General features: G+C 47.9%; 110 protein-coding genes (1 of these 110 running past the window's edge). 31 read left to right on the top strand and 79 right to left on the bottom strand.

What is annotated here, in order from left to right:
* Positions 1 to 1,242: the 5' portion of a xanthine dehydrogenase family protein molybdopterin-binding subunit gene (locus OXH39_07840; GenBank protein ID MCY3550358.1), read on the bottom strand. The gene continues 876 nt to the left of window position 1, outside the view; 1,242 of the gene's 2,118 nt are visible here — the first part of the coding sequence; the start codon lies at positions 1,240 to 1,242; the stop codon falls past the left edge of the window.
* Positions 1,243 to 1,288: 46 nt separating this feature from the next.
* Positions 1,289 to 1,924 (bottom strand): 2Fe-2S iron-sulfur cluster-binding protein, encoded by a 636-nt coding sequence (locus tag OXH39_07835; GenBank protein MCY3550357.1) that lies wholly within the window; start codon positions 1,922 to 1,924, stop codon positions 1,289 to 1,291.
* 453 nt (positions 1,925 to 2,377) lie between these two features.
* Between OXH39_07835 and trxA the strand changes: the two genes are divergently transcribed.
* Both trxA and OXH39_07825 read left to right on the top strand, forming a co-directional pair.
* Positions 2,378 to 2,710, top strand: coding sequence for a thioredoxin (gene trxA / locus OXH39_07830; GenBank protein ID MCY3550356.1), 333 nt, complete (start codon positions 2,378 to 2,380; stop codon positions 2,708 to 2,710).
* A gap of 108 nt (positions 2,711 to 2,818) precedes the next feature.
* Positions 2,819 to 4,105, top strand: coding sequence for a hypothetical protein (locus tag OXH39_07825; protein ID MCY3550355.1), 1,287 nt, complete (start codon positions 2,819 to 2,821; stop codon positions 4,103 to 4,105).
* A gap of 67 nt (positions 4,106 to 4,172) precedes the next feature.
* Here OXH39_07825 and OXH39_07820 read toward each other — a convergent pair whose 3' ends face one another.
* From OXH39_07820 to OXH39_07805, 4 genes are read right to left on the bottom strand one after another with little or no spacing between them, the layout of a single operon-like run.
* Entirely contained in the window at positions 4,173 to 5,204 is a 1,032-nt protein-coding gene (locus tag OXH39_07820; protein MCY3550354.1) for a hypothetical protein, read from the bottom strand.
* A gap of 28 nt (positions 5,205 to 5,232) precedes the next feature.
* Positions 5,233 to 6,432, bottom strand: a complete 1,200-nt coding sequence (locus OXH39_07815) for a phosphodiester glycosidase family protein (GenBank protein MCY3550353.1) — start codon at positions 6,430 to 6,432, stop codon at positions 5,233 to 5,235.
* Positions 6,425 to 6,781, bottom strand: a complete 357-nt coding sequence (gene folB / locus OXH39_07810; protein MCY3550352.1) for a dihydroneopterin aldolase — start codon at positions 6,779 to 6,781, stop codon at positions 6,425 to 6,427. The genes OXH39_07815 and folB overlap by 8 nt, the downstream gene beginning before the upstream one ends.
* 42 nt (positions 6,782 to 6,823) lie before the next feature.
* Positions 6,824 to 7,447, bottom strand: a complete 624-nt coding sequence (locus OXH39_07805) for a hypothetical protein (GenBank protein MCY3550351.1) — start codon at positions 7,445 to 7,447, stop codon at positions 6,824 to 6,826.
* Positions 7,448 to 7,658: 211 nt separating this feature from the next.
* Between OXH39_07805 and moaD the strand changes: the two genes are divergently transcribed.
* Positions 7,659 to 7,913 (top strand): molybdopterin converting factor subunit 1, encoded by a 255-nt coding sequence (moaD, locus tag OXH39_07800; protein ID MCY3550350.1) that lies wholly within the window; start codon positions 7,659 to 7,661, stop codon positions 7,911 to 7,913.
* Positions 7,906 to 8,367 carry a molybdenum cofactor biosynthesis protein MoaE gene (locus OXH39_07795; protein MCY3550349.1) on the top strand — a complete coding sequence of 154 codons (462 nt, stop codon included), beginning with the start codon at positions 7,906 to 7,908 and terminating at the stop codon, positions 8,365 to 8,367. The genes moaD and OXH39_07795 overlap by 8 nt, the downstream gene beginning before the upstream one ends.
* Here the strand turns inward: OXH39_07795 and OXH39_07790 are convergent.
* From OXH39_07790 to OXH39_07705, 18 genes are all read right to left on the bottom strand, one after another.
* The gene (locus OXH39_07790) at positions 8,333 to 9,442 is read right to left on the bottom strand and encodes a M20 family metallopeptidase (protein ID MCY3550348.1); all 1,110 of its coding nucleotides are present in this window, start codon (positions 9,440 to 9,442) and stop codon (positions 8,333 to 8,335) included. The genes OXH39_07795 and OXH39_07790 overlap by 35 nt on opposite strands.
* A gap of 93 nt (positions 9,443 to 9,535) precedes the next feature.
* Complete coding sequence (locus OXH39_07785) at positions 9,536 to 10,276, bottom strand: RsmE family RNA methyltransferase (GenBank protein MCY3550347.1); 741 nt, start codon at positions 10,274 to 10,276, stop codon at positions 9,536 to 9,538.
* A 15-nt stretch (positions 10,277 to 10,291) separates the two neighbouring features.
* Complete coding sequence (gene rpe / locus OXH39_07780) at positions 10,292 to 10,951, bottom strand: ribulose-phosphate 3-epimerase (protein MCY3550346.1); 660 nt, start codon at positions 10,949 to 10,951, stop codon at positions 10,292 to 10,294.
* A gap of 23 nt (positions 10,952 to 10,974) precedes the next feature.
* Positions 10,975 to 11,952 (bottom strand): PASTA domain-containing protein, encoded by a 978-nt coding sequence (locus OXH39_07775; protein ID MCY3550345.1) that lies wholly within the window; start codon positions 11,950 to 11,952, stop codon positions 10,975 to 10,977.
* Positions 11,953 to 11,954: 2 nt separating this feature from the next.
* On the bottom strand, positions 11,955 to 12,896 hold the full coding sequence (gene fmt, locus OXH39_07770; GenBank protein ID MCY3550344.1) for a methionyl-tRNA formyltransferase: 942 nt from the start codon (positions 12,894 to 12,896) through the stop codon (positions 11,955 to 11,957).
* 97 nt (positions 12,897 to 12,993) lie between these two features.
* A complete protein-coding gene (locus tag OXH39_07765; GenBank protein ID MCY3550343.1) occupies positions 12,994 to 13,563 on the bottom strand; it encodes a hypothetical protein in 570 nt (189 codons plus the stop codon).
* Positions 13,564 to 13,612: 49 nt separating this feature from the next.
* A complete protein-coding gene (lspA, locus tag OXH39_07760; protein MCY3550342.1) occupies positions 13,613 to 14,110 on the bottom strand; it encodes a signal peptidase II in 498 nt (165 codons plus the stop codon).
* The gene (locus OXH39_07755) at positions 14,097 to 16,742 is read right to left on the bottom strand and encodes a class I tRNA ligase family protein (protein MCY3550341.1); all 2,646 of its coding nucleotides are present in this window, start codon (positions 16,740 to 16,742) and stop codon (positions 14,097 to 14,099) included. The genes lspA and OXH39_07755 overlap by 14 nt, the downstream gene beginning before the upstream one ends.
* A gap of 130 nt (positions 16,743 to 16,872) precedes the next feature.
* Positions 16,873 to 17,136: a YggT family protein gene (locus tag OXH39_07750; GenBank protein MCY3550340.1), complete on the bottom strand. Its 264-nt coding sequence runs from the start codon at positions 17,134 to 17,136 to the stop codon at positions 16,873 to 16,875.
* A 24-nt stretch (positions 17,137 to 17,160) separates the two neighbouring features.
* Positions 17,161 to 17,973: a pyrroline-5-carboxylate reductase gene (gene proC, locus OXH39_07745; protein ID MCY3550339.1), complete on the bottom strand. Its 813-nt coding sequence runs from the start codon at positions 17,971 to 17,973 to the stop codon at positions 17,161 to 17,163.
* 20 nt (positions 17,974 to 17,993) lie between these two features.
* Positions 17,994 to 18,719: a YggS family pyridoxal phosphate-dependent enzyme gene (locus tag OXH39_07740; GenBank protein MCY3550338.1), complete on the bottom strand. Its 726-nt coding sequence runs from the start codon at positions 18,717 to 18,719 to the stop codon at positions 17,994 to 17,996.
* 73 nt (positions 18,720 to 18,792) lie between these two features.
* Positions 18,793 to 19,071 (bottom strand): hypothetical protein, encoded by a 279-nt coding sequence (locus OXH39_07735; protein MCY3550337.1) that lies wholly within the window; start codon positions 19,069 to 19,071, stop codon positions 18,793 to 18,795.
* A gap of 342 nt (positions 19,072 to 19,413) precedes the next feature.
* Entirely contained in the window at positions 19,414 to 20,169 is a 756-nt protein-coding gene (gene pgeF, locus OXH39_07730; GenBank protein MCY3550336.1) for a peptidoglycan editing factor PgeF, read from the bottom strand.
* Entirely contained in the window at positions 20,169 to 20,492 is a 324-nt protein-coding gene (locus OXH39_07725) for a cupin domain-containing protein (GenBank protein MCY3550335.1), read from the bottom strand. Before OXH39_07725 ends, pgeF begins: the two co-directional genes overlap by 1 nt.
* Before the next feature lie 112 nt (positions 20,493 to 20,604).
* Complete coding sequence (locus tag OXH39_07720) at positions 20,605 to 21,378, bottom strand: hypothetical protein (GenBank protein ID MCY3550334.1); 774 nt, start codon at positions 21,376 to 21,378, stop codon at positions 20,605 to 20,607.
* Positions 21,378 to 22,199: a twin-arginine translocase subunit TatC gene (tatC, locus tag OXH39_07715; GenBank protein ID MCY3550333.1), complete on the bottom strand. Its 822-nt coding sequence runs from the start codon at positions 22,197 to 22,199 to the stop codon at positions 21,378 to 21,380. The genes OXH39_07720 and tatC overlap by 1 nt, the downstream gene beginning before the upstream one ends.
* A 20-nt stretch (positions 22,200 to 22,219) precedes the next feature.
* Positions 22,220 to 22,441 carry a twin-arginine translocase TatA/TatE family subunit gene (gene tatA / locus OXH39_07710; GenBank protein MCY3550332.1) on the bottom strand — a complete coding sequence of 74 codons (222 nt, stop codon included), beginning with the start codon at positions 22,439 to 22,441 and terminating at the stop codon, positions 22,220 to 22,222.
* 356 nt (positions 22,442 to 22,797) lie between these two features.
* Positions 22,798 to 23,223, bottom strand: coding sequence for a hypothetical protein (locus tag OXH39_07705; protein ID MCY3550331.1), 426 nt, complete (start codon positions 23,221 to 23,223; stop codon positions 22,798 to 22,800).
* Positions 23,224 to 23,601: 378 nt separating this feature from the next.
* Between OXH39_07705 and OXH39_07700 the strand changes: the two genes are divergently transcribed.
* Positions 23,602 to 23,778, top strand: a complete 177-nt coding sequence (locus OXH39_07700) for a hypothetical protein (GenBank protein MCY3550330.1) — start codon at positions 23,602 to 23,604, stop codon at positions 23,776 to 23,778.
* Positions 23,779 to 23,987: 209 nt separating this feature from the next.
* Here the strand turns inward: OXH39_07700 and OXH39_07695 are convergent, their stop codons facing one another.
* Together OXH39_07695 and OXH39_07690 are read right to left on the bottom strand one after the other, a co-directional pair.
* Positions 23,988 to 25,178 (bottom strand): Gfo/Idh/MocA family oxidoreductase, encoded by a 1,191-nt coding sequence (locus tag OXH39_07695; GenBank protein MCY3550329.1) that lies wholly within the window; start codon positions 25,176 to 25,178, stop codon positions 23,988 to 23,990.
* Between the two features lie 252 nt (positions 25,179 to 25,430).
* A complete protein-coding gene (locus OXH39_07690) occupies positions 25,431 to 26,642 on the bottom strand; it encodes an RNA-guided endonuclease TnpB family protein (GenBank protein ID MCY3550328.1) in 1,212 nt (403 codons plus the stop codon).
* A gap of 333 nt (positions 26,643 to 26,975) precedes the next feature.
* Here OXH39_07690 and OXH39_07685 point away from each other — a divergent pair, with 333 nt between their 5' ends.
* The 5 genes from OXH39_07685 to OXH39_07665 all read left to right on the top strand — a co-directional run bounded on the left by OXH39_07685 (position 26,976) and on the right by OXH39_07665 (position 32,495).
* Positions 26,976 to 27,725 (top strand): hypothetical protein, encoded by a 750-nt coding sequence (locus tag OXH39_07685; protein MCY3550327.1) that lies wholly within the window; start codon positions 26,976 to 26,978, stop codon positions 27,723 to 27,725.
* 186 nt (positions 27,726 to 27,911) lie between these two features.
* Positions 27,912 to 29,858 carry a hypothetical protein gene (locus OXH39_07680; protein MCY3550326.1) on the top strand — a complete coding sequence of 649 codons (1,947 nt, stop codon included), beginning with the start codon at positions 27,912 to 27,914 and terminating at the stop codon, positions 29,856 to 29,858.
* A gap of 116 nt (positions 29,859 to 29,974) precedes the next feature.
* Positions 29,975 to 31,921, top strand: coding sequence for a hypothetical protein (locus tag OXH39_07675; GenBank protein ID MCY3550325.1), 1,947 nt, complete (start codon positions 29,975 to 29,977; stop codon positions 31,919 to 31,921).
* Positions 31,922 to 32,130: 209 nt separating this feature from the next.
* A complete protein-coding gene (locus tag OXH39_07670) occupies positions 32,131 to 32,322 on the top strand; it encodes a type II toxin-antitoxin system HicB family antitoxin (protein MCY3550324.1) in 192 nt (63 codons plus the stop codon).
* Positions 32,319 to 32,495: a type II toxin-antitoxin system HicA family toxin gene (locus OXH39_07665; protein MCY3550323.1), complete on the top strand. Its 177-nt coding sequence runs from the start codon at positions 32,319 to 32,321 to the stop codon at positions 32,493 to 32,495. Before OXH39_07670 ends, OXH39_07665 begins: the two co-directional genes overlap by 4 nt.
* A 74-nt stretch (positions 32,496 to 32,569) precedes the next feature.
* Here the strand turns inward: OXH39_07665 and OXH39_07660 are convergent, their stop codons facing one another.
* From OXH39_07660 to OXH39_07625, 8 genes are all read right to left on the bottom strand, one after another.
* On the bottom strand, positions 32,570 to 33,379 hold the full coding sequence (locus OXH39_07660) for a sugar phosphate isomerase/epimerase (protein MCY3550322.1): 810 nt from the start codon (positions 33,377 to 33,379) through the stop codon (positions 32,570 to 32,572).
* Positions 33,369 to 34,604 (bottom strand): hypothetical protein, encoded by a 1,236-nt coding sequence (locus OXH39_07655; protein ID MCY3550321.1) that lies wholly within the window; start codon positions 34,602 to 34,604, stop codon positions 33,369 to 33,371. Before OXH39_07655 ends, OXH39_07660 begins: the two co-directional genes overlap by 11 nt.
* A 23-nt stretch (positions 34,605 to 34,627) precedes the next feature.
* Positions 34,628 to 36,007, bottom strand: coding sequence for a sulfatase (locus tag OXH39_07650; protein MCY3550320.1), 1,380 nt, complete (start codon positions 36,005 to 36,007; stop codon positions 34,628 to 34,630).
* Between the two features lie 37 nt (positions 36,008 to 36,044).
* The gene (locus OXH39_07645; GenBank protein ID MCY3550319.1) at positions 36,045 to 36,434 is read right to left on the bottom strand and encodes a hypothetical protein; all 390 of its coding nucleotides are present in this window, start codon (positions 36,432 to 36,434) and stop codon (positions 36,045 to 36,047) included.
* A 19-nt stretch (positions 36,435 to 36,453) separates the two neighbouring features.
* On the bottom strand, positions 36,454 to 37,323 hold the full coding sequence (locus OXH39_07640; GenBank protein MCY3550318.1) for a hypothetical protein: 870 nt from the start codon (positions 37,321 to 37,323) through the stop codon (positions 36,454 to 36,456).
* A gap of 27 nt (positions 37,324 to 37,350) precedes the next feature.
* Positions 37,351 to 38,271: a hypothetical protein gene (locus tag OXH39_07635; GenBank protein ID MCY3550317.1), complete on the bottom strand. Its 921-nt coding sequence runs from the start codon at positions 38,269 to 38,271 to the stop codon at positions 37,351 to 37,353.
* Positions 38,272 to 38,365: 94 nt separating this feature from the next.
* Entirely contained in the window at positions 38,366 to 38,974 is a 609-nt protein-coding gene (locus OXH39_07630; protein ID MCY3550316.1) for a CDP-alcohol phosphatidyltransferase family protein, read from the bottom strand.
* Between the two features lie 93 nt (positions 38,975 to 39,067).
* Positions 39,068 to 39,736, bottom strand: coding sequence for an LON peptidase substrate-binding domain-containing protein (locus OXH39_07625; GenBank protein MCY3550315.1), 669 nt, complete (start codon positions 39,734 to 39,736; stop codon positions 39,068 to 39,070).
* A gap of 467 nt (positions 39,737 to 40,203) precedes the next feature.
* Here OXH39_07625 and OXH39_07620 point away from each other — a divergent pair, with 467 nt between their 5' ends.
* A complete protein-coding gene (locus OXH39_07620) occupies positions 40,204 to 40,728 on the top strand; it encodes a hypothetical protein (protein ID MCY3550314.1) in 525 nt (174 codons plus the stop codon).
* Positions 40,709 to 41,902, top strand: coding sequence for a mandelate racemase/muconate lactonizing enzyme family protein (locus OXH39_07615; GenBank protein MCY3550313.1), 1,194 nt, complete (start codon positions 40,709 to 40,711; stop codon positions 41,900 to 41,902). Before OXH39_07620 ends, OXH39_07615 begins: the two co-directional genes overlap by 20 nt.
* Before the next feature lie 12 nt (positions 41,903 to 41,914).
* On the opposite strand, the gene OXH39_07610 is transcribed toward OXH39_07615, so the two are convergent.
* From OXH39_07610 to OXH39_07565, 10 genes are all read right to left on the bottom strand, one after another.
* Positions 41,915 to 43,282 carry a redoxin domain-containing protein gene (locus OXH39_07610; protein ID MCY3550312.1) on the bottom strand — a complete coding sequence of 456 codons (1,368 nt, stop codon included), beginning with the start codon at positions 43,280 to 43,282 and terminating at the stop codon, positions 41,915 to 41,917.
* A gap of 177 nt (positions 43,283 to 43,459) precedes the next feature.
* Positions 43,460 to 46,018, bottom strand: coding sequence for a T9SS type A sorting domain-containing protein (locus tag OXH39_07605; GenBank protein ID MCY3550311.1), 2,559 nt, complete (start codon positions 46,016 to 46,018; stop codon positions 43,460 to 43,462).
* 237 nt (positions 46,019 to 46,255) lie between these two features.
* Positions 46,256 to 48,763, bottom strand: coding sequence for a T9SS type A sorting domain-containing protein (locus OXH39_07600; GenBank protein MCY3550310.1), 2,508 nt, complete (start codon positions 48,761 to 48,763; stop codon positions 46,256 to 46,258).
* A 158-nt stretch (positions 48,764 to 48,921) separates the two neighbouring features.
* Positions 48,922 to 50,589 carry a T9SS type A sorting domain-containing protein gene (locus OXH39_07595; protein MCY3550309.1) on the bottom strand — a complete coding sequence of 556 codons (1,668 nt, stop codon included), beginning with the start codon at positions 50,587 to 50,589 and terminating at the stop codon, positions 48,922 to 48,924.
* A gap of 591 nt (positions 50,590 to 51,180) precedes the next feature.
* Positions 51,181 to 52,239, bottom strand: a complete 1,059-nt coding sequence (locus OXH39_07590) for a PorV/PorQ family protein (protein ID MCY3550308.1) — start codon at positions 52,237 to 52,239, stop codon at positions 51,181 to 51,183.
* 120 nt (positions 52,240 to 52,359) lie between these two features.
* Positions 52,360 to 54,324, bottom strand: coding sequence for a hypothetical protein (locus OXH39_07585; GenBank protein ID MCY3550307.1), 1,965 nt, complete (start codon positions 54,322 to 54,324; stop codon positions 52,360 to 52,362).
* Between the two features lie 158 nt (positions 54,325 to 54,482).
* On the bottom strand, positions 54,483 to 55,997 hold the full coding sequence (locus tag OXH39_07580; GenBank protein MCY3550306.1) for a hypothetical protein: 1,515 nt from the start codon (positions 55,995 to 55,997) through the stop codon (positions 54,483 to 54,485).
* 260 nt (positions 55,998 to 56,257) lie between these two features.
* A complete protein-coding gene (locus OXH39_07575) occupies positions 56,258 to 57,865 on the bottom strand; it encodes an efflux RND transporter periplasmic adaptor subunit (GenBank protein ID MCY3550305.1) in 1,608 nt (535 codons plus the stop codon).
* Between the two features lie 123 nt (positions 57,866 to 57,988).
* The gene (locus tag OXH39_07570; GenBank protein MCY3550304.1) at positions 57,989 to 59,389 is read right to left on the bottom strand and encodes a TolC family protein; all 1,401 of its coding nucleotides are present in this window, start codon (positions 59,387 to 59,389) and stop codon (positions 57,989 to 57,991) included.
* Between the two features lie 82 nt (positions 59,390 to 59,471).
* Positions 59,472 to 61,334, bottom strand: coding sequence for a YCF48-related protein (locus OXH39_07565; GenBank protein MCY3550303.1), 1,863 nt, complete (start codon positions 61,332 to 61,334; stop codon positions 59,472 to 59,474).
* Positions 61,335 to 62,021: 687 nt separating this feature from the next.
* Between OXH39_07565 and OXH39_07560 the strand changes: the two genes are divergently transcribed.
* Both OXH39_07560 and OXH39_07555 read left to right on the top strand, forming a co-directional pair.
* Positions 62,022 to 62,825, top strand: coding sequence for a LamG domain-containing protein (locus tag OXH39_07560; protein MCY3550302.1), 804 nt, complete (start codon positions 62,022 to 62,024; stop codon positions 62,823 to 62,825).
* Between the two features lie 75 nt (positions 62,826 to 62,900).
* Positions 62,901 to 63,671 carry a LamG domain-containing protein gene (locus OXH39_07555; protein ID MCY3550301.1) on the top strand — a complete coding sequence of 257 codons (771 nt, stop codon included), beginning with the start codon at positions 62,901 to 62,903 and terminating at the stop codon, positions 63,669 to 63,671.
* Positions 63,672 to 63,874: 203 nt separating this feature from the next.
* Here OXH39_07555 and OXH39_07550 read toward each other — a convergent pair whose 3' ends face one another.
* Positions 63,875 to 66,085, bottom strand: coding sequence for an Ig-like domain-containing protein (locus OXH39_07550; protein MCY3550300.1), 2,211 nt, complete (start codon positions 66,083 to 66,085; stop codon positions 63,875 to 63,877).
* 787 nt (positions 66,086 to 66,872) lie between these two features.
* On the opposite strand from OXH39_07550, the gene OXH39_07545 reads away from it, so the two are divergent.
* Positions 66,873 to 67,931: a Gfo/Idh/MocA family oxidoreductase gene (locus tag OXH39_07545; GenBank protein MCY3550299.1), complete on the top strand. Its 1,059-nt coding sequence runs from the start codon at positions 66,873 to 66,875 to the stop codon at positions 67,929 to 67,931.
* Position 67,932: 1 nt separating this feature from the next.
* Positions 67,933 to 68,691, top strand: a complete 759-nt coding sequence (locus OXH39_07540; protein MCY3550298.1) for a hypothetical protein — start codon at positions 67,933 to 67,935, stop codon at positions 68,689 to 68,691.
* Between the two features lie 59 nt (positions 68,692 to 68,750).
* Here the strand turns inward: OXH39_07540 and OXH39_07535 are convergent, their stop codons facing one another.
* The 6 genes from OXH39_07535 to OXH39_07510 form a co-directional block, all read right to left on the bottom strand.
* A complete protein-coding gene (locus tag OXH39_07535) occupies positions 68,751 to 69,737 on the bottom strand; it encodes a GDSL-type esterase/lipase family protein (protein ID MCY3550297.1) in 987 nt (328 codons plus the stop codon).
* A gap of 25 nt (positions 69,738 to 69,762) precedes the next feature.
* Complete coding sequence (locus OXH39_07530) at positions 69,763 to 70,668, bottom strand: sugar phosphate isomerase/epimerase (protein ID MCY3550296.1); 906 nt, start codon at positions 70,666 to 70,668, stop codon at positions 69,763 to 69,765.
* Positions 70,669 to 70,695: 27 nt separating this feature from the next.
* Positions 70,696 to 71,346: a peroxiredoxin family protein gene (locus OXH39_07525; protein MCY3550295.1), complete on the bottom strand. Its 651-nt coding sequence runs from the start codon at positions 71,344 to 71,346 to the stop codon at positions 70,696 to 70,698.
* A gap of 145 nt (positions 71,347 to 71,491) precedes the next feature.
* Positions 71,492 to 72,349: a phytanoyl-CoA dioxygenase family protein gene (locus OXH39_07520; GenBank protein MCY3550294.1), complete on the bottom strand. Its 858-nt coding sequence runs from the start codon at positions 72,347 to 72,349 to the stop codon at positions 71,492 to 71,494.
* Between the two features lie 108 nt (positions 72,350 to 72,457).
* Complete coding sequence (locus tag OXH39_07515; protein MCY3550293.1) at positions 72,458 to 73,048, bottom strand: Uma2 family endonuclease; 591 nt, start codon at positions 73,046 to 73,048, stop codon at positions 72,458 to 72,460.
* Between the two features lie 78 nt (positions 73,049 to 73,126).
* The gene (locus OXH39_07510) at positions 73,127 to 73,870 is read right to left on the bottom strand and encodes a LamG domain-containing protein (protein MCY3550292.1); all 744 of its coding nucleotides are present in this window, start codon (positions 73,868 to 73,870) and stop codon (positions 73,127 to 73,129) included.
* 142 nt (positions 73,871 to 74,012) lie between these two features.
* Between OXH39_07510 and OXH39_07505 the strand changes: the two genes are divergently transcribed.
* From OXH39_07505 to OXH39_07485, 5 genes are all read left to right on the top strand, one after another.
* Positions 74,013 to 74,753, top strand: coding sequence for a GIY-YIG nuclease family protein (locus tag OXH39_07505; GenBank protein ID MCY3550291.1), 741 nt, complete (start codon positions 74,013 to 74,015; stop codon positions 74,751 to 74,753).
* A gap of 4 nt (positions 74,754 to 74,757) precedes the next feature.
* A complete protein-coding gene (locus OXH39_07500; GenBank protein ID MCY3550290.1) occupies positions 74,758 to 75,087 on the top strand; it encodes a hypothetical protein in 330 nt (109 codons plus the stop codon).
* Between the two features lie 249 nt (positions 75,088 to 75,336).
* Positions 75,337 to 75,498 (top strand): hypothetical protein, encoded by a 162-nt coding sequence (locus tag OXH39_07495; protein MCY3550289.1) that lies wholly within the window; start codon positions 75,337 to 75,339, stop codon positions 75,496 to 75,498.
* A 108-nt stretch (positions 75,499 to 75,606) separates the two neighbouring features.
* Positions 75,607 to 75,744 (top strand): hypothetical protein, encoded by a 138-nt coding sequence (locus OXH39_07490; protein MCY3550288.1) that lies wholly within the window; start codon positions 75,607 to 75,609, stop codon positions 75,742 to 75,744.
* 3 nt (positions 75,745 to 75,747) lie between these two features.
* On the top strand, positions 75,748 to 75,924 hold the full coding sequence (locus OXH39_07485; GenBank protein ID MCY3550287.1) for a cation transporter: 177 nt from the start codon (positions 75,748 to 75,750) through the stop codon (positions 75,922 to 75,924).
* A gap of 107 nt (positions 75,925 to 76,031) precedes the next feature.
* Here the strand turns inward: OXH39_07485 and OXH39_07480 are convergent, their stop codons facing one another.
* The 13 genes from OXH39_07480 to OXH39_07420 form a co-directional block, all read right to left on the bottom strand.
* Positions 76,032 to 76,889: a phytanoyl-CoA dioxygenase family protein gene (locus OXH39_07480; GenBank protein MCY3550286.1), complete on the bottom strand. Its 858-nt coding sequence runs from the start codon at positions 76,887 to 76,889 to the stop codon at positions 76,032 to 76,034.
* A 60-nt stretch (positions 76,890 to 76,949) separates the two neighbouring features.
* Positions 76,950 to 78,050 carry a glycosyltransferase family 4 protein gene (locus tag OXH39_07475; protein MCY3550285.1) on the bottom strand — a complete coding sequence of 367 codons (1,101 nt, stop codon included), beginning with the start codon at positions 78,048 to 78,050 and terminating at the stop codon, positions 76,950 to 76,952.
* A 58-nt stretch (positions 78,051 to 78,108) separates the two neighbouring features.
* Positions 78,109 to 79,104, bottom strand: a complete 996-nt coding sequence (locus OXH39_07470; protein ID MCY3550284.1) for a ribose-phosphate pyrophosphokinase — start codon at positions 79,102 to 79,104, stop codon at positions 78,109 to 78,111.
* 49 nt (positions 79,105 to 79,153) lie between these two features.
* Positions 79,154 to 79,474, bottom strand: a complete 321-nt coding sequence (locus tag OXH39_07465; protein ID MCY3550283.1) for a hypothetical protein — start codon at positions 79,472 to 79,474, stop codon at positions 79,154 to 79,156.
* Positions 79,475 to 79,521: 47 nt separating this feature from the next.
* Positions 79,522 to 81,144 carry a 2,3-bisphosphoglycerate-independent phosphoglycerate mutase gene (gpmI, locus tag OXH39_07460; GenBank protein MCY3550282.1) on the bottom strand — a complete coding sequence of 541 codons (1,623 nt, stop codon included), beginning with the start codon at positions 81,142 to 81,144 and terminating at the stop codon, positions 79,522 to 79,524.
* A 136-nt stretch (positions 81,145 to 81,280) separates the two neighbouring features.
* Positions 81,281 to 81,871, bottom strand: a complete 591-nt coding sequence (locus OXH39_07455) for a Uma2 family endonuclease (protein MCY3550281.1) — start codon at positions 81,869 to 81,871, stop codon at positions 81,281 to 81,283.
* 44 nt (positions 81,872 to 81,915) lie between these two features.
* On the bottom strand, positions 81,916 to 82,665 hold the full coding sequence (locus tag OXH39_07450) for a LamG domain-containing protein (protein MCY3550280.1): 750 nt from the start codon (positions 82,663 to 82,665) through the stop codon (positions 81,916 to 81,918).
* 244 nt (positions 82,666 to 82,909) lie between these two features.
* The gene (locus tag OXH39_07445; GenBank protein ID MCY3550279.1) at positions 82,910 to 83,563 is read right to left on the bottom strand and encodes a class I SAM-dependent methyltransferase; all 654 of its coding nucleotides are present in this window, start codon (positions 83,561 to 83,563) and stop codon (positions 82,910 to 82,912) included.
* A complete protein-coding gene (locus OXH39_07440; protein ID MCY3550278.1) occupies positions 83,487 to 84,383 on the bottom strand; it encodes a hypothetical protein in 897 nt (298 codons plus the stop codon). Before OXH39_07440 ends, OXH39_07445 begins: the two co-directional genes overlap by 77 nt.
* Before the next feature lie 4 nt (positions 84,384 to 84,387).
* Positions 84,388 to 84,864, bottom strand: a complete 477-nt coding sequence (locus tag OXH39_07435; GenBank protein MCY3550277.1) for a hypothetical protein — start codon at positions 84,862 to 84,864, stop codon at positions 84,388 to 84,390.
* 48 nt (positions 84,865 to 84,912) lie between these two features.
* Complete coding sequence (locus OXH39_07430) at positions 84,913 to 85,512, bottom strand: hypothetical protein (GenBank protein MCY3550276.1); 600 nt, start codon at positions 85,510 to 85,512, stop codon at positions 84,913 to 84,915.
* A gap of 128 nt (positions 85,513 to 85,640) precedes the next feature.
* On the bottom strand, positions 85,641 to 86,612 hold the full coding sequence (locus OXH39_07425; protein ID MCY3550275.1) for a hypothetical protein: 972 nt from the start codon (positions 86,610 to 86,612) through the stop codon (positions 85,641 to 85,643).
* Between the two features lie 240 nt (positions 86,613 to 86,852).
* Positions 86,853 to 87,809, bottom strand: coding sequence for a cyclase family protein (locus tag OXH39_07420; GenBank protein ID MCY3550274.1), 957 nt, complete (start codon positions 87,807 to 87,809; stop codon positions 86,853 to 86,855).
* A 173-nt stretch (positions 87,810 to 87,982) separates the two neighbouring features.
* Between OXH39_07420 and OXH39_07415 the strand changes: the two genes are divergently transcribed.
* Positions 87,983 to 88,873, top strand: a complete 891-nt coding sequence (locus OXH39_07415) for an EamA family transporter (protein ID MCY3550273.1) — start codon at positions 87,983 to 87,985, stop codon at positions 88,871 to 88,873.
* Positions 88,874 to 88,982: 109 nt separating this feature from the next.
* Here OXH39_07415 and OXH39_07410 read toward each other — a convergent pair whose 3' ends face one another.
* From OXH39_07410 to OXH39_07380, 7 genes are all read right to left on the bottom strand, one after another.
* A complete protein-coding gene (locus tag OXH39_07410; GenBank protein MCY3550272.1) occupies positions 88,983 to 89,957 on the bottom strand; it encodes a zinc-binding alcohol dehydrogenase in 975 nt (324 codons plus the stop codon).
* Positions 89,958 to 90,005: 48 nt separating this feature from the next.
* The gene (locus OXH39_07405; GenBank protein MCY3550271.1) at positions 90,006 to 92,501 is read right to left on the bottom strand and encodes a CehA/McbA family metallohydrolase; all 2,496 of its coding nucleotides are present in this window, start codon (positions 92,499 to 92,501) and stop codon (positions 90,006 to 90,008) included.
* A gap of 126 nt (positions 92,502 to 92,627) precedes the next feature.
* Complete coding sequence (locus tag OXH39_07400; GenBank protein MCY3550270.1) at positions 92,628 to 93,623, bottom strand: Gfo/Idh/MocA family oxidoreductase; 996 nt, start codon at positions 93,621 to 93,623, stop codon at positions 92,628 to 92,630.
* Between the two features lie 255 nt (positions 93,624 to 93,878).
* On the bottom strand, positions 93,879 to 94,652 hold the full coding sequence (locus OXH39_07395) for a phytanoyl-CoA dioxygenase family protein (protein ID MCY3550269.1): 774 nt from the start codon (positions 94,650 to 94,652) through the stop codon (positions 93,879 to 93,881).
* A complete protein-coding gene (locus tag OXH39_07390; protein ID MCY3550268.1) occupies positions 94,652 to 95,497 on the bottom strand; it encodes an ABC transporter ATP-binding protein in 846 nt (281 codons plus the stop codon). Before OXH39_07390 ends, OXH39_07395 begins: the two co-directional genes overlap by 1 nt.
* Before the next feature lie 64 nt (positions 95,498 to 95,561).
* Positions 95,562 to 96,563: a Gfo/Idh/MocA family oxidoreductase gene (locus OXH39_07385; GenBank protein ID MCY3550267.1), complete on the bottom strand. Its 1,002-nt coding sequence runs from the start codon at positions 96,561 to 96,563 to the stop codon at positions 95,562 to 95,564.
* Positions 96,564 to 96,597: 34 nt separating this feature from the next.
* Positions 96,598 to 97,806, bottom strand: a complete 1,209-nt coding sequence (locus OXH39_07380; protein ID MCY3550266.1) for a carboxypeptidase-like regulatory domain-containing protein — start codon at positions 97,804 to 97,806, stop codon at positions 96,598 to 96,600.
* 313 nt (positions 97,807 to 98,119) lie between these two features.
* On the opposite strand from OXH39_07380, the gene OXH39_07375 reads away from it, so the two are divergent.
* Positions 98,120 to 100,486, top strand: a complete 2,367-nt coding sequence (locus OXH39_07375) for a TonB-dependent receptor (protein MCY3550265.1) — start codon at positions 98,120 to 98,122, stop codon at positions 100,484 to 100,486.
* A gap of 160 nt (positions 100,487 to 100,646) precedes the next feature.
* On the opposite strand, the gene coaD is transcribed toward OXH39_07375, so the two are convergent.
* Positions 100,647 to 101,159: a pantetheine-phosphate adenylyltransferase gene (coaD, locus tag OXH39_07370; protein MCY3550264.1), complete on the bottom strand. Its 513-nt coding sequence runs from the start codon at positions 101,157 to 101,159 to the stop codon at positions 100,647 to 100,649.
* Positions 101,160 to 101,181: 22 nt separating this feature from the next.
* Complete coding sequence (locus OXH39_07365; GenBank protein MCY3550263.1) at positions 101,182 to 103,389, bottom strand: M12 family metallo-peptidase; 2,208 nt, start codon at positions 103,387 to 103,389, stop codon at positions 101,182 to 101,184.
* 192 nt (positions 103,390 to 103,581) lie between these two features.
* Here OXH39_07365 and OXH39_07360 point away from each other — a divergent pair, with 192 nt between their 5' ends.
* From OXH39_07360 to larB, 6 genes are all read left to right on the top strand, one after another.
* The gene (locus OXH39_07360) at positions 103,582 to 104,214 is read left to right on the top strand and encodes a ThuA domain-containing protein (protein MCY3550262.1); all 633 of its coding nucleotides are present in this window, start codon (positions 103,582 to 103,584) and stop codon (positions 104,212 to 104,214) included.
* A gap of 155 nt (positions 104,215 to 104,369) precedes the next feature.
* Positions 104,370 to 105,050 (top strand): regulatory protein RecX, encoded by a 681-nt coding sequence (locus OXH39_07355; GenBank protein ID MCY3550261.1) that lies wholly within the window; start codon positions 104,370 to 104,372, stop codon positions 105,048 to 105,050.
* Positions 105,051 to 105,166: 116 nt separating this feature from the next.
* The gene (gene alaS, locus OXH39_07350) at positions 105,167 to 107,824 is read left to right on the top strand and encodes an alanine--tRNA ligase (GenBank protein MCY3550260.1); all 2,658 of its coding nucleotides are present in this window, start codon (positions 105,167 to 105,169) and stop codon (positions 107,822 to 107,824) included.
* A gap of 88 nt (positions 107,825 to 107,912) precedes the next feature.
* Positions 107,913 to 108,479, top strand: coding sequence for a hypothetical protein (locus OXH39_07345; protein ID MCY3550259.1), 567 nt, complete (start codon positions 107,913 to 107,915; stop codon positions 108,477 to 108,479).
* Between the two features lie 207 nt (positions 108,480 to 108,686).
* Complete coding sequence (locus tag OXH39_07340; GenBank protein MCY3550258.1) at positions 108,687 to 109,094, top strand: YtxH domain-containing protein; 408 nt, start codon at positions 108,687 to 108,689, stop codon at positions 109,092 to 109,094.
* Positions 109,095 to 109,193: 99 nt separating this feature from the next.
* On the top strand, positions 109,194 to 109,946 hold the full coding sequence (gene larB, locus OXH39_07335) for a nickel pincer cofactor biosynthesis protein LarB (protein MCY3550257.1): 753 nt from the start codon (positions 109,194 to 109,196) through the stop codon (positions 109,944 to 109,946).
* A gap of 12 nt (positions 109,947 to 109,958) precedes the next feature.
* Here larB and OXH39_07330 read toward each other — a convergent pair whose 3' ends face one another.
* Positions 109,959 to 110,564: a hypothetical protein gene (locus tag OXH39_07330; GenBank protein MCY3550256.1), complete on the bottom strand. Its 606-nt coding sequence runs from the start codon at positions 110,562 to 110,564 to the stop codon at positions 109,959 to 109,961.
* 157 nt (positions 110,565 to 110,721) lie between these two features.
* Here OXH39_07330 and OXH39_07325 point away from each other — a divergent pair, with 157 nt between their 5' ends.
* Both OXH39_07325 and OXH39_07320 read left to right on the top strand, forming a co-directional pair.
* Positions 110,722 to 111,399 carry an FtsX-like permease family protein gene (locus OXH39_07325; GenBank protein MCY3550255.1) on the top strand — a complete coding sequence of 226 codons (678 nt, stop codon included), beginning with the start codon at positions 110,722 to 110,724 and terminating at the stop codon, positions 111,397 to 111,399.
* Positions 111,400 to 111,414: 15 nt separating this feature from the next.
* On the top strand, positions 111,415 to 112,170 hold the full coding sequence (locus OXH39_07320; GenBank protein ID MCY3550254.1) for an ABC transporter ATP-binding protein: 756 nt from the start codon (positions 111,415 to 111,417) through the stop codon (positions 112,168 to 112,170).
* Here the strand turns inward: OXH39_07320 and iolG are convergent.
* The 5 genes from iolG to OXH39_07295 all read right to left on the bottom strand — a co-directional run bounded on the left by iolG (position 112,167) and on the right by OXH39_07295 (position 115,306).
* Complete coding sequence (gene iolG / locus OXH39_07315; protein ID MCY3550253.1) at positions 112,167 to 113,186, bottom strand: inositol 2-dehydrogenase; 1,020 nt, start codon at positions 113,184 to 113,186, stop codon at positions 112,167 to 112,169. The two genes, OXH39_07320 and iolG, sit on opposite strands and share 4 nt — an antisense overlap.
* 23 nt (positions 113,187 to 113,209) lie before the next feature.
* Complete coding sequence (locus OXH39_07310; GenBank protein MCY3550252.1) at positions 113,210 to 114,103, bottom strand: TIM barrel protein; 894 nt, start codon at positions 114,101 to 114,103, stop codon at positions 113,210 to 113,212.
* Between the two features lie 92 nt (positions 114,104 to 114,195).
* Complete coding sequence (locus OXH39_07305; GenBank protein MCY3550251.1) at positions 114,196 to 114,603, bottom strand: hypothetical protein; 408 nt, start codon at positions 114,601 to 114,603, stop codon at positions 114,196 to 114,198.
* Entirely contained in the window at positions 114,600 to 114,938 is a 339-nt protein-coding gene (locus tag OXH39_07300) for a type II toxin-antitoxin system RelE/ParE family toxin (protein MCY3550250.1), read from the bottom strand. Before OXH39_07300 ends, OXH39_07305 begins: the two co-directional genes overlap by 4 nt.
* A gap of 11 nt (positions 114,939 to 114,949) precedes the next feature.
* Positions 114,950 to 115,306 carry a tetratricopeptide repeat protein gene (locus tag OXH39_07295; GenBank protein MCY3550249.1) on the bottom strand — a complete coding sequence of 119 codons (357 nt, stop codon included), beginning with the start codon at positions 115,304 to 115,306 and terminating at the stop codon, positions 114,950 to 114,952.
* Positions 115,307 to 115,343 lie beyond the last annotated feature (37 nt).

Genomic DNA, 115,343 nt, shown 5'->3' with positions numbered 1-115,343 from the left:
ACCACCACCGCCCCATTGTCCGCTGCCGACACCCATACCGCGTTTCTTCACGCCTGTGCCGGAGCCTGGGACGCTGTTACGACGATGCCATCCGATCTCTTGTGCCCCAAGCGTATATTGCGCTTGACGTACTTCGTTTGGGTCGTTGATACGTCGGAACTCCAGTGGATTCATTCCGAGTTTTTCGGCAAGTTCATCCATCAGCGAATCCATGGCGAAAGCACCTTGCGGGTGTCCAGGCGCACGCATCGCGCGCTGATTACCAGCATTGGTAGCCACGTTAAACCGTTCTGTCCGACTGTTCGGAACATAGTAGACGTAAGGTCCCGTGAAACCTGCACCGCTGGAGATACCACCTGTGCCGTAGCCCTTCATATCATAAGCGATGAGCCGTCCATCGCGTGTTGCACCCGCGCGTACCGTCTGCGTCATTGAAGGTCTATTGCCAGCAACGAGGTGCTCCGCTTTCCGGGTCAGCATCAACTTAACTGGCTTACCGGTAATACGGGACAATTCAGCGGCGGTATGACCTTCTAAACCGGGTCCAAATTTGCTCCCAAATCCACCACCCATGTGTTCCGTGATGACCCTGACTTGGTTTGCAGGTAGTTCAAAACGCTGAGCGAAATCATTGCGGACCCCAAAAACACCTTGCGTAGATGCCCAAACGGTAAGATTTTGATTATCTTCCCATTTCGCGACATGCCCGTGCGTTTCCAAACAGACGTGTGTCTGAACGGGCGTGTGATAGGTCGCCTCAACCTCAACAGCGGCTTCGGCAAACCCTTCCGCAATATTGCCGTCCTCTCTAACACCAGGTTCGCTCTGATTATTCGCCCAATCTCGGATCTCCGGCGCACCTTCTGCCATTGCGTCCTCTTCTGTGACGACGTGTGGTAATTCCTCCAGATCAACATGGATGAGACGGATCGCATCTTTAGCGATGTCATCTGTTTCAGCAGCGACAGCGGCAATTTCCTGTCCTTGGTAACGGACTTTCTTGCCAACTTCAATCAACGGAAGAACCGCTTTGACACCGGGCAACGCTTCTGCCTCGCTCATGTCAACACCCATAACGGTTGCATGCGCGACTTCGGAACGCAAGATACGTCCATAAAGCAGCCCCGGTTCATTAATATCAAAAGTATACTTTGCTTTTCCAGTGACTTTGTCCTTACCGGACAAACGGGTTATCCGTTTTCCGATGAGACGAGATTCACTTGCTTCTCCCCATGATGCCATGTGTTGTCCTCCTTTTGCGTCTCATAAGCCAAGTCTTGCTTTCAAATCACATCTTCTGTGACGCGGTTTTCACAGCATCGAAGATAAACGGATAGGTGCCGCAGCGGCAAGTGTTTCCAGATAAACCGACCTTAATTTCTTCAAGCGTCGGGTTCGCATTTTCACCCAATAATGCTGCGGATGCAACCACGAAACCGGGTGTGCAGAATCCACACATCAGCGCGTCGTGTTTGATAAATGCTTCCTGAACTGGATGCAAATTCTCGCCATCTGCTAACCCCTCGACAGTCGTTATCTGCTTGCCTTGCGCATCCATCGCGAGCATCATACAGGCATAGACGGGCTTCCCATCTACCATGACCGTGCAGCCACCACATTCACCACGATCGCAAATTAGTTTGGCACCGGTCAAGTCAATATTGTTTCCGCCTGTATCAATCCCGTCCCGCAAAACAGTTAAGAGGGTTGTGCGCGCCTCAACTTCGACCTGATACGTCTCCTCATTGATAGTGAGTTGGATCGTCGCGCTCGCGACAGCGTCGCCTGTTTGAGCATCGGCGGCTTTTTCGCTGCCAATTAGGACGCTGGGCGCAACGGTCGCTGCGACAGTACCGGTACCTACGCCTTTCAAGAAATTCCGGCGCGAGATGTTCGTCCCTTGCTTTTTCTCTTTCTCAGGCATACGGTGCCTCCTTAAAATTGTGAATTCGGATTAAAGTTATACGCATTGCGTTGCTTAAAAATTCATTATCTCTCAATTTCCTTCAATATAGCACATTTCATATTTTTTCTCAACAAAAAAACGAGCGAAGCACAATTACAAAATTTACGCAAAATTCGATACTTGCCGGATTGGAAGACTGGAAGGTTAGAAGGAGAACGGCGAGGCTTTTGTTCACTGACGAACTGTCAACATATTTTCGGATTTTATTATAAGTTCCTCCTCAAAGATGAAAAATTGATTGGCAATTTTTTTCAGAATAGCGTATTATATTAATGCCCCAACGCACTTATAAGAGGAATTGCGCAAGCATAATATTACAAGGTAGCATTTCGCTTACCAAATTTTACAGGACCTACGAAACCGCCCATGCCAGCGGTGTGTAAGTCCTATTCTAAAGAAAAAGGAGCTATCATGGCTGCGAATACGTTTGAAATTAGTGACGACACATTTGAAGGAATGGTACTTACATCCGACACGCCCGTTGTTGTTGACTTTTGGGCAGAGTGGTGTGGTCCGTGCAAAATGATTGCCCCCATCCTGGAGGAACTTGCTGAGGAGAACTCGGAGACCTTCAAAGTCGGGAAAGTTAATGTTGACGACAACCGTCAGACCGCGATGCAGTACGGCGTTCGGAGTATCCCAACACTGCTTGTGTTTAAGGACGGTAAAGTGGCACCCAATGGACAGATTGTCGGCGCGATGCCTAAAGATGCACTTAAGAAAAAAATCTTAGACGCTCTGTAATCAACCACGCTTCGTAATCACATTTCTGGAGAATGGAAGATTGGAAGATTGAAGAAATTAGGTTTTCGCTTCCATTCTTCCTATCTTTTTGCCCTTCCAAGATTCACTATGTTTTGGCAATTCGTCTACAATGCGTTCGCTGTTCCTGCCATGTTCGTCGGTTTCCACGGAGCCGGGTGCTGCAATCCCAAGATTCAGGAGGGCATCAAAGGACGAAAGGGTGTGCTTGCGGAGCTTGAGAATCAACTCCAGAAAGCCCGACATTTAGAGAAAACGACATGGTTTCACTTTACCTCTGTTGGTGAATTTGAACAGGCGAAACCGCTTATTGAAGCGATTTATGAAGAGACCCGAATTGTTCTAACCTTCTTCTCACCCTCCGTTGCACCGAATGCCCGATCCTATCCTTATGCCGATGCTGCTGTCTACCTTCCCCTTGATACACCACGAAATGCGGAACGCATCATCCGACTTATTGACCCCGCGCTAATCGTTTTTTCCAAATTCGACATTTGGCCCAACCTCGTTTGGAAAGCCTCTAAACACGAAATTCCGATTATCGTAGTCGCTGGAACGCTGCACGCCGAATCGAAACGGCTATCTTATTTCGCGAAACCCTTCTTTCGGAGCGTGCATCAGTATATTCAGGTGCATTGCGCTATTTCGGAGGGCGATGCCGCTCGCTTCGGGGAGCTCTGCTCACCGGCACACGAGATCGTTGTCACCGGCGATACGCGTTATGAGCAGGTCTATAGACGTGCACACGCGGTCGAACCCGATACTGTATTCTTCCACGGACACCAAAGTCTGAAACGTCCCATCCTCATCGCTGGTAGCACGTACGCAGAAGATGAAAAGGTGTTGTTACCGGCTTATCGGCTGCTGCGCGAAAATATCCCTGAAAACTTCCCACATCTGATCTTGGTCCCGCACGAACCAACGCCTGAACGGATAAAGGAGATTCGGGGACATCTGGACCGAGAAAAATTGGCGCATCTCTGTTTCTCTGAACTTCAACCTGAAGTGGATTTATCGGCGGTGGATGTCCTTATCGTTGACAAGGTAGGGCTTCTTGCGAAGTTATACGGATTGGCAGATATAGCGTTTGTGGGTGGAAGTTTCCGCGGAAGTGTTCACAATGTAATGGAACCCGCTGCAATGGCGAAACCTGTTCTGTTCGGTCCGACCATACAGAACGCTTATGAAGCATCTCTACTCGTAGAGCGGGGTGGCGCGAAATTAGTTCATACTGCGCAGGAATTAGCAGATGCTATCACGGCGTGGCTGAAAGATACAAACGCAAGCGTCACAGCAGGACGTATCGGGCAGGAGTTGATTGAGGAAAATTTAGGGGCAGTGGAGCGAACTTTGACACATCTGCGGAAGTACGTGTGAGTTGCTTGTGGACGCAACCCTGTGGATACCCATAAAAATTCTTGTAGGGGCAACCCTTGTGGCTGCCCTATTCGGAATTGGAAGTCGTCTGGTACCGGATTGTCAACATCGGGCGCAGACTTTCATCGGTCGCCTCTTTTGAAGAAAAAACGACTGGTGCGGTGCCATCGCGCAAGGCGAAGAGATACCCATAGTTGTAATCGGGATTCGCGACCCAAAAACGTACCGCATCCGTGAGCAGCTCACTTTTGAACAGATAATGTTTTCCTGCTTCCTGAATCTCGCACGTTCCATCAATCCGATGTGCGACATCCTCGGAACCGTTGTAATCGCTTTCATTATCGCCATCTATCCCCGCCAACATCGCTTGCGCGGGGGGCTTATTCCAGGGAAGGTTGCGATGCAAGGCACTATTGTAGGTGAGTTCGTTATCCTCAGCGCGTGTCGATGTCCCTCTACCCTCTTTCCACGGGAGCAAAACACGACGGAAGATAACGGTCTGTGCAGCGTCTGTATCAGACTGTTGTGCATATAGACTTATCGTTGCTTCCAAGACTTGTGTTGGATCTCGGATACCCATGTCCTCAAACGCATCAAACATGTCAAAAGCGACGAAAAAGACGCTTCCTGCCGGATCACATAAGAGGTTTGGTTCCGCCCCGGCATTGTTGTTTCGGGTCTTTCGATCCTTATTGACGACGAGCGTCGTGTCCTGTGCCTTCCCAGAGAATGTAACGGAGTTCCCTGTCCCAAAGGCTATTTCGTTCACCGGTGGAAGTGTTATTTTTATTTTAGTTGGTGAATTTTGAAACGTAAGTTGATAGGTTTCCCCTACATCTAATGGTGTTTTAAGAATCAGTAAGGTGCGGTTCATTCGTTGATCAAGTAGTCCGTATTCAAGTTGGACATCTGGTACAATTTGGTAACTCTTGGGGTTTTCTGCCTCCTCTGGTAACAATTCTTCATCAAAGTGTAGCTGAATCGCTGTTTGCGAAAGTGGGATTGCCCTGAGCAGTTCCGCAGCACCTGTGGAATTAATGACTAAGATAGAACAAAAGAGCAGTGATAGTAATATTAGAAATCTATTCGCTATTTTCAAGGTCCGTCTCCGAGGTTGTCTGTTGTACCTACGGTACATCTGCTGTAATAAAGACAGCGTTCAAAACATCCCGCTCCTGCTGCCCAGAAGGCTTATTGACGACCTTACCCTCAACAACAAAGGTACTGGAGGAGCCACCATCGAGATTAATCGCTTCCGTTGCGCCGAGTTCAATGAGAATACTGGCGAGTTCGTAAAGCGTCAAACCGGTGCTATACTTCGGTTGCCGTCCATCAGCGACCACTAAAAAGAGTTTATCCGCATTATAGCCAAGTGCGGTGCGTGGCTCATGGCTGAGATTCAGCACTGATGCGCGTTTGCCGGGTGTATGTCGTTTTTCGGCGTGGTGCATCTCCGCAATTGTTTCATTTATTTTCCCGTCCTTGAGGAGTCGGAGCCGTCCGCCAATAGCATGTTGGACTTGATTCCACTCAGGCGGTGAAAGGGTAAGCGTAAGGGTCCCGCTCGCACCAGTATTGAATTGAGAAACACTTGGATTCTTTAAGCGTGTGTTAATCCAGAGAACTGCCCCGTCCCGTGGAATCGTGCTATTTCCATCGCGTGAGACTTTCTCTACACGGTAGGAATGTGTATAATCTGGCGTTAAAGGGAGTGGAAGTCCGCTGAGTATTACTTCGCTACCTCGGCGGCGGTTGGTGCGCGTTGATTCACCGAGTCGTGGAGTATAAAGCGTCACTTGACATCCATCAAGTCTACGCTGATTGATGCATCCGAGTGGAAGTGTGTGCGCGCCTATTTGCAAGTTGGCTTTCATCTCAACGGGAGTGCTCAGGAACTCGCCAGATTCGGTTACACCGAAGCACGCCTCGGTATCGGTTGGTTGTGTGATCAATTCGCCATCTTGGATATGCAAATTCTCTAACACACCACCGTAACCCCGCATATCACCGAGAACCCCGAAGCCACCATTGACTGCGACGAGAACACGCCGGTCTCCGCGTTGTGTGCGCCGGTTTGCCATCGAACGAACGGTCTCTTTACCGAGTACTTGCGCGTTTGCGAGCATTACTTCAAAATGCAGCGGCACTTCATGACGGGACATCTCTGCAACGTAAAGCACACACGTTTCGACATCCCAGTCGTAACGATAGAGATGGAGACCTTGTGCCAAATCGGGAAACAGTGTTTTCTTCTCGCCACCGGCTTGTGCGATAGTGGCTGGCATTAACAATAGCAGTAAACAGATGGCGACACAAAATCTATGCATTACGAAAAATCTCAACGGCAAAATAGTCAATCGGTTGTTCAATAGGGGGATTCAGTTTCTTGACAGTGAGACGCACCTCATCCACAGCAAATTGTTCCAAAATCACTGCGGCTATTTTTTCAGCGAGTGCTTCAATAAGTTGGAAGGATTGCTGCGTACCAATCTCAACGATACGCGCGACGACTTCAGCGTAATCGATTGTGTCAGAAAGTGCGTCCGTACTGCCGGGGTTTGTGAGAGCACATCCTAAGACAGCATCAACTTCATAAGGGCCACCGACTTGGCGTTCCGCTTCGGGAACGCCGTGGTAGCCGTGAAATCGAATGCCTTTGAGGATGAGTTTGTCCATCTTTTTTGCGCGAAGTTTGCAAGTGAAAACTTACTCTTAACTTTATTCCTCGGCAATCTCTCCGAAGGTATAGGCAGGTTCAACAATGTCTTTAACCTGTTTCCCAAATTTTCCATCCGTATAATCAATCGAGCGAATCTTCCAACCTTTACCGTCATTGTTCAGTGCGGAAATCAAATCGCCTCTCTGATTACCCCAATTATATGCACCTCGCAGAACGGCTGCTTTGCCTTTGCTATCAATAGCGATGTAGGTGATGTCAACCACCATATTACCGCCGCGCAGTCGGAAGATTCCGTCCCATGCCTTTGTTACTTCTTTCCATCCTACATTCCTCTCAAAGGCACCTGCCCAGAAAGTCCAAGCGGTAAGAACGTCCCTCTCCTCACTTCTGAGCCAAACCTCTGCAAGCGTGTCAGTATCTTTGTCGCCATGGGCAGCAGTGTACACCGCATAAAGATCGCGGATCGCTTGCTCCTCAGCGGCAAAGTCAACATCCCTTCCAGCAGCGATCTCTGGTTGTGCTGTTTCGGAAGGTGTTGTCGCTGTCGGTTGGGTTTGCTTATCGGGTGCTTCCGTATCATCATCAGTATCGCCGCCGCAAGCCATCAATCCAGCGGAAACCAGCAAAACGAGGATGAAATAACAAATCGCTTTCGGTCTCATAGTTTACCTCCTGCGTTAAGTCCGAAATAGGTGAATTACATTCACACGGTCCTCCTATTCTATCAGAACCTTCAACAAAAATCAATACAATTCTGAATTTTGTCGAGCAGTTTATAGTAAAGAGGTTGCTACATAACTGATTTTGTGCTATACTTTATTCATATAGTCCATGTGCTGCTAACCGCCAAAACTCTGTTGGAAAGGAATTTTTATGAACGTCACAGTTAAATACTTCGCCGTATGCCACGAAATGTTAGATAGATCCGAAGAAGAGATGGAACTACCGGACGGTGCCACCGTAAACACGATATTAAAACGCCTTGAGGAAGAATGGCCCGAAATCGCCGAGTTTTATGAAGTGATGCAAATGTCTGTCAATTGGGAATATGCTACGGAAAACACGGAACTCACGGAGGGAGACGAGGTCGCCCTAATTCCGCCTGTAACGGGAGGCTGTGATGTTTAAGATAATTACCGAAACCATTACAGGCGAGGAAGTGCGTGAAGCGGTGGAGGGACCGGATGCGGGTGCGGTAGTGCTATTCCTCGGCACGGTTCGGAACAACACCGATGGTAGACCAGTAAAGTGCCTTGAATACGAGGCATACCCACCGATGGCAGAGAAAAAAATGGCAGAGATCGCACAAGAAATTTCAGACAAATGGGATCTCGACCGTGTTGCGATGGTTCACCGCGTCGGGAAATTAGAAATCGGTGAGGTGAGCGTAGCAGTAGCAGTCGCATCCCCCCACCGTAAAGATGGGTTTGAAGCGTGTAAATACGCGATGGACCGCCTCAAACAGATCGTACCTATCTGGAAGCGTGAAGTGTGGGCAGACGGCGAAACAGAATGGGTCAAACCGGATGCCGTCTTTTTTGATGCGCCTAAGCCGCACAAAACCGCTTCACAAACTGACTAAAGATTGAGATCCCCTGTGGAAACTGGTCCAACGCCATCCACTCATCTACCGTATGCGCTTGTAGAATACTGCCGGGTCCGATGATAACGGTTTCCATGTGCTGCGCGAAGACGGCAGCATCGGTGCCATAGGCGACGGTTTGGGGTTCAGTCTCACCGGTTATTTCAAGTGCTACTTGGATAATCTCCGCATCGGGTGGCGTGCGTACCGGAGGCGCGTCAATATACAAATCGAATATTAACCCATGCTTTTCAGCCGAGTCACGCGCGCGGTCTATCCATTCTTGCGCATTGTCCCCCGGCATTGGACGATAATTGATACAACACACGCTTAACGGGGAAGTAATATTCCCTGCACACTCACCATCACTGATAGTGATATTCCAGTCTGTAAAGGGCGGTGTGAATTCGTCGTTGAAATACTGGGTATCGCTCATCAATTCGTGATAGATATCCCGCATTTCTGCAAGAAACGGAATTAACTTTAGATTCGCGTTGTCGCCTTCACCTGTACTGCTGTGCGCTGCACGCCCGTGGGCTGTGGCAGTAAAGCGGACAGTCCCTTTGTGGGCATATACTGCATGGAGTTCTGTCGGTTCACCGATGACCCCATACTTCGGAAAGCCGTGCTTTTTGAACATCTGTGACTTTTCGGCAACCGCTGTTGCCCCGAGGTAGCCCACCTCTTCATCAGCCGTGATGACGACATAGAGCGGTGCCTTTAGATCCGATGCTGCATAGTGTGATGCAACCTCAATCATACAAGCGACGCTGCCCTTCATATCGCAACTGCCTCTGCCGTACATTTTTCCATCGGCAATCCGTGCCTCAAACGGATCCATCGACCAACCGATAGCAGGTACGGTATCGATATGTCCAAGCAGTGCAAGCCCGCGTTCACCGTTCTCCGGTCCTTTGCGTCCAATCAGATTTACCTTCAGAACACCCGCTGGGTCCTTGTATTCAACCCGCTCTACCTCACAACCAACGGATCCCAACGTTCCCGTCAGAAAATCCATAACTTCAACGTTGCTGAGGGGACTTACTGTATTATACCCGATGAGGGTTTTGGTCAATTCTTTTGCATCCATAGTTCGGAATTGTATAAAAAACGTCGAACTTTGTCAATGAATTTTTTAGCGTAGCGCGTTGTGATTTCAGAATTACGCCTACAATTGGTATTCATAGGTGGTAACAGCAACAGCTGCAATCGCAGCGGTTTCTGTCCGTAAGGTGTTTGTGCCGAGCGTCACAGGGACGCAGCCACTATCAACCAAAGCGGCAATTTCCTGATCGGAAAAGCCACCCTCCGGTCCAACAAAGAGCGCGATGGCGGTAGGGTCGGGAACCCTTCGCAAAACTGTCTTGATATGCTGTGTCTGTGATCCACCACTATGATTCGGACTGATGAACAACAGCCGAAGTGAAAACTTTTCGAGTTGTGCAAGAGATGCCTCAAACGTCTGCAGGCTGCATAACTCAGGCAACCACGCGCGTTTACACTGCTTTGTGGCAGAGACAACAACACGATGCCACCTTTCATATCGGTTCTGACTCGGTTTTTGTAGAGCATGCTCTGAGTGCATCGGCACAATCTGTGTGATTCCGAGTTCTGTCGTTTTTTGGAGAACCAGTTCCATCTTATCGTTTTTAGGAAGACTTTGAAACAGGGCGAGCGAAAGTGGCGGCTTTGCGTGAAATTCGTGGGTGAGGATTCGGGCTTCGCTTAAAGATCGATTTGTGTCCGTCTCAAGCATTTCTGCGGTATAGACATTACCTTGCCCGTCAATAATTCGGATAGTCTCACCTGGCGTTGTGCGGAGAACATTACGGAGATGGTGATGTTCCGAACCAGTAATCGTAGCAATATGAGTTTGGATCTGAGAGGGAGGAACATAGAAAGTGTGCATCTTGTGAGCAACGCCTTAGATTGCACCTATGCGAAGTTGTTCAATAACTGTTTCCGGCTGCTGACTGCGGAAGATGGCTGTTCCTGCGACGAGAATCGTTGCACCTCGATCAATAGCAAGAGGGGCAATTTCTGTCGTTACACCACCGTCAACAGAGATGTCCAATTGTAGGTCCGACTCTTGGATGATTTGCCGTAATTCCGTTATCTTTTCGAGGGTGCTCGGCTGAAAGGCTTGACCCCCAAATCCGGGTTCAACACTCATCGGTAGGATTAAGTCAATGTCTGAAAGATACGGCGTGACTGCAGAGATCGGCGTTTTCGGTGAGAATGCCAAACCGGGTTTAACGCCCTGCGCTTTGATCGCCGAAATCACTTCATCTGGTGCATCATCACTTTCGATGTGAAACGTAATGAGATCCGCGCCTGCGGTGACAAGTGCCCTGATATAACGGAGCGGATGCGTCACCATGATGTGGACATCAAATGGGACTTGGGTTATTTGACGAACAGCAGCAATAAACGGTGGACTGATACCAAAGTTAGGGACAAATTCACCATCCATCACATCGAAGTGAAGCATATCCGCCCCAGCATCAACGATTCGACTAACCTCTTCACCAAGGCAACTAAAATCTGCAGCGAGCAATGAGGGCGCAATTTTAGGGGTAAGAATTGGGACACTCCTTCGGTTAAGTCCTATCGATAAAGCACTTCAGGCAGTCTTTCGCCATCTTCATAAACGATCACCCGCGTTTTGCCGAAAACGCGGAACCCTTTCTGTTCCAAATCAATCACTGTACCCGGGGCATAGCGTTGATTGACAGCAGTGCGTTCACCGTAGTCATCAATCACAACAATTCTAACCTGACGTGAGATCTCCCCTCCTTCGCCGACGGAGTGCTTGAAAGGTAGCAATCTTCCAATATCTCCAGTCGATCCTTGCACACCGCTAATTTCAAGGAGGACTAAGTCTCCGGTTTTTATCATCACATCCCCTGGCGGTTCGTGGGCAATAATCGCGCCTTCAGGGATTTTGGGGTGCGAACTATATTTGGTCTCAACTTTTAGTCCAACCGATTCGAGTTCGACGAGGACATCAGCAGCGCGTTGACCTTGGAAGTTCGGAAGTTCAATGAATTGTGGTGTGGGGCCGCGGCTTATCAAAAGATTAACCGGACTTCCGCGCCGTTGACCACCCCCTTCTGGAGGCGTTTGCGCGATGACGGTATCTTGCTGATAATTTTCGGAATGGACAAAAGCAAGCCGATTTGGACGAAAACCCGCAGTTGTGAGGGTATCAAAAGCATCCGCTCGTAATTTTCCAATAACAGACGGAACAGGTACTAACTCCGATCCGATACTGACTGTAATCTTAACCGGCTGATACGATTTTATTTTAAAGTTCTCCCCCGGATCTTGTGAGACAACCTCACCCTTGCGGGCATCACTACTTGCTACCTGAATCGTCTTCGCGGGTCGAAGGCCCACATCATTAAGGCTCTGCACGGCATCATAATAGGTTTTCCCAGTGATGTTTGGGACAAGCACCTCCTCAGTCCTAACCCAAGTCGGAATAATAACGAAAATGGCTAACACGGCAATTATACCGAAGAGAATTAGGAAGTATAACGAAACCTTGAATATCGCAAATAGGGTATCATTAAGGCTATTCATAACTATGATGTCAAAAATTGCTCGCCCGTTTGCAATTGATAACCATTGATAAAATCGGATGCTTCCATAACTTTTTTGGTCGCAGGTTGAATTTCTAACAACTGAAGCACTCCTTCCCCTGTAGCAACGATGAGCTTTTGTCTGTCGATTATTTCAAGCGTCCCCGGTTGTGCAGCAAATGTCCGCGGGAGTGGTTGACAGCGGATAACCTTGAGTCGAAGTCCCTCGCGAAAGAAAGTATAAGCACCGGGCCAGATTGCTGTGCCTCTGACAAGATTGTGAATTGTCGTCGCCGGTTGATTCCAATCAATGTGTCCAGTCTCCTTTGTTAGACGCGGGGCGTGGGTTGCTTCGGCATGGTTCTGAGGAATCGCCGATGGTGGTCCCTCATTTGGCATATCGGAGAGACATCGGACGAGTTGAGCTGCGCCGAGTTGCGCCAACTGTTCCGTCAATGTAAAAGCGGTATCCTCATCTCGGATCGAGACTCGGTCTGCCGAAATAATATCACCCGTATCCTCACCTGCATTTAATAACATCAGTGTCACACCCGTTTCGGTTTCACCATTAATCAACGCCCACTGTATCGGGGCGGCACCCCGATACTTCGGGAGAAGAGAGGGATGCAAATTGATAGTCCCACACGGCGGAATATCCAAAACGGTCTGGGGCAACAGTTGACCGAAGGCAGCGACGACAATTACATCTGGCGCGAGGTGTTTAAGGATTTTTACAAAATCTGGCCTTCTTACCTTTTCAGGTTGATAAATCGGTATATTGTGTTCCGCAGCGATTACCTTGACAGGTGGCGGACTGAGGCGTTTCCCGCGCCCGCTTGGTCGGTCAGGTTGTGTAACAAGCCCTATGAGTTCAAATTTGTGGAAGATAAGTGCTTTGAGTGCTGGAACAGCAAACTCACTGGTGCCCATAAAGAGAATGCGCATTTTTTTAGTGGTTATCAGCGGTCAGCTATCAGCAGTCAGTTAAGAGGCAGTTTGGTTAAATCAGATATTTCAACTCACAACCGATAACCGATAACTATTAAAAACGAATTTGAATGAACGGGACAGCGAAACCGACAGGGCGTTCATTTGCCCAACCATTCAGTTCCTTATTTATAGAATCTTCCAAAGACCTGCCTCTATATCTCGCTGTATGCGGACTGGTTTCGGACAGCCTCGCGAGCGTCCCCTCCACGGGTTCCTCATCTTCAACGGGTGGCGGTGTTTGTGGTTCTGGCACACGTGGTGCCGACCGATCAACATGGCGGGTATGCAACCAATCCCATACACCAATGAACAAAGATAACGAGACAGCACCGATGCCAATAATCCGATAGTCCCCCGGTGTCAACTCAGGAGCGAATTGATTCTCACGAAACATTTTCACACCACGCATTACCACGTAACTGTGAATAGCAGTAAACGGTAGAGAACTCAATGTGATAATCTCAAACCGCCGTAAAGCACTTTCACTGTATACCTCTGGTTCTTCTTGTTCTGTTCCGTCTGTCGAAGGTTCTATCTGAATTTGCGCTGTCGCGTGTGGAACTGCTACGATAAAAAGAAGGGCTACACTTAATAGGAACAATTGCACACTCAATTTACACACGAATTACCCTCCTATACAAAAAGTTGTATTGTATCTCATGGCACTAAGCTTACTGGGCTTGATCACGGTTTTTGAAAAGGTAAACAATTAGCATTCCCGCACCAATACACACAGATATATCAGCGACGTTGAAGGTTGGCCAAAAGAGCCCTTTGCTGGCTATACCGAACTGGAGAAAATCAACAACCTCACCCAAATAGAGCCGATCAATAAAGTTTCCAACGGCACCTCCAAGTAAAAACCCGAGTGCGACTTGCATCCAACGGCTCTCCCTGAAACGAAGATAATAAGCGAAAATGAAAACTAAAGCAACAATCGTAATGAGAATCAGCAAAAACCTATGTCCGGAGAGTACGCCAAAAGCTGCGCCTGGATTTCTATCGTGCCGAAGGTTGAAAAAACCCGGAATAATCGGAATTACCTCTGTAACGTAAGTTATATAGGTTTGTACGAGCCATTTGCTCACCCAATCCAGTATTAACACTGGAATCGCTACGCCGATTAAGGGTAGGAGCGTTTGCCATGTACGTTTCTTAGGACTTTGCATGGTATGTATTTTTGAGCACCTCCCATTCCGCTTTTGCATTATCCGTTTCTATATCGGAAATGTGCAAGGTTTGCCCATCAACAGGCGAGAGTAGGTGCCAATTTTTCTGAAAAATGCTATGGTTACCGGCTACACCTTCTGTAGCAATGAGCGGATAGAAATGTTCCGCCAAAAAAGGAGTCAAGGGTGCGAAGCGTTGCAGGAGTGCAGTCCCGATTTGCGACAAGGTAACTTGCGCCGCGTGTAGCCTTTCAGCAGGACATGATTTGACAGCACTGACGTAAAAGCGAAGATCGTTCTCACAGAAATCCGTTAATATTGTCCAGATTTCATAAAAATTTGCATCCTGATAAGCCTGCTGCACTTCCTGTAAAAACTGAGCGGTAACGATGATTGCCAATGAATCAATGGAATAGTTATCGGTTATCAGTTGTCGGTTATCAGTTGAAGAGGACTCTCGTTCGATAGGATCATCTCCGTCAGGACTGATAACTGATGACTGACCATCATTCTTCAACTGAGTGCTTATATCTTCCAATAGTCCCTGGAGCAGCTGATATTGAACCGAGTAATCTTTTGCGAGCTTTTCAAGTTGTTTTTGGTCCACCTGTTCCGTCCCGACACTCGGAGTTATTGCGACGAGGCGAACCACATCAGCCGGATATTTGTTGAGAAATGCGTCTGCCACGTCTATTTCGCTGTCAACTTCCGGCATTGTGTTAAGCTTTAGTTGCTTAAAGGGTTGACTTTCTTTAATTGGGCGACTTCTACTAAGTGCAGCAGAGATGACACTGATTTCTGCCAACCATTCTGTCCATTTGGAATCGGCTGTATCCGTCTGTGGAACAAACATGACACTGGTGTGGCCACCGAGTGGTTTCTTGAAGTCAGAGTTGTCAATGATCTGAAGCAAATTGGCAAAATGGCTATCAATGAGGGTGGCCTCTTTACGAAAGTCACTCGAATTACAGTTTAGACATCGTGTATCCGCCGGTAAAAGCTCTTCAACACTCAATCGGAACCAAAATTCAAATCCCCGCTGTATAGAATTCCGGATTGCATTGAGTGTATTCTTATCGGTGAGCGGTTCATCACACTGGTCGCAGAGGAGAATCGGAAGCGGCATCCCCCACTGCCGTTGCGCTGAAACTGGCAAGCCTCCGAAATTGAGAACGGCGTTTTGTACATCTTGAATATCTTTATGCTCGGTGTCGCCGTAATTGTCCCAATACTCTTGGGCGTTGAGTAACTGGACAGTGGCGCGGTTTTCGGAGATAGAGAACACCCACTTTGAACACGGTCGAAAAACAGCCAGTTCCTTACAGCGAGGACAGTGAGGTTCATGCATTTCGTCGTTCCGTGTCTTGAGGAGATATCCACATCTTTCCAACTGCGGAACAATAAAATTCTCGGCATCAAAGAGATACAAGCCACACAATTGCCCTGCTTCCTCAGTGAATCTTCCAGTTTCATCAAAAACAGGCGTAGCATTCATTTCTAATGCTTGGGCGATGTTGTAACTGGGTTGATGATGCGCCGGATTTAGGGGCATAACGCCGGATTCTAAGGAGGATGTTAATGTATCGTGGGTAGTATTTGTCACCAAGGTCTCAGGAATTAGTCTGATCTTCAAGTCTTTTGATGGAAAAAGCGGGTGCGCTACAGCACATTGCGCAAGTTCAGAGGCTTTGATTTCTTTGACAAGTTTCGGTCTGGACTGCCTCTTTGGAAGGTGTTTCATAAAATGTTCAAACTGCGGTTCCGAAAAAAGCAGATATTCATCCTTCCATTGGGTAAGCAAATACGTAATATTGTCAGTAATACCGAGTTCAACAATCCCTGCTATTTCCCAAAGATGTGGCATCTGGAGACAAAAGAAAACGTCAATGCCAAATTCCTCTAACCCAAGCGTGAAAGGAAATTTTACGTAACCATTCAAAGCGCGTGTCGGCATTTGTACGAGATTCGCCTCATTAATTGGGACAGTGCAATTAGGACACCACGGACTCAGTTGCGGTAGATCGTGTAAGTAGTCAGAGTCCCGAAGTCGGCTAATAAGGGCAATGAGTCTCGCTTCCTGTCGCGATTCGAGGGTTTTCTGGGAAGTATCCCAATCCGCAAAGATGCCGAGTTGATGGAATTTTTCCTTCTGAACCTCTAATGCCTGTTTGTGTCTTGCACGGCAACGTTTCCGAAGAACTGACAATTTGATTGGATCCTTAGATTTGGCGGCAGCAATGATAGACTCCTCAATCCAGAGAGGATAGGTCTCCCAAGCAGGTACGTATATGACTTGATGTCCCTGCATTAATGCTGCTTTAAGGAAGATGTCTTGACAAACTTTTCTACAAAGAGTGTTGAGAGTGAGGGCATGAACTGAGGCGGGCATCTCCCGGAGGACGTAAGTTTCCGGTTGAGAGGAATCGTGTTGCTGCGCAGCGTTCCCTTTCGCTGTGTTGTTCCCTGCAGCGTTAGCTTTCTTCGTCACGAGCGGATATACATTGACATTCGCCCAAGTTTCCAAAATAGCTTTTTCTCTTGCACGGTCTGCCAACTGAGGTTTCTCGCTTGACCTCGTGGTTTTACCCCGTTTACGCGTCGTGCTTTTTGTAGCGGAATTTCGTTTCTTCATATTTTTCGGACTGTTGTCTCTGGATCGCTTGTCAGTTCGACAAACGGATCGTTACCATGATTATGCTTTTTTTGTCAGCCGCCTCCCAATTTTTTACGACATCAAACAGATTGGCACACCTATCCACCGATTACCAGAGTACCCAAGATATAAACTGTAACAGAATAATCAGCACAAAAGGTGAAATGTCAATACCAAAATTCCGAGTCATCGGTCCGATCACACTCCGAATCGGATTTAAAACAGGATCTACGATTCGACTCGTCCACCAGTATAGTTGCCTAACGACTGAATTTTGTGTGCTAAAAACGAACCAAGACAGCACCGTATTCGCGAAGACCACTATGATGTAAATTTCAAGCACTTCACTGACGAACCAAGCAAGCATTTCCATAATTTTTTAAAGGTCCTCACAAAACTATGCGTCACCCAGTTCTTTTGCTCGCGCCGTCGCAGCGAGGATGGCTTCGGTAAGAGTTGCCCGCAAACCACCTCGTTCCAGTGCGTGAAGCCCGGCTGCAGTCGTTCCGCCTGGCGTGGTAACACGATTTTTGAGGACTGCTGGATGTTCCTGTGTTTCAGCCAACATCGTCGCTGCACCTAAAACTGTATGGGTGGCGAGTTTTTGCGCATCGGCACGAGGTAAACCGACATGAACGCCCGCATCCGCTAATGCTTCAATGAAGAGCGCAACATAGGCAGGTCCACTCCCACTCACCCCGGTGACAGCATCAAGATGGTGTTCATCCATAACCAAGGAAGTCCCGCAAGCGTCAAAGATTCGCTGTGCTATTTCAAGATGTTCCTGATTCGCCGTACTACCAGTTGTTAGCACCGAGATTGCAGCACCTACCGATGCTGAGATATTTGGCATTACCCGAACAATCGGCGGTGCGGTATTAAAATAGGATTCAAGCGTCGTAGTCGTTACACCGGCTGCTATACTGATGAGCCATTGCGGTGTCGATAAGGTGCGCGCGACCTGTGGCAAGACGTATGGGACTGCTCCAGGCGTGACAGCACAGAGAATAACCTGTGCCTCTTCTACCAAGGCAGTAATATCGCTCGCGCTGTTAGTCCCCTTTTCATCGCAGAGCTGCTTTACAAGGGCACTATCGAGGTCAGTAACCCAAATCTGCTTTGCAGGGAACACAGCGTCAGCAATACTCCGAACGATAATGCCGCCCATCTTTCCGACACCTATTACACCTAATTTAAGGTCTTTTACCACTTTTTTCTCCTGACGCTACCCTATGACGACAACTCAAAGATCGCCCTGCCAATTCTAACGAGATTCGCCCCCTCTTGAACGGCGACCTCAAAATCATTCGTCATTCCCATCGAGAGATATTGCATGGTAACCCCGGGGAACTTTTGGGTTTCTATCTTTTCAGCAAGCGATCTCAGCAAAGCGAAAGCGGGACGGTTCGCGTCCGGTGAAGGCGTTAACTGTCCCATTGTCATCAGTCCAGCGATGTGCGCAGCTGGATATGCTTGCGCGTCTTCAATGAACTGAAGTAAATCATCTGCTGCCAATCCGTATTTACTTTCCTCGCCAGTTGTATTTACCTGAATTAAAACATCGGTCTGTTGTGATCGTTCATCAGACCGGCGTGCTATCTCTGCCAAAAGCCGCAAACTGTCAACTGAATGAATCAGTGAAAACATCTCTAATGCGGTTTTAACCTTATTTCTCTGCAAATGTCCAACGAGATGCCAACGGTATGTCTTATCATTGGAGGCAGCGCCGGAAGCATCTATGAATGCATTGACTGGCGCGTACTTCTGTCGCGCCTCTTGCACTCGGTTTTCCCCGATGTCTGTAGCTCCCGCGCCGAGAACCGCCTGAATTTCTGGTACTGAACGCCCTTTTGTGACAGCAACGAGTTTTATTGAATCCGGCGTACGTCTACTCCGTTCAGCCGCGTTGGCAATACGTTCATTGATACTGGAGAGGTTATCAACAATCGAGTTCACTTGGCACGTCCCCATTTCGTCCCGCAACCCCGAAGCGTCTTAATTCCAAAATTGGTTCAAATCAAAGGACTCGTCAGTTTTCAGGATCGTCTGTTGATTGCGTATCTGGACTTAAAGGCTTGCTCACGTGAAAGAATATACCGATAACGGCGATTAGGACGGCTATGCTAACAACACCAATACTAACGACTATCTCATGCGTTGCTTCCGTATAAACTTGCGTGACCTGTGCCGCGCTCACATTTTCCGATAAAACCTTCTGATATTTTGAAGGATGCCGAATACCCCCCACAATAAAAACAAACCCAATGATGCCTGTAATAACTGATAATATTGCGAAGAGCACGCGCATCTTCAATTTCTCCAGTTATGTGTCAAATCACCGCCCAATAACGAATTTGAAGGAATTATTGCACCTAAACAAGTTGGAATATCTTAAGGAAAATAACGTTACAAATTCAGCGAGGTTACAGCGGTAGGCAATACGATAAAATCGCTGCATTTTATCGCATTCATACACATTAATAATAATACCATACTTTTAGACGAGATGCAAATTTTTCATTGCGAGGATTTGTTCATCCAACGGAAACGTGATTGGACTGGACAAGCTTTACAAGGCATTCCATTAACTTACAGTTTATAAAGCGAGGTTGAGATCGCGTCCAACAAGATAGTAGTTATGGGATAGACCTTAGTTCCCAATATTAAGTTGGATAAATGAGAGCATCCTACCTGTTTGCCCGTTCTCAGCCCGATGTGAATAAAAGATATCCGTACGACAAGCGGTGCAAAGTGGAGATACTGAAATGGAGGTGGGAGGTAAGCCCGCTGCAACCAATTGGTTAAGGTTGGCATCTTGCAGACTCAGGTTTTTGCCATCGTGTACGGTGCTACCGAAACGTTCCGCAAATTGATCGAGCAACTCCGTGCTAACCGTATAGCAACATTTTTGAATAGAGGGACCCAAATGAATCTGACAGTTCGTAGCAAGAGTCCCGAAACTCGCTTTCATTTGTGCGAGCGTATTTACGGCAATTCGGGCGAAGGTACCCCTCCAGCCCGCGTGCGCGATACCGATAGCAGGGGTCGCGCGATCTAAAATGAAAATAGGGACGCAATCCGCGGTAAAGATGCCTAACGCGACACCGCGATGGGCAGAGACAAGTGCATCCGCTTCCGGGAGATCCGCTGGTACCGTTCTTGTTTCGTTATCTACAGCAATGACGGAAGCACTATGAATCTGACGGCAATAGTGCAGATTCTTTAAATTGGCATGCTGAAAGAGCATATCCCTATTAACTGCGACGGCACTCTCATCATCACCGACATGCTCAGCAAGATTCAAGGACGTATAAGGCGCACGACTAACACCACCATGGCGTAGACTAATACCAGCAGTGCCAACGCCGCTTGCTTGGAGTTCATGAACCGGATGATACAGTCTCATTATTTATAATCTTCTCGTGGCGGACTAAAGATATCAAGCGCGACAGCAGGCTCTTCAAAAGCCTTCGCGCTGTGCTTCACATTGGAAGGGATAAGGTAAGCGTCACCCTTTTTGAGTATCCGGGTGTCTCCATCAATGGAGAGTTCAAATGTTCCGTCAAGTACCATTCCCATCTGTTCATGGGGATGACTATGTTCGGCAACGACACTATGGGGTTGTAGGTTGACAAAGGACATCATCAGCTTTTCGCCGTGAAGTGTCCGAATACTTGCCCCTTCAAAAACCTGTTTTTCGGGTTGCTCATCAATAACAAAAAAGGGCATTGGTTGTGAATGCCTCCTGTTGAGATATATATTGTTACAGTCATCAGTTGCCAGTTATCAGCAATCAGCAAAGCGGTAGATTTCAATCTTCACCTGTGGTTGCATACGCCTTCTATGAGGATTCAGTATCAGATTTGACAGGCTCGACGTAGAGTAGCCTTTTACAACTTGAACAGTAAACGTGCTTCTCATATTTTTGAGCTTCTTTGAGTGTCTGCGGTTGAATAGCAATACGACAGGTACCGCAGGTGTCGTTCTCCACCAAGGCAACGAAACCAGCTTTTGTTCGCGCGGCACTCGATTGGGTTGTAAGCCGCGCCTTCATCCAGCGATGGTATTCGTCTCTGAGTCCCTTGTCAACCTTTGGAAGAAACGCCTTTCGCTGTTTTAACTTCCCATCTTTTTCTACCTCTAAGGCGTGTAGTTCTTGTTGAAGTTGTTCAGTTTCAGCAGTAGTTTTCTCTTTTTCCTTGTTTATCTCAACTTCCAGTTCCGCCAATTCTTCCTTCAGCCGGTCGCTCTCCTCCATGAGAGTCAATATAACGTCCTCAGCCTCTCCGTCTTGCTCGTCAAGAAATTCGATTTGTCGTTCCAAGGCAGTATACGCTTCGTTTGACGTGACAGTTCGCTGTTCGTCTCGATATTTTTCGCGTTGAACACTGTTCATTTCAATCTCAGCGTTCTTGGACCGCTGCACTCTCTCTGTCTCCGTGAGTTCTGCTGATTTTGCTGCAATATCTTCCTCATACCGCTGGATCTCCGCCGCCAATTGCTCAATCTGACGGGGAATAGTTTGAAGCTTCCCTTGTATTGACAAGAGCTCTTGGTCGCGCGTTTGTAACTGGTAGAGCAAAGCGAGTTGTTGCTGTAAAGGCTCGTTAGCCATTATATTTCAGACTCCTTTTCGACGAGGTAAGCGAAGAAAATACCGAGTTGATATAAAAGAAAAAGTGGTATTGCCATCAACAACATTGACCACGGATCTGCAGGTGTCAATAGGGCTGACATCACACAGATGCCCAACAACGCATAGTTCTGTTTTTCACGGAAGCCCCGTGCGTCAATCACACCGATCCGGGACAGAAATGCCATCACTATTGGTAACTCAAACGCGATACCAAAACCTAAGATTAACCGTGTTATGAAGCTTATATATTTTTCTAAATCCCATCTATTCGGCATTTCTGGAAAAAGTTGTGCGGAGAACTGTAGTACCACCGGTGTAACAATAAAGTAGGCGAAAGCAGCACCGAAGATGAAAAATATGACAATGATTAAAAACAGTGGCACTGCAAACCGTTGCTCTTGTCTATTCAACGCCGGAAAAACAAAAGCCCAAATGTGATAAATGATTATCGGCAGTGCCAGCAAAATACCGGTAGTAATCCCTAATTTCAGGTATGCCATAACACCTTCTAAGGGACCGACTTTCATGAGCTCAGCATCGACATTGGAAGTTCCAGCACGCAAAGCGATGGCGAAGAAACCTAACATTGACCCCCCGGAACCAGCTGTAGCATCAATAGCGTTCGCAATCAGTGTGTTCATCGAGGTTTCCAACGGGAACATAATAACCTTCTCAATCGGTCTGCTAAACGATAGACACAACACCGTAAAAACGGCGATCGCGATAGCTGAGATAATGATTCGGCGCCGAAGCTCCTCAAGATGTTCCCAGAAGGTCATTGCTACATCGTTAGATTCCATAGTGCGTCCCGCCGCGAGATTTATGATGAAGAGGGGTTCGGAGGCTTGATATTTGGATCTTTTTCCTTGTCTATTTCATCTGCTGCTTTCGTCAGTTCATCCTGAAGATCGTTACCAACATTCTTAAATTCTCGGATAGCCTTTCCAAGCGAACGTCCCATTTCCGGCAACTTTTTCGGTCCAAAAATGACAAGTGCAACCATAAGGATTATAAATATCTCTATTCCGCCGATTCCGCCCATGTCTTTATCCCTCCTTTGATGAGATGTCGCAATTTACTGCTATCTAAAGTATAGCATAAAATCGACGTGTTGGCAATTAATTTTTTAGATGTCGGGGGTCAGTTGTTTTTCGCGGTCTAAATCAGAATTACAGAATTTGCAGGATGGAATACCGAGACTCAAGCCCCGTAGGGGGTTTTTGCTTGGGTGTTTCTGCAGTATCTATGTAGAACACGGTGTCGAGAAAAATATAGCCCCGTAGGGGCGGCATGTTTATAGCAGCATTTTTGACAGATCCATCAAACCTATAAAGGGGACGTGTTTGTATCGGTTCTGATTCGGAGTGGCAGCTGAAATGTGTTGGCGGGTGCGGCTTGCTAACTTTTTAAACCGTGCTCATGTAGTTCCAAGGTTAGGTTGCTCTTTGGCGTTGGTTCAGTTTTGCTAAGCATTGGGGACGTTTCGGTTTCAAGATCAAGACATTCACCCGGAGTTGGAAGCATATCTTCGGAGATCTGATTTGATTCAAGGTGTCGAATCTGGGGCGAGGTCGGGTTGTCATAAGCAAACTTCACTTGAAGTAAATGTCCATTTTCAGAATCAGCGAATGCATCGTGAAGGTCAATAGTACCAGATCGGATGAGGTTGAGGCGTTCAGCAGAAACTCTGACGTAAAGCCAAGTTTCGTGTTGATCATTTTCATCCGCAGCAACGACAAGGTGAAGATGACCTGCAGCATTTTTACATGCAAAAAGGATAGGCTGGTCGTAGTAATCGTAGATTTCTATGATTTCAAGTTGCATACGAGGATCGGTAGGTATTATGCTTCGTTTTTTACCACTTATGCCAATTATACTATATTTTTGATGGTAAAGCAAATAGATTTCAGAAAAGGGGTGTGTAAATATTTTGACATTCAGATTAGTTTGAACGGAATAGAAAAACACCCATAAAACCAGAAAACGCATTGAAACCCAAAAAACCCAACGTAATAACTAAATTTATTTTAACTTTACAAATGTTGATATATATACTATAATATACACATAATGTATTTGAAACGTTAGCACACAGCAGACCACCGCTGCAGAACCCAATACGATTCTTCAAACACTTCTCATCGAAAATAAACTTCTATAGGTGTTGTGCCCAACACTTCAGAACATCTAAGGAGATAAAAAATGAAAACGCTGAAAACTTCAAAAAAGGACAAAAAATGGTTCACACAATCCCGCGGCGAGACATTCAGAAAAGTCTTCCCAAGCAATATCTCTATCGGCCTCGACGATGCTTTTCAGCAATCAACTCGGCACAGAAAAGACGATTTAGGAGAAGAAAGGAGAAGAATTCTCGGTTAGTTCAAATGAACAGAAAAATCAGTCGCGATGCGGTCTGAGACGCGATCGTAAAGGTTTCATAGGAGCAGAAAATCCTTCTCCCTATTCGAGAGGCTTTGATATATTTGATAAGCCGAATCAACGGACGAATCGCTTCCAAAATATTTACACATCCTATTCTCACTATTCGGCGAAAACATTTGAATTCTCTCACACAACATGCTATGATATTAGCGGCGTGGGAAGAACGTATCAATCCCGGCTTCAATGTCCTCAATCGGATGCCCGTGCTGTTGCTGATAACTCTCGTGGGTGCTACGCTCTGTTTCAGTCAACGCAGTCAGCGGGAACGTAATGGTCTCCTTGCTGCGATTGCCAGATTCACTCATTGCGATGTTCATCTCCTGGTCCTGCCGAGCGAGTGCTGCCCCGTATTCGGGTTCTGTATCCTTAAGCACAGCCGTGGAGATACTGATCAGTTCATCAGCCACCGCAATCTGCCCTTCGGAGAGTGGATAGTTCTTGAGCGGGTTCTCCCATGTGACGGTCTGATCTGGAAGTTCTAACGAGATATTCTCAATAACGTCAACACCATCAACATCAATCGTGGTACGTTTGGGGCGGTAAGCGACACCTTTCGCACCAGATTCGAGTTCGTCTGCAGGTGTCACGTAAATATCTTCACCGACAATAGTGCCTTTACTACCGTCAATCTGTGAGATACCGGTTTGTCCGCGTCCCAAAGATCGGGCATGTATGACGTTGGAGTAGACCATGAGAGCCGTCGCATTGTTGTCGAATTCAATGAAACCGAGACTCCACCTTTCGCTGGTATGATGCCGCTTCATCCGGTCAATAATGGGAATCACAGGTGTCGTTTGTGTAATACCGAGTGCAGATGTCGGTTCACCACCAGCACGAAGGCGGAGCATGCTCATTCCATGATAACCGCCCTCATAAAAGATGCGGTAAATTCGAGCGACTTCGCCGATAACGTCTGCTTCAATAACCTTTGACAAAAACCGTTCCCGCGGTGCACGGTAATAGTTTTCGGCGATCTCAAGTTTGACATCATTCGCTTTGGCACGTTCAATCATTAGGTCGCTTGTGGGAAGCGTGACGGCGATAGGAGTTTCACAGAGAATATGAACGCCGGCATCAGCCATAAAGCACGCAACGGCATGATGTGCAACCCCCGGCACAGTAATATCAACGACATCAAGATCTTCATGAGCGACGAGATCTCGGACATTCGTGTACGGCGTTGCCCCGTATTCTTTGGCGTAGCGCGTTGCTGCTTCCTCGTCTATATCACAAACCGCGACGAGGTTGTAAATATCTTTGAGTTTCGCAATAACAGGCAGATGCGCGCCACCGCCACGCCGCCCGGCACCAACCAAAGCAATATTGAGTTTGGACATGGAAAGCCTCCTGAGTGAGCTATAAAACATTTTGCCCTTAGAGGGTCTCGGTATCTTGTTTGCCCTGAAGCAGAACTTACGCAGCTTCCTTCGCTGGCGAGGCGTTTTGCTTGAGTGTTTCTGCGAATTTCTGCGGATTTCCCCATAGAAACCTCGCCAGCGGCGTGCGAGCTTAGAGTCTCGGTATCTTATGTGTCTCGCTTACACTGAAGGTGATAGACCCCGCCCTAAAGGGCGAGGCTTCCGCAAACATTATGCGAAAGCATTTGTGGAATGCAGAAGCGGACTACTCGCTTCAACGGAGCAGCCTACGATTTTGTTATCCAAAACAATAGGGCTTACGACTCCTAACCCAAAGGAAGCTACCCCTTCCTTAAGAATGTTGATCGCAGCGTTCTGGTCTCGGTCAAGGTGTGTATGACAACTTGGACACGTCCAGTGTCGATCCGCGAGCGTTAGGGTTTCATTTTTATGACCACAAACACAACAGCACTTTGTAGAAGGACTCCATTTACCGATTTTCAGGACAGCACGTATCCGCTTCTTCGCCTGCCATTTGAGTTTCCGCATGAACTCACCGAAGCCGAGGTCAGAAATCTGTTTGCCCCACAAACGTTTCATACCTTCAAGGTTCAGGTCTTCAAAGAACATTATATCAAAATCACGGCAGAGGTCTATCGCCAGCTTCCAGTGGTGATCCGTTCTTTGATTCGCAGTTTTCTTATGGATACGCGCGATATCTTTCCGACAGCGTTCTTGGTTGTTAGAACCTTTCAGTTTACTGGAGTATGCTTGTTGTGCTTCTGCCAACTTATCAGCATTTTGTGTGTAGAACATAGGAGAGGTATATCTATGACCATCACTGGTAGTCAGGAAGTCTTTGATACCCATATCAAACCCTTCAGCCTTACCTGTCTTGGGTTCTATCTTGACTTCACTATAGTCTTCAGTGAGCGTGATATACACGTCTTCGAGCGCGTCTCTTGTAACATGAACTTGAGTGATAGCACCTTGTATCCGACGATGCAGTGCGAAACGATACCAACGCCCATTCAGCCGGATTTTATAGGTTGGATGGTTTCTCGTGTTTTTCTGTTTGTCAAGTATCTTTTCAATCTTAACCCGTTCGCCAGAGAACGTCATCCCTTTGTGTTTCTTACACGACTTGAACTGTGGGTGACCTCTCCCAAGCGTCCGCATTTCTCTAAACGACTCGGATAGACGCTTGAGCATGTTTTGCAGAGACCACGAGTACGGAATATGCCAATGTGCATACTTCGCTAACCTTTTGAGTTTCGTCAAATGCTTAGACATTTTCGCATACGAAAGCCCCTTACCATAGCGGCGGTAATATCGCATAGAAAGCGCAATGAAGTGATTCCTTACAACGCCTATGATATTCAAGTCGTTATGGAGATGGTTCAAGGATTTATCGTGAAAGAGTTTATGGGTCGTGTTTCGCATCGATTATCACAGATCAGGCTTTTATCTCCGGTCAAGTGAGAGGAAACCAACACGTTACCGAGAGGTAACGCTTGACTTGTTGGTTCCCAACCTGATATGCTAAGTATACTACATTTTTAGGCGTTTATCAAGTAAAAAACGCCTTGGTCTAATTTACGAAAGCGAGACTGTATCCCCGCTCTAAAGAGCGAGGTTTTAGTCTCGGAGGTTCTGATAACAGTTTCACAAAAATGTGTCAATGAAAAACCCTTAAGCATCATCGGTTTCCAACAAAGCGAGATCACACTTACGAGAGAAAGACAGGAAACTGGCGGAGGTTGTGTCCGTAACATTATGCTAACCATCATTCTCAAAGAGCTGCGTTGTTATAGCAATTCCGTCAAATATCGGCGTATCCAGTTTCTGGTGCTATGCATTCTCGCACTACTATTATTTGTAGCGACAGTTGAATTCTATGCACATCGCCGGACAGGAATTGCAGTTGATGTTGGAAAACAGACGTATACGCTTTTCATCATTGCCCTTTTCGTTATCCAATTTTGGGTGCCGAGACACGCAATCGAAGTTTGGCATACAGAATATACTTACAAAGCACGCCTACATGAGGGTGGCGGAAACGGATCCCTGCTTGCCCTAACACCGTTGGCAAACTGGAAAATCTTGGCAGGTAAGCTGAGTGCTGTTGTCATTTGGGCGGTATGGGGAATTTGGTTGACGATTCCGCTACTGGCACTCTCAAGTTACATAGGTGGTTTGGCAGTGTCGCAATTGGTGAAATGCGGCGCGGTGCTACTGGTAAGTTGTCTCTTTTTCGCCTTCATCGGTATCGGTTTTGGCGTATGGAATCCTCCGCTCCGTGCAAAGAGTATAAGTTATGGGTTTGTCCTCTTCATCACCTTTCTTCCACTCGTTCCGTTTCCGCCATTCGACACAATTCCGATGTTAGCTGCAATGAGTCCTCTATGTGCCTTGCTATCAATCCTCAGTGCAGATCCAACGCACCTGTGGATATGGAATATCGGACTGTTCTGTCTGCTATTCTCACTGCTTTTCCCCGTTCTGCTTAAACAGATGTATCCCTAACATAGACCTATGCGTTTTACTGACCTATGCGTTTTACTGAAAGAAGGGTTGATTTTGCTCCCAAAAATGTGATAAGATATAACCAGTCTCGGCAGGCGAGTTCCGCCGAAAATCCTCCGGTAGTACCTCTCTTTTCTTCGATTTTAAATTAAATTCTAAAAACCCCAATACACGTTAATTAAAGGTATGGCGCGCACACCAAAACATTCATCCAATCCTCAAGAAACACCGCAGCCTGGGCACCCGGGTGTTACTGTTCGTGCTATTCTGATCGGCATCATTCTTATTCCACCGAACACCTATTTTATCATGGCAAACCATCTGCGTTACCGGAGTACACTGCCGACAACGATGTCGCTAATTTACAACGTAGTGGTGACGCTGGTGGTGCTGACCTGCCTAAATTTTCTGGTCAAACGGCTGCTGCCGCGCTTCGCGATCCGACAGGGAGAATTGCTCACCATCTACGTCATTCTCTCAATCTCTTCGGCGATCGCGGGACACGATATGATGCAGACCCTTGTGCCTGTGATTCCAAACGGCTTCTGGTTTGCCACCCTTGAAAACGAATGGCAACAACTCTTCTGGCGGTATCTGCCAAACTGGATGACACTTAGCGATTTGTCCGTCTTACAAGATTTTTACGACGGGGAAGCCTCTTTTTACTCGACGCGGTATCTGGCGGCTTGGTGGGAACCGGTTTTATGGTGGACGATCTTTCTGTCCGTGCTGATATGGGTGATGATATGCATTGACCTATTGCTTCGGAAGCAGTGGATCGAAAGGGAACGGCTCACCTATCCGATCGTCCGTTTGCCGATAGAGATGACGCACTCAGACGGACGGCTCTTTAAAAACAAGATGCTGTGGGCAGGCTTCGCGATTGCAGCGAGCATTGAACTGATTAACGGCATCCACGCGTTCTTTCCAACCTTCCCAGAGATACCGGTCCGAAAGGTAGACCTTGGCATTTATTTCACTGAAAAACCGTGGAGCGCAATCGGCTGGACCCCCGTTTATATCCTGTCATTCGGTGTAGGACTTGCCTTTTTAATGCCGTTAGAGATGTCCTTTTCGCTTTGGTTCTTTTACTTCTTTTGGAAAGGTGAGCGCGTCTTGGGAAGTGCGATGGGGTTACAGGCTTTGCCCGGATTTCCGTACGATGGCCCGCAAGCGGTAGGCGCGTATCTGGGGATCGCCTGTTTTGGACTCTACGGCGGACGTAAGCATTTCTATGGGATGTTTAGAAATTTAACCGGAAAGAGAGGTGCGTATCTTCCACCTGAAATGCAAGATTCAACGGATTATCGGTGGCCGCTGGCAGGGTTGATAGGTGGTGTCTTTTTTCTTTTTATTTTTTCAAACCATGGAGGGATGGCAATTTGGCTGATAGCATTGTACTTTACTATCTATTATCTCCTCGCGTTAGGCATTACACGAGTCCGCGCGGAGGTTGGTCCGCCGACACACGAGATGTTTTCGGCAAACCCGCGGCAATTTATTCTCGATTCGCTCGGTTCACGTATGATTCCACCACAGAGTTTAACGGTGCTGTCGCTGTATTTCGCGTTCAATCGTGGCTATCGCGCGCATCCGATGCCACATACATTGGAAGCATTTAAACTTGTGGAAGTGGCGAATATGCGGGCGAAGCGGATGGTCGTCGCGCTGATGTGCGGTGTCTTTTTCGGTATCCTTGCTTCATTCTGGGCGTATCTGGTGGTTTCCTACAAGACCGGTGCGAATCCGTGGGTGGTAAAGGGCGGTTATAACATGCTCCGATCATGGCTCTATTATCCGACAGAAACAAACATCCCGGCGGTTACATTTATGGGTATCGGGTTTTTGTTTACAGGGTTGCTATGGTGGCTCCGCACGCGTTTTCCGATGTTTCCATTTCATCCGGCTGGCTATGCGGTTGCAAGTAGTACGTTGACCTTCGGTTGGCTCTGGTTCTCTGTTTTTATGAGTTGGGGCATCAAACACCTCATCTTGCGGTTCGGTGGTATCCGTCTGTACCATCGAGTGTTACCGCTCTTTTTGGGATTAATTCTCGGGCAATTCGTAGTCGGTGGTACATGGGTGCTGATCCGACTTATCTGGGGTGTGTCGGTTTATTCTTTTTATCGTTAACTCGTGAATCTATGTGCTGCCGAAAGGCAATGAACTAATAGCGAGTACGCGCTAAAAATGGTTGAAAGTGGTGCGAAAGTTAATCATAAGGTTTTACTCAATATGACTTCAAAAACATGGTAAACACATCAAAATATCCCTCAAATCCTCAAGAAACCCCGCAGCCTGGACACCCAGGCGTTACCTTTCGCGCGATCCTGCTTGGCATTATACTCATCCCGCCGAACAGCTATTTCATTATGGCGAATCATCTGCGGTATTGGAGTACGCTGCCAACAACGATGTCGTTGATTTACAACGTAGTGGTGACGTTGGCGGTGTTAACGTGTCTTAATTTCTTGCTGAAGCTGCTGTTGCCTCGTTTCGCGCTCCGTCAAGGAGAACTGCTCACTATCTACGTCATCCTTTCAATTTCTTCGGCGATCGCGGGACACGACATGATGCAGACCGTTGTGCCTGTTATCCCAAACGGCTTCTGGTTCGCTACGCCTGAAAATGAATGGCAACAACTTTTCTGGCGATACCTGCCGAGTTGGATGACCCTCAGCGATCTGTCCGTGCTGCAAGATTTCTATGACGGTGATACGAGTTTTTACTCGACGCGGTATCTGGCAGCATGGTGGGAACCGATTTTATGGTGGACAATCTTCCTCTCCGTCGTGATTTGGGTGATGATTTGCATCGATCTGCTCCTCCGTAAGCAGTGGATTGATCGGGAGCGGCTCACCTATCCAATCGTCCGCCTGCCGATAGAGATGACTTATTCAGACGGACGACTCTTTAAAAACAAGATGTTCTGGGCAGGCTTCGCTATTGCAGCGGGTATCGACCTGATTAACGGTATTCACGCATTCTTTCCGGCATTCCCAGAGATACCGGTTCGCAAGGCAGACCTCGGCATCTACTTCACTGAAAAGCCGTGGAACGCAATCGGCTGGACCCCTATCTATATCCTGTCATTCGGTGTAGGACTTGCCTTCTTAATGCCGTTAGAGATGTCCTTTTCGCTCTGGTTTTTCTATCTATTCTGGAAAGGCGAACGTGTCTTGGGGAGTGCGATGGGGCTACAGGTTTTGCCGGGGTTTCCTTACGATGGACCGCAAGGTGTTGGTGCGTATTTGGCGATCGCCTGTTTTGCGCTCTATGGTGGACGTAGACACTTTTATGCGATGTTCAGAAACCTCTTCAGAAAGAGAGACGAGAACCTTCCGCCTGAACTGCAGGATTCCACAGATTATCGATGGCCGCTGGCGGGATTAATAGGCGGTGTTCTTTTTCTATTTATTTTCTCAAACCGCGGTGGGATGGCAGTTTGGATGATAGCGTTGTATTTCGCTATCTATTATCTCCTTGCACTGGGGATTACACGGGTGCGTGCTGAGGTCGGGCCACCCACACATGAGATGTTTGTAGCGAACCCACGGCAATTTATTATTGACTCACTCGGTTCACGCATGATTCCACCACCAAGCCTTGCGATGATGTCCCTGTATTATGCGTTCAATCGGGGATACCGTGCCCACCCGATGCCACATACACTGGAAGCGTTTAAACTTGTGGAGGTAGGGAACATGCGGGCAAGACGAATGGTAGTCGCATTAATGTGCGGTGTTTTCTTCGGTATTCTCGCAGCGTTTTGGTCATATCTGGTTGTATCCTATGACATTGGTGCGAATCCGGGCTTAGGAAATGGTGGTTATCACAGATTACGTACTTGGCTTTATTATCCAAGTGAAACAAACATCCCAGCAGTTACATTTATGGGTGTAGGGTTCCTGTTTACAGGGTTACTGTGGTGGATGCGTACCCGTTTCCCGATGTTTCCCTTCCATCCGACCGGCTATGCTGTGGCGAGTAGTATGTGGACGTTCGGTTGGCTCTGGTTTTCCGTGCTAATCAGTTGGGCGATTAAGAATCTAATCTTGCGATTTGGTGGTATCCGGCTTTACCATCGGGTGTTACCGCTTTTCTTGGGGTTAATTCTTGGGCAATTTATTGTTGGTGGTACGTGGGTACTGATCCGGCTGATTTGGGGTATCTCCGTTTATTCATTCTATCGGTAAAGTAACCAGCATACAACAATGAAGATGTTTAAAACAGAATAGAATCACTGAAAAGCTGCGTTTCGGATAGAGGTAGAAAACAACGCCAAAAACCAGATTAGAACAAATACCTCTCTGCAATTACGTGCCACGCAAAATAAATCTTGACTTATCCTAATTGAAGGAGTATAATTATTAAAACTTCAATATAGCACAATTTGGTGTTCTCCATGCAAACACAAAAATACATTTACTGGCAAGATGGAACCATGTTTCTTGGGTACCTTGAGGCATATCCTGATTATTGGACGCAGGGTGAAACAGTAGAAGTTTTAGAAGAAAATCTACTTGACCTTTACACTGAACTCACCAGCGGCAACATTCCGGGCATCCGAAAGGTTGCCGAACTACAGATCGCATGAAAAGACGAGATCTGATTCGTGAATTGAAGAAGATGGGGTGTGTACTTATTCGCCATGGTGCAAAACACGATTGGTACCACAATCCCAACACACGTGTTTCTCAACCAGTTCCTCGCCATAGAGAGCTTAAAGATCCTTTGGCAAAGCACATTCTCAAGATGCTCAGGGATTAAATCCAATCCGCTCTCGGTTAGTAAGGAATCACGATCACAAATTAAAGACCACTGTCGTTATCAGGAACTGGAAGCTACACATACGTAGTAAACTGATTCCGTATCCGTACCTTATCTGCATCATCGCCGAATCCAAGACTAAACCAGCCATCATAGCCGTGTCCATTCAATTGTGCAAACAGATCCACAAAATCAATCGTGCCTTCACCGGGAATGAGATGGATCTCATATTCACCCGTATTATCATTGAGGCGAACCTGACCGATATTCTCCACGCCGAACGCATCTAAGAAGCCTTGCCACCCTTCTGGTACGAGATGGCCGTGAGCGACATTGAACGCCCATTTGAGATAAGGGGAACGAATAGCATCGAAAAACCAATGCGTCTCTTCAACGTTATGGGGAATGTAATGGATTTCGGCATGCTCCGGTTCTCGATTGTGGTTTTCAAAGAAGACGACTATCTCCGCTTGCTCTGCTTGCTCGACCAAACGTTGTATTCGTTCAATCGCAGCGTCTCGACGTTGGGCGACATCTCCGAAATGATACCCACCATGCCCGATGATCCAACCACATCCGAGCCGTTGTGCCAGTTCTAAGTTCGCATAGAGATAACCATCGACCGCCTCAGACATGAGCGGGACGTATTCGGCGTTGTTGATTGCCGAAGACGGGTGGATACCGATAGCAATTTCGTGGGTTTGGCACAGGTCGCGCACTCTGCGGACGCGCACCGTGTCAAACGAAGCGATGTCATTCGGAGGAACATCGGCTTGGAAATCAATGTACCCAAACCCATTCTCTCCTGCCCATTGGATCGATTCTTCGATAGGTTTGTGTTTCGGTGCATCAAATCCAAAGCGTTCCTTCAGGCTATTCTGCAAATTCTCTACCCTCCCGCCGGTCGCTTTCCCATTTTCGGTGTGTTGCGAAGAGTTTGACTTCAAAAGGAAGCATCCGCGTCACGAAAGCGCCTTCGGATATAGTGGTTTCCTCCTCACCGTAGAGTTCGACAAACTCGGTGCCGTTGAGGGCATCCAATCCGGTAACTTCTACCCCCATGTGAGAATGCTCATCTTCATTGACGAGGACAACGAGCCATTCACGTCCGATTCTACGAGCCGTGACGCTCACACCGCGCGCGGAAACAGGGGGTGGTATATCGATGCGTCCATCATCAATTTCTCGCACTGTAACATACTGCTCCACGGGTGCTGTAAGGAAAGGTTGAAGCGCGGCGAGTTCGCTCGTTAAGGCGTAAAGCGACTTCCGAAAAGCTTCTTTTCCCTCAGACTTCATATAACTGGAACCCCAATACAGAATACCTCTCGCCCCATTTGCAATACAAGCATACGCCATCAGGCGCGACTCAGCAAAGGAAGGAAACGCTATGATGTCAGTGTCTCCATCACTCAAATCGTTCCATGTAAATCCTTGAAGCACCATCCATACTGGTCTGCCTTTACCGACCTGTCTCCAACGGTTTGTAGAATCAGCAAGACGAATGGCAGGACGACTTTCTGGTCGAATCGGATAATCATCGCACCCAGTGATGTCTACACAGTCAATGTACTGTCGGACGAACTTCAGATCGCTGTCGCGCGCTTCATTAATCCAAATCTGTCGATTGTAAGGATCAACGCTGCGGATAAATTCAATAGCCTCCCGCATCTTAGGCATAATTTCAGCTGCACGTCCTTCAGAGTATTCAATAGCGAGCGGTGTCTGCATCCACCATTCACCCTTATTCGGAAACACTGCCATCTGGTCCTGTTTCCAGAGACCACTATAGGCGGTAAAGCTCCATACCACCTCATCTGGACCTTCCCATACAGCGAGTGCGGGGTGTTCAGCGAGAGTTCGGATGCGTTCCTGAAATTCGGGTGTCGCACCGCCCTGAAGACCCAACGGTACCCATCCCATCATTCCGTGTGCCTGTGCGCGATCAAATGCCTCCACACTACCACACATAACAAGATTAACGCCCGATTCTGCCATATCTCTGAGTGCGTCATCCTCGGCAGGGTGTTCATAGAACCCAATTGGAAAGAGCCGCCGTCCATCCTGTGTGAGAAATCCATCACCGTGTCCATAGAGCGTATCGTTCATTCGGAACCTCCATTTTATATTCTTTAGGTTAACAGATGGTCTTCCCACCATGCGACGTAATCTGCATCGCTTATATCGTGTGAGAGCCCTCGCTTTTCCATGTCCTGTTTGAACCTTTCCGCCATGTTTTCATCCCAATACGTAGTAACCTCTGTAGATTCAGGTATCTCGCCCATGTCTCCTGTCTCTGTCATCCATGCGTTAAGCTGCGCGACAAGTTCACTTCGCACGGCATCATACTGTGGATCCATAGCGAGGTTATTAATTTCATACGGATCCGCCTCCAGATCATACAACTCTTCAGTCGGACGCGTCTGTTGCATGAAATGCTGTTGCGCGGGGGATAACTCGCCGTTTGCAGACAACAACGGCATCAAACTCCAAAGGGGATATTGCTGCTTCTTGTAGCCGTTGAACTGCATATACGGACGTTCAGGGTGATAGTTGCGAATCAGTTTATAACGGTGTGTCCGGATGCACCGTATCCTATCGTCTGTTCCATCACATCGGTCTCGTGCTGCGAAAATGGCATCGCGCGATGTCGCGTCTGAACCGAGGAAAACTTGACCTTGCATGAAGTCAGGAATGTCAACACCGGTGAGGGATAGTGTTGTCGGTGCGAAATCAACACCGCTAACAAGTCTATCGTCAACAGCACCGGGTTCAACATGTCCGGGCCATCGAACGATGAGTGGAATATGGGTGCCACCATCATAGAGAAATTGCTTGCAACGGATGTGTGCCCGTCCGTGGTCGCTCATGAAAAAGATGATGGTATTATCCGAGAGTCCCTCATCATCCAGCCGCTTGAGAATCTGCCCGACTTTCCTATCCAAAATCTGAATGCTTTCAAGATAGAGTGCCCAATCTTTCCGAGTCAGTGGATGGTCTGGATAGTAAGGTGGCAATTCCACATCCTCAGGAGAAATAGGACGTTCTGGATCTGGCTTGAAAACACGGTGTGTGTCTGGAATGTTAATCTGTGCGTAAAAGGGTTGTCCTTCAGCGCGTTCGCTCCAGTCGATGCCATCAAAGGGTTGTTCGCGCTGAAAGTTAAAATCGGTCTTTCCAGGACGATTGTATGGCGGTCCCGGACTATTGCACGTAAAATACCCTGCCTCTCGGAAACAATCGGTGATGAGTTTCATATCCGCTCGCAGCGGCTTATCGCGGTTGCTCCGATGGTTGTGTGCATCAAAGTGCGTCTGATAGGTGCCTGTGATGAGCGCGGAGCGACTCGGTGAACAGACCGGACACGTGACAAACGCATTGGCATAACGAGTGCCCTCCGATGCGAGTAGATCAACGTTTGGTGTTTTCACGGCAGATGTGCCATAACAGCTGAGATCTGGAGAGAGATCTTCACCATAAATCCAAAGAACGTTTGGCTGTTTTGTGGACATAGGTACCCCTTCAGAAATTTTTGTTAGAAAGCACGTTTTAAAATAGTTTTAAGAGTGCAACGAAAACGCCCATGGCAGCTAACCCAATCCCAAGCATCCATTTGAACGTTCCAACCTCGCTTTCAATTCGGTCCAGCCGGCTTTCGACATTGTCGATGCGGTTTGTAAGGAGTTTGACATCTCCTTTATCTGCTTTCTCATCAACCTTCACATTCAGAATTTTGATCTCTTCCGTAAGAAGTTTAACATCCTCTTTATCTGCTTTCTCATCAACCTTCACATTCAGAATTTTGATCTCTTCCGTAAGAAGTTTAACATCCTCTTTATTTGCTTTCTCATCAACCTTCGCGTCCAAGCGGTCCAAGTGAATGGCGATTTGTTTCAAGTTATGGATGAGGAGCTCGTTAAAATTGTTGTTATCAGCCATTGGTTTTTCCTTTGCATTGCTATGGCATGCCGTTAGCCTTGTCCACAACATGCCTGTCTCGGAAGAGCGTCTGCCGGATCGGTGGCATTTCAGCAAAGAGTTTTGGATGCGGTTTATAAACTTTCGCGAAACCACTATCAACAGGACTATACAGATTAAAAACGGCAATCCTGTCGTTTTCAGTATTTGTCCACTCCGTGGCACTATGGGTGAGTGCCTCTGTGAAAAAGAGTAACGACCCGCCCGGACATCCGTAAGTGCTCCAAATATCAGAGTCAGGATTTTGGATGTCAGGTGGTGCTGTGTAAACCGATTTATGACTACCGGTTACCAGGAGTGTGCCCCCTTGTCCTTTTTTGACTTCGTTTAGTTCCCATACAATACGGGTATGTGGACTATAGCCTTTGCCTGGGAAGGCGTTATAGTAGTGAACATCACCCGGAAAGCGGAGCAGCCCGTTGCCATTGTGTGGTCCAAACCGTCCCATGCCCGGGGCGCGGTAAAAGAGGCTTGCACTTTCAACAGCAAAACCGTAGCACTCCGGTCCCGTTACAGCTGGATGCGCCGTGAATTCGTTGAGGAGCGAAACAACAAGCGGATGATCAATCAATTTCTGGAGAGGACCGCCGACAGGACTCCGTTCATGCTCTGGGATAGATTCCGGGTCCTGGTGGAGACGATAACCGAAATCGCGCATCTCTTTGAGTTCAGAACCGGTAAATACCTCCGGTACCAAAAACCAACCGTGGGTATCAAAAGCGTACCGTTGTTCAGGTGTCAACTCAGGGATAGATAAGCCATCGCCGTTCCGAGTAGGCAATTCACAGACATCCGGTGGTAACAATGCGCCAAGCCAAGGTTGTTGATTGCTGCTTATTTCTTTGTCCATCAGATCTCTCCTTACACCTTCAAACGGTTAGACTTCCACCGGATAGGCAGATGTGCGTTGATTAAAATCTCCGTTGACGACATTGCCACCTGCATAAGCTTCCCGAAAAAGTGTCTGTCGTTTCGGAGGCATCGCTTCGAGAAGTTGGGGATGGGGTAGCCAATTCGACCAACGGCTCGCCACCGTATTGTATAAATTCGAGACAGAAACCCGTTCGGCAGTGCTGGACTGAACGTGCGTCTGCGTCATAGATTCCGTGAAAAGAATGAGGGAACCGGGAGGACACTCATAAGTCTCCCAGAGTGACGAATTCAAGTCCTGTACGCCTTCTGGCACTGGATACGCGGCTTTGTGGCTTCCTGTAATGAAACGGATGCTGTTTGTTTGGACGGTGACTTCAGTCAATTCCCATATAGCACGCGTCAACCCGCTCCAGCCGCGTCCGGGAACACACCGATAGAGGTGAGAATCCCCGGGTAAGCGGAATAACCCATTTCCCTTGTGACGCACTGATTGCGCTGCAGTCTGTGATGGCGTGTCTCCGAAAAAAGCTGCTGTTTCTTCAAGCCGAAACCCGTAACAATCCTCGCTTGCAGCGGGCGGATATGCCAAAAATTCATTTAGAAAACCAACGACAATTGGGTGATCTGCGAGTTTTTGAAGTGGACCACCGAGTGCACAACGTTCCGGTTCCGGGATACCTTCTGGTGCCTCGTGCAGACGTTGACAGAATTCACGCATCTCCGCAATATCAGTATCAGATAAAACGCTTGGAATCAGGAGCCAACCGTTTCGATCAAAGTCGTATTTTTGTTTCTGCGTCGGCACAGTGACGGGGACACCATCGGCATTCGTCGTTGTCAATTCTTCAGGTTCAACCTCAACAGCACTTCCCAAGTTTTTGTTAACAATAAAAGGTTTCCTCATTGCGAGTTCTTTGTAAGCCATCAGGGTGCTTCCTCATTCATGCAGATATGAAAACAGCGTCCCAAGGTATGCGGAGCACTGTTACTAAGTCTTTCCGAAGTTCCATTCGGGATTATTAGCGACTCTGTGTTTCTAACACGCGGAACATGTGGTGCGCATAACTCACAGTTGAGATAAAAACAAATACCAACGCCAAGCAAAGACTGTAAAATTCAATCTTGGCGGGTAAGCGCGCTACTATCGGTCGAAGCAGATAAAACATCACAACAATCGACAGAAAGAAACTGGTACATTTGCCCCACAGGTTAGAGCGAGTGATCATTTTCGCCTTATACGCTAAAACAACATTGCCGAGCACAATTGAGACATCACGAACAACAATAATAGCGAACGCCCATTTAGGAAAATCGGTCTTTGATAGCACAAGCGCAAAAATTCCAGCCGTTAGTGCAAGCTTGTCCGCAACTGGATCTAATATATAACCGAGCTGCGTGTGCTGTTTTAAATGCCGAGCGAAGAACCCATCTAACAGGTCGCTGATAACGGCTACAGCACCACAAATAATTGCGGATAGCCATTGGGCATTGTAAATGAAGTAAAAGATGAACGGGACCGTCAATAGCCGGAAAACCGACAGGATATTGCTAACGTAAAGGAAATCCCGACGTGTAATTTGAATTGACTGCGTCTCAGTAAATTGGTGAACAGGTGCTTTTAGTGCCATTATGTTATCGCGTTGCAGATAGGATTGTGTGTTATAGGGACGAGCATCTTAAATAGGAAGTCTACCAACTCCGTACAACACAATCGCTACGCTTTAATTGTTCTGCGCTGCCAGTTGAAAGGCGATCCGCCGATTCTGGTCCGTCAGTATTTCGATTTCGCGTGTGAGGAGTTGTTCTAACGGAATTGTCTCCAACAAGGTCTGTTTTTCTTTCAGCGAAATACGCAGTCGTATCCCGACTTGGTAGGCAAGTTCTCTTGGATCATCCGGCTGTTCTTCAGGCGGACTCCAAGCGAAAATCAAACGACTCGATAACGTCTCATAAGCTTTATATAACTCTTCGGTTTGTGCCGTAAGTGATTCCGGGACCGATTCGACTTCCGTCTCCAAATCATCCAACATCCGGACCCGACCGGTGAGATAGGAGAGATGTTCCTGAATTTCCAGAATCTGGAATCGGTATTCACCAGCGGTGACAATATGCATGCGACCATCATCCAAATGTTCAACATGAAGGATTCGGACAGCCGTACCGACATCGCACGGAACAGCAGTTTCGCCTGTTTCTTCTCCTTCTTTGATAAGCACGACTCCGAATTCAGACTCATGTTCTAAGCAGAATTTAATCATCGTCCGGTACCGCGGTTCAAAGATGTGCAGTGGCAAAAATCCGCCGGGAAACAAGACTGCCTGTAATGGAAAAAGCGGAATTTGTCGTTCATAAGATGTTTGATCTTTTGATAAAACTGGGTCGTTCTGCATGTGAGAACTCCTCTTCGCACAATGTTTGTTATACAAAATGGATGCGTGGTGACGCTGGATACTCGCAGAAGGCTAACCTCTGTTTGTAATACAGAAAATAAATGTCTACTTTCAAGTATAACGCTCTTTATATTTTTGCACAAAATGTTTGATTCGTCAATAGTTTTTTTACGCGGCGATGAGAACATTTACGATGAATTACGAAAATACGTAGACATCTTATAGGAGATTTCTGCGTGGATATTTCTTCGGATTTCTTCCGTTTGTGAGTGCCCGCAAACTCATCGTCCATAATATACAGGTAATCCTAAACCTACCATAAATAGCCCGATCTCATGATTGAGTGGGTCTTGACATTCAAAAGAATTTTCGTTATAATTGCTTAATCAGATTAGGGCAAGGAACCGAAACGAATATCCGCGTATTTCTTGCATAAGACGCGGATATCAAAACGATTGGAGAAAAACGTGAATTCAGAAAAGTTGGGAAACGCCTTAGCAAAATCTAAAGACATCGCCATAAATCTCTTGGGAAGTGCCCTCTACCGTACACGCGTCGAACCGATCCGCGATGAAGACGGCATAAAGGGGTTAAAAGCGCGTTGGATAGGCGATCAAGGGGACAACGTAATTGAGATTAACACACCATCAGGAAGCACCGATATTAAAATAGAAGGCGACACAGCACCCACTATTGAGTACATCCAAGATGGTGAGAAACGGATAGTTGCTGTCAACCATATCAAGAACCTCTCATGCGAACTCAGCCAAGAGACTGTAGATCGGATTGCGACACCAAGAGGTGCCGCAATAGCGATGTGTATCGGCGCAGGAGCCGGCTTGTTTGGATGGTTTCTTATCTCAGCGGCGCGCGCCCTATCGGTTCAGCGAGTTCAACAAATAGACGCTACAGTCTCTCCAATTGTTTCCAGAGCAGATAACGCGCAACCGGAAGAGGACACACCCGAAGCAAATGAAGATCACCGCAGTTGATCCGTTCTATTTACTGATGCCTAACATCACAACCGCAGCAGATGGCACCCAAGACACACTCCTTGTCAGAGTTCGCACGGATACAGGGCTTGAAGGTTGGGGTGAATGTGATGCCTCGCCGTTAGTAAGTCTCGCCGTTTATTGCTGTCCGATGTCGCACGGCAATATTATTAATATTCGCACCTCTTTAATCGATGAGACACTCAATAGCCCTGACGATGTACTTCGACTCAGTGAAAAGGTCCTACGGAATGGATTGGACATTCAACAGATAGAGCACGCTTATAGTGGTGCCGAAATTGCCCTGTGGGACCTCATCGGACAGAAGTTTGAAAAACCGGTTTATCGTCTTCTGGCCGAGTTGTCAGATACACCTGCGACAGCACACCCCAAACTGCCGTATGCCTCCGTCCTTTTCGGCAACACACCGGACGCAACCTATCAGATCGCCGTAGGGTTGCGCGAACGAGGGTATCGTGCGGCAAAGTTCGGATGGGGACCGATGGGTAAGTTCGGCGAGGCAAACGACATCGCACTTGTGCAAGCGGCGCGCGAAGGCATGGGAACAGAGGCACAGATTATGATTGACGCTGGTGTTGTTTGGGGAACTGATTACGAAACGGCTTACCAGCGTGCTGAGGCGTTTGCACAATTTTCACCGACATGGTTGGAAGAACCACTTGCCCCCGATGCCATTGATGCTTATGGTTCGCTAACGAAAAAGAATCCATCTGTTCCCATCGCAGCGGGTGAAGGATCAAATACCTACCGAATGGCAGAGGATATCATCATCCACGGTGGTATTCAATTCGTACAGATTGATGCCGGACGTATTGGTGGGATTATGCCTTCCTTTCAGGTGCGTCAACTGGCGGAACAGCACGGTGTTCAGTACGTCAACCACACGTTTAAGAGCCATCTAAGTCTTGCCGCTGCAATTCACGTGTTTGCAACGAACCCCGATTTCAATCTATTAGAATATCCAGCGGCTGGTTCGGAGTTATCGCAGAAACTGGTAACAAAACCGTTTCAAGTTGAATCGGACGGAACAGTTCGAGTGAAGGAGCTGCCCGGACTCGGTGTGAAAGTGGATACGGAAGCAATCCGCTCCTATTTAGCACCAGTTCGGATTGAGGTCGGAGCGGACACCGTTTTTGAACAAACACCACTTTAGAAAAACGTCGTTTTACATCCCACTATATTTCTCTTTTACTGCTTCATCAACCAGTTTTTTTAACGCCACTCCTCTGGCTTGATAAGATATTATTTTTCCCTCTCCATCAATAAGCCATGGCGATGGAATACCGCGCACGTTGTACTGTTTCCTAATTGGGGTTTCCCATCCTTCTCCGGTAAAAATTTGTCGCCAAGGAAGGTCACACACTTTTAGAAATTCGTGCAACTTCGCTTCATCATCGTCAAGGTTAACCCCTATTACATCGAATCCCATACCCTTATATGCGTCGTAAACCTTTTTTACATTTGGCATTTCTGCGATACACGGTCCGCATGTGGTTGACCAAAAATCGAGTAATACGACTTTGCCGCGATAGTCTTTAAGGGAAATCAGATTGCCATCAATGTCTGTTGCTGAGAAGTCAGGTGCCAACTTTCCAATCATTCCTAATCTTGCGTCGGCTTTGAGAAAATACACTTTTGCCTGTTTAGCGTTGCCTTGTTCTTCATAAATCATGGCAATTTCCCTAAAGACACTCCGAATAAACGGATTATCGTGTTCAGTCTTTTCAAGATTTCGTAAAAGTTGGAGTGCTCCCTCATGCCTTCCGATTACCTTAAGCAGGTCAACAAAGGTCCAATAGTCTCGGAACCGCATGATGTTTTCATCATGCGGTTTCATGACGGATTTGAAACGATCAATGAGGTTTTTAGCATCTTTTTCTTCTTCGGCTCTAACATACAGACGAATAAGTTCAGAATAGAGGCAAAAAAAATCAGGGTCTTCAGGTACGAGTTGAAGTGCTTTTTCATATCCAACGATTGCTGCTTCAAGGCTTCCGTACATTTTTATTGGATGTTTCCTCCAATCCCCTTCTGATAAATAAATGGTGTTGGAAAAGCTTAGGTTTACATACAAATTTGACAAAAATGTAGAATCTGAATCGGGGTTTACATGATGTGGACATCGGACAATCGGGTTTGCGTCGTTATAGACATGACGTTCTTTTTTTAGCCATCGCTGATAATATTCTGGGTCGCAATCATAGTTGTAACTTACAGGAAGATTCGGGTCTGTGTTATAGGGCAAAATTGGCACACCTTGTTCTTCATCTGCGGGACAGATCAATGCATTGGGATTTGTCAAAAACTTTGGATGAAGTTCTGAAAGCCACTCTGGAAAATCACCCTGTTCCTTTTCATAAGTTTGCAGTGCTTTTCCGAGTGCTACCAGATTTTGCGTGCAAGTTTTCAGGTTTTTGGATTCCTGTTCCGTTAAGAAGGGTTCATCCTCAAAGTGTACTCGGATTTTGGGAGCATCCATTTCGGTTTCTGTTATTGCAGAAATTGCAGAAGTAAACAATAAACCCAAATTCATTAAATTCCTCCATTGTGCGATGTTTTGAGTACAAAAATATCAAAAGTGACTGAAAAATCAGTCTCTCACAAAAACGCCCTGATTCGTTGTTACACATCAATGGATGCACTTTTAGAGACAAAAATAGGGGAAGGCTTAGCAGCCTTCCCCTGAGAAGTTTCTATGCTTTGGAACAGCTTACTTTCGTATCAACATCTTGCGTGTTGCGGTGAAATCGCCTGCTGTTAGCGTATAAAAATAGACACCACTTGCAACGGATTCACCTACTGCATTACGTCCATCCCAATATGCCGCACGGCTCCGAGATTCATAGATACCTATTGGCTGGTGTCCTAATTCCAATGTCCGAACCAATTTTCCATCCGCAGAATAGATGGAAATACTAACATCAGCCGGCTGTGCCAATTGATACGGTATCCATGTCTCTGGGTTAAACGGATTCGGATAGTTGGCAAGCAACACTGTTTCTTGCGGAGCCAACGTTTTCAAAAGCTGCTCCAGCACCAGAATCCCTCGCTCATAAGAGAAACGATCTGGGAAGTCTGAAGTTTGGATCGTTCGTGACGCTTCTCGTTTGGCGAGACGTAACCACTGCTCCACCTGTGCCGCCGATAACGCGTGTGCAGAAGGTGCCCCCGCAGCGTTCCCCAATGCATTTGCAATCAGAACGAGATCCAGCACGTTGACAACACCATCGCCGTTCAGATCGGCATCGTTCTCACCAGATGTCCCGAAACTGGCTGCAATCAGCATTATATCTTGGATATTGACCATACCGTCGCCATTCAAGTCGCCCAAAATCGCGGTGGCAATCATTACGTCAGGAAATGCCCATAAGAGGACTGTTCCGTCAACACTTCCACTCGCAATCGTGGTACTACCAGAACTAACAGCGACACTCGTAATAGAATATGAATGTCCTTCAAGTGTTCTAAGCTGTTCGCCCGTGGCAATGTTCCACAACCGAATGGTTCTGTCGTAACTTCCACTGACAAGGACTTTAGCATCAGGGCTAAAAACAATACTTGTAGCATTTGCCGGAAGGTCTGTAGGCACGTCCCCTGTCAATTCCTCCGGTGCGTCCACCGGTTCTTCGCGAGCAATGGGTCTACGAAATGTCTGTAGAAGTTCTGCCGTAGCAACATCCCATAAGGAGACCTTGTCGCGCCCACCACTTGCAAGCTTTTTGCCATCCGGACTGAACGCAACTGCCCAAACATCGTCCTCATGTTCACTGATAGTGTGTACAACTTCACGTGTTTTGATATCCCACAAGATAATCCTATCGTCACGACTGCCACTGGCGAGCATAGTACCATCCGGACTGAACGCAAGCGTTTCGACACCTGCTTCATGCTCCCACAATCCTCCGATATATTGACCTGTAGCAACATCCCACAAACGGATGCTGTCGTCCTCACTACCACTCGCCAAGATACTTCCATCCGGACTGAACGCAAGACTTATCAGATAGGAATAATGTCCTCTGAGCGTCTTTACGTGTTCACCCGTGATAGCATCCCATAAACGGACGGTGTTGTCTTGGCTACCACTCGCGAGTGTTTTACCATCAGGGGCAAAGACAACAACATCAACATCATCTTGGTGCCCAATGAGGGTATGCCGAAGTTCACCTGTATCGGCATCCCAGAGTCGGATGGTTTTATCCCAACTCCGGGTGGCAAGGATCCTACCATCAGCACTAAAGGTAACGCTGGCGACAGCATCCGTATGCCCTGTGATAGTTTCCAGATGTTCGCCTGTTACAGGATTCCACGAACGTATTGAAGCATCCCACGCGCCACTGGTAAGCACCGATCCATCTGGCGTAAAGGCAAGTCCAAAGACATCAGCAGTATGATCGGAAAGCATGTTTAAGGGGTTGCCTGTGGCAGCGTCCCACAATCGGACGGTGTCATCCTCACTTGCACTCGCCAGAAAACTACCGTCCGGACTAAATTTCAGGTCATAGATATGAGACGTATGTCCAAGAAGCGTCTCTCTGATTGTCCAGGTCGTTGTATCCCATAGGTAGATAATCGCGTTCAAATCACCGCTGGCGAGGGTTGCCCCATCAGGGCTGATTACAACACTCGCGACATTATCCCGATGTTCTTCAAGCGTTTGCTGCAGTTCACCCGTAGCAACATCCCATATACCGATGGTATCGTCTCGACTTGCACTGATAATCGTGCCATCATCAGCACTAAAAGCGACACTATTGACCCCTTCCGTATGACCCTCAAGCGTTTTCAGGAGTTCGCCGGTGTCGGGGTTCCATAGACGGATCGTATCATCTCTGCTGCCACTCGCGAGTACAGAACCATCGGAATTGAAAACGAGGCTGCGGACGCTCCTGTTGTGTTCATCAAGGGTGTGTAAGACCTCACCCGTTTTAGTATCCCACAAGCGGATGCTCCCGTAGGCACTTCCACTGGCGAGTATGTTTCCATCGGGGGAGTATGCTAATGCCGAAACGCCAACCCCGTATCCGGGAAAGAGCGATATTTCTTTGTTGGTTGCGGTATTATAAATCCAAACACCGAGGGTACCTGCAGCAGCAAACCGTGTACCATCGGGTGAATACTGAATTTCATATAACCAACCTTTACCAAGACGCGCAGTAGCACCTTCGGGCAGATGCCATTGTGGTGAATCTTCCGCAAAACTGTTGTAAGAGAAAAATAGAGTTATCACACAAAGAATTGTCAACACAGAAAAAAATGCTGTTTTCATAGACTTAAATTTCCTTTTTGTTAGTGAATTGCCGATCCTAAGTAGCTGGAATCAAGTTGGCAAGCGAAAACGTCCATTAGGTTCAGTAAGCCTTAATAACGCCCCTAATGTTTGTTCTTCTTTTGTCGTGTGGATTTTGGCAAAATGTTTTATGATAAGACTCCAACTTTGATTGGTTGGAATATACCATAAAACCTATGAAAAGTCAAATTATTAGAAGGAAATTTTACAGGTATGTTACTTCCGGATTAGCATCTTCCGCGTCGCAGTGAAGTCGCCTGCTGTTAACGTATAGAAATACACACCACTCGCCACTCGTTCACCCAACGAATTTCTGCCATCCCAATACGCCGCACGGCTACGGGATTCATAAATGCCTACTGATTGATGCCCAAACTCTAACGTCCGAACCAACCTTCCACTTGAGGAATAGATGGACACAGTAACATCCGCAGGCACTGCAAGTCGATACGGGATCCACGTCTCTGGATTGAATGGATTTGGGTAGTTAGGTAACAGTATAGTCTCTTTTGGTGTTAACGCAACAAGGAGTTGTTCCAATGCTAAGATACCGCGCTGGAAAGCAGGATCTGTCAGGTTCACTTGCTGTGCCTCACGCAACCACTGCTGCACCTCTGCCTGTGTCGGAATAATTTCCAGATCGCGATGCCATACAGAAGGTGCAGCCGCATCTCTACCAAATGCCCCAGCGACTAAAACGAGGTCTTGAATATTCACGACTCCGTCTTCGTTTACATCCGCGACGCTTTGACCAGTCTGTCCAAAGTTTCCGGCAACCAGTACCAAATCTTGGATATTAACTGTGCCATCCCCGTTCACATCCTCCAGGTACCGCGACAGAGAGGTTGTATCAATTGGAAATCTGCCCTCCGTGAAGTTTCCATTCACATCTATAATCCGAAGAACCACAGTGTCATTGTCCGGTGCCAGTTGTGTCATGATGAATGTGGCAGTGGTCCTGCTGCCACTTAAGGATTTACAATCAAGAATGTATTCATCTGAGTAGTCTTGCTCTTCTAAGTAATCTCTACCTGCAAAGTAGTCTTCCTCTAATTTTGTAGAAAGGAGTCGTGCCTGATGAAGACCATCAGGATCCGTTATTGTAAATCGGAGACGGATTCCCGCCCGGTCAACTGCGCGAGGGGGCCACATTTCAATCGTTGTAGGCTCATTGAAGAAGGGTGTCTCGGCGTTGAAGTAGTGATGGGCATCTAACCATTCAGCGGAACAAGCAGAGGAAACCATCAGATCATTCTCGGCAACCATTAAATCTCCAGTGTGGTCCGAATGGTTGCGGTAATCATGTTGCAATCCAAAAGCGTGTCCGATTTCATGGACTGCCAACCAAAGTCCAAAATCTCCATCCAAACATTCTTCAGAGGCGATGAGATTTACGACACCACCATGAGCCCAATTACCACCCGTACCACAGTGAAGACCATCAAGTACTTCGCTGAAATCCATAAATGCAATGTAGATATTTTGTGACGGGTCGAATCCTGCTTCTCTGATTTCGTCCCAAATTATCCACTTGTCCTGCTGATCATAATACGCATCCATGAATTCCCCTGCGATATGATGCACCACCGCTTTGCCACTCTCATCCGTTTCATACGTAAAGGTTTTTCTACCGTATCCATGTTTTTCCATCGTGTCGGCGAAAAACGTCTGAGCACCTTTGACCCATGCCTCTATCTTGCTATCTATATCCAATTGAGCAGTGCGGTCACTTGGCAGAAAATAGATGAGGCGGACGACATCGGGTTGGGCTAATTCTAATGTCTCAAACTCCACGAAGTGAACCATTCCGTCCTCAAGTCCACCACTCACGATGGCAGTTCCGTCAGACGAGTAAGCAACTCCTATAACTTGACCGGTGTGTTCTGTCAAAGAGACAAGTGCTGCACCAGTCTTAACCGACCAAAGTTTTACACCGTTACCCGCACTCGCGAGCGTCTTCCCATCAGGAGAAAAGGCAAGGTCAGAGACCGAACCATAGGCGTTAATTCTGCCGAGAACGGTCCAATCGGGCACAGACCATAACGTGATTTGCCCCGATGCGCCTGCAGCCGCAAAGGTGCCGCTATCTGGTGAAAAGGTGATAGCACCCACCCAGTCCGCATCGGCTGTCAGTGTGGTCGTATGCGTCTGAGTTAAAACATCCCAAATCTTTATTTTCTTCCCATCTACGGTAGCGAGGCGTTCCCCATCTGGAGAGAAAACTATTGCGGACACCCAATCATCATGTTGAAGTGTTCCGGACTCGGTCCAGTCACTCACATTCCAGAATTTGACAGTCTTATATCCCGCAGTCCCAAGTGAATTTCCGTCTGGAGTAAACGCTACAGAAGTGACGATCGACACCGGGCGATTGGCGATAGGAACATGTTCAAGTGTGGCGATGTGTTGCTGCTGCGGAACACTCCACAATTTGAAGGTCTTATCATCACTGCCACTGACAAGGGTTTCTCCGTCAGGGGAAAATGCTACAGCATTGACTTTGTCCGTGTGTCCGCTGAACGTTGTTACGAGTTTCTCCCGTAAATTCCACAGTTTAACAGTGTGATCATCACTGGCACTGACAAATTGAGAACTATCTGTTGGGTGAAATTCCACAGCGTAGATAGCGTCACCATGCGGAAGCGTCGTAACGGCTTCTGCAAGAAGGCAGAGTGCAAACTGCAGTAAAACAAGCACCGTAACAAATAAGCGTGCGAATTGCATTCTAAATTTCCTTTGTGATAAGTCCCGGTTTGGAGATTGACGAAACCTTGTGAGGAGAAAGTAATTATGGGAAACTGGTTGGCGAAACAAAGTGTAAGTGTTTGATGCGAAGACACAGGAACCCCTGCGTCTTCACATCCAGTCGGTTGGCTGAAAGATTACTTCAGAATCAGCATGCGGCGGGTTGCTGAGAACTCTCCTGCTTGAATGTGATAGAAATAGATACCAGAAGCCACACGCTCATTGAGATTGTTACGACCATCCCAATACGCAGCCTCTGAACGGCTATGATAGAACCCCGGTACCTGATGCCCTAAATCCAATGAACGGACAACGTTACCTGACACATCATAGATGCTAATCGCAACTTCAACGGTTTCGCTGAGTTGATAGGGTATCCATGTTTCTGGATTGAACGGGTTCGGGTAGTTCGGCAATAGCATCGTTTTCTTCGGCATCAACGCAACGAGGAATTGTTCCAATGCTAAGATACCCCGCTGGAACTCAGGATCCTTCAGGTTCATCTGTCGCGCCTCATGCAACCATTTTTCCACCTCCGCACGCGTAAGAGCGTTCTCTAAACCGCGGGGCGATATAGAAGGTGCCCCCGGGTTCGCACCCGCTTCTTGAGCGACTAAAGTGATGTCCACAATATTGACAATACCATCTCCGTTTATATCTTCTGGAAGATTCCCTGTCTGGTTAAATTTAGAGACAACTTGATTCACATCCTTAATGTCAACTGTCCCGTCCCCATTCACATCCATCGAACGTTGTTCACCCGTGTTAATACTCTGTGTGCTTACACTCTGTGTGCTCATGCTCTGTGTGCTAACACTCCCCGAGGTCTGCGACAAATCGGAAAGATCAACTGAGAATAGGTGCTCTGTGGCGCGTCCGAGTGCATCCATAACCCGAATCGATACCGACGTAGTGGTCGATTCCAATGCACTCGTGGTGAATGTAGCAGTATCACTGGTACCACTTAAGTCCTCACAATCAAGTAGACTGAGATCATCGAAGCCAGCACCGTAACTGTCGGTGACTGTCTCAAAGAAATGTGCTTGATGGAGACTATCATCATCCGTTATCGTGAAGGTAACAGTAACCTCGGAGCCGGATATGCTCGGTGTCCCTATACTAATCGTTGTAGATCCAGCAGGCGTGGTCGTATAATCGTTGAAGTAGGGATGACCACTTAACCATTTGGTCGCACACGCAGATGTAACCATCGGATCGTTGTCAACCAAATTTATGCTGTAGTCCGGATGGTTGCGGTAATCGTGGCGCAAACCGAAAGCATGTCCGAGTTCGTGGACAAGTATCGCAGTGCCGTGATTCCCGTCAAAACAACCCGAAGCAATTGCCATATTGACGGCACCACCGAGGCTGCCATCCAGATAATCACCACCGGTGCCACACCAACCACCATCAACAGTTCCGCTGCTGAAATCCAAAAAAGCAATGTAGATATTTTTCGACTGGTCGAACCCAGCCGTTGTAATTTCTGCCCAAATATCCCACCCGTCTGCCTCCAAATAATGTGCGTTGTCGTGATCACCTGTTACGTGATTCACCTTCACCGTATCATCATCATTTTTCTGAAACTTAAAGGTTTTTCCACTGTATCCGTCCGCTGTCATCTCGTTGGAGTAAGCCGTCTGAGCGGCTTTGACTAACGTATCTATTTTGCTATCTATATCCGACGGAGCGGTCCGGTCACTTGGACGAAAATAGATTACGCCTATCTCTGGTTGAGCCGCTTGCGTCTGCAAAGCAAACTGCAGCAAAACAGTTACTATTAAAAACAAACATGTGACGCGCATTTTGAAACTCCTTTTCTATACATCTTGATTTGTGCCGTAAAATACAGTAGTTACAAGTAACCTACGTTGCCATCTAAGCGAGACACCCTATTTAAACGTATTATATCATATATAAGCAAATAATATATATTTAAATTAATTTATTAATAATGCGCTATAATGACTTAATTATATATTACTTCCACTTAGATATCAAATAAAATTTGTAAGCATATCTCATAAATATAACCCAAGTTGCTACTGACAGGATTTTAGGTATGCAGACACCGTTTTCATCGAAGGTTGTCCATTATCCGCGGAGGTTTTGTAGTGCAAACTGCTAGATTGTGCTACAAAGGTGGCAACTTAGGTTATAGTAGATTTTAGAACCACTAAATACATTAGGGTAAGGCGGAGTATAGAGAATATTACAGACTGTAAATGGAGGAACTTTTCTCAGCAATAGGTAGAGTCTCAGCGAGGTTGGGAATCTCATCTACCGGACTTAAGCGGGGTGAGTATTGTTATGACGCTAAGGTAAGAGGCAGCTTTATGACTTTCGAGGAAATGACAGCGAACCCCATAATTCTTTGGACAGAGCTCGGATTAAAGTTAGAATTCCCCAGAGACAGAGATGCGTTGTGAACCGCCGAGGGTGTGGGTATTGAAAGCGTAGTTGACAAAAAACGACATAGCATTTATCCGCAAGCGGAGTCCAGCACCTGCCGACAGTCCATGTCCATTCCAACCACCACGGAGTGCGAGGGTATTGAAGAGCCAGTATTCCGCGCCAATGCGTGGGACAATTCCTCCTCCGCCACCGCCCATTTCCAGATCCGCTTGGTCGGTTTCAAAATCCGCCCCAATCGCCCCTTTACCGAGGCGCGGCACAGTAAAATGGTAAGCTGCGCCGATTCGGAGTCGGCGCGTGCGGGTAAACGTCGGCTTCTCTGGAGTATCCCAGCGGACTTGCGTGCCTGTCGCATCCAATAACATGGCACCGACTCGGACCCCTTTGTAGGGTTCCGCAATCAGACCGATGTCAATCCCGAAACCGTTTCCGCTGTTCTCAAAAATGGATTGGTTGAGGAGTTTGAGGTTGCCGCCGACAGATACCATTGGGTGGACCTGGCGAGCATAAGAAATAAGGAGGGCGTTATCGGTATTGTTGAAATACTCAGCGACTTCAGGTTTGTCGATAAAAGGTTCACCCTCATCTTTAATGCCGTTGCCGTTTTTGTCCTGAAAATCGCCGAGAAAGCCGTTATTGTTGACATCAATGAAGGTCGTGCGCGGTATATCATCAACACCGAGCCGAATCCAGCTTAAACCGACACTGCCGATATCTTCAATTTGATAGACGTAGTTAAGGAAATTATAGGTAACCAAACCCCTGCTCAACCAACTTCCATCCCCTGTGCTAAAGGTATCGGAATACATGGCAGAGAAACTATGCTTCTTGACTTTGGTAAGCCCGGCGGGGTTCCAGTAGGTCGCTGTTGCATCGTCAGCAATAGCAACGAACGCGCTTCCCATTCCTAAAGCGCGTGCGCCTACACCGTGACTGAGAAATTCGGCGGCATGCGCGCCTTCATCAGCAGCGATGCATGTCATCGCCGGAATGAAACTTGCTATTAAAAGATAGAGGTAAATCAGTCGAAATTTTATCATTAAATTCTAAATGATTATCGGCGAGATAGAGTTTCTAAGTTTAAAAGTGAAGCTAAAGTTTGCAAGTTATTGTCTGATCGCCTCGTCAACCTTAGGCATTTTAGCACACTTTACAATTTTCTACCCCGGCGCGAAGTCGTAGATAGGTTCACGAATGATGACGCTTAAAACACTCCAGAACGCGCCAACACAGTATTCACCGAGAATAACACCGAAGAAGAAGAGCACCATCGTCCGATAGGTCCCCGGCCCTCCGAATCGGAGTGCCAACCATTTCAGAAAACTACTGATGACCAAGCAACTCCAAAAGTAGCCAACGCCACCCGTCATGGAGATAGGATAACCCGCTGGATGGAGGGGCCACCAAATAAAACGCATCCGCATCACCATGAGGAAGAAGGTGAAGCCCATGCCACCTGCCATGAAACCCATCGCGGGGATGTCTGGGTCACGTGGGAAAGCGAACAGACCAGCAAGCCAGCCGAATTGACCGATATGCCCAACAGAGGGTCCAATACCACCGCCTGCACCTGTAATTGCACCACCGAGACGATAGAGTTCGCTGAGCGTTGCCCAAAATGATGCAAGGGATCCAAGTATGACAGCAATAATCATCGCAAGTACCAACCGTTTCGTGTTCATATTTGCCCGTTCTGCCATCTTGAACGCTTCGAGCTGATGCGGCATGATGTGTTCGCGATATCCACGTCCGCTGAAAAACCAAAAGTAAGGGAAAACTGTCAGGTTATTTGGTCCGATACGGCGTGTCCCCAAGATATTAATTAAGAACTGTTGCGCGTTACACATGCCTGCCATCTCATGTGCGGGAGGACCTAGTTCCGCCCGAACGCGCGTGATAGCAATCGAAATGGCAGAGAAAAAGGCAAAGAACGGGAGAATAATTGGGAGCGTCATTCCCGCTTTCAGACAGAACCAGATGATATAGAGACTCGAAACAACAATAAGTAGGAGTGCCGTACGATAACGGATAGGCTCTTGTGAGTCATCAATGCTACCGGGCATGCCTAAGATCGTGCGCACGACATTTGCAATGTGCCTACGGGTTACAAGAATGGCAATCACAAAGATCGCCATCCAACCGCCGATGGACTGTTCACTACCGTACGGGAACGGTGCTGGAATTGCGAGTGCACTACCGAAAACCCGTTGTGCCTTCTCAAAGAGGTAGAAAAACCACATAGAAAAGGACAAATCAAGTGGTAAAAGAAATCCTAAGCCGATTACAAAAGGGTAGAGCGGCACCGGAATACCACCGACAGCATTCCACGGTTTTTCGGTAAAAAATGTGCCCCAATTCCGTGCGTTATGACGAACACTGAAATCCGGTAGGACAGGGAAAAAGTGTGCTAAACCGTGCCAGACATTTATCACTGCAGCGATGATAAACCCATACCATAGAATACGACTTCGGAAAAGCTGCGCGGCTCCGCCTCTTTCTGTAATTGCCATCGGGAGTTGGATGATCGGATACGCCAATTTCTCATGTTCTGTCCACTGTTTCCGAATCAGCACATTCACACAAATCATGATGGTGCCGAGGGCGATAATAAGCGATGTCCACCACAAAGTGGGCATTATCCATGCCCCACCAATTTTAGCATTATAGAAGGGTGTGTTGCCTTCGTAAAATCCCCGGATAAGCTCTCTATCCGCGACAACGAGATGTTGTGGGATATAACTGTGAAACATATCCGCCCAATCGTTCTCAATTGTTGCGAACCAGAAGGCGTGCGGAAGTGCTGGGATTGTCAAGGCTAACGTATCATGACCAGCCAAGCCAGACGCGATAGAGAGCATCGCGTAGATAGTGATCAGCTCACCCTGTGTCAATGCTGACCGCGGCGCGACACGCTTCAGGAAGAGATTTATCAAGATCAGGAAAAAGATGTTGAGAACGACGTTCCAGAACAGGGAGATGGTCGTCGGGTGCCCAGAATGCCAGACACACTCAACTTCAATAACCCAAAAGACGTTAGGTGGGATTAAGAAAATAGCGATTAGTATAGCACGCCATGTGACACCGATTCCACGGTGCTGGTCTTGCCTGTCTAAGTTTTGCTCCATTTTCACTTTCTTTACAGCAGTCGGCTATCAGCCGCCAGCAATCGGTGGACTTCTGGTCATTGAATATGCTTCTTACAGAAATAGCACATTTATCCGCAGAGTCCTTCCGAAAGCCGAAAGGTTGCAATGCAACCGCCCTGAGTACTGATAACTATTCGTTAAAAATGTGTAGGCGGTTCAAGTTCTTTCAATTCCCAGAGGATATGACCAAACTCAAACGCGCCAGCGGTGCCACCGCGGATGAGTTCGCCATCAATTCCCCAAGCAAGTTTGTAAGCCGCGAGGATTTGTGTCAGGGAGTTCTCCACATTACCGTGACACAGTAGGGCAACAGTGCCACCGCCGCCGCCACCGGTAATTTTAGCACCGTAGATACCCCCTTGCTCTCCAATCTTTCGTGCAATGTTGACAAGCCCATCAACCTCGAGTGAACCGAGCCCCGCCCGATCGCGGTAACTATCATTCGATTCGTACATAAGACTACCGGCTTCTCTAAGGTAGTCCTGTATGTTATCTGGATCCTTATCGGCACTTTTTATAGCGGCAATAAATCGTTTGACACGTGCGTTTTCGTAAACCGCGTGCTGTACTCGGCTCCTGATAGGATATACCTTCTGTGGATCAACCTGTGTAACAGTATCAACAGTTTCCCCGTACTTCTCAAGAAATTCTGCGCCATGCATCTGTTCAGGTAACAAGTGTTCACACTGCTCGCGAAATACTTCTACAGAAAGATTGCATAGATAGTTATCCGCTAACGCCTCGGATATTTTTTCAGCACGGTCGCCTTCAGCGGAATCAAGTTTAGCTTCCGATGAAAAAGCCGCCTTGAGGATCGTCAACCCCATAAAAGCCCCAGTGCGCGTGTCAATATAGGCAGTGCTCGTTGTGCTCCTGTGTACGCTCGTATAGATACCGACAAAACTCACGTTTGACGGACACGAGACCGATTCAAGAATTTTGTCAGGCTGACAGAGAATCGAGAGAATCTTTGTTGACGTGCCTGCAGCAACGGTCACCTGATCCATGATACCACAAGGGGCACCAACAATCCGATTCTCAACGATTTGTGCAAGGCGCGCTATTTCCAGCGCGCTTAACTCCAAACCATAGAGTCGATCAATTGCCATCAACGCAGCCACTTCAACAGCCGCAGAGGACGCGACACCACCACCGACCGGAATATTACTTTTAATAACTATTGTGGCACCGTGCGGAAATTGATCTATCTTCCGTTCCTTGAGGAGTACGTAAAACGCGCCGAGTACGTATCCTACCCACTCAGCTCCCGGTTCTTCCTTGAAATGTTCTTGAACCTGTGAATACGTTTTGAGAGTGCCATCGGTATAAAAACTATCAAGCGATAAATGAAAGTTGGGGTTGAACCGCACCCCTGCTCGGAGTGTGACAGCACAGAGGTTTCTATCCTCTCTGGCTTGACATGCGGCAATTGCCGTCCGGTTGAGCGTCATTTCAAAGACATTCGCGCCGCAGTAGTCAGCGATGCCGCCCATGATGTCGAGCCTCGCTGGCGCACAGGTGACAATCACCTGTCCACTCTTTTGTAAACCAAAAGAAAAGAAAAGCTCAGGAGAATCCTCCTGTAAAAGATACTCCAGCTCAAGAACCTGAAAGGATTTCACTCTGGGACCGTAGAGTTGTTCAACTTTCATCTGTCTTTCCAATCAGGAATTCTCTGTAGTGATGCTATTGGTAACCCCTTTTTCAAACTCAGAACGGAAACCCCAATAAAATAGGTCTCGCCCAGACTCGCTTGACATGGCACATCTCTTTGAAATATCCGCAGTGTCACGAAGGTAAAACGCGTTTGCTACATCATATTACGCTAACTTCGTTAATTTATCAAGCACTTTCTCAAACTGCCCTTGCAAAACTGTCTATATTGGTGCTCGTTAGCACCAATATAGGAACACTAAGGATTGACGACCCTAACGCTCTCTCCCTGTTTCAGAGAATGTTGTCCAGCAACGACGACGGCTTCACCCTCAGCAAGTCCGTTGAGAACTTCAGCCTCCCCATCACGTAAAAGCCCTATTTCCACAGCACGACGTTGACTTATTCCGTTTTCAATAACGAAAACGTTCTGCGTCTTTGTGTCAGCATCCTCAATGAGAGAAGCACGCGAGATGAGAATCGCATCCTCATGGACCTTGACAGGGATGGTAACTTTCGCGAACATCCCCGGTTTAAGAGTTCCGTCTGGATTGTCAATCCCGATTTCAGCAGTCGCTGTGCGACGGGCTGGCATCAAAGTCGGACTGATAAAGACAACACGACCGGACATCTGGATACTTATACCATCAACCTCTATTAGTGCCTGCTGATTGAGTGCCAATTGGTTCAAGTGTGCTTCAATCACATCAACAGTGGCTTTGACAGTATCAATATTAACAATCTCGAAAAGCGGTGCTGCTGGAAGTGCCATGCCTCCTAAATCAAGATGGCGTTTAGAGATAACACCAGAAATCGGGGCGTGAATGGTGGCATCTCTCAGGCGTTTCTGAGCAAGCTTGAGGGCGATGTCCGCCTGCGTGCGAGCCGTTTTCGCCGATGTAATCTCTGCTTCCCAACTTTTTGCAGTCTCTAACGCTTCAGCGGAGGTCAGCACAGCCCGTGCCGTTTCGACCTGAGAATTTGCGAGTTCAATGTCTTTCTCCCAAGTTCTTGTCGAGGCTTGTGTCTGTGCCAACCGCAAAGAGGCTTCCGCTTGCTGAACCTGTGCCTCCATTGCTTGGATGTCTTCAGCACGTGCGCCGTTATCAATCAGCTGAAGTTGCTCCGTAGCAATCTTATGCTGCGCGACAGCAATATCTAACTGCGTCTTCGCACCTTCAAGCGATTGTTGGCTAATCGCTCCATTCTGAAAGAGTTGTAGCATCCGCTCATGATTGCTTCTGGCATTCGTAAGATTCGCATCGGCTTGACTCAAGCCTGCTTGTGCCTGCCGCCGATCTTCGTCACGGGCACCGCTCTTAATTTTCTGAAGATTCGCAACGAGAGACTCCAACGCCGCTTGCGCTTGCTCTATCTGCGTGACTGCCCGGATTTCAGAGAGATCGACGACCTGTTGTAGAGCGATCTCTGCAGCGTGGAGCCGCGCTCTTGCTTGCGCGATCTCTGAGCGCACCCGCACTTTCGCAAGCTGTTTTACCTGTGAATAAGCGGTCTCTGCTGCTTCGAGTGCTGCTTCCGCTTGTTGCACCGCGAGCTCTAACTCCTCATGCTCTACAGTCGCAAGCGATGCTCCTTTTTCTACACTGTCCCCTTCATCCACAGTTAAGACAACGAGACGACCGGCTATTTTAGGGAAGACGCTAATTTGTGACTCCGCTTGAATCGTCCCAGACAATTCAAGTTCCGAACGAATCTCTCCCCGCTTTGCTTTTATAACTTCTACCGGTTTAAGCACCGTGGTTGCAGTTTGCGGGGTTTCAGGCTTTTCACGTTTCAGGAACCGAGGCATAGCAATAATCGCTGCTATCGCTAATACTATGACAATGACAATCAGTACTTTCTTCAATTTATTTTCTCCCTTCAACCGACGTTGTAGGAACATTTATATCTGGAAATAGACCCAAATTTGTGTTTGCTTTAGATTCCAAGGATCTGTGTTTCATTTTTTGAGATTATAAAATCCAAATGTTTATTGGAGCACTTGTCCGATCGCTTTTTCCAGTCTCGCTAAACCGACGACATAATCGTGATGTGCTTGCAGGCGGTTAACTTCCGCTTGGGCGAGTGCGATTTGCGTGTCGGTCAATGCGACCGTCGTAATGATCCCGTTCTGAAATTGGAGATTGGCAATGCGTACGCTCTCTCGTGCTTGGACAACGGCTTCACGTTGGACATCAATAAGAGCCTGCGCACCCCGAAGATTCAGATAGGCGACACGCACCTCAAATTCAACACCAATTTTGACTTGATCGCCCCCTAACTGAACCTGTTTTAAAGCAGACTCACTCTGTTGGACAGCCGCACCCGCTGCAAACCCATCGAAAATTGGGATGTTAATTTGGAAACCGACACTCCAAATTCTATTCATTTCGGTAAGTCTTTCATTCTGTGAAATTTGATAGTTTGAGAAGAGAGCGAGGTCTGGACGACTTCGCGTTTTGGCAATGTCAATCTGTTTTTGGGCGGCATGCTCGCTGAATTGCGTGCGGTGCATTTCAGGACGGTTCTCAAGTGCTTGTTGTATGAGTCCGTCAAGGTCTAACACCAGTATTTTATCGTTGTCTGGAATTTCAAGTGTCCCTTCAACCGATATGTCCTCGGCGAGCGGAACGTTAAGGACTGTCTTATAGGCGTTTTTAGCGGTTTGGACCCCGTTCTCTGCACGAATGAGTTGTGATTTAGCGTTTGCAAGTTGGACTTTGGCACGAAGCACATCAAAGTTAGTCGCAGCCCCAGCATCCAGCGATGCCTCCGCGATGCCAAGTTGTTTTTCAACCAACGCGACGGTTTGCTGCGCGACTCTGACAAATTCCTGAGCAACCAATGCACCATAAAACGCTTCAGATACGTCTAAGCGGAGCTGATTATAAGCAGCATCAACACCACGCTGCATTGCCTGATAGTTGAGTTTCGCGGCTTGATAACCGTAGTAGTAGCGTCCCCACGCGAAGACAGGTTGTGTTAAATTCACAGTTCCTTGAACATTGTGATGGGCACCAAATTCCAATTCAATTAAGTCAGACTCATTATCGGCACTCGGCGGTGGCATCCCGTCCATTTCTCCGTTCGGCATTGGGAAACCAAACCCGCCCTCGGCTTGAATGACCGATTTTTGTATATCTTTAAAATAGGTGTAATTACCGTTCGCTGTAATTCTTGGCAAGAGTCCTGCGCGTGCTGTGCGAACTTGTGCCTCAGCAGCTTTAAGGTTCTGTTCAGCAGTCTGAATGTCAAGATTGTTCTTTTTAGCAATCTCAATACTTTTCTCTAAGGTCAAAACCTGCGGTTCTTGTGCTACAGCGGAGAGATTTATGAGAAAGAATAGAAAGGTTCCGGCACAGATAAAGTGACAGAACCGTAGTAGACTCATTGCAGTTGTGTCCTCCTATACGCAAATGAAATTGAAGATGAGCGGATATAGGAACCCGCTCACCCTGTTATGTAGATAGTCCCTAATAGCGGATAATGGTTGTGGCATCTCCAATTGCCCAGAGCTGACCACTTGGCGTTTGGACGAGATCTCGCAGATTACTCATCGTCGGCGATTCCTGTATCAACCATGTTACACCACCATCGGATGTGTAAAGAATGGTTCCACCTTCCCCAACTGCCCAACCTTCGTTAGCATCCCGGAATAAAATAGCATTGAGATTGGCTTGTGTCGGGACTGTTTGGTCAATCCATGTTACACCGCCATCCTTTGTCGCCATAATAGCCCCTTGTTCGCCTGCCACCCATGCCGTCTGTTCATCTATAGCGTGAACATCGTTCCACGTTGGTCCTTGCGAAGTAGGTGTCCAAGTTAGCCCGCCATCCATAGTTTTCGAGATAGTGCCAGCGTCTCCGACAACCCAACCTACATTTTCATTGATGAAATGAGCACCATACAGATTAACGAACATAGCGGCACCATCTTGATTCCGCCAAGTTTGACCGCCATCAATCGTGTGCATAACCCTCGCCATTTCACCGACCGCCCACGCGTGTGTAGGACTCCCAAAACTCATGGCGTAGGAACCCATGGCACTTAGAAAACTCAGGTCCCCTTCAAACTTAATTCGTTCCGCTGTGCCGTGGCCTTCATCCCCCGGATCGCTGAGGTCTCCCCAAGTTTTGCCACCGTCTAAGGTTTCAGCCAATGCAGCGTTGGTCCCGACGACATAACCTACGTTTTCATTAATAAACCCGACCCCGTAAAGGTCAAAGACGTTTCCACTATCTTGAGGTTTCCATGTTTCACCGCCGTCACTGGTATGTAAGACGCTTCCCGCCTCACCGACTGCCCAACCGAGTTTATCATTGTGAAAATGGACCGCTCGAAGCTCGCTTGCACTCGAAATAACCTCCCAAGTGTCCCCGCCATCAACCGTGTGCAGGATGGTTGCCTTATCGCCGACGATCCACGCTTCGGTTGTGCTCATCATGTGCACACCTTGAAGACGCGCAGCAACGGGACGCGTTTCAAGCGGTGCCCACGTTTTGCCACCATCAGTTGTGCGGAGAATTACACCGAATTCCGCAGCGGCGATACCGACGTTTTCATCAGCAAAGTGGACATCCCAAACGGGTTCAGGCATGCCGTTAGAATTCGGGACGCTGCTCTCTTGCACTTTCCAACTGGCACCGTCAACCGTTGCGACAACCGCACCACCGGCACCAACCGCCCATCCTGCTTTATCACTGAGCATGAAGATGGCATCCAGTGTGTTGACCGTTGCACTTGTCTGGAATCCCCATGTCTGTCCACCGTCGTTGGTATGAAGGAGTGTTCCACCACCACCCGCCGCCCAACCGATCTGTGGACTCACAAAGTGGATACCTTCAATGGTGTTATTGGTGTCAATCGTCTGTTGTGCCCATGTTGTGCCACCGTTTTTCGTACTGATGATGAATCCACCATCTCCACTTGCCCAGCCATGCTGCTCATCAACGAAAGAAACTGCTAACAGTGCGGTGCGGGTGCCTGTATTCTTTTTCATCCACGTTTGCCCACCATCGGTGGTCTTTAGTACCGTGCCATTTTCACCAACAGCCCAGCCAATTTGAGGGTTGATAAAGCGGACTTTCTTTAGTTCAGCATCAAGTGGTAGGGGTTGCTGATTCCAGGTCTGCCCACCATCAGTGGTATGTAAAATTGTTGCCTTACTGCCGACAATCCATCCGTGTTGTGCATCTACAAAAAAGACATCGGAAAAGGTAGCCTGCCACTTGGATTCACTTACCGTCTCCCATGTTCTTTGTGCAAGCGCGAACGGTGCAGCGGCAAGCAGTAGCATGATTACCAAAATAGATAATATCTGCTCTCTCAGTTTCATCAGATTTCACAGCGTCGAACCCCACTCCTTTTGGTGTGGAATGTACGCCAGCCTCCTTCTTACATCATTAAATTGGGCTTGCAAACAATGCCCTTCGCTTTAGGTCGTGCAATATCTGTTCAAGAACTATAAACTGAAGTCTACACGCTTCGTCTTATCCTATATAATATCACGCCCTAATAATTTATGTCAACCGAAAACCAAATAGTCCTCAGATTCGTTTAGTTTTCTCTTTTGTAGCGTATCCTGTTAGGTTGTGTCAATTGATGCACAGGCTAACAGCCTATGCTACAAGGGGCCCCCCGCGTATTGGTAGCAAGGATTTGCATTGAAAATAGGTTTCCAAACTATAAAACTAAATAGTCCTGAAATAGCTCTATAGTAAAATCCAAAGGGACGTTCACTTTGAAAACGTAGCAAATTTCATGCCTACCTAAATAATATCCAACCCATCGGAGTTCTGGTAGAATGTCCAGAAAGCACTGCCCTAAATTGGGCATACTTTATGCCAAATTGCACGAAATGGGGCAGATTTAGCAACCGCTAACCACTTTTACCGCCCAAAAATTTGATTGACACGCGTTCAATTTCGTGGCATGATAATTCAGACTTAGGCTTAAACACGTCTCACAAACATGTTAAATTCGGTTTGTAGACGCAAATATCTAAAGATATTAGGAGATCTTCATGAAACTTATAACACAATTAACCTTTGTAGGCTTCAGTTTAATCTTGAGCGTCTGTCTGTTCGTCACTCCTGCTCCCGCACAACTTGGGATAGACACACTCACAGGTCTCTGGTTGTTCGACGAAGGCAGCGGCGACGTTGCTGTAGATTCTTCCAGCAGCGCGCTTGATGCCGCGTTGGTAGGTGATCCAGTATGGGTGAGTGGCGTGTTCGGTTCGGGGTTGGAACTCAATGGCTCAAGTGCCTACGTTGAAGTCCCAGCACACGTAAATCCGACCGATGCTATTACCGTTTCACTCTGGGTTAAAAGCATGACAGATGACTGGAATCAGCACGGTTGGATGGTCGAAAAACGGAATGCGTATATCATCCATCCCAACGCAGGCACCAAAAACGTCTCGTGGCCAATTTGTAACAGCGGCTGCTGGAATAAACCCGGTAGCTGGCGTGACGGTGAAGTCGGACCAACCGACATCACCGATTGGCATCTCTATACCACCACTTTCGACAGTGCTACCGGTGAGTGGAATATCTACATCGACGGTGTGGCAGAGAGCACAATGGAAATCAATACCGATCCAATTGATGCTGACGATGGACCGCTATTCATCGGTAGGGACACCTGTTGTGATGGTAGATTCGGCGACGCAATTATTGACGAAGTTGCTATCTTCAACGTTGCACTAACTGCCGATGAGATTCAGATGATGATGGACAAAGGACTTTCCGCGTTGCTTTTGACACCAGTCGAACCTGAGGGCAAACTCTCAACTACTTGGGCAAACGTTAAACAACAATACTAATTCAATCGGCAGGCGAGGTGGTTTGTTCCTTGCCTGCCATTTTTTTTATACCTAAAACATAAGGAGACAAATTACATGTTCCTAAGAATATCAATACTAATTCTGTTCATTGCGTGCCTTTTTGTCGCAATTCCTTTAACGGACGCACAACTTCCGTTAGACGGTGTGGTGAGCTACTGGCCCTTTGATGAGGGTGTCGAGGACGTTTTAGGCGACAACGATGGTGAACTCGATGGAAACCCAAAATCAGTTCCCGGCAAGGTCGGAAAAGCCCTTGAGTTTAATGGCGAGAATTTCGTCCATATTCCGGGCACCGCTTCACTGGAATTTGCCGGTGCGGAAGAGATGAGTGTTGTCGCTTGGGTGAATCCCGATAGTGACAGTCCTGTCAAGGGTGTTGTTGCCGGATGCTGTGGGACGATTGTTGCACAACGTGATGTTAACGGTTGGGCATTGCGGTTTGACGGCAGAAACGCCGGACAAGAAATGGAATTTATTGTCACACCGGGATGGCAAGGCGATGGCGGTTTTGGTGCCGCAGCCTTCAAAAAAGGTGAATGGCACCACATGGTAGGGGTCGTCAATAAGAAAAAAATGCAACTCTATGTCGATGGCGAATTAGAGAAAGAGCAGAACTACAACGGTCCCATGACAACTGGCGGCTCAGAAACTGAAATCGGTAAAGCAGGTGATGGTGGTTTCGTTGGCATCATCGACGAGGTTATGATTTACAGTAAAGCCCTCTCAGCGGACGAAGTCGAACAAATTTTTGAAGCGGAAGGGCTCCCAGTACAACCGCAAGGTAAACTCGCGATTCATTGGGCGCAAATCAAATCTTCGTTCTAAAACAACGCGCTTTCTCTGACGGGGCGGATTCCCATATATCCACCCATTTTTTTCATTATAGAACTTACGCAATTTCGGCTCATGCAAAAAGTATGTGCTATTGTTTTTAATGAAAGCAGTGACCACACGGGTTTTACTTTTCATTCGCACAAAATTTTTACATGAGCCAATCTATTTACTTCCATCCTTCCTCAAACACATTTCTACTTCAGAATGACCATCCGGCGCGTGGCAGTGAACTCACCCGCTGTGAGCATATAGAAATACACACCACTTGCTACGGGTTCACCGAACGCGTTTCTCCCATCCCAATACGCCGCACGGTTCCGCGTCTGATATATTCCCGCAGCCTGATGTCCGAGTGCTAACGTCCGAACGACTTGTCCGTTTATGTCGTAGATGGTGAGTGTGACATTCGCTGCCGCTGCCAACCGATAAGGGATCCACGTCTCGGGGTTAAACGGATTTGGATAGTTGGCGAGGAGCTGCGTCTTCTCTGGACGTGCCACCGCAATCAGACTCCGGAGATACGCCAACGTTTGCATCGCCGCAAGCGACCGATCATTTGTTGAAGCCAACAACGCAACCTGCACCTGGATGCGGTCCATCTGCGTAGCGGTGAATTTCATCCCAACTACAGACGGCGCGCTGGCTGCCTCTTGACGATTTGTTATGATGAGGAGGAGATCCGCGACATCAACAAGACCGTTCCCATCAACATCGTATTTAGCCGTACTCGTCCCAAATGCACCAGCGACCAAAGCTGCGTCCTCAATGTCAACCGCGCCATCTCCGTTGACATCGTACTTAGACGTGCCTTGTGGCTCTGACGTGTCTTGTGACTCTCCGCGCACCGTGAGCTGGACAGAGTTAGGTGTGCAAGTGTTACCCGTATTGCTCCCGCCTGTAACGCTACTTATACACGCATAGTAAAGATAGGTGCCGGGTGCATCTGGTGCGGTGAGTGAGATGCTCACATCGCTTGTGCCCATTGCTGCGATTGGACTCACGGTATTTTTACCAACTTCTGTCCCACTCATGCTAATATCAGAACTGCGATAATATCTCAGTATTGTCTCAGGTGATAAACTTTCACTTGTATTTTCAACAGTAACAGAAATTGTAAAAGATTCACCTGAATCTAATACTGTTTTGCTTAGGGTCGGTATTGAAACAACTAAAACCGAAGGCGGGGTTCCTTGTGTATTACCCGTTGGACCTGTAGAGGCAGGGGATGTATTACCGGTTGAACTTTCAGGGGCAGCTTGCTGTGCTGGTGTATTACCCGTTGGACCTGCAGGGACACCTGTATTACCCGTCGGACCTTCAGGGGTAGCCCGCTGTTCCTGCGGAATCTGTATGACTTCCGGTGGGGGATCTGGGTTCGGATCGGTTGGTGGCGGCGATGATGATCCACCAATTGTCGCAGTTCCACTTACAGATTGACCATTGGCCAACGTCGCTGTGACTGTGTACGTTCCGGAGGAACCACTCCCCGTAATCAACGAGGTACTCGCCTCTCCGTTGCTATTGGTTGTTCCTGTCGTAGAACTCAGCGACACAGTCCCATCGTTCGGACTCACACTAAACGTCACCGTTTGACCTGATATATATCCATTATCCTGTACAATAGCAGTAAACGTTCTGTTCCCACCTGGATTGAGAAGAAAAGCACCATCATCAATACGCATGGCGAGGATAAAACCTGATGGTAATGTTGAGTTATAAACTGACGGAATTCCGTTGCTTACAGATTTACCATCGTCCAATGTCGCAGTAACATTGTAGCTCCCTGAGGCATTACTCCCCAATATCAATTTCGTCCGGGCCTCTCCATTGCTATCGGTTGTCGCGCTTGTGGTACTCAACGACGCAGTCCCATCGTTTGGACTCACACTAAACGTCACTGTTTTACCTGGTACGCCTGTCACACCTTTATGGAGCCAAAAAGTAAATCCAGCCGATTCACCAGGATGGTAGGTGCGCAGATTATTTATGGCCAAACTTAGCTCGGCCCCACCTGACGCAACACCAACTGGTACCGACTTAGTATCACTTTGGCCGTTGTCAAGTGTCGCTCTGACTACATACTGATGGGCTGATGTATCACCCGTGAGTGATAGCGTCGTTTGTGCCTCTCCGTTGCTATCAGTTGTCGCGCTTGTTGGACTTAACGACGCAAACTCATCGGCCGTAAGTTCAGCGTTCGGTGTCACGCTAAATGTCACTGTTTGACCTGACACTGGACGCCCATCTTCCTGAACTTTAACAGTAAATGTCATGCTTGCAGCGGGGGTGATGGTCCGGGGATAATGAGATCTCGATAGGTCAATGTCGAAGTCTGCCTTTGCCACGAATGGCATCAATAAGCAACCAAAAAATAGAAAAATAAAACCAATCAGTTGCTTTTTCATAATTTTTTCACCTCATATATTAGCCCCTACAATAGTTTAATTGTGGGAGCTTGTTCATCCATTCAACTTTTTAGATAGAAAGTTGACTTATTTTTAATAGAGTTTAGACGATTGCAGAATGTACTTTGTAATCGCGACAACAAAGATAGCCCATCTTGAGACACTTCAGACCAAACGAAGCACTCACGGGGATGAAAACAGAACGACAATAACTGAAAACACTGTCGTATGAACATTTTACTTAACATAAAATAAGTAGAAGGGGGGGGTAAATCGCGTTGGTTAAACAGATAATCAGGAAGCAAGCAAGCAGAAGACGAACCTGTAATGCCGCACCGCCGCACACATCGGCACCCTGAGGCACACGCAAGAACTCTTTTTCGGTGTTCACACCTATAGGTTTGTTCAACATGTTTATCCCACTATTAGATTTGAGGAAAGTCTCTACAAATACTGCCCTTTTGATGAAAAAAGTCAACTCTTAAATCTCTCAAGTCCAAAATGACTAACTTCGTTTAGGTTACAACAGGGCAATTTTACTATAAGTTAGTAAAATTAAACAACGATAAAGTCTATATACAACTACAAATTATACAATATTTTCAGGGAAAAAGCAAATTATCTCTGATTTTTTGCGAGAAATACCTCTCGGAATTTTCTTGACATCAATTTTCCTTCATGCCATACTAATGGACAAGTTTGGGATCAATGTCCAATTGGCGACAGTGACCCAGTGTTATTCCTACCACCCAGACTTCACCATAGAGAAAGGACCCTTAATTATATTATGGAACCCTTAAAAGTAGGTGTGATTGGGTGTGGTGTCATCGGAAGCAGACATCTCAGTATCGCATCGGAGGCACCACACATTGCGTTAGTTGCCGCAGCAGACTTGATCGAAGCAAACAGAACAAACGCCGCTGAACGCTTCAACCCACCCAAAATGTATAGCAACGACCTCGATCTACTCAACGATGATGAGGTTGAGGCAGTTGTCCTTGCGTTTCCGACGCAGTATCGGACAGAGGTCGCCTTGCGCGCCTTTGAAAGAGGCAAGCACGTCCTAATTGAAAAACCGATCGCGATGAACGCTGCTGAAGTCGAACAACTCATCGCGGCGCGGGGTGATTTAATTTCAGGATGTTGTTCTTCACGCAATCGTTTCAGGGCAGCCGCGCAGCTTGCGACGCAACTCATTACGTCAGGTGGTTTGGGAGAACTCCGCAGTGTCCACTGCCGCGCCATCAGAGGCGCAGGGAAGGAACCGGACACACCGCGTCCTGCTTGGCGGTTGATCAAGGCTCTCAACGGTGGGGGTATCCTTGTCAACTGGGGATGCTACGACCTTGACTATCTGCTCGGTATCACAGGATGGCAGCTCAAACCGGAGACTGTATTTGCCCAGACGTGGACGGTGCCGCAGGTATTCCAATCGCATATCGCTCCCGGTTCCGATGCTGAAACGCATTACACTGCGCTCGTTCGCTGTGAAGGAGGTATTGTGCTCAGCGTGGAACGCGGTGAGTTCATGACGATGCATACCCACGAAGGTTGGGAAATTATCGGCACAGAAGGCTCACTCAAGTTGACCATGGGTAATGATAAATCGGAAAACGTTATCTATAACCGCACAACAACAGAAGGCGGTGTAGAGTCCGTAACGCTCGCGGAAGCAGGCGAGGCACCGGAACCTCAACACAGCACACCGTTATCTGATTTCGCTGCCGGTATACGCGAAAATCGGCAACCTTTAACGAGTTTGGAAAACGCACTTGTTGTTCAGAAAATAACCGACGGGATTTACGCTTCTGCAGAGACAGGAAACGCTGTAGAAATAGGAGGATAAAATGAAATTCGGTGGATTCGCGATATTTTTCAGTATTTGCCTCAGTTTCATCATCGTCTCGCTCGGCACTGCTGAAATCAATCTTGACGATTTTGCTGGTGTGTGGCTCTTCGATGAAGGTAAAGGAAAAGTTGTCGGCGACCTCACCGACAACGGAAACGATGGCGAATTTGACGGCCCCAAATGGATAGATGGGAAGTTCGGCAAAGCATTGGAATTTGATGGAACCCCAAAGTTTGTCACCATTGAACATAACGATCTCTTTAACTTTGAAGACGACGATTTCACCGTTGGGTGCTGGATGAACTCAGAAAACAAGGATGCGTATGTCGTCATCAAACGGAACGGCGGCGCAGGATTTTGGGCGATGAGTTCAAGCATTGATAGAGATACTGGCTTCTTTATTTTCGAGGGTGGTGGCAACCACATCGACGACGGTAAAACTGACATCGTTGGAAAGGGTTGGCATCACACCGTCGCTGTCCGTAAGAAAGGGGTTATCTCGTTGTACGTGAATGGAGAAAAGGAAACCGAGAGAAACGTCGGCGCGACGATGGACAATCCTGCTGCTCTGAAATTCGGTGGATGGGGAAGTGAAAACCTTAAGGGTGGATTAGATGAGGTCTTTGTCACGAAACAAGGCGTGGCGTTAGAGGAAGAGGACATCCAACTCCTTATGGAAAGCGGCTGGGAGGTTGCATTAGAGGTCTCATCAAAAGGTAAGTTAGCAACCACTTGGTCGAAACTGAAAGTCCGATAGATAGCTATATACTTTGCTGGCGAGGTTTCAAACCTCGCCAGCGGCTGCGTGGGATGAATTTATACAAAAAACTTCTCGGCGACTTCAGCGACGAAATTCTTGCCCATAACTCGGTAACCTTCAGCGTCTGGATGTAGGTCGTCCGGGAGTAGGTGAACATAGTCAGCACCAAAGACACGCAACCCATCAACGTAATGGACATGCTGATCACCGTGTGTTTGAAGTGCCTCGGCCGCGGCTTGCACCTCTTCACGCATCCGTTTGAGATGAAATCCTACAGTGTTTGGATTCTCCTCCCTCGGTGGGCAACAAATAGGCGACATCAGCGCAATCGGGATATCTGGATGCTTCTCACGGACAATCTGAACCGCTCCGATAATCGCAGGACGAAACGCTCGCGGTCCCAAACTGGATGCACCTTGGATGTTGATACCGAGACACATTGAAATGTAATTAGCGGGCAGATCTCGGATCATCCGTGCCACCATTGCATCGAGATGGCACTGTCCGCCATAACCCAAACAGGTCAAATTCAGCCCGTGTGTACGGGCAACGATTGCGGGCCACGTCTGTGTCGGCGATGCCGCCGTTCGGCACTGCGTGATAGAACTCCCATAAGTCACCCATCGCGGTCTCGTATCGGTGAACGCATTGAGTGTCGCGCCATCATCTATCTCCAAGCTGCGGAGTTGAAACCTTCCGAATTGCGGCAGCCACAACTCAATTAATTTTTCCCCATCGGGCAGATTTTCAAAAGCGAAGGTGTCCTTTTGTGCCAAGTCAAGCGATGCTATGACTTCACCATCACAACAGAGATCCAGCATGCCGCTTTCCTTCTGCGGTGTGATGTTACCCGAAACCCGCGTTGTGTTGCTCCGAAAACTGATGCGAACACCTGCTGGCATCGCTGAGCGTTCCAGTAACGGCTCCGGGAATAGTACATGCGACGAATGCGGTGTCCGCCACGGCATTATTCCATCTTCGGTTTTTTGAAGGGAGACAGCTCCCTGCCAAGTCAATTGTGGTGCATCCGGCTTCAATTGCATTCTGTTCTCCTTTACCAATAAACAACTACATAGCATCAACTAAAGCACGCAGTTGCCGCACGCCTTTTAACATATCTTGCGGTTGTCCCCAATGTTCAATACTCGCTGCGCCAGTGAATCCGTCGGCAGCTAACGTTTCCAGCAGCTGCTCGTAGTGCAAATCCGTATCACCGATTGGATTGAGGTTTTTCTCCGCATTGGGTTTTATATGCAGATGCCGCACAAGTCCTTTAATATGCACATATCCGTCCGGCAACGGATTTTCACCACAATGTAACCCGTTATTGACATCCCAACAAGAGGTGAGTGCAGGACTATTTCCGAGCGCATTGATGACCGCACGCGTCTCTTCGCAGGTTCCAGCCAAACACGCACTCTCATTTTCAAAGCAGAGCGTAACGTCCGCGCTCTCCGCAATCGGAACGACAAGCGAGAGTTTTTCGACGATGCGCTCCATGTAGTCGTTAATGTTTGGACGCGGTGCCCCTTTAATGCGCCGATTTGGATTCCAAAACGTAAACCCGCGAATCACTTCGGTATCAAAAGCGTGTGCCAATGTAACCATTCGATCAAAGTGCTTCCGGTGTTGCTCATACTCCTGTGGCTCGTCAATCGAGCACTTCCCAAACGGAGACCCGATACTGGCGACCCGGACGTTATAAGCGCTGAGCACATCCTGGGCACGTTGAACATCGTCATCGTCAATTTCAGTTACATGTTTGCCCCAAACACCGCCGCGTATTTCGACGGTATTCGCACCGGCTTCAACACCGAGTTTAATGGCTTCCTCAAAATCGGTCTTAGAGACCTCGTCAGCAAAAAAGCAGACATCAATCATCTCAAAGGACTCCTTATCTTCAGGACTTACGCAGCACCCCTTGCTGGCGAGGTTTAAAACCTCGCCAGCGGCGTGCGGGCCGTAGGTACTCACCAGCAAATTGCGTAAGTCCTTATCTTATTAAAATTTATTTAACTGTGCGACAATCGGATCAGGTCCGATGCGTTTACCGCTCTTCGCGTCAAGGTATTTCCACGCGACACGCCCATCCTGATCAATAATATAGGTCGCTGGACGTGCGACCTCGATTTCACTTGGATCAACGACATTATAGTCAGCGATCGTCTTCGTGTCTTCATCCGCGAGTAAGAGATAGGTGATTTGAAGCTTCTCTTGTACTGAACTAACAATAGCCAGCGGATCGGCACTGATGGCAATCAGTTCGGCACCTTCAGCTTGAATGTCTCCATAACCGTCTTGCAACTCACCGAGTTGCGCTTGACAGGTGCCTCACGTGCCAGTGCGATAGAAGACAATAACCAACTTCTGTCCGCGGTATTCCGACAGACTACGGGATTTCCCATCGCCATCTGGAAGCGTGAATTCAGGGGCGAGTGCCCCGATATCTAACCCTTCACCGGGCGGGAGTTGCTCGGCTGCGTCCTCGGGTGCTGTTATAATGTTTGTTGCACGCTCTGCGTTGTCGCAAGCAAGGCATAAGAAAACGACAGCCGCCAATAGAACTAAAAAGCATACTGAATTAACCGGACACGAAAACTGCACGTGTCCCCCAAAATTTATGAGGCGATTGTTTATCAGTTTAGATTGCATGTTTCAGGTCTCCCTTCATCGGCTTGCGAGTGCATCCAGTGTCGGACATCGGTGCGCATCTTTTCAAGTGTTGGACGCATCTCCGCGCTGAAAGCCAAATTTCAGATACATAAACAACGATATTTGGTCTCTTCAATGACATCTGTTAGTAGTCCTCAGCAGATGGGAACGGCTTCGGTTTCTGGGGGTTTTCGATTTTCATCTCGACGATTTCCGGTGGAAATTGTGTGCAGACAGAACCCTCCTTCATCACCCACCTGAAATTGTGCCAGAAGCGTTTGCTTGTTTTGACAATTTCTGGGTTTGTATAGACCCCGGCGACAGCAATACGGCTCTTTTCGCTCTTGTTTGGCGGACTGTAGTGCCACATACTGCTGTGCCAGATGACAACATCTCCGGTATCCAATTCAATATGATGCACGCCGTGCTTTTCGATCATCCCCTGAACAGTTTCGCGTGGTAGTTCGCCGTGTATGCTATCGGAATACAAGACGTGTTCAACGATCTCTGTTTTGTGGCTACCAGGAATAAACTGCATGCATCCATTTTTCCGAGTTGCGGGTTCAAGCGGTATCCAGAAGTTGAAAGGCTCCGTTTCGCCATCGCGCCAAAGTCCATTGTCTTGGTGCCACGGGGTCGCGCTACCTGTAAGCGACGGTTTGAGGAAGCAACTATTGAACTTCATAATGATGTCGTCACCCAGAAAATAGCGTGCGATGTTGAGCACTTCTGGCGCAGCATGTACGTTGTGCCATATCAGCGGTGACTGGACACAGAAGTTACTGAGTTTACGATAGCGAGCGATACGTCCTTGCGGTGAGTCCTCCATCGGATCCATCGGATCGATATCGACGAAATCCCCTGGATCGGGTAGCATGATGTGGTTCTGGATTACGCCGCGGAGTTGTGCTGCCACATCCTTTGAGATAAGATTCCGGAGGATAAAGTAGCCTTCGGTCTCATATTGTGCTTTCTGGACAGGTGACGGTTGCCATCGCCTCATTGTGATGTTACCTCTTTGCAAAGTGGAAGGAATATGTCGCGTAGAGTAGTGGAACAGAAACCTATAGAGAATGTGTCGTAAATCTTAGCACATTGCGTTAGTTGTAGATTACACAAAGATGTCTTGAACCTGACATTGGAAACCTTCAACAACATCACCGCCATCAAGTGTGTCGGTCCCTCGTAAAATGGCGAAATCCACATTGGGACGATAGATTTCTACCGTTTCCCTACGTGGATTAACAACCCACACCATTCTACAACCGGCAGTTAACCATTCTTCCACCTTTTCGGCAACCTCGGCATAAGTATCACCGGGGGAAATGACTTCAACAACCAAATCGGGAGCCCCCTCCCAATAGCCTCTGACAATACCTTGTCGTTCAATTGACGCTTGACAAACGAAGGCAGCATCTGGCGCGCGTACGGTATCTGGATTTTGGGCAATCCTAAAACCTGTTTCGGCACCACAAACATATCCTAATTTATGCGTTTTGACATGGACGTTAAGTCTGCTTCCGATTTCAGCGGCGCAGATGCCGTGCTCAAATCCAGCAGGCGGCATTTTCTGGAGTACTCCTTTCACGAGTTCATAGCGCGTGCCATTCTCAGGCTGTTTAGCCAAATCGTCAGCCGTTAACAGGTTCTGCTGCGCAGCTGGCACTATAGGTCTTGGTTGATTCGTTTCGATGTCTGCCACGGGGTCCACCTGAATAAAATGTTTAAGAATCTGCGACTTCTTATATGATAGCACCTGCGAGCGTATGTGTCAAGTTGCTTAGCGACTCTTGATCCGTCCCCAAGTGGTTGTAAGTAATCCGTTTGGGGAAACGGGTAAGACTGCCTCTACACCTTTCATCAACGCCGCAATCTCCGCCTCCGTGATGCCGCGGTCAAAGAAGACAATCTCGTCCAATCTACCGATGAACTTTTCACCACCAAAGGTACCGAAAAGTAGTTCGCCTGCCTGATCTACATCACCACCCTGCTTAACGGCAGACTCAAGCGTACCATCCACATAAAGTTTCATTTCACTGCCATCGTAGAGTCCAACGATGTGATACCATTTTTCAGGTTCAACGACGGTTTTACCCCAGACACCGCCAGTAAACCCACCACCGGACCAGATACCGAAGACATAACCCCCCGGCACCCTTTCACCTCCAGATTGAACTTCCAATAGATAAGAACCATTCCGCCGAATAGCGGTATCGGAAACACCTTTATTCATGTAAACCCAAGTTGCAATAGTCATCTGATCCTTGAAATTGAGGCTATCAGAAGGCTCAACCCTCACAACATGAGGCGGTTCAAATTCCAGCGCGCCGCCGAACTTACCCTCTGTCCATTTCGCACCACTCACCTCACCATCGTTTCCGTTGCCCGACGTATCCGCTGCGACACCACCTTTACCCTCATCAAAAAGCCAGATACCTGCTGCGTCATCCAGCAACTCCGCTGAAAGAGGATTTATCGCTATACACAAGCTACCAATGATAACAAACCAAAATATCTGTTTCATGCTTTCTTCCCCCTTGATAGGATAAGAGTTTATCAGAAAGGAGAAAATGTGTCAAGGAACTGGATGGACCTTTTCATTGAATAGTTTCGGAAAATATGATAGGATAAATTGTAACAAACAACATCACGATGTGAATTAAGCTATGCTAACGCGAGAAATGGTCGCCGATGTACCTACGGATCCAGGTGTCTACTTTTTTCGAGGGGCTTCGGGGACGATCCTCTATATCGGTAAAGCAAAATGTCTACGGAAGCGGGTCCACTCCTACCTCCATAAGGTAAAAAAACGCCCAAGCAAAATTAAAAGACTCATCCGATGGACGACAGATGTGCGCTATCAGGTGTGTCGTTCAGAGCAGGAAGCACTCTTCTTAGAGTCACGCCTGATTCAAGAGCATCAACCTTCCTATAACACCGCCATGAAGTATGGGCGGTCATCTTGGTATATTCGGATAGATGTCGGAGAGGCTTTTCCACGACTTGAACGGGTTTCTGAAACACAACCGGATGGCGCGAGATATTTCGGTCCGCTGTCGAGTCGCCGATGGACAGACGAAGCGATTGATATTTTACAGCGGATTTTCTCAGTTCGCACATGCGAAGGGGAAATTACACCGGTTCCAGGATTTCGTGCCTGTTTCCAATACCATGTGAAGCGTTGTGATGCTCCTTGTGCGGCACTCATCACGCGCGAAGCCTATGGAGAAACCATAACGGATATTGTCAACCTACTTGACGGCGCGTATGAAAAGGTGGAGACGAGTCTGATTGAAAGGCGGGACCGCGCATCCGAAGCACTTCAATTTGAGCGTGCTGCTGCGTTTCAAAGGCAGCTCCAACGGATTCAAAAGGTCTTTACGTTTTTAGATGTGCATCGGAGGTAACCCAATGGCAACAGAAAAAATACAGAAAGAACCCCTCGGTGGGCCCGATGGAACAGCACGTTGCCGCTGCGGTCGGCTCCGCTATCCGCGTTATGCCGTATGCCCCAAATGCTACTATAATAAACCACAAGCACCTACATCTCCGAAAAAAATATCACGTGAGGAATTGCTCAAAATGCAGACCCCTAAACGGATGCCGCTCCCCGACCGACAGGAACGCATTCAATTCTTGGAAAAGCGGTATGGACGGAAATTGCGAGGACAGGATATTCGTTTCATGAAAAATTCCCAACTCTACGCGCTATCAGAGCAGGCAGGCTATCGTCGACGGTAACTTTTGAAACTTTGGCGCGTAATACGGGATGTATCTGCATTATTTTTTAAAAATATTGCCAAAAAAATTAATACGTGTTAAAATGGTAAATAACTAATTCAAGGAGGTTAACCCATGCATATCGCAAGATTATCGCTGATCTTTCTCGTTGTCTTTGTCTTCATGGTCGGTTGTGGACTTTTCGGTGAAAAGATCCAAGAAGTAACGTTCGATGTCACGGGCATGACGTGAGGCGCGTGTACCAGCAAAGTGCAGGAAGCACTCAAGAACACTCCCGGTGTGACTGAAGTGGTAAGCGTCTCTGATGAGAGCAATACAGCCGTTGTAAAGATCGAGAAGAGTAAAGTTTCAGCTGACAAAGTCGCCAAGGTCATTACAGATACAGGTTTCGACGCCAAAGTCGCTGAATAAAGCTTAACCGCTTAACCGGAAGGGTGGGCTTTACCCACCTTTCCTGTTTATAGATAAAGTTGAAGAGGAGCGACAGGAAATCGCTCTACAAATAAGAGGGATAGACCTATGCGTCAGTTAAACGCCGGAATTGTATTTATCTGCCTCGCCGCACTCTTATTCGTGGCCGCGTGTGCAGACAACCAACAGCAAACCGCTGAAGCAACTATTGAAGAAGTGACGCTGACCGTGACTGGAATGACGTGAAGTATGTGTACCGGTAAGGTGCAGGAAGCACTCAAAAAGGTTACGGGTGTCTCTGAGGTTGTCAGTGTTTCTATGGCTGAGAATAAAGCCGTTGTGAAGGTTGAGAAGGGCAAGGTCGAAACGGACACGCTCGTAAAGGCTGTTGAAGGTGCAGGTTTTACCGCGAAAACAGCTGAGTAAACCTTAGTCGGTAAGGCAAGATTGACTCGCCTTTTCTTTTTTCACAAGAACCAAATCTGTGTGTTAGTGCGAGGTCTTCGTGCCTCGCACTTTCTATTTTAACCCTACTACGCCTTGGCATAGAGCGGATTGTCAAGCAGAGACTGCACTTCGTAGATTGAACCTTTCAACTCCGCGTATGGTTCCGGCATACGCACCGGAGCAACCACCATACGGGGTTGATTCGTCGGTTCCCCACGAATGATAAGGTCGTTGAAGGCATCCCAATCCGGTATACCCTTCAGAGGCCACGCATCTACCGCGCAATACTGGAAGAGAAGTAAGCGACGCGATCTGTCAGAAGTATTCGGAGCAGAACCGTGTAGCGCACGGACATGATGGAGCGTGATCCCACCTGCCTTCAATTCTACAGGCACCGCACCCTCTGGTGTGAAATCAGGGTCAGTAACCGCACCGATAAAAGCACCATCCTGGTGATGATCTAAGGTCGGTCCCCTATGGGAACCCGGAATTATCATCAATGCCCCGTTTTCCACAGTCATATCGTCAATCACGACACCGACTGCAAGCAGATCATCGTTGGTATGCGGATAGAACGCCCAATCCTGATGCCATTCAACCGGACTTCCGAACTCCGGATACTTCATATTCAATTTATGCCCATTATACCGAACACCGGATCCAATAAGCTGCTCTACTATATCCAGAATCTTCGGATGCCGTAAGGTCTGATCGTAGACGGTATGATAGAGTGCTGGACTCTTGATACGACGCACGCGCGGATTCGCGGGAGTATGCCCTGGCTCCAAATCAAAGATGTCGGTATGTTCGGTAACCTCTCTCGATTTCTCAACAAATTCATCGGTGACGCGTTGAAGATCGGCGACCTCTTCCGCTGTTAGCACCGCCTCAACACCGATGTAACCGTTCTCCTCGTAAAAATCACACTGTTCTTGCGTGAGCATTGTTCCTCTCCTCCTAACGAAATGATGCTGCCATTATTATACTTCAATCCCTTAAAAATTTCAACCTATAGTTAACAATTTCTTATAAATATCCTGTACCTTTTGAACATGCATTTCAATGTCAAACGTTTCCTCGGCATGTTTTCTTCCGGCTTGTCCCATACGTACGCTTTGGATCGGATCTTCGGCGAGTTCAATAATTTTATCCGCGATTCCCTCTATCGAGTCTAAGGGCACAACATATCCCGTTACCCCGTGAACAATCATCTCAGCCGTGCTACCGATAGGTGTCCCGATGACAGGCTTACCAGTCGCCATCGCCTCGGCAATGACGCTCCCTGCTGAAAGGGTTACGAGGAGGTCAAGTTCCTGCATCGCGGTAGGCATATCCGTGCGGTGCCCAGCGAAGTGAATAAACGCTTGTAATCCATATTTTGCCACCAACTGGCGGACTTCCTGCTCATAAATGCGATGCTCCGGCATATCCAATGCGGCACCGATGACCCGAAACCTCACCTTTTTGCATTGCGCAGTGACCTTCGCGGCTATCTCAACAAATTCCTTCTGGCGTTTGAAGGGTTCAATTCTACCCACGATACCGACAACATATTCCCCCGGATGTGCGGGTCGATACGCGGGTTGAAAAACGGACAAATCAACACAATTGTATATGACATCAACCTTTCGCGCATCAATCCCAGCTTGAATCAGCGGGTCCTTGCTCTGCTCCGAGATAGCGATAGTCCTGTCTATCCGATCGAACCTGTATTTCCATACCTGATCCGATGTAAGGAGGTTTCGCACGTGTGAAACAACAGGTACTTTCAACCGCTTTTTGAGAAACCATAGATACGGATTCAACCAAGAATCAGAGGTATGGACAAGGTGCACGCTGTGTGTTTTCGCAAGTGCGACTAATTTTCCAGCGGCACTGTACCTCGTTATCAACGATCGCGCTTTCCGCCACGGCGGAAGCTCAAGAACCACTGTCGGAATATCAACACGCCTCAAGTGTTCCACAAAAACACCATCGTCAGGACAAACGACGAGGGGACGATAGCGCGCTCGGTCAATATTTGCAACGAGATACGCAAGCTGCTTTTCACCCCCGCCGATGCTCGAACCGCAATGACTCAGGTAAAGTATCGGTTTTTTGTCCATCTGTTCGCCCGCCCATCATGTGAGTTAGTTCTCAGCGGCGAGTTGCGTGATCCACAAATTAGACAGGGAAATCAAGCTGCTGATCCCGGAAGACCTGACTCACCGACCGGTGCTGATGTACCCTCAATATGGCTTGAGAAAGGAGCGGCGCGATAGAAAGCACTTTAACTTTCCCGTCCAGCTGCTTTTCAGCAGGAACGGGGATCGTATTGGTGGTGACCACTTCGCGAATTGCTGGATGACTGAGCCGTTCCAACGCTGGACCAACCAATATAGGGTGTGCGATACACACATAAGCAGGTTCTGCCCCCGCCTCTGCCAAGGCTATGGCTTGTTGGCGAATCGTCCCCCCTGTTTGTATTTCATCGTCAGTGATAATTGGGGTTTTGCCTTCAACGTCTCCAACAAGCTCGACGAACTTAACGCCCTGTCCATCAACACCGGTTCGCCGCTTGTGCATGATGGCTAACGGAAGTCCAAGAATATCCGCATATTTTTCTGCTAATTTGGCACGACCTGCATCAGGGGCAACAATTACACCATTTTCAACCTGCTTCTCGCGGAAGTAATTTGTCAAGGTCGTTAGGGCGGTCAAGTGATCCATAGGAATATCGAAGAAACCTTGTATCTGTGGCACGTGTAGATCAATAGCCATGACGCGACTTGCCCCAGCGGTTGTCAAGAGATTCGCGACGAGTTTTGCACTGATCGGTTCGCGCCCGGTGGTTTTGTGATCTTGGCGAGAGTATCCAAAGTATGGAATAATCGCGGTAATCTGTCGGGCTGATGCGCGTTTCATGGCATCAATCGTGATGAGCAGCTCCATCAGATTTTCGTTGGCAGGTTGACTCGTTGGCTGCACAACATAAATATCCGTGCCTCGGATACTTTCCTCAATCTGAACGCGAGTCTCAAGGTTGGGAAACGGCTCGATTGTAATTTTACCGAGTTCAACACCTAAAATCGCAGCGATCTCTTTTGCCAACGCCGGGTTCGCGCTGCCAGCGAATAGCCTGAAATCGTTGTTAACGTGCTGGTCAATGAGTGGGGACATGCCAAAATCTCCTTTAAAATCTTATGCCTTTTGCCAGGCTGTAGGCATTCTATATGAAAATTCCCAGAAAGATCATCCACAAAATCATAAAGATAAAAGGAATAATAAGACCAATTATGGACTGACGTAGTTGAATCCTTCGACTCTTTGCTTTGTAACTATCTGTATACGCAGCCACATATTCAGGAGATTTCTCAAGCAGCCGCGAGGCAGGTGGTGCTGGCTCATAAATAGATGCCATAAGGGCACCGACTATATTGCCGAAGAAACCGATGAAGAACCAGCTAATCTTCTTGGCATCGGATTCCGCATCTTGCTCTGCCCTTAACTGGGCATCCGCTGAGGTAGGTTGCAGTTGTTGGTCATTCATTTTTGGGATACCCCTTACAATTTGTGAATGTCTTTTAACAAACGCTACTATGGAACTAACGATTCACCGGTCATCTCAGAGGGTTGCGCCAAACCGAGGAGGTGGAGCACTGTCGGTGCGATGTCAGCAAGCCGACCACCTTCACGAAGTTGTTGCTCCCTGCGTTGGTTATCAACAACGATGAGGTCTACGTCGTACGTTGTATGTGCGGTATGGATACCGCCGGTGTCTGGATCAATCATCTGTTCACAATTGCCGTGGTCAGCAGTGACAATGAGCGCGCCGTCCTTTCTAAGCACAGCATCAACAATCTTCCCGACACCCACGTCAACCGCCTCAACTGCTTTAATAGCAGCTGGAAGGGAACCTGTATGTCCCACCATGTCACCGTTGGCATAGTTGAGTACCATCAGGTCATATTTGTCGGAGCCGATCCGACGTAGCATCTCTGCGGTCACACCGGGTGCGGACATCTCTGGCTTCTGGTCGTAGGTCGTTACGTCACGTGGAGAGGCGATGATTTGCCGATCTTCGCCTTTGTAGGGTTCATCGCGATAGTCATTAAAAAAGAAGGTAACGTGCGGAAATTTCTCAGTCTCTGCACATCGGAACTGCGTTAGCCCCACCTCGCTAACATAAGCACCGAGCGTATTCTGCATCTTGGGAGGTTTCTTGACAGCCGCTTCAACGGGCATTCCTCGCTCATACTCGGTCATCGTAACAAATTTAACGTCAGGTTTGCAATTCCGTTTAAAACCCATCTGTCGAACGACACCGTCTTTCCCCTCTCCCTGAAACGGAAATTCATCAAGGCAAAAGGCTTTGGTGAGTTCCCGAGGTCTATCACCTCGAAAGTTATAAAACACAACGACATCTCCGTCAGTGATGCGAGGGAGTGGTTCACCGTCGGCTCCGATAACCACACTTGGACGGACGAATTCGTCGCCCTTACGATTGGTGTCATCAGGGTTCTCATAATAGTCACGATAGGCATCTATAGCAGCAGCGACGCGGTTGTCGCACCCTTCGGTTAAAAGGCGATATGCCACCTCAACGCGTTCCCACCGGTCATCTCGATCCATCGCATAGTAGCGACCGATAACGGAGGCTATCTGCCCGATGCCAATCTCTTTCAACTTCGCTTCAATCTGCTCGCAAAATTGGATACCGAGGTCGGGTTGACAATCACGTCCATCGCTGAAATTGTGAATTAAAACTTGGTTAGGTTTGAGTCCATTCGTTTTCGCAAGTATGAGGAGGCCATAGAGGTGTTCAAGCGAACTATGAACCCCAGCGTCGCTTGCTAACCCCATGAGATGGAGATGTGTTCCGTGCTTTTTGACATGGGCAATCGCGTCCAAAAGCACTGCATTCTGAGCAAACTCGCCAGAGCGGATCATATTACTGATGCGGAGGAGTTCTTGGTTCACGATGCGTCCTGCGCCGATGTTTTGATGTCCGACTTCGCTGTTGCCGATGACTCCAGCGGGTAAACCGACATCTTCGCCGGAGGTATGGATTAGGACGTTTGGATAGTTCTGTCGTAGCCAATCATCTACGGGTGTTTTCGCGAGATGAACGGCATTTGATTGTTGAAACTCAGGATACGGATTATTGCCCCAGCCGTCCCGAATGATAAGAACGACGGGGCGTTTCTGTTGGGTTGTCATGCAAATTCCTTCTTATCGCATATAGTTATCGGTTGTCAGTTATCAGTTATCAGTTAAGAAACCTCTCGTGGCAGTCCCGTTTGCCGTAGCCGCTACAGAGACCCTCCTAACTGAAAGCGAAGCGAACTGACAATTTTTATGATGCATCGGGCATGACACGTCTGTAGATGGCACGTAAGGGTACTTCACATTCAATAGAAGCGAGTGACAATATATCTTCAAGACGCTGAAATGTGTTGTGGATCCATTGTTTATCTTGACGACAGTAGTGTTCAACGCGCACGCTGTTTTGTGAAATAAGGATGTATTCTTGCAAGGACGTGAGCTGCTTATAGTGCTCAAATTTTTCACCACGATCAAATGCTGCGGTTGAGGGTGACAGCACTTCTATAACAACAATCGGATTGAGAAGTGTGTCAAAGGTGTCATCCTCAAAACGCGGTTCACCACAAACAACGATAACATCCGGATAGAAGTAGGAGATCTCCGGACTGGTACGCACGCGCATCTGGCTGATGTAGACTTCACACTCTTTTCCCATCAATTGGTTACTAAGTTGGACAGCTATATCCACTGTGATACAATTGTGCCAGCGGTTTGCCCCAGACATCGCGATGATCTGTCCGTTGTGGTATTCGTTCTTAAAGGGCTGCTTGCGTTCCCAAGCGAGATACTCCTGGGGTGTTAGATAGGTTTGTGCTGTAAGCGTTGACATAATTGCCTCCATGAGACTCTGTTCTCCTACCAAACTGTTTGAAGAGCAGACATCTTTTAAAACCCTGCTTTCAATTTTCCCCACGTTGCTGTGAGTTTTCCACGCGCTTCTACATCTTGCGGCGTTTCCATAACTTTTTGGATGTCGGCTTCGCTCAAGGTCTTCTCATAGAGGCGCACTTCATCAATTTTACCGGGGAAAAAATCTGTTGGTCTGCCGAAATCGTCACCACCGATCCAGAGTTCTAATGCGGAAGGTGCGATCGGCACGTTGTTGGCAGCGTCGCCTTCAAGTTTGCCGTTTATGTAAACCTTCATTGTTTTTCCATCGAATGTTCCAGCGAAGTGATACCACTCACCGATTTTCCAATCGGTTGTTGTTGATTCAGCAAAAGTGTTGTTCGGTTTGACGAGGAAATCAATACTATCTACGTTGCCGAAGTCGAAAATAACGAAAATGGAGTTGTTTTTGACCATCAAGCGTCGTCTGGTGAGTACATCATTTGGGCTGAACCACGCCATGAGCGTAATATTTTCCTCAATGGCGAAGGCGGGATCATCCGCGACGACGACATGGTCCTCCTCACCGTCAAATTCGAGTCCGGGACCGAACTTTCCATCAATCCACTTGGGATTTCCGTTAAATTCTCCATCATGTCCATTGCCAGTGACATCTACGGCTTCTTTACCCTCGCCTTCATCAAAGGGCCAGTAAGCGACGAGCCCATCTTCTGCGACATTAGCGATACTAAGACCGGCAATAATGAGGAGTGAACAGAGTGACAACACAAAGATAACTTTGGGCATTGCGATTTCTCCTATGTAAGCGCGAAATTTTAGATTCTGTATCTTGAGGGTTTGCCAATATCATAACATATTTTTGAAAAGAAAGTGTAGAAAAAATTAAGACTCAGTGGGAAAATTTAGTTGGCGCACGAAAGGTGTTGATCGTCTGAATCACTGATTATCACGGATTACACAGACTTCACGGATAAGAGAAAAGATTTTCTCTTAAAATTGCATCTTATCTTGTAAATCCTGGTCCAGACAATCACCCAGGACACTCAATCGACCAATGCCGATCAGTGCTCTGGACGACAACGGCACCCGGCATGTCCATCTGTGTTAGCATCTCATTGACTTCGGCAATGGTGAACGCGGCGAGGAAAGAATCGTAGTATAACTTCTGTTGATATGGGGTGTCATCTGCGGCATACTTGTCAACAAAGGCTTGTGCGTCTGCGGGTGTTTCAGGACGGATGAGGTCACGGATAAGCACAGTCCCCTTAGGACGAGCAACTCTGCCCATCTCTTGGAGTGCCTTTAGCGCATCGTGGATGTGATGTACAATGCTGTTGGAGATAAGTCCGTCAAAGGTGTTGTCGGGGTAGGGTAGGGTTTTGGCATCGACGAGTTCGAGGGTTATCCGATCGGTGAGACCGGCATCTGCGACGTGGCGTTCCGCTATCTTCAGCATCTCCGCGGACAGGTCAATCGCGGTGATGTGGAGATCGGGACAACGTTGCGCGAGTAGGATAGGAATCTGTGCGGGACCGGTGCCGACATCGAGAAAATGTCCCGTGTTTGCGCCGAGTGCGACAACACGGTCTACGAAAGCCCGGTCAACCTCACCGTGCTCCATCGCATCGTAGGCTTCGGCGGCTTCCACCGTATCCATCACTTCCGGTTCCGTAATCCTGTTCATTCTGTTTTGTTTCTCCGGTGATATTTCTTGAATCCTCTAATCCTGATTCAGATAATAATTTTGCAACAGTGGTCGCATTCTGGTATATCTGATCCGATTGGAATTGGGTGTACATTCCAACCGCCATCGCATCAGTCGGTTTGATATTTTCAAGGGCGAGTTGAAACGCTTCTCGCGGCTCGCTTCTACCAGCGGCTAATACCTTTATGGCGATTATCGGCACTGGTATTGCCTTTATAGCGGCGAACGCTGCATCTCGATCATTCGGCAGATAGAGTTCTCTATGCTTTGTATGATTATACAACGCACAGACATAAAAGTCAACATCATATCCTTCAGCATAGCAGTACTTGAGGACCTGTGGATCGTGCGTGCCGAGTCCGACAGTACAACCCAGATCGCGGATATGTTTGAGGCTCTCATGCAACGAACCGAGCCGTCCTTCTGCGTACAACTTATCGGTCGTGCCACCGTGATGATAGATAGCAATCGGTTTATAGCGCGCAATAATCTGTAAGTATTCGCTGAGATCGGCGTACTCTGTATCTTTTGGTGTCTGCGCAATCCACTGAATTGTGCCACCCGCGTTCCAGTATTCATTGAGTGTGCGCATGATATGTCTGTCGGCGCGAGCGAGGACGGTATTAATGCCGTTCTCCTCCGCTTGTCGGAGGTCTGCCATAACTTGGAATGCCGTATAGTAATCCTCCATGGCTTTCGATGCCGCTGCAGAACGGTGCGAAATGCCGCTATACGGATTACCACCGATGATAAGCCGCGTGACGCGATGTGATGCGATTGAAATTGTGGGTAGTTTCATCGTATTATTTTGTGCCCCCCGGCTTCTCTTGAGAAAAATGAGAACTTCGAGAACCGGCACTGGGGTTCAAATCTCTTTTCGCCGAAATTTTGTAAATTACACCCTTTGGGTCTGTATGAAACATAAGTTGATACATTTTAACTGTTGTATCGGGTGTCTGTGTTACCCGCCGTCCGAGGTTAACTGACTGTCTGTTGGAAATGATTTCGCGATGTGCTTGCTGTAGAAAAGTCAGCGAAGGTGTCTGCCAAATGTAAATTTTTGAACCTGTGTCGGTGTTGCTGATTCCATGAGGTGTTCCCCATTTTTGAATCGCTGTTGAAATGTGCCTTCCCTGCCACACCTCCAGAATTCGCTGTACTTCTTGTCGCTGTATTTCTTGCTCTGGCGAGGGTTCGGGGGCATTCATCAAATGCTTCGATGCCGTACACCCGACGAGTAAGATACTCGCGACGAATACGAGTAGTGTAAATTTGTTCATTTTCAAATCTCCTTGTGATGCGATGGAAATTGGCGGTAGTTTCATCATTTACTTCGTGAAGTTCTGGCTCTGATACAACCGAATTTCTCGAATCACAACATCCTCAAAGGACAATTTAGTTTTCCGAGTCAATGGTTCTTGTATAGTGCGTGCTAAATCGCGATTGACATAGATAGAAACTCGCAGTATCCGCACAGGTCTGTCGATGTCAATACGTATCACCTCGCCGTTCTCGGACCTGGCAATCTTATGACTTGTTACTGGCTCAAAATGATGTGATTTTTCATTCGCTGTCTCTGCGGTGGATGTTTCTACCGAGAGACGATAGATGGTTGAAACTGGATGCACCTTGATGTAAGCGACATTCGTAAGTGCGTCAAGTTGAATCAAGGCATCAATCCTATGTTTACCTTCCACCCAGTCGCCATATCGGTGCCAGTTCTTATAAGAAGCGTTATCCTTTCCAACAAAACCTTTTACTTTCAGGAAACTGGTTGTGGCAAGATCGCCATCAACGAGCAATGGATATTTCTCGCAGGATAGTTGTGTAGCCGCTATTCGTTTTGGAAGTGGTGCGCAACCTACCGTGAGTAGACACACTCCGATTATTGCCACACATACGCTGAAAAAATAGGTTCTACTCAACATCGGTCTTCCCTCCATCTCATTCATTAGTGAATAGCCCTAAATACCTCTACTTCCATTTGAGTTCACTTGTGGGGTTGTAATTCTTTTTTATGTCGGCTTTGGAGATTATACCGTTTGGGCATACATAATCATTCAGTTTTGATCTTACCCCATGTGGTTGTGAGCAACTGTGGCTGTGGGGAAACGGGTAAAGCGGATGGGTCAAACCAATCGCCCGCATAATTGCTTCCCTCATGCGTAAGTTGTGTGACACCATGCGTCACCAAATTGATTTTGAAGATATGAGATGCGTTTCCAACTGACTGGGAATAGACAAGTTCATCACCAGAGGGCGACCAGGCAAGAGCTTTTGTCCGCATGACAACAATTACATCAACAATGTGTTGAAGTCCACTTCCATCGCGGTTGACGATGAATATCGACTGCTGTCGAAGTTCTGGTTTATACCAGACAAAGGCGATCTTGTTGGAAACAGATGACCACGCCGGTTGCCACATTCGCGGAATGCCATCCGGTAGGAGTGTCTCTTCTTTGCGGGTTTTCAGATCGATAAATCGGATTTGGCGACTCGTCCAATTAATCTCTCCATGCACAACATACGCGATTTCTGTTCCATCCGGGGACCAAACAGGATCCCCGGTTTCCGCACTTTCACTTTCAACAACGCTGTTTACCGACGTTCCATCCGCCTTAGCAGTGTAGACGGTTCCAAGGTCAGCCGCAAAATCATGTTGAGAATAAACAATTTTTTTCCCATCCGGGGACCAAGCGGCATAACTTCTGTATGCGGGGTCCGTTCGAAATACGGGTCGCTCACCATGCCCATCAACGCGCATAATATAGAGATCACGCTCTCCACTTCGATCGGAAACAAAGAGGATCTCTTCCCCTGTCGGCGAAAAAACCGGATTGATATCGGATGCGCGGTGATTGGTCAATCTAACCTGTTGACTGCCATCGGGATTCATTATATAAATTTCCGAGTTGCCATTCCGATTGGACGAAAACACAATTTTCTCAGCCGCGAGCGATTCCGCAGAAACAGAACACAATAAGCCTAAACTTAAACAACAGAAAAAGAAAACACGTAGTACTTTCATGGAAAATCTCCCCTAAATTATACTTTCATTGCTAATGTTATCGAATAATATAATAGCAATTTCCGTGCCAATCTAAAATAAGGGAAAGAAGAGGAGATATACCGGATTTAGTGGGTTTGGCGTGTGTACAGACTGCACGAAACGGGGCAAACGGAGAGATAACTGCACGGATTTGTGCAGATGTAGATAGGAAAGAGAGGGGATTATGGGACAGCAGTACTGCTGTCCCACTATAAGAAACTATCGAATGGCGATCGGATTGCCGGGGGAACCCGTCGCCCCTTTGAGACGCAGCGGGGCAAAACTGAAAGCGAATTCATAAACCTTCGCCGCCGCTAACTCCTCTGTAATAATGTTTTCAAGGTTGTAAATGCCGTGTTTGACAATAAACAGCTGATGCACAGGAAATGCAAGGGTTTCATCAGGGTTCGGGACGACCTCAATTCCCCAGTTATCGCTACACAGCATCACAATTTTCTGATCGACGAGGTATTGCCCCGCTTCCAACCCAATGCCGGGTTCCGTGGCACCGTAGCGATCGTTATCTGTCATCCAGAATTTACCCCAGCCGGTGTGGATGATAACGACATCGCCGGGGGTAATCTCGACACCCTGCTTTTTCAGGGCACCCTCCAGATCAGCGCGCGTAATTTCGTAACTATCGCCGAGGTGTTCAACGCCTTTATAGCCAGCGACATCAATCAGCACACCGCGTGTCACGATGGGGCCCACGTTCTCAACACCGAGTTCTGTGAGTCCTTCGGCTTTGGCGAAATCGTGCTGATCCAATCCGTTGTAGTAGAGGTCGCCGATGCCGATGTGCCCGAGTCCATCAAACTGCGTGCCGATCTGACCGATCTCACCGCTGAAGATCTCCTCGAACCAGTTCGTTTTGTTCTCACCGAGTGGACCTGACATCGCTGGAATCCGCAGGCTGTAATGTCGGGTTCCGAAAACAGGGATACCACTTTCATAGACTCTGCCGAGTTGAAAGACTTCACCCGTTTTAATCAAACTCGCGGCTTCTAATACTTTCTCCGGCGTTAGGCGATTGACGGCACCCCGCCGATCATCAGCACCCCATTCGGAAGGAAACCACGATTCTTGCGTAAGGGTAACCGTTGCTGTGAGGGCAAGTATGCCAAAGACAAGCCCAAACAGAATAAAAGACTGGTATTTTTTCGACTTTTTGAACATAATTACCTCCTGAAATAGTCGTCAGCAGTCAGGGCGGATTTTTTCAAAAATCCTTTCAGCAGTCAGTTTCAAGGGATTAATACTAAACGAACTCCTCCTAACTGATTACTGATTGCTGACAGTTATTCAACAAACAGATACAAACCGTGTACCTACAAATAAAGAAAGGTCCTATGGCACTTACCTCAATTGCCTTAATTCTGCTGTCAGCATTTTGCCACGCCTTATGGAATTTCTACAGCAAATCCAGCAGAGATACTCGAATCCTCTTTTTTTGGTGTGGATTTTACACCATCGTAATAGCGTTCGTTGCCTTTGGTATCAAGCACCCTATAATTCCGAAACCGGTATGGGTCTATATTGTCGCCTCCGCACTGGTTCATCTGTTCTACCGTCTGTTTCTGACGCACGCTTATACCGTTGGCGAAATTTCGTTCGTTTATCCAATCAGCCGTGCTGCCCCAGCTTTTCTACCACTTTTCGCCTTCCTTTTCCTAAAGGAACGAATCTCCGCCCAAGGCTTGATCGGTATCTTATGTGTAATGGTCTCCATACTATTCTATCAACAACGCGAAGCACGTATCCAGTTTAAGGCGTTCCTTCGCTTCCTTCGAGAACCTGATGCAGTCTGGGCATTTGCGACTTTGGCGAGTGTCATTGGATACTCACTGATAGACAAACAAGGGATGTCTGAATTTCATCGCCACTCGACAGATGCCCCGTTGTGGCGAGCCGTGACCTACTATCTAATGGAGAACGGTATATCGCAAGTTTTTTACGGGTTGTCCTGCCTCGCCCGCTTTCCACACCAGCAGATTATCGAGATTGGACGAACCGAATGGAAACGAACCCTCACTGTTGTTGTTCTCTCCTTAACCTCCTATTCGCTCATCCTCTATGTCTTGATGACAGAAAAGGTTAGCTACGTAACTGCGGTTCGGCAATGCTCTGTCATTTTCGTTGTTCTGCTCGGTGGGTACGCCTTGAAAGAGACCTATACAAAACGCCGCTTGATCGCTGCAGTAATAATGGTATTGGGCATTTTTTTGATAACAAAACAATAGTCTAAAGAAAGGCGGATGACGGTGCTTTCCACTCCCGCTTCCATCCTTCCAATCTTCCGATCATATCAACAATGGGAGCGATTTTACGTAGGGACTAACAGACAAAGGACTACCCAAAGGACACCCCCAATTTGACGCTCCGTTCAGGGTGATTGTCCATCTCTATGTAAGCCTCGACTGAATCTTCAAACGGCACTACTGGGTCAACAACATCTTCACAGTCAAATCGCCCTTCTTCAAGCCATTTCCAGCAGGTATCAACAATACGCCGAAAATCCCAGCGCGGATGATCGCGATTCGGATCACTGTTGGCACGCGCAAAGATGATGTTCGGAATGTTGACATGCGCGACAGCACCGAGGTCAAGCCCACCCGTACACGCTTTCGCGCGTCCAGCATAGACGATTGTTCCTTCAAAAGTGACGCTGCGAAGGGCATCATCAAGTGCCTCGTACACTGCACTGGTTTCCACAGCCACATCAACGCCAAGCCCGCCGGTCGCTTCTTTGAGCACCTCGCCGGTATTGGAGGCAGTCGGGTCGATGACAAGCTCCGCCCCCGTCTTTTCAGCAACTTTCCGCCGTCTTTCAAGCGGGTCTACAGCGGCGACGAAGTCAGCTCCAGCGATCCGCGCCATCTGCACCGTCATCAACCCAATAGCACCCAATCCAAAGACAGCCACCCGCTCACCAACGCGGACCTTTCCATCACGAATTGCGGACATTGCGAAGTGTAATGGATCATAGCAAACCGCCTCTTTCCACGTCATCTGGTCGGGCATCTTGAGAACACCAGCAGCGCGCCATGTGTGCGTCTCCTTGAGGTGCCCGTGACTGGTGATGCGCTCCCCAATCTCGAACCCCTCGACCTCTCCCCCGATTTCAATAACTTTCCCGACGCACATATTTCCAAGTCCCATCGGAAAATTTGCGCTGTTGTATCCGTAGTATGCTGTCAGTTCTGTACCACGTTTGGGCGCGCCGAATTCGACTTGAACGCGGACGCTATCCGCGGGGACGGGACCATCTTCGTACTCTCTTAAGACGGGTTGCCGAGGGGCAACCGCGACTAATTCCCTTGGCATCTTTTTCTCCTTCAAGTGTCTAACGGCACACGGAGTGTGCCTACTACTTTAATGCGGAATCCCCAATTGATGCATCCGACGGTGAATCGCCTCCCGTGCCTCTTGGAACGGACGAGAAAGGAATTCCAAATGGTCATCTTCACCGTGATGGTGTGTCACAGTCCCGTGTTCATGATGGCGCGCTGTCTGCTGAATATAGGACAACCCACCCTCAATCAAGGTCAGCATATAGTTTGCTGTTTCTGGATCAAACATCCACCACTCGCCGCCAACAGCAATATACACCGGAGAGGTATGCGCAATGATGCCGCGTCCCCATCCGTCGTGATGTGGAACCGCTTGTGCATAATTAGGTCCACCACACCGCGCCGCGATCCATGAATGTTTGTCCACTTTCAGATTGGCTTTCAGATGTAAATGCGCCGCGCCATCTTTCTCCTCAGTCGAAGCGACAACCTGTCCCGCCTGAAGAATCTGCAGCGTATGAATAGGGAAGATGGAATCTGCGGAGGCTTCAACCTCAACAGTGCCACCGTTACCGGGTAGGTTAACCGTGCTACCGATCGGGTGTCCATCAACGGAGAGTCGAATCATCGGACCGCCGCTGAGGAAGGTGTTGCCAGCACTCATGTATTTGCACCAGTTATCGTAATTGAATTCCTCATTGTCGGGGATATGGACATAAGTACGATAAACACCTACCGGTACATCGCTGCTCATCTTATCCGTTCCACCGACGAGCGGTAGTTTATACCCACAGTTGAGGTAACGATAGTACTCAAGATGACCATACATAGCATTGGTGAGATACTCGACAGCATCTACACGTCCAGTGGCGATGAGTGTCGCCGGTTCACAATTCGGGTTCGGGATGTGCGGTAAGACAACAGTGCCACCCTGGGCATGACACGCATCCGCCCAATGTGAGAGCGTGACCTCCATATTTCCACCGAGTTCTGCTTCCCCCGGACCATCCGAACACCACGGCGCGACCTGCTCCTTTAGACCGAGGAGCGTGAGATGCCCAAGAAGGTGCTGGCGGTTCTCCTGCGTTGCGTAGACGATGCTTCGCCCATCGGCAGAGGTCGTCGGTCTTCCGATAAACTCCTCTGTATTCGTAAAGAGATGCCCCCACTGCGAAAGCAGAAGATTCACAACGCCGAGATCTTCGCCTTGGGCTTCGGTATGCGCGCCCTGTGTTGAGAGGAAATGAACGTGCGTATCACCACTGAAATAGCGTTCAGCGTTCATATCGCACCATCGCTTTAACCGCAACGTCAACTCGCGCTGCCCCGGTTTTATGTTGACAGTAGTTCGCAAAGGTGTATATTCAAAACCGCGCGCGACATCAACAATAACGTCTCCACGAGGCAGCCACCCCTGACAGGTGCCATCAATATAGGCGTAACTAATCTGCCCGAGCCGCACATCGCCACCGACATCTACGTGCCACGTCCCCATGTTTGAATTGACGTGCGCATGGTGTCCATGTGGCGCATACGGCACGCCGTGTGGAGAACGGAAATGAATACGACACGGCACCGGTTTGTTTGTATCGTCATCAATTACGGTGGTATACACCCAGTTCCTACCAGAGTCGATGACCTCTACCTTGACGCGCTCGTTGGGTTGAACAGTCCCTTTCTCTTGGACCTCCCCCCAATTGACAGTGCCAAGCGTTTCACCTTGATTTTTGACTTCAACACTTGCGGAGGAGGTTGCAGATACTTCAACGTAAGCAGGACTGCTTTTGTTGTTTTGGGATTCGCCCCAGCCTTTGAAATCGTCATTGATAAAGGCATCGGGCGTGTTCTCTGGCAATGGATACGGGTAGGTCGCAACGCCACGGTCAACATTAACTTCCATATCAAAGGGTTTGTCGGCATCCTCAGATTGCGGCAGTGTGATTTTGACTTCGCGGCGGGGACGACGCGGTATCGGGTCCTCGTCGAGGTAACCGAGCGTGATTGCTGCAACAATAAAACGCCGTTCCTGTGGTTGGATTTCAATTGAGGCGACCTCAACGCCGTCCCTCGGATTTTTCCAGGTCCACAAATAGTAGTCGCGCGGTGTCCCTTGGCTCACCTCTGTTTGTCGGTTCCCCGCGGACCCCCAAGGTCCCTCGTGCCGCGATGCCAAACTTTCCTGCCGGTCAGGTATTGCAAGGAACGTCTGTTGTCCCCATCCTTGTGGCACACTGCCGATCTCAAAGCGCTCGCGGATTGGCACGCTTTCCGTTTCACCATCGGTATAATGGAAAACATAATTGGCAATGAGTCTGCCAATCGGTTCGCCTTCAGGAATGCGTGACTCAAGCAGCCGATGCACAAAGATAACCCGCTTCGGGCTTGCACCTACGGGAACTTGAATAGAATCGGAGTTAACACCTTCTCCGAAGCCTAAGAAACAGGCATCACCCTCAGCGATTTCAAAAGGTAACCCGTGGAACGCCTGCGAACCGACGCACGGTGTTGCGTTCTCACCGATAACTTCTGTCCCAACATTACACAAAGCGGAAAGTGAAATAGGTTGATAGTCTTTCATTATAAACCTCAGATGGTTGTCAGTTGTTAGTTGTCAGTCACTTTACCAAGACCGGTTTCTGACGTGTCAGTAGGAAATTTTCCGTGCTAAGTTACTGAAAACTGATAACCGATAACTGATAACTACTTAGAGCGGGAATTCTATTGACTGCCCCTGTTCAGAGGACATATAGAATGCTTGCATCAATTCCGTGAGGTTACGTCCATCTTGGATCGTAATTGTCATCGGTTCATCGCGAAGGATAGCGTTAATCCACTGCTGCATCGGTTCAGGGGGTGCAGCCGGCGCGTTGGCAATGTACTCTGCTTTTTCTTCGTCGGAGAGTTTACGGGTTTCAAAATGCATTTCGCCGTGTCCCGCAGCAAATGAACCTTCTGTGCCGTAAATCTCAAGCATATTTGGACCGGAACGGTGCGTCCACGCAACATCAATCACACCGAGTGCCTTGTTCGCGAACTCAACGACAGAAACGCTATTATCGTCAATCGGGAAATTACCAGTAAAGTTGTTAATCTTAGCGATAGCACTTTTCGGCTCACCCATCAACCACCGGATAACATCGACACGGTGACACCCTAAATCAAAGAGTGCCCCACCACCTGCGCGTACTGGATCCGCAAACCAAGCACTTGTGCCGCTGAACCAACTATCCAGTGCAGCAGAGTGTGCTATCCGTCCCCTACCGAATGTGATGTCGCCGAGAAGTCCGTCGTCAATTGCCTTTTTCGCAAACAGGATTTCAGGGTTCGCACGAGAAGGCAGCGAAATCATGAACTTCACCCCCGCTTTCTCAACGGCTTCAATAATCGGATCGCATTCCGCGACGGTAATCGCGAGTGCCTTTTCGGTGAAGATATGTTTCCCCGCTTCAGCGGCGGCAATCATTACGCGTGGATGGTCGGATGTGATAGCATCAACAGCGACTGCGTCCACGTCGTCCCGGCTAAGGACTTCGTCAAGGTCGGTGTAGAATGGAATTTCGTATTGTTCCGCGGCACCTCTGCCACCGTATTCCTCTTCGTCCCAGACAGCGACGAGTTCAGTTTCAGGGTTTTCGTGAATTCTTCGGGCATAACCACCGGCGTGGACATGCGCCATACTAATCTTTGCGACTCTAATCATCTTTTTAATTTTCCTTGCGGTTCGGTCAGAGCGGGTTTGGAATTTGAAGTTTGCCTCGCAGCGAGAGTCCGTATATCCGCCCTCCATTTCATTACGGGCTATGTTTCGTTTTTCTAATAGGACTTACGCAATCCCGTGATTTTGCTTAACTATCAACCCAGGTTTCCGCAAAAAATGTGGAAGACGCGTCAATGGTTAAAGCCCTAAAAACAGTTAGACTAACCCAATAACCAAGTAGGCAAAAGGCCCCTTGATTTATATAATCCTTCCGACAGAAGAACGGGTTGCGAGATGGTTCCAGCCACGGAGCACCAATTTGACATTGGTGTGTCGGTTTTCATCTTCAATCTCATCGTCACCGGCGAGCATCTGAACGAGAACGCTTTTCCGCGTCTTATTTGAATGGTTTGGCATTGAACCGTGCAGTGTGAAGTAACTGAAGAAAAGTACATCTCCGGGTTCCGCTTCCAAAACGGTCGCGTTCTCAATCGGGTATCGGTCAGTAACTTCAGCGTTTTTTCCACTACCCATCATACCATCCATGCGTCCAAGCTCCTTATGGGAACCCGGATAGACGCGGACACATCCCATCTCATCGGTAGCTTCCGAGACGTAGATGATAGCGGCTATCATCGTGTCTTTGGCAGAAGGGAAGTATTGCCAATCTTGGTGCATCGGGAACGGGGAACCTGTCTCTGGCGGTTTGCAGAAGAGTTTGGAATGGTGCAGCATAATATCCGGTCCGAGAATGGCTTCGGTGACATCAAGAAACTTTTCCTGCATAAACGCTTGTAACCAGACCCCGGAAAAACTCTGAATATTGTGGGTGTGGATAATGACGGATTCACCACCATCAAGGGCATCCATCAATCTACCACCCCAACGCGCGTTGACGTTTTCATCGCTTTTGAGGAGCCGATCCACTACCCGATCAAAGTCGCTTTCCATCGCCTGAATCTCTTCAGCAGAATAGACCCCTTTGGCGAAATAGTATCCGTTTTCGTGAAAGAATTTTCCGATATCCGACATTATGTTTTTGTAACCTCCAGAAAGAGTTCATTAAACCAATTTGGCGAGGGACCTTCTGTACTATCGGCTTCCGCACCCCCTCGCTTCAATTCACTAAACCTGTCGAAAACAGCAAAGCGTCCGTTGTACAGAATCCCGACAAAATTTTCGCGACGCGAATCAGTATTGTATAACTTAGAGACATCGTCAAGGCGGTTGGTGGCTATCACGACGGTTTTCTGCATCGCTTGGAGTTCCACAAGCAGCTCCGCCATCTCGATCTGTCCGCTTGGATCAAGCGGTGCGCAGGGTTCATCGAGTAGCCACAATTGCGGTTCATGTAAAAAGGTTTTGGCGAGCAAGAGCCGTTGCCGTTCACCCGTTGACAAAATCCCAATTTTGACCTCACGTAGGTGTTGGATGTCCATTAGCTCAAGTACTGCCTCAATTGCGTCCGCACGACTTCGCTTCTCTAATTTATACGCAGCAGCAAAAAAATTGAGATATGCGGCGACGGACAACTCAGGATACCCCTCAAAAGCGACAGGGATATATCCAATAGAGGGACGCACCTGTTTTGTGTTTGCAAACGCATCAACACCGTCAATAGAAACGCTACCTGATGTCGGTTCGACTAAAGTTGCCAAGATATTGAGCAGGAGTGTTTTGCCTGCGCCGTTTCTACCGAGTAGAATGAGGCACTCGCCATCGCCTACCTGAAATGTGAGTTCCGTGAGAAACGGCTTCTTGTCAAAAGATTTACATAGGTTCTGGACATCCAACACTTCCACGCTCCCATGATTATATCTCGCATCCTTAGCAGAAAAGGCTGGAAGATTGGAAGAAGGAAAGGATGGGGTTTCCATCCTTCCACCCTTCCATTCTAACGCCTTCACTTCAATATCTGTTTTGTGCGTAAATCCTGTTCCACTAACTTAGATCGACTTTGACCGGTCTACCGAGGTCGGCGGACTGCCATGCAGCTTCGGTCAATTGGATGACGCGCAATCCGTTCTCGACGCCGATCGGGTTCTCCGTCCGCTCACCGCGGATGAGTTCGATAAAAGCAACATCTTTGTTGCCTTGCGCTGGCATTTCAGATGTATCAACAGGTTCCGACCCTCCTTCGCGTTCTTGGCGATAGAGTGTCCCTTCACGGAGATGGAGCGCGCCTTCCTCTAACCAGACGGAAAAAGCCTCCTGCACGCCACCGTAGGCGTGTCCAACAATGCTGATATTGCACAAGGCACCGGTATCAAACTTGATTGTCATCGCCGTGAGGACATCCACTTCAATATCCAAGTTGTCTATCATCGCGAAGACGTTTTCGGGACTCGCTTCCAACACCCAGAGAAGAATGTCAATAAGATGGCTTCCTGAATCGTTTAGCTGCCCACCACCGCCGAGGAACGGATCTTGTCGCCATTTTCCCTGCTGATTCCGATACCAATTCTGCGATTGATGTGCGGAAACGAAGTTAACACGTCCCAACTCACCGCTCTGGACGACGTTGCGACAGTATTGATAGGTAGGACTCAGATGCCGCTGGTATCCAATCATCAGGTGTAAACCGGTCTCTTCCACCTTCGCAATTACCTGTTTCGCATGATCCACTGTGCAAACCATCGGTTTTTCAGTATGCACGTGGCACCCTGCATCAAGCGCGTCCATAATATGCTGGAAATGGAGTCCATGCGGTGAACTAATAACGACAGCATCGGGTTTGGCAGCGGCTAACATCTCAACATGGTCGGCGTAGGTCGGCAGTGAATCATCTAAACCGACAGTCTCTTTGAATGCATCAAGGGAACCTTCACTCGGATCCGCGAGGGCAACAATCTCCACGTCTTCGACGCTTGAGACGCTGCGTCCATGCCCACGTGCATTGCCACCACACCCGATGAATGCAAAGTTTAATTTCTGTTTCGACATATTTACTCCTGACTGTGTTTTCGTTGACGCTTATTTAAGAACTAAGAACCTTGAAACGAATTCGTTGAGGCTTATTTAAGAACCTTGAAACGAAAATGCCCAATATACCGCAGATGAAGCTGAAGATTACGGAGAGAAGCGCGTCCCGAATCCGTTCCCTATGTCTCTCGGAAAAACTTCTTTTCGATATGCCGTGTTTAAGCGCAAGCACATTCCCCTTCGCAACCGCCTCGTAAACAACGAACATACCTTCTTCAATTACAGTGACGCTGCTTTGCCCACTCTTAACAGGTACCGTGGAAAGGGCAGTTGCATCCTCATACCCATCTTTATATTTATAAAGGGAAATGCTGTAGTGTCCTGGAAGTACAGCAAACTCATACTCACCACCTGCATTGGAATAAGCAGTTTTACGGGGTTTCAAGTTTCTACCGCTAATCCGGACTTTAACACCACTTACCGGGGTTTGTTGAAAGTTATTATCAAAAATTTTACCACGAATAATCCATTTTGTGTCTGTTTCCTGTGAGGGTAAAATGTAGGTGTCCGCAGTTCCATTAGAAATGGGAAATTTTACAGCGGCAGTCGTAATCTGATTTCCTCGAACAGTCATTGAAATCATAGTATGATAACCGTCCTTACGAACGGCAACGACGTAGACCCCCGATAGTAAATTGTCGCGCCGATACTGTCCATCCGCGTCAGATGTTCCAGTGATTTCGACGACTTTATTTGAGGAGCTGCCTTTACCACTACGCAGTTGCCAAATTTTAACTTCAGCATTTTCAATCGGAGCAGATTGCGGAGATGGCGTTGTAATCCGCAATTGAAGTGTGCCTTCTTGCCGCTCTTCAGTTCTAAACAAACTCTGGAAGCTGGTGAATATATTTTTCTGTTTGTTCATTGTAAGGGGAACATGATGAACGCCACCGCTTGTGACCGATACGGGTTTCCCAATTCGACTTTGGTATCCAAATTTGCGGATATTAATCAGATAATCACCTGCGGGTATATCTCTGTATACGAACTTACCTGTTTCGGCAGACGTTGTTTTAAAAATATGCCCTTTTCCGTTGTCAATCTGAACACGCACACCAACAATAGGAAGCTGCGCGGGGGTTGTATCCACGATGTATCCTTGGATCGTACCACCTTTTGCAATGTCCTGTTCTTGTGCAACGGCGGCTCCGTTGACCAGTAATACACATACAATGAAAACAAAAGTCAACCTGAAACGTGCCACTGCCACATTCTCCTCTTAGGTAAAGTTACGAACGTAACTTATCACAACCCGCAACAAAATGCAAGGTTTAATTTCGGATACAGAACACGAACATGCTATACAAACACACCACAAGCCACATCAACGAAACGCAAAATCGTCCAATAAATGAACACTACAGTATAAATTATGTCCAAAACAGGTTAGAATTTGCCGATTTCACGCCAATTTGCGAATGGCATACAATTTGCATAAATACACTTCATAGGTTTACAAATCGTATAGAATGCCTGCATGAAACCTACAAAAGTGAAATTCAAAGGAGCATACCACCATGAAAAAATCGTTTTATCTTTTTTTTCTTATATTCCTTATAAGTTTTGGTTTGTTAGTGTGCTGGATTCCAAGTACGAGCGCGAAAAAGGATTCTGACGAAAAAGCGAATAAAAAACTTGTGGAGGAGAAAGTTGTAGAAGTGCCAGAGGTGACCGTGACAGCCACGCGTGCTGTGAAAGATCCGTTCAAAACACCTAACGCTATTACAGTTCTCAATCTAAAACAGTTAGAACGGAACAACGCAGATATCGCGTCCAATTTGCTTCGTGATTCGGTCGGCGTTAGCGCACAGCAGACGACAGTTGGACAAGGCTCCCCGTTACTCCGGGGTCTAACTGGCTATCAAACGTTGATACAAGTCGACTGGGTTCGCCTCAACAATTCGACATTTCGTTCGGGCCCAAATCAGTACACGGCAACCATCGCACCAGACATATTAGAGCGCGCCGAGGTTTTACTCGGTTCAAACTCTATGCTATATGGCAGCGGCGCGATGGGTGGCGTTATCAGTTTCTTCACGAAAGCCGTACCGCTCAACCCAGCGCAGCAGACTTGGGATATACACCCACGACTCCTTGCTCGTTATACGACTGCCACACAGGAACGACTCGCCAAGTTAGAGGTAACAGGCAACAAAGGACGGTTCGGATTCGTCGCTGGTGGTGGCGTGCGATTCTATGGGGATATGAACCCTGGCAGCGGGTATGATCTCCACTACAAAAATCGGAAGTTTGAAATAGTAGATGAAATACCAAAAGGTGTGAAGCTCTATGACTATGATGAGATTAGTAAATTGTCAAAAGATAACATCCCTGGGAGATGGCTCATTGACAATGAAGGACCGCTGGGTTGGAGTGCTTATGATGCCGACGCGAAAATTGCATATCAACTCAATAACAACAGCACTCTCAATGTTGCTTATCAGATGTGGCGACAGCCCCAAACACCGCGGTATGACAAAATCGCACCGCAGGAGTTCGATGAATTCTTTTTTGAACCGCAAAACCGTGATCTCATTTATGCTAATTACTTAGTAACCCCAGTAGAAGGAAGCATTGACACGTTTCGTCTGACAGCCTCTTACCACCGCCAAAAAGAGGGACGAAACGAGGTAGTACGCGGCGCAACGTCTCGACGGCAGCGATACGATACTGTTAACACCATAGGCTTGAGCGCACAAGCGGTCAGCTCAATCCTTCCTCGGCAACGTTTGGTCGGCGGTGCTGAATTCTACTTGGATATGATACAAAGTCGTACCGTTAAAACAGATGATAAAGGAAAAGAAACGGTTGACGAGAACCTTGGACGTTTCATTAATGGTTCTCAGTTCTGGGACGCGAGTCTATATTTACAAGATGAAATTACACTACACGAGCGTATTGAATTGACACTCGGTGGTCGGGCAACTTTTTATCAAACCAATGCGGACCTCTCCATCCGAGATAAGAGTTTTGACGAATTCAACAAATTCGACAGCAGTTTGACGGGAAGTGCCGGAGTGGTGGTCGGTTTGACAGACTCCGTGAACTTTGTAAGCAGTTTTGGAACAGCGTTTCGTGCCCCGTCTCTAAATGACACAACCGCAGTGGAAGTCACCAATGAAGGTGTCACGGCACCAAGTCCCGATCTTAGACCGGAAACTTCGTGGACGGTTGAGGGTGGACTCAAGGCGAAACACTCTTATTTCCGTGGTGACTTAATACTATTCCACAGCCGAGTCAGCGGTTTAGTTGCACGTAGACCCATCCAAGAGGCTTACGCCGGTGAAACACTACCCCAACTCCACCAAAACCTGATTAAAGAATACGAAGGTATTGACGTACTCGTGTTCGATAACGTCGATGAAGCACAATATCAAGGGGTTGAAGTAGCCGGACTCATCCCAGTTTTCCCGGCTTGGTCAGTCTTTGGGAATGCTGCATTGATACGTGGGGAAGTCCTCAAGATTAATGGCAAAGCACCGGATCCGAAGAAACCTTGGGAAGCACGCGTTCGTAGAGAACCTCCGTTGAACGGAATCGTTGGAGTTCAATGGGAACCGTTGGATACACAGTTTTGGGTGACACTCTATGTGCGCGGTGCAGCGGAACAGAGGCGGTTGAACCGGAGCGATATTCGCGACCCGCGGATGCCGGGAAAAACGCGCGATCCGGCGGAAGTTGAATTTGATTCCAACGGTTATGCAGTAGATGCTGGGACACCCGGATGGTGGACACTCAACGTCCGCGGTGGGGTCAAACTCTTTGACTACACACGTATGACATTATCACTTGAAAACCTGCTTGACCAACGGTATCGACCACACGGTACTGGTGTAAACGCCCCAGGTTTCAATGTGAGCCTAACCTTGGACAATCGGTTTTAATAGTTGTCAGTTATCGGTCATCAGTTATCGGTTAAGAGATTTTTGGTAACAATTTAAGTGCTCCTGGAGTACACCAAGTTCGAGATAATTGTCCCTATTTTTAAGGTAACCTCTTAACTGAAAACTATTCTCGCTGCGAAACATGATGACTGACAACCATTTACAACACCTCAAATTTCTTCTTAATAAATTCGACCACGATTTCTGGCACCATCTCTCGTAACTTCCCCTCGCTTAACTTTCGCTGCGCCATCTGCACAACCTCCATCACGAGTGTCGAACTGATATGTGCATACTTCGTATTTGCCATCATAAAGAGTGTATCAATATCTGGAGCGATCTGCTGATTCATACGTGCCATTTTGAATTCCCATTCAAAATCCGAGACTTCGCGTAGTCCCCGGACAATCGCACACGCCCCGCGCTTTTGCGCGTAATGAACCGTTAGTCCAGTATAGCCATCAATCGTGGCTTGCGGATACGGACCAATGACAACTTCCAGCATCTCTGTGCGCTCCTCAAGCGTGAAACGCGCCGGTTTCGCAGGATTCACACCGACAGCAACAACGAGTTCATCGAAAACATCAAGGTTGCAAATCCGATCAATGAGATCAACATGCCCATTGGTGACTGGATCAAAACTCGCGGGAAAGATAGCGATTTTTTTTGACATTATGATTTCCTTTTCGTGAAAATTAGGGATTTTTGGGTGCCTGTTCTGAATTTTCGTTGAGATCGAATCTCCGCCAAGTGATATTGCCATGCATATCAATCATCTGAATTTCGACCTTCTCGGTTTGGACATCTGGTAACCCAACAACTTTCTGCTCTTCCCCGTCCAACCTATAGTGGCTGTGTAACATGAGTCCCTTGTCCTCTTTATACTTCTTCCAATTGTCCTTATTCTTCTCCGCATCCGCACTCACTTCGTAACCTGCAGGAGGCACTTCACTTGTTGGGGCAACAAGCAGTTGGATTTGATGGATGCCATCCGCATCGGTAATTTCAAATTGAGCATCCGGCGGAGCGTGTCCCATCTCAATTGTGGCGGGCTTATCAAAGAACCGTTGGTTGGATTTGAAAAAACGCGTTTGAGATAGCCAGTGTGCAGCACATTGAGACAGCCGTTTTGACCCTCTACCATAAGACATAAGATAATTGTCATTCCGAAAATCGTGATCTAAGCCAAAAGCGTGTCCAAGTTCGTGGGCAACGGTCTGCCAATCAAAGCAATTTTTAAAGGTCGGGATACACGCCAATCCCGACTTTGCCTGCCACAATTCTCCACCACCCCAAATCAAATTGACTCGACCTTGACCGCACACATTCTCTTCAATTCTCTTGCTGCCGAGTTCTACAACAACAAAGTGGACGTTTCTCGAAAGATCAAAATGCGTCTCTATTTCGTCCTCAACTCTTGCGAGTGTCTTCTCCAAATAGTACGCAGCGGTAAATTTACCCTTGATCAGATACACTCGCGCTTCGCCGCTTTCATCGGTTTCAAAAGTAAAGGATCTTCTATCCAATCGGTGGCTCTCTATCTGCTCTGCGTAAAAGTGCTGCACCTTCCTGATTATTTTATCAATTTTTGCCTGTATATTCAGCTGCGGGCGAGACCCCTTAGGAAGAAAGTAAATAATTCGGACGGCATCTTGCATCGCTAACTGCTGTGAAATCACGGATTGAGAAACGTCCCAGATACGGAGAAAACCATCTGTTCCACCGGTGGCAAACGTATTCCCGTTCGGTGAGAAAGCAATAGATCTTGTTCTCTCTTTCAATGAGATGATAGGCGCGCCATTTTCTACCGTCCAGAAGTCCACTGTATCCCAGCCTACGCTGGCGAGTGTGTTTCCATCAGGTGAGAAGGCGAGATCCAATACGGTTCCTGTTGAAATCCTGTGCCTGATTTGCCAATCCGCTGTGCGCCACAATAGAACATCGCCATCAGGTCCCGCGCTGGCAAGGATACGGTTAGCGTTGTCTGGAGAAAACTTAACGGAACGAATTGAGGATTTTCCGCCTTTCAGGGGTGGAATAGCCGCCCGCTCATTTTGAACGTCCCAGACCTTTAATTCGCCTTGAGAGTCTCCAGAGACAAGCCATTTCCCATCCGGTGAAAAGGCGATCCCTCGCACAAACGCGTCATGCGTGCGGTGCTTGAAGAGGCCTACCTTCCTGAGACTGCTGCTGTCTGTGATGTCCCATAGATTTAGGTCCCAAGCAGCTCCTGCTACTCGCTGTCCATCCGGCGAAAAAGCAACGGTAGCCGTATCATCATCAAAAGCATCAATAAAGCGTTTCTCAGGGACGCTCCACAGCGTTATACCTTCATCACCCGCTGCAGCAAGGCGTTCACCATCCGGCGAGAAAGCAACGGAATTAACGCTGTCAGTGTAACTTTCAAATTGGAGTACTTCTGGGCTGTCGGGTGCGTCTCGGTTCCAGAGTTTTATCGTATCACCACCAGCACTCGCCAAAACGGAGGCATCAACAGGCGAAAACGCCATCGAACGAATTGTATCTCCATGCTCAAACTTTGCAACTGGTTCGCGCTTTTCAGGTGGCTCAGCCAATCCTTTCTGTAGCATCTGCTCTGAAAAATTGACAACAGCAGTCTTGGCGACGCGCAGAACGCGCCCAACTTGGACATCTACGAAAATCAAAACAACGAGGGCGATCAGATGAACCCAAGCCGCATCTTGAAACCAACCGGCAGACCACGCTTTCTGTACCAACCATGACATCCCACTCCACAGCAACATCAGGATGCCCAGGTACTTGAGAGAACTGTGCCCCGGATCATGTAAACAAAAACCGATGAGCAGTAGCAACAGCCCGAAATTTCTCACATCTCGTTGTCGCCGTTTGTTAGTAGACAATATCCGGAACCGAAACTTCATAGAATGGAAAATCCTTCACAAATGTGACCACATCCACTTAGCGCAGGGGTGTTCTGATATCTGCAACCATTATATCACAAGACCCCTTGCTATGCAAATCCATTCATCAGCTCCAGCGTACGAGAAAAAAAGTTACTCGTATTTCTGCACGCGTGGTATAATAGCGATATTATATAAGAAGGAGGCTAACGAATGGCAAAAATTAACACACTCGTTTTCGCAGGTGGAGCGATCCATGATTGGAAAGGCTGCAGTGACGAAATCGTGAATGTGCTCTCACAACGCGATGAATTCGAGATTACCAGAGTCGAGGAAGACTTGGATGCCCTCGTCTCACCGAATTTAGATCCGTATGATCTCATCGTTTTCTATTACACGGTCGGTGAGATTTCGGATGCGCAAAAGAACGGCTTACTCAACCATGTCGCTTCAGGGAAGGGATATGTTGGTGTGCACTCTGCAGCAGATTCGTTCCGTGGGTGTCCCGAGTATCGCTCAATGGTAGGTGGCTATTTCGTTACACACCCACGCTACCGCGATTACCAAGTCAGTATCGTCGACAGTGAGCACGAAATTACACAAGGACTTGACGAGTTCGTCGTAACAGATGAGCAGTATATCCTTGATTACGATCCACGGAACCATATACTCGCATCAGCATTATGGAAAGGTGCCGCGGCACCAGTGGCATGGACAAAGAATTGGGGAGAAGGTAAAGTTTTCTACCTCGCACTCGGTCATGATCCTTCGGCGTGCCAGCATGACATGTTTGGAACGCTCTTAGAACGCGGCGCACTCTGGGCAGGTAGCAACGGCGGCGAATAGCCGTAAGCAATCGGCTTTCGGCAAAGAGGGAACCTGTGGCAGTAGCAGAAATGTTAACCGCCACAGCCCCTATCCGTTGAGCCATATATGCATTCAGCGTCAATTTAGGTTTCTGACTGCTGACGGCTGATGGTTTCCGAAAGCCGAGAGCCACTATGAAACAGAAAATCACCAATATTCAGGCAGCACCCGAATTGCCATCCCATCAACAACTCTTTCTGAACGGCTCTCCGTTTGTTGTAGTTCACGCATCCTTAATTGAAAAATTTGGCTTGCGCATCGGCTTAGAAATTGAAGCCGAGACTATCGAAAAGTTAATTGCAGCGGATGAAGTAATGCGTGCGAAAAACTACGCGCTAAGGTTAATCCGTGAAGAAAAAGACAACACCACAGCAGATGAATCAGAGCCTTCTCGTCCCGCAGCAAAGTCAAAAATTTACACCAAAAATGAGATGGAACAACGGCTTCAACGAGAAGGCTTCTCAACCAAAGCAATTGCGACATCCATTGAAGAGTTGATTCGTTCAGGACATATTCGCGACAGGAAATACGCAGAGAATTGGATAGCGCGCAGGCAAAAATCAAATCCGCGCGGGAAAACGCTGCTTAAGCACGAACTCATCGACAAAGGGATCGACCAAGAAACAGCAGAGCAAGTTGTAGCGAAAGTAGAAACCGAAGACGAAACGAAAGTCGCACTTGAAATCGCCCAAAAACGAATGAAGCAGTATCAGCGGTTACCGGTTCATGTCGCCAAACGTCGATTACACGGGTTTTTGGCACGACGCGGGTTCAAATCAGAAACCGTTCGACAAGTACTTGAGCAAATTTTTTAAAGATGAAATCAATATAATTCCTCAAACACTGAAGTTTTTTGTCCTCCATTTTCTCTTGACTTCTCAGCAAGAATAGACTATAATAGGAACAGGATAAACAGGAGAGGATCCACATAATGACATCAGATGAAATCAGAGCCAGTTTTTTAGAATACTTCCGTAAAAACGGGCACGCAGTCGTACCGAGTGCTTCCTTGATACCAGCAGATGACCCGACGCTGTTATTCACCAACGCTGGGATGAACCAATTCAAGGACGTGTTTCTCGGCATCGGACAGCGGGAGTATACGCGCGCCGTTGACACACAAAAATGTCTGCGGGTCAGCGGTAAACACAACGATCTTGAAGAGGTCGGTTATTCACCAAGCCACCATACCTTCTTCGAGATGCTTGGAAACTGGTCGTTCGGCGACTATTACAAACAGGAAGCCATCGCCTTTGCATGGGAATTGGTGACCGAACTTTGGCAGATTCCGAAGGAACGTCTCTGGGCAACAGTCTATCTTGAAGATGACGAAGCAGAGAAACTTTGGCTCCAAGAGACAGATATCCCGCTCTCGCGTATCAGTCGCTGCGATAAGGACAATTTTTGGGAAATGGGAGAGACGGGTCCTTGCGGACCCTGCAGCGAACTTTTTGTTGATATGGGTGTTGAAGCCTATCCTGAAACCGCGAATGACCCGAACACCGGTCCGAACATCAGCGATCGGTTCCGAGAAATCTGGAATCTGGTGTTTATTCAATACAATCGGAACGAAAGCGGTGCGCTTGAACCGCTGCCAGCGACACACGTAGATACAGGCATGGGCTTTGAGCGGATTACCTCTATATTGCAAGGTGTCGATTCAAACTACAAAACAGACCTGTTTACACCGCTCCTGACAACAATTGCCGACCTAACAGACACCGCCTATTTTGATGATGAACGCGGTCTACCACACCGAGTTATCGCCGATCATATCCGATGTTTAACTTTTGCTATCGGCGACGGTGTTATGCCATCCAATGAGGGACGAGGCTACGTTATCCGCCGAATCTTACGACGCGCCGTGCTTTACGGTAAGAAATTACAGATGAACGAAGCCTTCATCTATCGGCTCGTTGACAACGTTATTGACCTGCTCGGCGATGTATTTCCCGATGTTCTACCGCGCCGCGAGTTTATTACCCGCACGATTCAAGGCGAAGAACACCGCTTTCATCAAACAATCGAACGTGGACTGGAACTGCTTGATCAATCATTTGAAACACTCATAGAAAAAAAGAGCACACAACTCGACGGAAAACGTGCGTTTGAGTTGTATGATACCTTCGGTTTCCCCCTCGATCTGACAGAGATGCTCGCTCGTGAGCGTGGGTTCACTGTTGACGACGCTGGGTTTGAACAGAGTATGGAGGCACAACGCTCGCGTGGGCGAGCAGCATGGGAGGCGAGAGGTGGCACCAAAGACGAAGAGATTTCTATTTACGCCGAAGTCCTTAAAGAGCACGGTAAGACGGAATTTGTCGGCTATACACAAAACAACATTGAAGCAGAAATCGTCGCTTTAATTGCGGATGCTGAGTCGATAGGCAGTGCACGGCAGGGAGACGAGGTATTTGTGCTCCTTAATCGAACGCCTTTCTACGGCGAATCGGGTGGACAGGTCGGTGACATCGGCACAATTGAGAGTCAAGATGCGAAGTTGGCTGTGCAAGATACGCTCAAACCTTCTGCGGACCTGGTTGCCCATAAGTGCCAAGTGATTGAAGGTGAAATCACACCCTATACTGCGGTGCAAGCAAAAATTGATACACTGCATCGAAGTGCCGTTGCAGTGAGCCATACAGCGACGCACCTTCTGCACAGCGGATTGCGGCACGTTCTTGGAACACATGTTGGACAAGCAGGTTCGCTCGTTGAAGCGGGTAGGCTGCGGTTTGACTTCTCACACTATGAAGCTGTTTCACCGGAACAGATGCAGGAGATTGAAGAATTCGTCAACGAAAAGATTCGCGTAAATGACGCACTGTCTATTAGTGAAATGTCGTTGGATGCGGCAAAAGAGAAGGGTGCCTTAGCCTTTTTCGGCGATAAGTATGGAGACATCGTGCGTGTCGTGCAGGCTGGTGAATACAGCGTTGAACTCTGTGGAGGCACCCACGTTCAGGCGACTGGCGAACTCGGCTTTGTGAAACTGATGAGCGAAAGCAGTATCGCTGCGGGTGTCCGACGCGTCGAGGCACTGACCGGTCCCACAGCCGTAACAACCGTCCAAGAGGATACTGCTCTACTCGCCAACGTAGCGAATCTGCTGAAAACGCCCAAAACCGATTTGCCCGAACGGATCGAACGATTGCTTCAGGAACAACGAGAATTGGAACAGCAGCTCCAACAACTCAAAAGTCAGCACGCACTCGCCAACGTCAGTACCCTCGTTGAAGGTGCGACGCTTGTTGAAGACGTACGGGTCGTGGCATCGCTCGTAGCAGACACAGATAGAAACGGATTGCGGCGGCTTGTTGATGAACTCAAAACCCGTTTAGAATCCGGTGTCGTCGCCCTTGCCGCTGTAACGGGAAACGAGGTGGCTTTTGTGGTCGGCGTAACCGCAGACCTCGTGAAGGACCGCGGTTTGAATGCGGGGAAAATCGTCTCCGAGTTAACCCAGTTGGCAGATGGTCGTGGTGGGGGACGCCCTGAACTCGCACAAGGCGGCGGCAAAAATCCGAGCAAAGTGAATACGGCAATTGCGGCAGCCAGCGAAATCGTAGGACAACAACTGCAGACTTGAATTCACAAACATCATTTTTCATAAGGTAGACGTGCTTGAAAAGCCGTCTACCGGAAATGGTATCTTAATCATACATAAAGGAGACGTCATGGATTGGAGTTTGATTGCTTCACTTTTTTGGAAATTCGGCTTAGGTATCCTCCTACTTGCGCTTACAGCTTTGGCAGCATATATGTGCGCCGCCGTTGGTAGTCTTAGAGACTCTCTAAATAGCATCCGAAATACGCTGAATTCCACAGAAAGTATCGTTAATCAGGAAATCGGTGAGCTAATCGCCGACGTGGATAAGACGGTGAAAGAGGTGAATAAGGAATTGCCGCAGCTGCTGCAAAACCTAAACGGGTTGACAGCTTCCCTACAAGGAATTAGCGAGTCTGAAATTCAGCCCACCGTGCACAATATCCAAGAAATGAGCGGTGCTCTGAATCAAAGTATTCAAGAACTTGATGATTTGGTCCAAAAGGTGAGTAACTTTTCCGGACAAACGCTTGAACAAGCCACATTTTTTCGTAACCAATTGGCAGTCTCATTGTCCGATATTGTAAGCTTATGGCAAGGTATCAAAGCCGGATGGGATAGTTTCACCTCTACACAACCAGATGAACCAGAAGGGGACGAACCGATAGTTGATACACCGAGTGAACAAACTGAATAGCGTGGGATTTATAGATTACCGATATTAAAGCAGCACAACAAGCACAACGTTTGTATTACGATAGAAACACAATAAAAAATAGTAGCATCAAAAGATAAATATGAGAATTGAAACTTTTTATAACGATTCTCGTAAATTCTAACATCAAGTTTTGGAAATTGTTAAGCCTTTCCAAAACGAACCTAACTTAATAGAAAGGACAAAAAAATGAGTAACAATGGACAGAACAACGGACTCGCAATGATCTTCGCCTTTTTTACTGGTTTTATGGCAGGCGCGGTTATCAGCCTGCTCTACGCCCCGAGTTCTGGCAAGGAAACCCGCAAGAAGATTCGTGATACATCAGTCGAAGCGAAAAACCGGACGATTGAGTTCGCGAACCAAGCCTCCGATAGCGCGAGGCAAGGCGTACAGACCATCGTGGAACAGGGCAAAGAGGGCGTTCACGATATTGTAGACAGCGGAAAAGAACGCCTCCAGCAAGCAACCGAACAGGTGAAGAGTGCAGTAGAAACAGGACGTAAAGTCTCCGCAGATGTCCGCACCAAAATCACCGGGTCAATCCCAGGTGTTGGTGGCGACGAAACTGACGAAGAAGCTCCTGAGGAAGCCTAAGCGTTTTTCATAGCGTGTGGACCGAAATAAAAGGCGGCAGGTAGTAGGATACTTCCTTACAAATGCTGCAAGCAGCGGACGGCCCACCATAGTAAACGAATGGAAATTGAAAAGTTAAAAATCCTGCTTGAACAGGTTAAAGACGGAGAGGTTGCAGTGAACGATGCGCTTCAATCTCTCCGTACACTTCCTTTTGAAGACTTAGGATTTTCAAAAATTGATCACCATCGTCAACTTCGCACAGGATTTCCCGAAGTCATTTTCTGTGAAGGAAAGACGATTGAGCACGTCAAGCAGATTAGTGAACATATCCTCGCAGCAGGGCACCCACTCCTTGCAACCCGTGCCACCCCGGACATGTATGAGGCGGTGAAAGAAGTTCAACCCACAGCACGCTATAACGCGCTTGGACGAACCATCGCCGTCAAGCAATCTGAGGCAGATGAGGGCATTACAGGGATACTTGTTGTTTCTGCTGGCACATCCGACCTGCCAGTCGCCGAGGAAGCCGTTGAAACGGCACTGATGATGGGAAATCAACCAGAACGGCTTTACGATGTCGGCGTGGCTGGATTACACCGGTTAATAAGCAACCACGAGAAACTCCTGAATGCCCGTGTTATTATCGTCGTCGCAGGCATGGAAGGCGCGCTGCCGAGTGTCGTTGGCGGTTTGGTAAACTGCCCCGTCATTGCAGTCCCAACAAGCATCGGCTACGGTGCCAGTTTTGGTGGACTCGCCGCCCTGTTAGGGATGCTAAATAGTTGTGCCTCTGGTGTCACCGTTGTGAACATCGATAACGGTTTTGGTGCTGGTTATAGCGCGTCACTCATCAACCAACTCAAGCCATAAGTATTCTACCTACTACTGCTCCTTATCTCCTATTCTTAACACAACAGATGTCCTTGCCTTTCCTGCCGTTCTTTGCGAACCGAAGCCTGTTTTAGAAAAATCGTGTTCCGCCTTTAATTGGATAACTTCTGCATCAATGCTAAGGGTAACGACATCAGATCCAATTTTACATCGAATTTGGTACGGCACGGATTCGGCACGACTCTTCCTGTCAGAATGCGGTCGCCACGTCACACCGGATGCTTCCGCATAGGTCGTGAGTGCTTTTTCAGCAGCCGCCGAGACGTTTCCCTCGGCGTTGAGGACCCGTTTCGCAGTATCCACCGCGCTGTTCGCAGCGGATTCCAAACGTTTCTGAACTGTTTTTGTATCGTTCTCATCCGTCTTGTCAGTATCTTTGCTCTTTCGTAATGCAAGGTAGACCACTGTTCCAAGAACGCAAAGAAAAACGGCGGTGCTCAGGAGGACAGTGCCTCGCAACTCGCGGCGGCGCGTCATGTTTTCAAAATCCTCGCGATGATGTGGATAGAAAGCATCATGCGCCAAAACCGGTGTCCACCAGCACAACATACCAACGGATAACAAAAGAGACGAATAAGCGAAAAATCTTCGGAGCATCAATTTGTACCTGCCTCCATCCTTAGTATAACAACCAAAAACTGAAAAGTCAATCTTGTGTGCCGAACAAATTCACGAAAAACTTGACCTAAAATTGTAAATTTGGTAAAATAAATATTAGGAATAAATACAAAATTAAAAATAAGGAGACAGACATTTGCAGCAAAGAGCACCAATTGAAGAACAAATTGATCTCCCTTTCGTAGAATCGCTACGGATTAGTTTCCAGAGTTTGAAAATCCGCTTCGGGCGTTCAATCATCACGACGGCGGGTATTACGCTCGGTATTGCTTTCCTTGTCTCAGTGTGGACAAACAACGAAATCGGCCTCGCGCTACAGGAGAGCGGACGACAATCAACAATTAATACCTTTGAAGATACGACGGAAACAGGCATTTCCACAAAAGACATCTGGCTGATTATCATGTCTCTGATTGTCTGTGTTGTCGGTATCGCGAATTCAATGCTAATGGCAGTCACAGAACGCTTCCGCGAGATCGGGACGATGAAATGTCTCGGAGCGTTAGACGGGTTCGTGGTTCGACTGTTCCTGCTTGAATCGGGGTTTCAAGGGTTTTCAGGAGCACTCATCGGAGCACTCATCGGCACACTCGGGGCTGTGCTTTTAGGGCTTAAAGACTATGGGTTAGACCTATTCTTCTACTTCCCCTTGTTACCCGCGCAGCCTGAAGACGGAGCAACGCGACTCGGTGTTATTGTCATCATCTTACTTGGATGCATTCTGGGCATGATTTTGGCAGTTATCGGTTCATCGTTCCCCGCATGGCGCGCGGCGAAACTCCCGCCTGCCGAAGCAATGCGTACCGAGGTATAAGCACGGAGGAAAATTATGCCGGATATCGTTGTGAAAACAGAAGATGTTGTCAAAGAATATCGTATGGGTTCAAATATCCTTCGCGCTTTGGATGGCATCAACATTGAGATTGAACGCGGAGAGTACATCTCGCTAATGGGTCCCTCCGGCTCGGGGAAATCCACGCTCTTTAATATGATCGGCGCCCTTGATCAGCCGACAGAGGGTCAAGTTTACATCGACGGGCAAAACATGTCTCAACTTTCACAGAGGCAGATTGCGGCGTTTCGGTGCCACCGCGTGGGCTACATTTTCCAGAGTTACAACCTGCTGCCCGTGCGGAGCGCACACGGAAATGTAACACTACCGCTGATTTTTGCTGGCATGCCAGAGAAGCAACGTAATGAAAGAGCGGAGAAGCTGCTGGACATGGTGGGTTTAGGGGATCGGATGTATCACCTTCCCGATGAACTATCAGGTGGGCAATGTCAGCGCGTCGCTATCGCCAGAGCACTCGCCAACGATCCGAGCATCATTCTTGCTGATGAACCGACAGCAAACCTTGATACCATCACAGGACGCGAGATTATCGATCTGATTAAACGCTTGAATCAGGAACAGGGTGTCACTGTCATTTCTGCAACACACGACTTGAAGATGCTCGATGTTTCTGACCGGATCGTGGACATCCGTGACGGGCTTGTGGAACGTGTCAGAAATCGAGACGAGATTGAAATCGAAGTCGGTGATGTTGGCGGTGAGCACGACGGCGACGCGGGTGCACACGACTAAATTTCCGACAAAAGAACAGGACGGTTTTCACGAAGCGATCTCAATGCAGCGAAACCTATTACAACAGGAGCACGTCCATCCTCACCCGTAACCGGAGGCGGTGTCCCCTCCTGAATGCACCTAAAGAATGCTTGCAACTCAGCAAGAAACGCCGGTCTGTAACGCTCCACAAAGAAATATGGAGGCGACGCAGCGCGGGTCCCTTCACTACCACTAAAGATAACAGTATCTGTCGGTGGATTCGCCGCCGCAACCATTCCGTTTGAGCCGAAAACCTCAACCCGCTGGTCGTAACCGTAAACAGCCTCTCTGCTGTTATCAATCGTTGCGATAGCTCCATTCTGGAATCGTAAAGTGATGACCGCGGTGTCAATGTCACCCGCCTCGCCGATTTGCGGATCAACACGTACCCCACCAACAGCGTAGACCTCAACAACCTCGTCTCCGATGAGATAGCGCGCCATATCGAAATCGTGGATCGTCATATCAAGAAAAATCCCGCCAGAGACCTTGACGTACTCGATCGGTGGTGGTGCCGGATCTCGGCTCGTAATCCGCATGATGTGCGGCTCGCCAATCTCCCCAGAGGCAACCGCTTCCCGGACCCGTGCGAAACTCGCATCAAACCGACGATTGAAACCGACCTGAAACTTAACGTCCGCTTTTTCCACAATCGCCAAGGTTTCATCAATCTGTTCCAAATCCAAGGAGATCGGTTTCTCACAAAAGACGTGTTTTCCCGCCTTTGCAGCGGCTTGGCTGATTTCGACATGCGTATCGGTAGCGGATGCCACTAACACCGCTTCAATCTGTGGGTCAGCCAAAAGCGTTGTATAATCGCTGGTTGTCTTTGGGACATTAAACTGCTTTGCAACGGATGCGATACCGGCGGGGTCCAAGCTGCAAATCGCGAGCAGTTCGGCTTCCGGGACATTCTGGGCGAGATGTTCAATATGCAGTTTACCGATACGTCCTGCACCGATAACACCAACACCGATCCTTGAGGGGTTTTTCATCAAAGGTCTCCTAACACCTACCTCTACAAAATTGAATTCAGATACTGAAGATTCCGATCCGCGCTCTCATAAGGGCTGCCCATTCCCGGCAAGACATCCTGCTCCACCACGATCCAACCGTCGTAGCTCCGCTTCCGCAATTCCGCGAGGAACGCAGGAAAGTCAACATCTCCGTTGCCCAACTCACAGAAAACGCCGTTCTCCACAGACGCAAAATAATCCCATTCATTTTTGCGAGAACGGGCAGCGATATCGGGATGACAATCCTTGAAGTGAACGTGCCAGACTCGCTCGGCATGACGGGTAAATGCCTCAATCGGATCACCACCACCGAATCGGTAATGTCCCGTATCAAAACACAACCCAATGAGGTTAGGATCCGTGTGTTCCATCAATGTATCCATTTCCGCCGCTGTTTCTACATACCCTGCACAATGCGGATGAAAAACAGTGCGAAGTCCTGTCTCGTCTCGGACGGATTGAGCAATACGGTGTACACCCTTCACAAAAGTGTCCCACTGTGTTGGTGTCAATCCGTGCTCAGGACGAACACGCCCAGCATAACGGGTACGCACTTCCGTAGTGGCGTTGTCGTCTGAAAGCACGATGAACGGCGTATCCCCAGCGGTATCCGCTAACAAGCGTGCGTGACGCAGTGCCGATGCTTCACCTGCAGCATGTGTTCCTTCATCGGCGAGCGCGACAGCTACAAACGCTCCCAGCATTGTCAACTCGCGCGCCGCAAGTTCAGCGCGAAGTTGTTCCGCCTCTGTCGGCATAAACCCCCAATCGCCCAACTCGGTGCCGAGGTAACCGATAGCGTGCATTTCGTCTAATACCTGTGTATAACCGGGGGCTTCACCGTCCAACTCAAACTCAAGCACACCCCACGAACATGGGGCATTTGCTATTTTCATAGAATTATAGACTCTCTTTTGCTTGAAATCTTTTCCGATCTACTCATGGTTGCTTATTCTCCGTTCACGTGCTGTCTACCGTATCCGATTCATCAGTTCGCCACGCGATGTGATGTTCCTGGATCCTCCGATAGATGTGCGGTTGCTTTTGCCGCTTCTGGGTCGCCTGTAACCAGTGTAAGGTTAGCATCTTCGTCCGCTATAGGTTGGATTGAAAGCCGATATCCGAGTGCTTTCAGAACAACACCAATTGCGTCAATCAACGGTGTATCCGTATTAGATAGTACAGCTTCTAAGGTTTGTGGCGCAATATCAGTGTGTTGCGTGAGTTTGGAAATCCCGCCTTGTGCTTCGACAACTGTTTTTAGGGCTTCCCGGACGAGAAGAGTCTGTCCGAGACTGTAATAGTCATCAAGAATAGCTTGGAGATAATGAATCGCCTCCTCCCGGTCAGCGAGGTCTTCAATGAGACACTCTCGCCATGTCCTCATTTTTCTCATAGGTTTTCCTCCTTATATTTTAGCCAATAACTTTTTGCCCGTTCTATATCTCGTGTCTGTGATGATTTATCACCGGCGCAAAGCAAAAGGATGATCGTATTCCTAATTTCACCAAAATAAATCCGATAACCTCCTCCGAAGTGGAAACGCAGTTCAAGTACTCCTTCCCCCACAAATTTGACATTCCCGAAATTTCCGAGCCTGAGTCGTTCCAATCCTGCCCGAATCCGAGCTCTTGTTTTTCTATCTTGAATTGATTTCAACCATTCATTAAAAGGTTCTTTACCGTTTGATGCGCGATAGATCTGTATATTTCGTAGGCGTGAGGTATGCATCGTTAGTAAATCTAACGGTTTTCAAGGAACCGCTTAAAATCTTCAATGGCTTTGTCATGCTCACCTTTATCACGGTAAAGGGTGCCACGATAGCTATAGGCATCAGCATGTTCAGGTTCAAGCTTTATCACTGCCCTACAGTCCTCAATGGCTTTGTCACATTCATCTGCCTCGTCATAAAGTTTACCGCGATTATAATAGGCATCAACATAATCGGGGTTGAGGTCTATCCCCTTCGTATAATCTAAAACGGCTTTGTCAAAATCAATTTTATCACGATACGCATTGCCACGATTGTAATATGCTTTGGCATAATTAGACTTGAGTTTTATCGCCTCGTTGTAGTCCGCTGAAGTGCTACCGTTTATTTAGACCACAATTTAGCAAAGTTAAGACAAGTTTTTT

It is taken from the genome of Candidatus Poribacteria bacterium, from assembly GCA_026702755.1.
Lineage (GTDB): Bacteria > Poribacteria > WGA-4E > WGA-4E > WGA-3G > WGA-3G.
The sequence above is the reverse complement of the archived record's forward strand: the minus strand, read 5'-3'. Positions and strand labels throughout refer to the sequence as shown.

Excerpts from the sequence above, each read along its gene's own strand:
- OXH39_07835 (MCY3550357.1), bottom strand. The coding sequence starts at position 1,924 with ATGCCTGAGAAAGAGAAAAAGCAAGGGACGAACATCTCGCGCCGGAAT.
- trxA (MCY3550356.1), top strand. The coding sequence starts at position 2,378 with ATGGCTGCGAATACGTTTGAAATTAGTGACGACACATTTGAAGGAATG.
- OXH39_07825 (MCY3550355.1), top strand. The coding sequence starts at position 2,819 with ATGTTTTGGCAATTCGTCTACAATGCGTTCGCTGTTCCTGCCATGTTC.
- OXH39_07815 (MCY3550353.1), bottom strand. The coding sequence starts at position 6,432 with ATGCATAGATTTTGTGTCGCCATCTGTTTACTGCTATTGTTAATGCCA.
- folB (MCY3550352.1), bottom strand. The coding sequence starts at position 6,781 with ATGGACAAACTCATCCTCAAAGGCATTCGATTTCACGGCTACCACGGC.
- OXH39_07805 (MCY3550351.1), bottom strand. The coding sequence starts at position 7,447 with ATGAGACCGAAAGCGATTTGTTATTTCATCCTCGTTTTGCTGGTTTCC.
- moaD (MCY3550350.1), top strand. The coding sequence starts at position 7,659 with ATGAACGTCACAGTTAAATACTTCGCCGTATGCCACGAAATGTTAGAT.
- OXH39_07795 (MCY3550349.1), top strand. The coding sequence starts at position 7,906 with ATGTTTAAGATAATTACCGAAACCATTACAGGCGAGGAAGTGCGTGAA.
- OXH39_07785 (MCY3550347.1), bottom strand. The coding sequence starts at position 10,276 with ATGCACACTTTCTATGTTCCTCCCTCTCAGATCCAAACTCATATTGCT.
- OXH39_07775 (MCY3550345.1), bottom strand. The coding sequence starts at position 11,952 with ATGAATAGCCTTAATGATACCCTATTTGCGATATTCAAGGTTTCGTTA.
- fmt (MCY3550344.1), bottom strand. The coding sequence starts at position 12,896 with ATGCGCATTCTCTTTATGGGCACCAGTGAGTTTGCTGTTCCAGCACTC.
- lspA (MCY3550342.1), bottom strand. The coding sequence starts at position 14,110 with ATGCAAAGTCCTAAGAAACGTACATGGCAAACGCTCCTACCCTTAATC.
- OXH39_07755 (MCY3550341.1), bottom strand. The coding sequence starts at position 16,742 with ATGAAGAAACGAAATTCCGCTACAAAAAGCACGACGCGTAAACGGGGT.
- OXH39_07750 (MCY3550340.1), bottom strand. The coding sequence starts at position 17,136 with ATGGAAATGCTTGCTTGGTTCGTCAGTGAAGTGCTTGAAATTTACATC.
- OXH39_07735 (MCY3550337.1), bottom strand. The coding sequence starts at position 19,071 with ATGCGCGTGCTCTTCGCAATATTATCAGTTATTACAGGCATCATTGGG.
- pgeF (MCY3550336.1), bottom strand. The coding sequence starts at position 20,169 with ATGAGACTGTATCATCCGGTTCATGAACTCCAAGCAAGCGGCGTTGGC.
- OXH39_07725 (MCY3550335.1), bottom strand. The coding sequence starts at position 20,492 with ATGCCCTTTTTTGTTATTGATGAGCAACCCGAAAAACAGGTTTTTGAA.
- OXH39_07720 (MCY3550334.1), bottom strand. The coding sequence starts at position 21,378 with ATGGCTAACGAGCCTTTACAGCAACAACTCGCTTTGCTCTACCAGTTA.
- tatC (MCY3550333.1), bottom strand. The coding sequence starts at position 22,199 with ATGGAATCTAACGATGTAGCAATGACCTTCTGGGAACATCTTGAGGAG.
- tatA (MCY3550332.1), bottom strand. The coding sequence starts at position 22,441 with ATGGGCGGAATCGGCGGAATAGAGATATTTATAATCCTTATGGTTGCA.
- OXH39_07705 (MCY3550331.1), bottom strand. The coding sequence starts at position 23,223 with ATGCAACTTGAAATCATAGAAATCTACGATTACTACGACCAGCCTATC.
- OXH39_07700 (MCY3550330.1), top strand. The coding sequence starts at position 23,602 with ATGAAAACGCTGAAAACTTCAAAAAAGGACAAAAAATGGTTCACACAA.
- OXH39_07695 (MCY3550329.1), bottom strand. The coding sequence starts at position 25,178 with ATGTCCAAACTCAATATTGCTTTGGTTGGTGCCGGGCGGCGTGGCGGT.
- OXH39_07690 (MCY3550328.1), bottom strand. The coding sequence starts at position 26,642 with ATGCGAAACACGACCCATAAACTCTTTCACGATAAATCCTTGAACCAT.
- OXH39_07685 (MCY3550327.1), top strand. The coding sequence starts at position 26,976 with ATGCTAACCATCATTCTCAAAGAGCTGCGTTGTTATAGCAATTCCGTC.
- OXH39_07680 (MCY3550326.1), top strand. The coding sequence starts at position 27,912 with ATGGCGCGCACACCAAAACATTCATCCAATCCTCAAGAAACACCGCAG.
- OXH39_07675 (MCY3550325.1), top strand. The coding sequence starts at position 29,975 with ATGGTAAACACATCAAAATATCCCTCAAATCCTCAAGAAACCCCGCAG.
- OXH39_07670 (MCY3550324.1), top strand. The coding sequence starts at position 32,131 with ATGCAAACACAAAAATACATTTACTGGCAAGATGGAACCATGTTTCTT.
- OXH39_07665 (MCY3550323.1), top strand. The coding sequence starts at position 32,319 with ATGAAAAGACGAGATCTGATTCGTGAATTGAAGAAGATGGGGTGTGTA.
- OXH39_07655 (MCY3550321.1), bottom strand. The coding sequence starts at position 34,604 with ATGAACGATACGCTCTATGGACACGGTGATGGATTTCTCACACAGGAT.
- OXH39_07650 (MCY3550320.1), bottom strand. The coding sequence starts at position 36,007 with ATGTCCACAAAACAGCCAAACGTTCTTTGGATTTATGGTGAAGATCTC.
- OXH39_07645 (MCY3550319.1), bottom strand. The coding sequence starts at position 36,434 with ATGGCTGATAACAACAATTTTAACGAGCTCCTCATCCATAACTTGAAA.
- OXH39_07640 (MCY3550318.1), bottom strand. The coding sequence starts at position 37,323 with ATGGACAAAGAAATAAGCAGCAATCAACAACCTTGGCTTGGCGCATTG.
- OXH39_07635 (MCY3550317.1), bottom strand. The coding sequence starts at position 38,271 with ATGGCTTACAAAGAACTCGCAATGAGGAAACCTTTTATTGTTAACAAA.
- OXH39_07630 (MCY3550316.1), bottom strand. The coding sequence starts at position 38,974 with ATGGCACTAAAAGCACCTGTTCACCAATTTACTGAGACGCAGTCAATT.
- OXH39_07625 (MCY3550315.1), bottom strand. The coding sequence starts at position 39,736 with ATGCAGAACGACCCAGTTTTATCAAAAGATCAAACATCTTATGAACGA.
- OXH39_07615 (MCY3550313.1), top strand. The coding sequence starts at position 40,709 with ATGAAGATCACCGCAGTTGATCCGTTCTATTTACTGATGCCTAACATC.
- OXH39_07610 (MCY3550312.1), bottom strand. The coding sequence starts at position 43,282 with ATGAATTTGGGTTTATTGTTTACTTCTGCAATTTCTGCAATAACAGAA.
- OXH39_07605 (MCY3550311.1), bottom strand. The coding sequence starts at position 46,018 with ATGAAAACAGCATTTTTTTCTGTGTTGACAATTCTTTGTGTGATAACT.
- OXH39_07600 (MCY3550310.1), bottom strand. The coding sequence starts at position 48,763 with ATGCAATTCGCACGCTTATTTGTTACGGTGCTTGTTTTACTGCAGTTT.
- OXH39_07595 (MCY3550309.1), bottom strand. The coding sequence starts at position 50,589 with ATGCGCGTCACATGTTTGTTTTTAATAGTAACTGTTTTGCTGCAGTTT.
- OXH39_07590 (MCY3550308.1), bottom strand. The coding sequence starts at position 52,239 with ATGATAAAATTTCGACTGATTTACCTCTATCTTTTAATAGCAAGTTTC.
- OXH39_07585 (MCY3550307.1), bottom strand. The coding sequence starts at position 54,324 with ATGGAGCAAAACTTAGACAGGCAAGACCAGCACCGTGGAATCGGTGTC.
- OXH39_07580 (MCY3550306.1), bottom strand. The coding sequence starts at position 55,997 with ATGAAAGTTGAACAACTCTACGGTCCCAGAGTGAAATCCTTTCAGGTT.
- OXH39_07570 (MCY3550304.1), bottom strand. The coding sequence starts at position 59,389 with ATGAGTCTACTACGGTTCTGTCACTTTATCTGTGCCGGAACCTTTCTA.
- OXH39_07565 (MCY3550303.1), bottom strand. The coding sequence starts at position 61,334 with ATGAAACTGAGAGAGCAGATATTATCTATTTTGGTAATCATGCTACTG.
- OXH39_07560 (MCY3550302.1), top strand. The coding sequence starts at position 62,022 with ATGAAACTTATAACACAATTAACCTTTGTAGGCTTCAGTTTAATCTTG.
- OXH39_07555 (MCY3550301.1), top strand. The coding sequence starts at position 62,901 with ATGTTCCTAAGAATATCAATACTAATTCTGTTCATTGCGTGCCTTTTT.
- OXH39_07550 (MCY3550300.1), bottom strand. The coding sequence starts at position 66,085 with ATGAAAAAGCAACTGATTGGTTTTATTTTTCTATTTTTTGGTTGCTTA.
- OXH39_07545 (MCY3550299.1), top strand. The coding sequence starts at position 66,873 with ATGGAACCCTTAAAAGTAGGTGTGATTGGGTGTGGTGTCATCGGAAGC.
- OXH39_07540 (MCY3550298.1), top strand. The coding sequence starts at position 67,933 with ATGAAATTCGGTGGATTCGCGATATTTTTCAGTATTTGCCTCAGTTTC.
- OXH39_07535 (MCY3550297.1), bottom strand. The coding sequence starts at position 69,737 with ATGCAATTGAAGCCGGATGCACCACAATTGACTTGGCAGGGAGCTGTC.
- OXH39_07520 (MCY3550294.1), bottom strand. The coding sequence starts at position 72,349 with ATGAGGCGATGGCAACCGTCACCTGTCCAGAAAGCACAATATGAGACC.
- OXH39_07510 (MCY3550292.1), bottom strand. The coding sequence starts at position 73,870 with ATGAAACAGATATTTTGGTTTGTTATCATTGGTAGCTTGTGTATAGCG.
- OXH39_07505 (MCY3550291.1), top strand. The coding sequence starts at position 74,013 with ATGCTAACGCGAGAAATGGTCGCCGATGTACCTACGGATCCAGGTGTC.
- OXH39_07500 (MCY3550290.1), top strand. The coding sequence starts at position 74,758 with ATGGCAACAGAAAAAATACAGAAAGAACCCCTCGGTGGGCCCGATGGA.
- OXH39_07490 (MCY3550288.1), top strand. The coding sequence starts at position 75,607 with ATGCGTCAGTTAAACGCCGGAATTGTATTTATCTGCCTCGCCGCACTC.
- OXH39_07485 (MCY3550287.1), top strand. The coding sequence starts at position 75,748 with ATGTGTACCGGTAAGGTGCAGGAAGCACTCAAAAAGGTTACGGGTGTC.
- OXH39_07480 (MCY3550286.1), bottom strand. The coding sequence starts at position 76,889 with ATGCTCACGCAAGAACAGTGTGATTTTTACGAGGAGAACGGTTACATC.
- OXH39_07475 (MCY3550285.1), bottom strand. The coding sequence starts at position 78,050 with ATGGACAAAAAACCGATACTTTACCTGAGTCATTGCGGTTCGAGCATC.
- OXH39_07470 (MCY3550284.1), bottom strand. The coding sequence starts at position 79,104 with ATGTCCCCACTCATTGACCAGCACGTTAACAACGATTTCAGGCTATTC.
- OXH39_07465 (MCY3550283.1), bottom strand. The coding sequence starts at position 79,474 with ATGAATGACCAACAACTGCAACCTACCTCAGCGGATGCCCAGTTAAGG.
- gpmI (MCY3550282.1), bottom strand. The coding sequence starts at position 81,144 with ATGACAACCCAACAGAAACGCCCCGTCGTTCTTATCATTCGGGACGGC.
- OXH39_07455 (MCY3550281.1), bottom strand. The coding sequence starts at position 81,871 with ATGGAGGCAATTATGTCAACGCTTACAGCACAAACCTATCTAACACCC.
- OXH39_07450 (MCY3550280.1), bottom strand. The coding sequence starts at position 82,665 with ATGCCCAAAGTTATCTTTGTGTTGTCACTCTGTTCACTCCTCATTATT.
- OXH39_07445 (MCY3550279.1), bottom strand. The coding sequence starts at position 83,563 with ATGAACAGGATTACGGAACCGGAAGTGATGGATACGGTGGAAGCCGCC.
- OXH39_07440 (MCY3550278.1), bottom strand. The coding sequence starts at position 84,383 with ATGAAACTACCCACAATTTCAATCGCATCACATCGCGTCACGCGGCTT.
- OXH39_07435 (MCY3550277.1), bottom strand. The coding sequence starts at position 84,864 with ATGAACAAATTTACACTACTCGTATTCGTCGCGAGTATCTTACTCGTC.
- OXH39_07430 (MCY3550276.1), bottom strand. The coding sequence starts at position 85,512 with ATGTTGAGTAGAACCTATTTTTTCAGCGTATGTGTGGCAATAATCGGA.
- OXH39_07425 (MCY3550275.1), bottom strand. The coding sequence starts at position 86,612 with ATGAAAGTACTACGTGTTTTCTTTTTCTGTTGTTTAAGTTTAGGCTTA.
- OXH39_07420 (MCY3550274.1), bottom strand. The coding sequence starts at position 87,809 with ATGTTCAAAAAGTCGAAAAAATACCAGTCTTTTATTCTGTTTGGGCTT.
- OXH39_07415 (MCY3550273.1), top strand. The coding sequence starts at position 87,983 with ATGGCACTTACCTCAATTGCCTTAATTCTGCTGTCAGCATTTTGCCAC.
- OXH39_07410 (MCY3550272.1), bottom strand. The coding sequence starts at position 89,957 with ATGCCAAGGGAATTAGTCGCGGTTGCCCCTCGGCAACCCGTCTTAAGA.
- OXH39_07405 (MCY3550271.1), bottom strand. The coding sequence starts at position 92,501 with ATGAAAGACTATCAACCTATTTCACTTTCCGCTTTGTGTAATGTTGGG.
- OXH39_07400 (MCY3550270.1), bottom strand. The coding sequence starts at position 93,623 with ATGATTAGAGTCGCAAAGATTAGTATGGCGCATGTCCACGCCGGTGGT.
- OXH39_07395 (MCY3550269.1), bottom strand. The coding sequence starts at position 94,652 with ATGTCGGATATCGGAAAATTCTTTCACGAAAACGGATACTATTTCGCC.
- OXH39_07390 (MCY3550268.1), bottom strand. The coding sequence starts at position 95,497 with ATGGAAACCCCATCCTTTCCTTCTTCCAATCTTCCAGCCTTTTCTGCT.
- OXH39_07385 (MCY3550267.1), bottom strand. The coding sequence starts at position 96,563 with ATGTCGAAACAGAAATTAAACTTTGCATTCATCGGGTGTGGTGGCAAT.
- OXH39_07375 (MCY3550265.1), top strand. The coding sequence starts at position 98,120 with ATGAAAAAATCGTTTTATCTTTTTTTTCTTATATTCCTTATAAGTTTT.
- coaD (MCY3550264.1), bottom strand. The coding sequence starts at position 101,159 with ATGTCAAAAAAAATCGCTATCTTTCCCGCGAGTTTTGATCCAGTCACC.
- OXH39_07365 (MCY3550263.1), bottom strand. The coding sequence starts at position 103,389 with ATGAAGTTTCGGTTCCGGATATTGTCTACTAACAAACGGCGACAACGA.
- OXH39_07360 (MCY3550262.1), top strand. The coding sequence starts at position 103,582 with ATGGCAAAAATTAACACACTCGTTTTCGCAGGTGGAGCGATCCATGAT.
- OXH39_07355 (MCY3550261.1), top strand. The coding sequence starts at position 104,370 with ATGAAACAGAAAATCACCAATATTCAGGCAGCACCCGAATTGCCATCC.
- alaS (MCY3550260.1), top strand. The coding sequence starts at position 105,167 with ATGACATCAGATGAAATCAGAGCCAGTTTTTTAGAATACTTCCGTAAA.
- OXH39_07345 (MCY3550259.1), top strand. The coding sequence starts at position 107,913 with ATGGATTGGAGTTTGATTGCTTCACTTTTTTGGAAATTCGGCTTAGGT.
- OXH39_07340 (MCY3550258.1), top strand. The coding sequence starts at position 108,687 with ATGAGTAACAATGGACAGAACAACGGACTCGCAATGATCTTCGCCTTT.
- larB (MCY3550257.1), top strand. The coding sequence starts at position 109,194 with ATGGAAATTGAAAAGTTAAAAATCCTGCTTGAACAGGTTAAAGACGGA.
- OXH39_07330 (MCY3550256.1), bottom strand. The coding sequence starts at position 110,564 with ATGCTCCGAAGATTTTTCGCTTATTCGTCTCTTTTGTTATCCGTTGGT.
- OXH39_07320 (MCY3550254.1), top strand. The coding sequence starts at position 111,415 with ATGCCGGATATCGTTGTGAAAACAGAAGATGTTGTCAAAGAATATCGT.
- iolG (MCY3550253.1), bottom strand. The coding sequence starts at position 113,186 with ATGAAAAACCCCTCAAGGATCGGTGTTGGTGTTATCGGTGCAGGACGT.
- OXH39_07310 (MCY3550252.1), bottom strand. The coding sequence starts at position 114,103 with ATGAAAATAGCAAATGCCCCATGTTCGTGGGGTGTGCTTGAGTTTGAG.
- OXH39_07305 (MCY3550251.1), bottom strand. The coding sequence starts at position 114,603 with ATGAGAAAAATGAGGACATGGCGAGAGTGTCTCATTGAAGACCTCGCT.
- OXH39_07300 (MCY3550250.1), bottom strand. The coding sequence starts at position 114,938 with ATGCATACCTCACGCCTACGAAATATACAGATCTATCGCGCATCAAAC.